The organism is Amycolatopsis sp. CA-211722, assembly GCF_056828465.1.
This window is the reverse complement of the sequence record NZ_CP184752.1, coordinates 675,668-787,184: the sequence shown is the minus strand read 5'-3', so window position 1 is coordinate 787,184 and position 111,517 is coordinate 675,668. Positions and strand designations below refer to the sequence as shown.

Genomic DNA, 111,517 nt, shown 5'->3' with positions numbered 1-111,517 from the left:
AGAGCCTGCACGATTTCGGCACCGATTTCGACGTCTACTTCCACGAGAACTCGCTGCACGAGTCCGGTGCCGTGGCGACCTCGGTCCAGCAGCTGAAGGACTCCGGGAACCTGTACTTCGAAGACGGCGCCTGGTGGCTCAAGTCCAAGGAGCACGGCGACGACAAGGACCGTGTCGTCATCAAGAAGGACGGCAACCCGGCCTACATCGCCGGTGACCTCGCCTACTTCCAGGACAAGCGCAAACGCGGTTTCGACCTCTGCATCTACATGCTCGGCGCGGACCACCACGGCTACATCGCCCGGCTCAAGGCCGCGGCGGCCGCCTTCGGTGACGACCCGGCCGTCGTCGAGGTGCTGATCGGCCAGATGGTCAACCTCGTCTCCGAGGGCAAGCCGGTCCGGATGAGCAAGCGCGCCGGCACCGTGATCACCATGGAGGACCTCGTCGGCACCGTCGGCGTGGACGCCGCCCGCTACGAGCTGATCCGCTACTCCGTCGATTCCACTTTGGACATCGACCTGGACCTGCTGCGCAAGCACTCCAACGACAACCCGGTCTACTACGTCCAGTACGCCCACGCGCGGCTGGCCTCGTTGCAGCGCAACGCTTCCGACCTCGGCCTGAAATCCGATGGCGAAGTCGACTTCGGACTGCTTACGCTGCCCGCCGAGGGCGATCTGATCCGCACGATCGGCGAATTCCCGACCGTCCTCCGCCGGGCCGCACAGCTGCGCGAACCGCACCGCGTCGCCCGGTACCTCGAAGAACTCGCCGGCGCGTACCACAAGTTCTACACGGTCGGCCGTGTTCTTCCCCAGGGCGACGAGGAGGCCACCCCCCTCACGTTCGCCCGGCTCGCGCTCTGCCAGGCCGCCCGCCAGGTGCTGGCGAACGGCCTCAACGTGCTCGGTGTCTCTGCTCCGGAACGGATGTAACCCAGAATGGCTCACCCCGCGGGCCCCCGCCACGCCGACGTCTACCCCCACGCCGACGCCTCCGGTTTCCCGCCGTCGAGTCCCGAAGAACTCGACAGGCTGTACCCGAAAGTCTGGCCCCGCAACACTTTCCGCGGCGGTGACGGCGTCGTCCGCATCGCGGGCGTCGACGTCCGCGAGCTCGCCGAAAAGTACGGCACGCCGCTGTTCGTCGTCGACGAGGCCGACTTCAAGTCCCGCTGCGCCGACTACGCCGAGGCGTTCGACGACCCGGCGCTCGTGCACTACGCGTCCAAGGCGTTCCTGTCCATCGAGATCGCCCGCTGGGTGGCCGAGCAGGGGCTGAGCCTGGACGTCTGCAGCGGTGGCGAACTCGCCGTCGCGCAGCGCGCGGACTTCCCGGCCGAGCGGATCACCTTCCACGGCAACAACAAGTCGCTGTCCGAGCTGGAAGCCGCCGTCGAAGCGGGCGTCGGCACGGTCGTGGTCGACTCCTACTACGAGATCGCGCGGCTGGCCGATGTCGCCACCCGGCACGACGTCGTGCAGAACGTCCTCATCCGGGTGACCGTCGGCGTCGAGGCGCATACGCACGAGTTCATCGCGACCGCGCACGAGGACCAGAAGTTCGGTTTCTCGCTGGCCTCCGGTGACGCGGCCGAGGCCGTGCGCCGGGTGCTCAACGCGCCGTCGCTCAAGCTGATCGGCCTGCACAGCCACATCGGTTCGCAGATCTTCGACGCCGACGGTTTCGAGGTCGCCGCCCGCCGGGTGGTCGGCCTGCTGGCCGAACTCGCCAAGGAGCACGGCACCGAGCTGCTCGACCAGCTCTCGATCGTCGACCTCGGCGGTGGGTTCGGTATCGCCTACACCGACAAGGACAACCCGCCGCCGCCCGCGCAGATGATCACGCAGATCCGCGAGATCGTCCGCAAGGAATGCGAGTACGCGGGCCTTCCGGTGCCGAAGATCGCCGGCGAGCCCGGCCGCGCCATCGCCGGTCCCGGCACGATCACGCTGTACGAGGTCGGCACCATCAAGGACGTCTCGCTCGGCGACAAGGCCGCCCGCCGCTACGTCAGCGTCGACGGCGGCATGAGCGACAACATCCGCACCGCGCTCTACGACGCCGTGTACGACTGCCGTCTCGTATCCCGGTCGGCCGACGACGACGGGGACGGCCAGGCCGCCGCCGCGCTGTCCCGGGTCGTGGGAAAACACTGTGAGTCCGGCGACATCGTCGTCCGTGACTGCTGGCTCCCGGACACCCTTGCACCCGGCGACCTGCTCGCCGTGGCGGCCACCGGGGCGTACTGCTACTCGATGGCCAGCGGGTACAACCGGCAGCCGCGGCCCGCGGTGGTGGCCGTGCGCAACGGCAGCGCCCGCGTGCTGCTGCGGCGGGAGACGACGGACGACATGCTGCGCCTGGAGGTCTAGCAAGTGTCTACTGTGGACGAACGCGTGATCAGGGTCGCCCTGCTGGGCTGCGGGACGGTCGGCGGCGAGGTGGTCCGGCTGCTCACCGAGCAGGCCGGGGAGCTCGCCGCCCGGGCGGGCGCCAGGGTGGAGCTGGCGGGTATCGCGGTGCGGCGCCCCGACAAGCACCCCGAGCTGCCGCCGGAGCTGGTGACCTCCGACGTCACGAAGCTCGTCACCTCCCCGGACGTCGACGTCGTCGTCGAGCTGGTCGGCGGTATCGAGCCGGTGCGACAGTGGCTGCTCGACGCGCTCAAGGCCGGGAAATCCGTTGTCACGGCGAACAAAGCGCTGATGGCCGAGCATTCCGCGGAGCTGTTCGAGGCCGCCGACGCGTCAGGCGTCGACCTGTATTTCGAGGCGGCCGTCGCCGGGGCGATCCCGTTGCTGCGCCCGCTGCGCGAATCGCTGGCCGGTGACCGCATCACCCGCGTGATGGGCATCGTCAACGGCACCACGAACTACATCCTCTCCGCGATGGACTCCACCGGCGCCGGGTACGCGGAAACGCTGGAAGAGGCCAGCAGGCTCGGCTACGCGGAGGCGGACCCGACGGCCGACGTCGACGGGTACGACGCGGCGTCCAAGGCCGCGATCCTCGCCTCGCTCGCGTTCCACACCCGGGTGACCGCGTCCGACGTGCACCGCGAGGGCATCGCCGACGTCACCGCGTCGGATCTCGCCGCGGCGAACGTGCTGGGCCGCACGGTGAAACTGCTCGCCATCTGCGAGCGCGTCACCGCCGACGACGGCACCGAATCCGTTTCGGCGCGCGTGCATCCGGTGATGATCCCGCGCGGCCACCAGCTCGCCGGGGTGGGCGGCGCGTACAACGCCGTCTACGTCGAGGCCGACGCCGCCGGTGAGCTCATGTTCTACGGTCAGGGCGCCGGTGGCGCGCCGACCGCGAGTGCCGTGCTCGGCGACCTCGTCGCGGTGGCTCGAAACCGGGTCGTCGGCGGCCGTGGCCCGCGCGAATCCGCGCACGCCGCGCTCCCGGTCAGGCCGATGGGCCAGACGCCGACGCGGTACCACGTCAGTCTCGACGTGGCCGATCGAGCGGGCGTCCTCGCCCAGGTGGCCCAGGCGTTCGCCGGGCACGGTGTCAGCATCGCCGCCGTGCGCCAGCGCGACGCGAACGACACGGCCAGCCTGGTCGTGGTCACCCACCTGGCGCCGGACGCGGCATTGCGGTCCACTGTGGACGACATTGCCAAACTCGATGTGGTGAACCAGGTCGTCAGTGTGATGCGGGTGGAAGGCGAAGACCAGTGATTTCCCAACCGTGGCCGGGGATCATCCAGGCTTATCCGGACCGGATCCCGGTCCCCTCCGGCGCGAAGGTGATCACGCTCGGCGAAGGCAACACCCCGCTGCTGCCCGCGCCGCACCTCTCGGAACTGACCGGCTGCGAGGTTCACCTCAAGGTCGAAGGCGCGAACCCGACCGGGTCGTTCAAGGACCGCGGGATGACCGTGGCCATCACGCACGCGCTCGCCAGCGGGCTCAAGGCGGTCATCTGCGCCTCCACCGGCAACACCTCGGCGTCGGCCGCGGCGTACGCGGCCCGCGCCGGGCTCACCTGCGCGGTGCTCGTCCCGCAGGGCAAGATCGCGATGGGCAAACTCGCCCAGGCCGTCCTGCACGGCGCGCGGATCCTGCAGGTGGACGGCAACTTCGACGACTGCCTCGAACTGGCGCAGAAGACCGCGATCGACTACCCGGTGACCTTGGTCAACTCGGTCAACCCGGTGCGCATCGCCGGCCAGAAGTCGGCCGCGTTCGAGATCTGCGACGTGCTCGGCCAGGCTCCGGACATCCACTGCCTGCCGGTCGGCAACGCGGGCAACATCACCGCCTACTGGGCCGGATATTCCGAGTACGCGGGCGACGGTGTGGTGAAGAACACCCCGCGGATGTTCGGTTTCCAGGCGGCCGGTGCCGCACCGCTGGTGCACGGCGAGCCGGTGGCCGATCCGGACACCATCGCGACCGCGATCCGCATCGGCAGCCCCGCGTCCTGGGACGGCGCGATGAAGGCGAAGAACGCGTCCGCGGGCCTGTTCGAAGCGATCACCGACGAGAAGATCCTCGAGGCGTACCGGCTGCTCGCCCGCAAGGAAGGCGTGTTCGTCGAGCCCGCCTCGGCGACCAGTGTCGCGGGCCTGCTCGCCACGGCCGCGGACGGCCGCCTGCCGAAGGGCTCGACCGTCGTGTGCACCGTCACCGGGCACGGCCTGAAGGATCCGGCCACGGCGCTGGAGGGCAACGTCGAGGTCGAGCCGCTCGCCGTCGACCCGACCGCCGTCGCCGCCGCGCTGGACCTGCGATGACGCTGCTCAAGATCAAGGTCCCGGCGTCTTCGGCGAACCTCGGCCCGGGATTCGACGCGCTCGGCCTGGCGCTCGCGCTGTACGACCGCGTCGAACTCCAGATCACCGACGCCGGGCTCAAGATCGAGGTGATCGACGACGGGGCGGGCGGCGTGGACGACGTCCCGACCGACGAATCGCACCTGGTCGTGCGGGCTTTCCGGCGGGGTTGCGAGCACCTCGGCCTGCGGCCGCCCGGCGTGCACCTGCGCTGTTTCAACGCCATTCCGCACGCCCGCGGCCTCGGATCGTCGGCGTCCGCCGTCGTGACCGGTGTCGCGGCGGCGTACGCGCTGGCTGAGAAGCCCCTGGACGACGACGCCCTGCAGCTGGCGGCCGAGTTCGAGGGGCACGCCGACAACGCCGCTGCGAGCCTGCTGGGCGGCTTCGTGGTGGCGTGGAACGAGGGCGAGCGGTTCCGTGCCGAGCGGCTCCAGCCGCACCACGACATCCGGCCCGTGGTCGCCGTCCCGGCGCTGCGGTCCTCGACCGACGCCACCCGCGGCCTGCTTCCCGACCGGGTCCCGCACGCCGACGCGGCGTTCACGGCCGGTCGCGCGGCGCTCGCGGTCCACGCGCTCACCTCGCGCCCGGACCTGTTGCTCTCCGCGACCGAAGATCGGCTCCATCAGCACTACCGGGCGCCCGCGTACCCGGCGAGCAGCGAACTGGTCCGCGCGCTGAGGGCCGAAGGAGTGGCCGCGGCCATCTCCGGGGCCGGCCCGACCGTGCTCGCGCTGACCACCGGGGGAATACTCCCGGCGGGCGTCGACGTTACGTCTTTCGACGTCACCGAGCTGCCGATCGATCCGGGCGGCGTTCAGGTTGCGGCTCAGTAAAGCCTCGGTCACATGCCGGAGCCCCGCCCCGCCACGCGGGGGGTGGTTGTTGCACCCGGCCGTGGCGCGGTCTACCCTCGGGGGCGTTCGATCACCGTGCGTTTCCGCACCCGGTGCCGGTCCAGGTGACCAGTGTCATCCTTGGCCCGCATCCTTCGTTGATCCGCCAGTTCCGTACACCGCCTGGCAAGCGGGGAGTAGCGGATGGACGCAGGCGGGTTCCCGGTTCCGGCGGTGCCGAATTCCGCTTCCTCCGTTTGGAGGACGCAAATCCCTGTGCTGGAGGCCTTCTAGCTGTGTTCGACACGGCCGAGGAGCTGATCGCCCGTATCGGGGGCCAATTACGCCGTTTCGCAATCGGACGCGAGCGGCGGTCCGCTGATCCACCTGGAGGCGTGGATCGGTCAGGAAGGACATTTGTGAGCAACACCGATCTTTTGAGCGACGTCGAAGGTGGCGCCGCCGAGTCGAACGGCGCCGTCGCTCCCAAGCGCACGGTCGGCGGATTGACCGGCAAGACCGTCGCCGAGCTGCGCTCGATCGCTGGGGACCTTGGCATCGGCGAGACCACGGGTATGCGCAAGGGCGATCTGATCGCGGCCATCCGCGAGCGCCAGGGCAAGACCAAGCGCAAGACCCCCGCCGCGGCGAGCGAAACGCTTCCGCTCGAGGGGATCGACGCTCCGCGCAAGGCCCCCAAGGCCGAAGCGCCCAAGACGGAGGCCCCGAAGCAGGAGGCCCCGAAGGCCGAGGCCGCTCCGGCCGAGGCTCCTCGCGCCGAGAAGGCCGAGAAGGTTTCGGAGAACGGCTCCGCGCCGGCCGCCGAGCGGCCCGCGCAGCAGGAGAACGCGACCCAGCAGGACGGCCAGCCGCAGCAGGAAGAGGGCGGCCGCAACCGTCGTCGCCGCGGCTCCAACCGTGCCGCGGGTTCGCCCGAGCAGGGCGGTCAGCAGCGTGAGCGCGGTGAACAGCGCGAGCGCGGTGACCGCAACGAGCGCGGTGACCGCGGCGAAGGCGGCAACCGTCAGGGCAACCGCGACGGCCGTGGCCAGGACAACCGCCAGCGCAACCAGCAGGGCGGCGGCCAGGACAACAGCCAGCGCCAAGGCCAGGGCCAGCAGGGTGACGACGACGAGGAAGGCGGCCGTCGCGGCCGTCGTTTCCGCGACCGTCGCCGCCGTGGTTCCGGCGGCGGCCGTGAACAGGGTGGTTCGCCCGACACCGAGATCCGCGAGGACGACGTCCTGCTGCCCGTCGCGGGCATCCTGGACGTGCTCGACAACTACGCGTTCGTGCGCACCTCGGGCTACCTCGCCGGGCCGAACGACGTGTACGTCTCGCTCTCGCTGGTCCGCAAGTACGGCCTGCGCCGCGGTGACGCCATCACCGGTGTCGTGCGCCAGCCGCGTGACGGCGAGCAGCAGCGGCAGAAGTTCAACCCGCTGGTGCGCGTCGACTCGATCAACGGCCTGGAGCCGGACGAGTCCAAGCGTCGTCCGGAGTTCACCAAGCTGACGCCGCTGTACCCCAACGAGCGGCTGCGCCTCGAGACCGAGCCGCACAAGCTCACCACCCGCGTCATCGACCTGGTGATGCCGGTCGGCAAGGGGCAGCGTGCCCTGATCGTGTCGCCGCCGAAGGCCGGTAAGACGACGATCATGCAGGACATCGCGAACGCGATCTCGACGAACAACCCCGAGTGCCACCTGATGGTCGTGCTCGTGGACGAGCGTCCGGAAGAGGTCACCGACATGCAGCGGTCGGTGAAGGGTGAGGTCATCGCCTCGACCTTCGACCGCCCGCCGTCCGACCACACCTCGGTCGCGGAGCTGGCCATCGAGCGGGCGAAGCGCCTGGTCGAGATGGGTCACGACGTCGTCGTCCTGCTCGACTCGATCACCCGTCTGGGCCGTGCGTACAACCTGGCGGCCCCGGCGTCCGGCCGGATCCTCTCCGGTGGTGTCGACTCGACGGCGCTGTTCCCGCCGAAGCGGTTCCTCGGCGCGGCGCGCAACATCGAGAACGGCGGTTCGCTGACGATCTTCGCCACGACGATGGTCGAAACCGGGTCCACCGGTGACACGGTCATCTTCGAAGAGTTCAAGGGCACCGCGAACGCGGACCTCAAGCTCGACCGGAAGATCGCCGAGCGGCGCGTGTTCCCCGCGGTGGACATCAACCCGTCCGGTACCCGCAAGGAAGACCTGCTGCTTTCGCCGGACGAGCTCGCGGTCACCCACAAGCTGCACCGGGTGCTGCACGCGCTGGACTCGCAGCAGGCCATCGACCTGCTGATCTCGCGTCTGCGCAAGACGAAGACCAACATCGAGTTCCTCATGCAGGTCTCGAAGACGGCCCTCGGCTCGAACGACGACGACTGATCTTTTCGGTCCAGTACGTGAAGGCCCCCTTCATTGCGCCTAGCGCAGTGAAGGGGGCCTTCACGTACTTGCTGGTTCGTTCGGTGTCCCCAATGTGGCATTGGGGACACCAAGATCGAGTGCCGAGGGCGACGAAGGGCTGGCTTGCACAGCTGGGTAGCGCGTGAAGGCCCCCTTCCCTCGGCTCAGCGAAGGGAAGGGGGCCTTCACGCGACCCGAGCGCTGGCCCTCGTGTGCGCTCGCGGGTCGCGAAAGCCACTTTCGCAACGTTGTATGTTGCGAAAGTGGCTTTCGCAACGCCTGTACCGGGGCGCGTCGTGGTGTACGGGGTCACCGGTTCGGGCAAGTCGACGCTGGCGCGAAGGCTGGCCGAGCGGACCGGGCTGCCGTGCCATTCGGTCGACGACGATCTCGCCTGGCAGCCGGGTTGGGTGCCGGTTCCCGACGACGAGCAACGGCGCCGGATCGGCGCGCTGGTCGCGGGGGAGCGCTGGATCATCGACGGGATGTTCGCCAAATGGCGTGACATCGCGTTGCCCCGCGCCGAACTGATCGTCGCGCTGGACTATCCGCGCTGGGTTTCGCTGAGCCGTCTCGTGCGCCGCACCGTGGTGCGCTGCATCACCCGTCGCCGGATCTGCAACGGCAATGTCGAGACACTGCGGGGGATGCTCTCCGGCGACTCGATCATCGTGTGGCACTTTCGGTCGTTCGCGCGCAAGCGGCGCACGATCCGCGGTTGGGTCGAGGATCCGGCGGTGCCGGTGGTGCACCTGACCTCTCCGCGAGCGACGCAGCACTGGCTTGCACAGCTGGGTAGCGCGTGAAGGCCCCCTTCCCTCGGCTCAGCGAAGGGAAGGGGGCCTTCACGCGACGGGGAGGGCTCAGCGGTGCGGAACCGCCGCGGGAGTCCAGCCGCGGTAGTTGGCGAAGTAGTGCACGCTCGACGCGTGGCCGATCTTGCCGCCGATGCTGGTGGCGTAGATCCCGCCGGAGCCGTCGGCGATGCCGACGTGGCCCCACTGGCTGATGTTCCAGTACACGAAGGAGCCCTTCGGCGGCGTCCCGGTCGTGTGCTTCGGGCTCGCGCCGTTCCAGTGCGCGTTGGCCGAGGCCCAGACGCCGGTGGTCCCGTACGCGTTCTCGACGGCCTTCTCGCAGAGGCCCTGGTACGCGGTGGAGCCCATGCGGTTCTTGAACCACTGGATCGCCCCGGCGGGGGTGCCGTCCCCAGCGCCCTGGATGGCCAGTTCGCCGTCGGGCAGGGTGGTGAACGTCCCCGCGGCCGGGTTGATGTCGGCGGCGGTGATGGCGGCGCCCGGATCGGGGGCCGCCCCGGCGACCGGAGCGATGGCGAGGGCCGCGATGGCCAGCGCGGCGACGGAGGCCGGCTTCGCCACCTTGGCGAGGATGGTGCGCATGATCAGTACCTCCTGTTGAGGAATCACCAACAAGGGCAGCTTCGCGTGATCAAGTACAAATTTCGTACAACTCGGCGTCGATAGTTGATAACTCAACGTAATGGAATACGTCGGGGGAGGGGTGCGTTGACGCCACTGCCAGCACATCTGGCAAAATCATCCGCTGAAGTCCGGCACCGGTTCACCCCGCACGGGGACCCGGGGCCAACGAGAGAGGACACCATGAAAAGCGGTATTCACCCCGAGTACGTCGTCACGCACGTGAACTGTGACTGTGGCAACGAATTCACCACGCGCAGCACCAAGACCTCCGGCAACCTCCACGTCGAGATCTGCTCGAACTGCCACCCGTTCTACACCGGCAAGCAGAAGCTCATGGACACCGGCGGCCGCGTCGCGCGCTTCGAGGCTCGCTACGGCAAGCGCAAGAAGGCCGAAGACGCCAAGTAGCTTGAACGACGGCGCCTACCCGCATGCCCGGGTAGGCGCCGTTTTCTTTGGTGTCACAGCCTTGGTTCTGTCAGGTCCGTTGAGAGGTGGAGTGGTGGATTCGAGTTCGCTGAAGGGTCTGCTCGAAGAGCACGCCCAGCTGGAAGAGCAGCTGGCCGACCCGTCCGTGCACGCCGACCAGGCGCGCGCTCGCAAGCTCGGCCGCCGGTACGCGGAGCTGAGCCCCGTCGTCAAGACGGTCCGCGAGCTCGACACCGCCCGTGACGACCTCGAAACGGCGAAGGAACTGGCGGCGGAAGACTCGGCCTTCGCGGCCGAGGCAGAAGAGATCTCCGCCAAGATCCCCGTGCTCGAAGCCAAGCTCACCGAACTGCTCCTACCGCGCGACCCGTACGACGGTTCCGACGTGGTCATGGAGATCAAGTCGGGTGAAGGCGGCGAGGAGTCGGCGTTGTTCGCCGGCGACCTGCTGCGCATGTACCTGCGCTACGCCGAGCGTCACGGCTGGAAGGCCGAGGTGCTCGACTCGGTCGACTCGGACCTCGGTGGTTTCAAGGACGTCACCGTGTCCATCAAGAGCCGTTCCGCGGAGGCCGACGGCGTCTGGGCACGCCTGAAGTTCGAAGGTGGGGTGCACCGCGTGCAGCGCGTGCCCGCCACCGAATCGCAGGGCCGGATCCACACCTCCGCGTCCGGCGTGCTCATCTACCCCGAACCCGAGGACGTCGAGGTCGAGATCGACCCGAACGACCTGCGGATCGACGTCTACCGCTCGTCCGGCCCCGGCGGCCAGAGCGTCAACACGACCGACTCGGCGGTGCGGATCACGCATATCCCGACCGGGGTGGTCGTCTCGTGCCAGAACGAGAAGTCGCAGATCCAGAACCGGGCCCGCGCCCTGCAGGTGCTGCAGGCCCGCCTCCAGGCGATCGCCGAGGAGGAGGCCGCCGCGAAGGCGTCGGACGCGCGCCGCTCGCAGGTCCGCACCGTCGACCGCTCCGAGCGGGTCCGCACCTACAACTTCGCCGAGAACCGCATCGCCGACCACCGGGTGAACTACAAGGCGTACAACCTGGACCAGGTCCTCGACGGCGACCTCGACGGCGTGCTGGACGCGCTCATCACCGCGGACCGCGAGGAGCGGCTCGCGGCGCACGCGGGCTGATCCTCGCGACCTCGACCGGCGACCATGTCGCGAAAGCCACTTTCGGGACATCAGGCGTCGCGAAAGTGGCTTTCGCGACACGTCCGGCACAAGCTGCCTTCCAGCGGACCGTCAGCCCGGCTCGGTGTAGAACGGATCGTCCTCCAGCGCGGTATGGACCGCCCGGACGGACATGTTCACCCGTGACAGCCTGCCGGTCACCTCGTTCTCGACCCGCCTGAGCGCTTCGTCGCCGCTTTCCCCTGCCAGAGCCGGGAAAGCCGACAACAGCACCGCCTCGCAAGGACCCGCGTCCGTGCTGATGCGGATCAGCGACGCCGAGAGGTCGGCCGCGGGACGGCCGCACAGGTCCACGGCCAGCCGCAGGTCACCGGTGGGGACATAGAGATGCACCCGGGAAATGACGTCGGTTTCCGCGCGCGGGGAGAAATCGTGCCGAGGGACATGCGCGGGTTCACGCGGATCGGTTCCGCCGACGGACGCCATCAACGAATAGAGGGTGAATCCGTCCGCCTGGGTGTCATAGGCGTCGTAGGTTCCGTATTGGCCGGTCTCCGGCGTGCCGTGGATTTCGAAGAATTGCGCGTTCAGCCCGAAGTGGAAAAGCGCGGGTACCGCGGCCCGGTGAAGAGTTTCGGCGGGCTCTTCACCGTCGGCCGGAGGCGTGCGATAGCCGACCGAGACCAGGTATCCCGTCCAGCCGCCTTCGGGGTCCGCACGGCAGATCTCCAGCTCGGTGGCGTCGAACTCGCCGATGAGACGCTCGCCGAGTGCGGCGGCCGTGGCGAAGTCCTCGGTTTCCATATTCGCGGATATCCGCGTGACGACCGTCGTTTCCCGGAGATCCATGACTGTCTCGTGAGCCCTTCGGCGCGTACAGGTGGCGCTCAGCTCGCCGGCGGGCCGGGCGGAACCATCGTGGGTTCGGCCGCCGCCTGCCGGAAGACGACCTTCTTGTACAGGACGTAGTTCCACACCATGCCGACCGCGATCGCCCCCAGTTTCGGGATGAGCACGTTGATCCCGGGGAAGAGCTTGGTGACCGCGAAGATCACCGCGGCGTGGACGACCCACAGGCCGAAGGCCGTCACGGCGAAGAAGAGCACGGCCTGGCGGCGGATGTCGCCGTCCTTCGCGCGGAAGGTGAAGTTCCGGTTGAGCGTGAAACTCAGGAGCATGCCCGCCGTGGTCGAGATGAAGTTCGCGACGAACATCGGGACGCCGAGCGTCGCCAGCAGGGCGTAGCCGAGCGCGTCGACCGCGGTGTTGAGCACCCCGACGACACCGAAGCGCACTTGGGTGCCGCTGATCGGCTTCACCGGGCGACTTGCCCGGCGTCGACGGGGGCACCGGAGCGGACCGACGCGATGCCGTAGAGCGGGCGGTTCTGCACCTGCGAATAGGTCCGGCCGATGTAGCTGCCGAGCACCCCGAGCATGATGATCTGGATACCGCCGAGGAAGAACATCGCGGCGGTGATGAAGGCCCAGCCCGGCACGGCGGTCGTCGGCGCGAAGAGCTTGACGCCGAGCACGTACAGGATGCCGAGGAAGCTGAGCAGCGAGATCACGTATCCGAGGCGGGTGATCATCCGCAGCGGCGCGACGGAGAAACCGAGGATGCCGTCCGCGGCGAAGCGGAGCATCTTTCGCAGGGGATAACCGGTCACCCCCGCGTGCCGTTTGTCGCGGTCGAACAGGACGGCGGTCTGCTTGAAACCGATGTAGCTGACCAGCCCGCGCAGGAACCGGTCCTGTTCGCGATACTTGCGCAGTTCGTCGACGACCTTGCGGTCGATCAGCCGGAAGTCACCGGTGTTCCGGGGAATTTCGACGGACGCCATCTTCCGGAGGAACCAGTAGTAGGCGCCGGCGGTGAGCTTCTTGAACATCGAATCCTGGCGCGAACGGCGCTGCGCGTAGACGACGTCGAAGCCTTCTTCCCATTTCGCGATCAATTCCAGCGCGACCCTCGGCGGGTCCTGCATGTCACTGTCCATGATGATCGCGGCGTCCGCGTCCACCAGGTCGAGCCCGGCGGTGACCGCCATCTGGTGGCCGAAGTTGCGGGAAAGCTCGATCACGGTGACCCGGGCGTCGCGCCGGCTCAGCGCCGCGAGCAGGTCCATCGACCGATCGCGGCTGCCGTCGTCGACGTAGATGAAGCTGAAGTCGTACTTGCCGGCGAGCGGCGCCATCGTCTCGTCCACCGTGCGGTGGAGGAGTTCGATGTTCTCTTCCTCGTTGTAAATGGGAAAGATGAACGCGATCCGGCGTCTGTCGTGGTCCGCGGGCATGGGAAACCCCCGTTGCGCTTTCTCGAGAAGGCGGTGAATGGGTTCACGGCCAAGGTGGGTTGATTCTAGGAGGTCGGGCGGGTGTCCCTCTTCCGGGTGGTCAGCCGGACCAATGGCCGGCGACGTAGCGGAGGAAGATCGCGCCGCAGATCAGCGAGTTGAGGTAAATCGTCGCGTACACCACGCCACGCAGGTTCGGGCGCCGTTCGGCCAGCAGCACCAGCGCGAGGTACATGACCAGGCACGGGAGCAGGTACCGGTGTACCGAGACGACGTTGCTGTTGAGCGTCAGCATCACGAAGGAGGCGAGCCCGAACAGGGCGAGCGGCAGGCCCTTCGACCGCAGCGCGACGAAGAAGTAGACCGAAGCCGCCAGGAGCAGGAGCAGGCCGAGCATGGGCAGCGCGTGACTCAGCAGCGTCCACGCGTCCATCGGTTTCACACCGATCAGCGCGCGGAAGGTGATCTTGAGTTCCGTGAACGTCGTCTCCACGATGTTCGGGTTGAACTTGTGGTACGACCAGGTGCTCGCGCTTTCGAGCGCGGTGAAGCTCGACATCGCGCTGCCGGTCTCGAGCTTCATGTAGAGCATGTGCGCGCCGAGGCCGAGGTACGCGGCGGGGAACCAGAGGACGGGCCAGGACAGCAGGCCGCGCGGCTTCCAGTCCGCGGATCGCCAGAACTCCAGGAAACACAGGCCGATGAACACCGCGGCGGTGATCCGCGACGCGGTGAGCGGGATCAGGCAAAGGCCCATCCACAGCCATTGACGTCGTAACGCGAACAGATACGCCCAGAAGCCGAGCGCGCAGAACACCGCCTCGCTGTAGAACGAGTGCAGGAAGAAGGCGGCGGGCGCGGTCAGGAACGCGGCGACGACCAGCCAGTGCGAGCGAGGCGAAGTAAGGAAGAACCGGGCGATCTTGAGCAGGGCCACGCCTGCCAGCCAGGTCGCGATCAGGTTGACGATGAACCCGGCCGTGAGCAGGCCGAGGGTTCCGAAGCTGAGGGTCTTGACCAGCCAGACGCAGATCGGGAAGACCGGATAGAACGCTCGTACCGGCACGTAGCTGCCCGTGTAGGCGTGTTCGGCGATCTCGCCGTAGTTGCCCGCGTCCCAGCGGTAGGTGTGGGACAGCAGGCTCAGTGTCGAACCGATGCCGGTCTTGGGGATACCTTCACTCGCCGGAGTGGACGGGCCGAACAGCCACGCCACCGCGGTCAGCGCGGCGTTCCAGGCCAGGACGACCAAGAGGACCTTGCCGAAGTCGCCGGCGAGCCAGCCGAGTATCCGCTCACGGCCGGTTCTTCGCTCGCCCGATGCCGCGGGAACCCTGGTGGGGCCCGCCGTGATCATGTCGGTCATGACTGAATTACTACAGGGATGGCGCGACCCGGCCCGATCGGGGTGCCCTTGCCCGGTGAGCGGAATGGAATCGGGTCCGCCGGAATTCTCCGGATAACGCCGATTCAGGAGACCGTGGTCGCCGGTTCCTTGGTCTCGGACTGCGTTTCGGGGTCCGATTCGTTGTTTCGCCGCGGCAGGAACGAGAGCGCGGCGAAGGCGCCGGCGAGCAAGGTCGGGAAGATCGTCAGCTGCTGGTGCTTGATGTTCTCGATACCCTCCGCGAGGCCGGCGACCAGGAACTGGCCCATCGCGAACAGCAGGAACGTCAGCACCACGAGGCCCACGTCGCGCCGCCCGACGCGTTTGCGGAAGGCGCGGAGGCCCGCCCAGCCGATGAGCAGCCAGATCGGCAGCAAGGCGAACAACCCCAGCGGTGCGAGCCAGCCGGTGATCCCGGACAGGACGGGGACCCGGTACTCCTTGGCCAGCGGCGGCTGCCCGGAGTGCTCGCCGAAGCTCCCGAGGTTCGGCACACGGGCCGTCAGCGTCTCCTGTGCGGAGCGGTGCAGCATCTGGACCACGCGGACCGGGTGTTCGAGGTAGTACTGGGCGATGTTGCGGCGGCTGATCTTGTCCCGGTACTTCGGGTAGTCGGGGGAGGACCACGCCCCGTTGGCGCTCCACCAGCCCGTGCCGACGTACGCGGCGAACTCCGGCGGGAGACCCAGCGCGGCGAGGTCGCCGGCGGTGTCGTGTTTCCCGTCCACGATCCCGTTGAACACGACGTGGTACATGTTGATCTCGCGGTACTCCGCGTTCGCCGGGTCGCCCGATTTCTGCATCAGCGCGGTGCCCGTGCCGACGACGGCCAGCACGGCCAGCGGCAGGGCCCACCGGGCCAGGCCGCGGCTGCCCTCCGGCCGGACGAACAGCAGCGCGATCGCGAACAATGGGATCAGCAGCAGCGTCTGCGATTTCGCGTTGATCCCGATCATCGCGCCGAGCACGGTGACGGTGGCTCCGGCGTAGCGCCACGGCCCGGTGCGGTGCATGAGCAGGAGCCCGCCGGCGAGCAGGAGCATCCCGAGGAAGGCGGCGCCCTCGCTCAGCACCGAGGCGAAGTAGCCGAAGAAGGCCGAGTCCGCCACGACCAGCAGCAGCGCGACCGTGGCGATCACGCTGTTCCGGACCGAAAGACGCAGGCCGGTCACGACCGCGGCGATCCCGCCCGAGACCAGCAGACAGGTCAGCACACCCAGCACCAGCAGGTTCAGGATCGCCGACGAGCCGAGCAGGTGCCCGATCTCGCTGGCGATCCTGTCGATCCAGCTCTGGCTGGAGATGTACGCGCTGTCGCAGGCCGGGGCGGGGCCGTAGGAGAAGCGGACGAAGTCTTGCGAGGGCCTGTCGAGCTCGCGGCCGCCGAGCTGGCACAGGATGCGCCAGCCGTCGCCGTTGTCCGCCATGCCGATCGGGCGCGGGACGAGGAATCGGGCGAGCAGCACACCCAGCGCGGCTGAAAACACGCCGAAGGGCAGCCAGATCTCCCGATACCTCATCCCGGCCACCATAGAATATCGGTCACAGTGATCGTTTCGGCACCCTCCGTGTGCTCAGGGAACGCCTGGTCGACCGCTAGATCCTCGCGGCGAGGAACTTTTGGATCACTCCGAGCCATTCGTCGCGGGCCTCGGTGCCGATCCCGTGGCCGGCCTCGATCTCGACCAGTTCGGCGCCGGGGATCCCGGCCGCGAGTTCGCGGGAGTGGACGGGCGGGGCGAGGCCGTCCAGCGTCGTGGCGACGACGAGCGTGGGGACCGGGATCCCGGCCAGTTCGGCGCGGGTGTCGACGCTCGCGACCAGGCCCACGTGTTCGGGGCTGCCCTCCGGGATGAAACCGGCGAGCCCGTCGATGGCGGCTTCGAGCTCCGAGGGCGTCAGCGAGTTCAGGTGCTTCTCGCCGGTGGCGGCGAAAGTGAGGAACTTCGCCAGCAGCTTCCGGTCACCGCCCAGCAGTTCGCGCCAGATGTCGACGGCCAGCAGCAGCCGGTTGTCCGGTTTCGCGAACCCGGCGGTCAGGATGAGCCCGGTGACCCGATCGGGGTGCCGCGTCGCGGCGCGGACGGCGACTCCGGTGCCGAGCGAGTAGCCGAGGATCGCGAAGCGTTCGAGGCCGGCGTCTACGGCGATGGAGACCAGTTCGTCGGCGACGGCGTCGAGGTTCAGCGGCCCGGCGCTGCGCGGCGTGGCCCCGGAGCCGGGATAGTCGGCGCCGACGACGGTGTGGGTGCGGGCGAGGTCGTCGAGGATGCTCCCGAAGTTGCCCTCGACGCTGCCGCCACCGCCGTGGGCGAGCAGCAGACCGGGACCGGAACCGCGGACGACGTGCGCGAAATGATTCGTCATGCCGGCGACGTTAGGTACTGACATCGATGTGAAGGTCAAACTCGGATGACGGGGGTCACATGCTGATCGGCGAGCTGTCCCGGCGGACCGGCGTGAGCCAGCGGCTGCTGCGCTACTACGAGGAGCAGGGGCTGCTGGTTTCGCGACGCGACGCCAACTGCTACCGCAGCTTCGGCGAAGACGCGGTCACCACGGTGCGGCAGATCCGCGCCCTCCTCGCGGCCGGGCTGAGCACGCAGGTCATCGCGAAGGTGCTGCCGTGCGCCACGGGTGAACTGCCCGAGCTGGACCTGTGCCCGACCGTGGTGGCGGAAATCCGGCGCGAACTGGCCGAAATGGACGACCGCATCGACACGCTCCGGCTGCGGCGCGGGACACTGGCCGGATATCTCACTCTCGACGCGTAGGAGAACTGTGGACGCCCTGGCCAGATTCGGGTTCGAACTGGGTGTGCTCAAGCGGATCCGGCGGGCCGGGTGGTGGCAGGCGGGGGTCCGCGACCCCGAATCGGTCGCCGAGCACACCGCCAGGGTCGCGCAGCTGGCCGGTCTGCTCGCGGCCGAGGGCGGCGCCGATCCGGCGAAGGCGGCGTATCTCGCGCTCTGGCACGACACGCAGGAGACGCGGACCGGCGACCTTCCGCACACGATCAAGGGTTTCGTCGAGAAGCCGGACCCGCGGGCGATCACCGCCGCCCAGACGTCGGCGCTTCCCGGCGCGGCGCGTGACTCGGTGCGCGACGCCGTCGACGAATACGAGTCCGCGGAGAGCCCGGAGGCGCTCTACGCGCGCGACGCGGACAAGCTCGAAATGTTGCTTCAGGCCGTCGAGTACCGCGACGTCGGTGTACGGAACGTAGACGAATGGATCGCTTCGGCGACGAAGAGCCTTCAGACCGACCTCGCGAGGCGGGTGGCCGAAGCGGCGCTGACGTTGTCGTCGCTCTCGTGGCGGGTGAGGTGAAAGGAATCGATACCCTGGGCGCGCGTGTATCGACCCCGGCACGCGTGCCTCGTGTGTCAGGCTTGACTCTGTGAAGGAACACCAGTGAACCGGCAGCCGTTGCGCCTCGCCATCATGGAAGCGACCCGCATCCTCACCGAGGCCGGTGTGGCGTCACCGCGTTCGGACGCGGAACTGATCGCCTCCCATGTCCTCGGCGTCGAACGCGGCCGCCTGCCGATGGTGCCGCTGGTGGACCCTCCCGTCATCGACGCGATCGGCCAGCTCGTGAACCAGCGGGCCAAGCGGATCCCGCTGCAGTACCTCACCGGCTGGGCCGCGCTCGGCGACGTCACGGTCAATGTCGGCGCCGGGGTGTTCGTCCCGCGGCCGGAGACCGAACTGCTCCTGGAATGGGGCCTCAAACTGCTGCACGGGCGCGAGTACCCGGTGGTGGTCGACCTGTGCACGGGGTCGGGCGCGCTGGCGCTGGCCGTGCAGCACGCGCGGCCGGACGCCGTCGTCTACGCGGTCGACATCGACGCGCAGGCGCTCGCGTGGGCCCGGCACAACGCCGACGTGCATGCCGACGCGGGGGACACGCCCATCCGCCTGTACTCCGGCGACGTCGCGGACAGCACGATGTTCGCCGAGCTCGACGGCCTCGTCGACCTGGTCCTGTGCAATCCGCCGTACGTGCCGGAAGGCACGCCTGTGCCGACGGAGGTCGCCGAGCACGACCCGCCGCGGGCTGTGTTCGCGGAAGAGAGCGGGCTGGCGGTGATCCGGCACGCGATCGCCGCGGCCGCGCGGCTGCTGCGGCCCACCGGCGGGATGGCGATCGAGCACGACGACACACACGGCTCGGCCGTCCCGGCGCTCGTGCGCGCGCGACGGGTGCTGACGGACGTCCAGGGACACCTCGACCTCGCCGGCCGGCCGCGTTTCGTCACCGCTTTGCGCGTCTCCTGAACCCTCGCGTTTCGTCCTCTGGTTGCGGTCCTTGCACGCGCAACTACCGCAACCAGAGGACGAAACGCGGGAATAGTTAGCGAGACTCACGACTTCCGGCGGTGCCCAGGACAAAGGCCGCCTCCTAACGTCGATCACGGCCGCCTCATCGGCGGTCCGACTGGGAGGTGTACCCCGATGCGATCGTCTCTCCGACGAACCCCGCTCAGAACATTCGCCGTCCTCGCCACCGTCGTGCTGCTGCCGGGTCTGGTCGCCCAGCCCGCGTCCGCCGAGGCGCCGGTGAAAGGCTGGCCCGCCCCGATCGACGGGTCGACCTGGGAGAACCAGGACCACATGACGTGGGACGACTACCGCAAACCGCCCGGCACGAACTGGGCCGACCCCGCGCTGAAGCCGACGAAGCGGACCTTCAAGGGTGCCGTGGTGCTCGCGGACTACCCCGATCAGGAGTTCGCGGTCACCCAACCGGCGCACTCGACGGTGTTCGGCAACCCCGGCCCCGCCGCCAGCGACATCCCGCGCGCTGAGGTCGCGAAGTTCTACCAGGACTTCCTCAACAAACCGCAGGCGATCAACCGCGGCCACACCATCAACGAATACTGGATGGAGGACTCCGGCGGCCGGATGGGGGTCGACCTGACCGCGTTCGGGCCGTACCGCCTGCCCGGCAAGTCCTTCGAATACGGCATGGAGTTCCAGCCCGACGCCTGTCCGCCGGACGCGAACTGCAAACGCGACCTGCGCGCCGACGCGGGCGCGGCCTGGCGGGCGGACGTGGGTGACGTCGCCAAGCAGTTCGACTTCGTCTTCTATCTCTCCGCCGGCCAGGACGAGAGCGCGACCTGGCAGGAATTCGGCGTGATGAAGTTCGGCGAGCCGGGCAATGTGCCCGACGAATTCGGCCCCGGTGTCGCCGGAATGCCGAACGCCGCCTCGACCCGCTACGTGCCGTGGACGTCGTGGAAATCGGCGGCGAGTATCTGGCCGAACGCGGTCACCGGTTCCTCGACCCAGGCCGAAAGCTCGGGTCAGGCGGTTTACGCGCACGAATTGAGCCATATCCTCGGCATCGGCGACAATTACAACAACCCGTTCGGCACTCCGCCGTCCAGGACCTACACCGGTCCGTGGGAGATGATGTCGCGCGGCAGCTTCAACGGACCCGGCGGACCGCACACGCGCTGGCAGATCCCGGCGACGCAGGGCGGCTCGATGGGTTCGCACCACATGCTGCGCACCAAGATGAAGCTCGACATCATCGACCAGGACGACGTTCTCAAGCTCGACCGGAACTCCCTCGCCACGACCGGTCCGGTTTCGGCGAGGATCACGGCGCGTTCGGTCCTTCCCGGACAGGGCGCCTACAGCGGCATGAACATCGCGCTGACCGGCGGGGACCTTTCGCCGAAATGCGACCGGTCCAAGGATCCGTTCTGCGACGGCGGCGGATACCACAATTACACCGTCGAGGTCGTCGACCGGATGGGCAGCGATTCCTTCGCTCCCGATTCCGGGGTGCTCATCGCTAAGACGAAGAACCAGGACAACGCGCCGTTCGAATGGATCGTCGACGCGAATCCGGCCGACATCGGCATGACCGACTACAAGAAGCCGGACGGCACCGCGGTGCCGATCACGATCGGCGACTACCGCCAGCTCAACGACGCGGCGTTCAAGGCGGGCACCGGTTCCGCGAGCAAGTACGAGTACACCGACGAGGCGAACAGGCTGAAGTTCCTCGTCTCGGACGTCGAGCGCGACCGCAAGGGCGTGCTGTCGTACGTCGTCACGGTGGCTTCGCTCGACGGAGCGGGCCCGCGGGCCAGGGGCGTTTCGCTGTGGCCGTCGGCCCCGGCGTTCGCCAAGCAGGGCCTGGCGAGCTGCTCGTTCCCGGTGCTCAACACCGGTGACGCGAAGGGGGCGGCGGCGCCGTTCGACACCGACACCTACCGCCTGAGCGCGTCCACCAACGCGAAGGGGTGGGAGGTGCGGCTGCCGAACGAACTGTCCACCGTCCCGTTCGGCAAGCGGTCCTCGGCGACGGCGCACGCCAAACGGGCCGCGGGCGGTGACCACGTCGCGCACATCAAGCTGACCGCGACGTCGATCGCGGATCCGGCGAAGACGGCGACGTCGTTCTGCACCGCTTTCGCCTTCTGACGATCGTGGGTCTCGTGAGTGGTAAGGACGGTTCTAACCGTCCTTACCACTCACGAGAGATCGGGCAGCGCTACGCTCACTGGCCATGAGCGCGGTGTACGACTGCAGCAAGCGTGAATCGCGGGCCGACGGGCTCGCCGCGGCGGCGAGCGCGGTGCGCTCCAGCCGCCTCGTCGTCCTCCCGACCGACACGGTCTACGGGATCGGCGCGGACGCCTTCGACAGCGGCGCCGTCCAGTCCCTGCTCCGCGCCAAGAACCGCGGCCCGGACATGCCGGTCGGCGTGCTGGTCGGCTCCTGGTCCACTGTGGACGGACTCGTGCTCGGCACGCCGCCGCAGGCCCGCGCGCTCATGGAGGCCTTCTGGCCCGGCGACCTCTCCATCGTCCTGCCGCACGCGCCGAGCCTGCAGTGGGATCTGGGGCAGTCACGCGGAACGGTGATGCTGCGGATGCCGCTGCACCCGGTCGCGCTGGAACTGCTGCGGGACGTCGGCCCGATGGCGGTCTCCAGCGCCAACGTCTCCGGGCAGCCGCCCGCCTCCACCGCGCAGGAGGCCGTCGACCAGCTCGGTGACAGCGTCGCGGTGTACCTCGACGGCGGATCCACCGGCGAACCCGTCCCGTCCACGATGGTCGACCTCACCGGCGACGACCCGGTCGTCCTGCGGGAGGGCGCGGTCAGCCGGGCCGCCGTCGCGGAGGTACTGGGCGTGCCCGCGGAGTCGCTCGCCTAGCCGCCACGCGTGATCGGACGGATGGCACCTGGTGACGTCAGGACCGTTGGCCGCAGTATCCCACGCACGCGGTAGCGTGTTCGAGTGACTTGGACCTCGGTGGCGTAACGCGTCATGCCTCCTACGCAAGGCCTCCCGATCCGGGAGTACATCCTCGTCGCCCTCACCGCGGCGGCCGTGACCTTCCTGCTCACCGGCGTCGTGCGCCGGGTCGCCATCCGGATCGGCGCGATCGCCAACCCGAGGGCCCGCGACGTCCACGTCACCCCGATCCCGCGGATGGGCGGGATCGGCATCTTCCTCGGTGTCGCCGCCGCGATGGGGCTCGCGCACCAGCTGCCCGCGCTGAGCCGCGGTTTCGACTTCTCCTTCGACTCGCTGGGTGTCCTGCTCGCCGCGGGCGTGATCTCCCTGATCGGCGCCCTCGACGACCGGTTCGAGCTGGACGCGTGGACGAAGCTGGCCGGCCAGGTCATGTGCGCCGGGATCCTGGTGATCTTCGGTGTGCAGTGGGTGTCGTTCTGGGTGCCGTGGGGCGGTGGTGGCGAGTCCTTCGGCCAGGTGCTGGTGCTGGACAAGAACCAGGGCGCGCTGCTGACCGTCGTGCTGGTGGTCGTCATGGTCAACGCGATGAACTTCGTCGACGGTCTCGACGGGCTCGCCGGCGGTCTCGGGTTCATCGCCGCCGCGGCGACCTGCTCCTTCTCCCTCGGCCTGCTCGACTCCTCGGGCGGCGACGTCGGCGCGTACCCGCCCGCCCTCATCGCCGCCACGCTCGCCGGGGCCTGTCTGGGCTTCCTGCCGTACAACTTCCAGCCCGCGAAGATCTTCATGGGCGACTCGGGTTCGATGATGATCGGGCTCATGCTGGCCGGTGCGACGACCTCCGCGTCGGGCCGTGTGCCGTACCCGCAGTTCAGCGGTAAGGACGCGCTCGCGCTGCTGTCGCCGCTCGTCGTGGTCGCCGCGGTGCTGTTCGTGCCGATGCTCGACCTGATCATGGCGGTCGTCCGCCGCACCCGCCGCGGCGAGAGCCCGTTCGCCGCGGACAAGATGCACCTGCACCACCGCCTGCTGGAGATCGGCCATTCCCAGCGCCGCGCGGTGCTGCTCATCTACTTGTGGGCCGGCCTGCTCGCGTTCGGCGCCGTTTCGGTCACGTTGTTCGACAGCGCCGCGGTCTTCTGGATCGTCGGCTTCGGTTTCCTGCTGGCGACGCTGGTGTCGATCGTGCCGAGGCTGCGGTCGCGGAACCGGACCGCCTGAACCGCGCGATCCGGACGCGCCTACACTGGCGGGCTGAGACGACCAGGGAGTTTCTGTGAGCGAGACCGAAAAGACCGTCGAGGCGGAGGAGAACCCCCACGCCAAGGTGGTCCTGCAGGCGGCCAACGCGATGACGAGGGCTTCCCTGATCGCGACCCCGCCGGTCGTGCTGGCCTGCATCGTGCTCTTCACCATCCTCAATGGACTCCCGGGCCTGTACGGCTCGGTGATCGGCGGCGTGCTCGCCATCCTGTCGTCCCTCGCGACCCTGGGCATGATGCGCTTCAGCGCGGGCATGGACCCGATGTTCGTGATGGTGATCGCGCTCGGTGGTTACGTCCTCAAGATCCTCGTCCTGTTCGGGGCGCTGACCCTGCTGCGCGGATGGTCCGACCTGCACCCGATGTCGTTGGGCATCACCATGATCGCGGCCATTCTCGTGTCCGCCGCCGCCGAGTTCGCGGCCTTCCGCAAGACCAAGATCCCGACGATCATCCCGGCTTCCCGCTGATTTCGGGACCCAGGTCCTGACCTGGGGCGGGACCTAGGTCCTCGGCCGATCAGGGGCAATGTAGTACGCCTGTACGGCCTGTCGGAACCTGCTGATATGGTCCGCGTATGGGCGGCGGCCTCGGCTGCCGGCTCCTGATGACGAACCCCGAACAGCAGTGTGGCGACGGCGTTGAATCGTCCCTCATTACCCGCTGGTAGGCGTCTGTCTCCCGGGAGCACTGCATCGAGAATCCTCGTGTGCGGAACGTGAAACCGTGTTCAGCACATCGTGGGGTGGCCGCCTCCGACGGCCCGATACGTGTCGGGTACGTTAAGTCCAGATCGTGACGATTCCCCCGGCGGAGTGAACGCCGGCCGGGAGAACCGGAAGGAGCCCAGTGGGCGCGCTGGTACTAGCCGAGGGTGCGGAGTTCACGCCGCCTGGCGTCAAAGACTTCAACCTACCGCCGTTGTTCGGCTCCGGCTATTGGTTGAGCTTCACCAAGCCGATGTTGCTGGTGGTCATCTCCCTGATCATCATCGTCACCTACTTCATGGTGACGTCGCGCCGGTTGAAGGTCGTCCCCTCCAAGGGGCAGTTCATGGCCGAGAGCATCTACAACTTCGGCCGCAACAACATCGCGCGTGAGCAGATCGGCTCCGCCGATTTCAAGCCGTTCATCCCGTTGATTCTGGGACTGTTCAGCTTCGTGCTGGTGAACAACCTCTTCGGGATCATCCCGTTCTTCCAGTTCCCGACCATGGCCCGGGTCGGTTTCCCGGTCGCCCTCGCGTTCCTCGTCGTTTACCCGGTGTACCACTACGTCGGGTTCAAGCGCCACGGCTTCAAGGGTTACCTGAAGAAGGAACTGGCGCCGGCCGGTATTCCCGGATTCGTTCTGCCGCTGTACTCCACGATCGAGTTCGCGCAGAAGTTCTTCATCGCGCCGGCCACGCTGGCCATCCGGGTTTTCGCCGCGATGTTCGCCGGGCACCTCATCATCATGGTCTTCACGCTCGGCGGGAGTTTCCTGCTGACCGAGGGCGAAGGCATCGTGAAGGTCGCGTCGCCGGTGGCGTTCCTCTTCGCCATCGCGATGACGTTCCTGGAGGCCTTCATCCAGATCCTGCAGGCGTACATCTTCGCACTGCTGTCCGCAGGGTACATCGGCGCCGCGCTGGCGTCGGAGCACTGAGAAACACCAAAAGCCCCCGATCCGCGTGAGTCGCGCGGACCGAGTTTGAAGGGAAACGCACGTGAGCAACATCGTTCTTGCGCAGGCTGCCGAGGCCGCTTCCAACATCAACCCGGGTCTCGCCGCCATCGGCTACGGCCTCGGCGCGATCGGCCCCGGTATCGGTGTGGGTCTGATCTTCGCCGCGGTCATCAACGGCACCGCCCGTCAGCCGGAGGCCCAGGGCAAGCTCCAGGGCATCGCCTTCTCGACCTTCGTGCTGACCGAGGTGCTCGCGCTGATCGGTATCGTCATCTACTTCCTCGCCTCCGGCGCCTGAGTTCTTCCGACTCAACTCGCTTTAAGGAGACGTTGTGCTGAAGACCGAATTGGTGTTGGCCGCCGGAGACGCGCCCAACCCGATCCTGCCGCACATTCCCGAGCTCATCCTCGGATTCGTCGCCTTCCTTCTGCTGCTGTTCGTTCTGAAGAAGTACGTCGTTCCGCGTTTCGAGGCGACCTACGAAGAGCGGACCAAGCTGATCGAGGGTGGCATCGAGCGGGCCGAGAAGGCTCAGGCCGAAGCCGAGGAAAACCTCGCGCAGTACAAGGCGCAGCTGGCGGAAGCCCGTTCCGAGGCCGCGAAGATCCGCGACGACGCCCGGCTCGAAGCCGAGCAGATCAAGGCGGAGCTGCGGGCCGAGGCCGAAGCCGAGTCCCAGCGCATCGTCGCCCAGGGGCAGGCTCAGCTGCAGGCCCAGAAGGCGCAGATCATCGCCGAGCTGCGCGCCGAACTCGGCCGTAACTCCGTCGAGCTGGCCAGCCGCATCGTCGGCGAGTCGCTCGCGGACGACGCGCGTCGTCACGGCACCGTGGACCGGTTCCTTGCCGAGCTGGAGACCGCCGGTGCTGCTGGCGGAGCGGGGAAGTAGACCAGAATGACGCTGCATGCTGCGAGCCGTGAAGCGCTCGACCTCGCCGAGAAGCGTCTCGGCGAGGTTCTGGCCGAGGCAGGCACGGCCCCGACTGTGTCCTCCTCGGTCGGCGACGAGCTGCTTTCGGTCGTCGCCCTGCTGGACCGGGAGATCGGCCTGCGCCGGGCCGTCGCCGACGGTTCGGCCTCGTCCGAAGCCCGGATCGGCCTCGCCCGCGGGATCCTCGCGGGCAAGGTTTCCGAACCGGCCCTGCAGGTGCTCGACTCCGTGGCGGGCAGCCGCTGGTCGAGCCCGCGCGAACTGACCGACGGGCTCGAGGCCCTCGGCCGCTCGGCGCTGCTCACCAGTGCGGAGAAGTCCGGGAACATCGACGCTGTCGAAGACCAGCTGTTCCGGATCAGCCGTATCGTCGCGGGTGAGCCGGAGCTCGAACGGGCACTGTCCGACCTGACCGCCCCCGCCGAGGCGAAGCGGACCCTGGTCCGCACCCTGTTCGCCGACAAGGTGGACGTGGTCACCAAGACCCTCGTCGAGCAGGTCGTCCTGCGCGCCAAGGGCCGTGGGGTCGGCAACGCCCTCGAAGAGCTGGTCCAGCTGGCCGCGGAACGCCGTGAACGCTCGGTCGCCCGGGTGACCAGCGCGAGCGCGCTGTCCGACGAACAGCAGGCCCGGCTGAGCGAGAAGCTCAACGCCCTTTACGGGCGGCAGCTCGCGCTGCACGTCGAGGTCGACCCGTCACTCGGCGGCGGACTCGTCGTCCGCGTCGGCGACGAGGTCATCGACGGCAGCACCGCGGGGCGGATCGACGCCCTGCGTCGCCGGTTGGCCGGCTGACCCACAACAACGACTTTGCACACTGGCAAGAACGAAGCGAGAGCGGGAACGAAATGGCGGAGCTGACGATCTCCTCGGATGAGATCCGTAGCGCGATCGAGAACTACGTCTCGAGTTACGCCCCGGACGTGAGCCGGGAAGAGGTCGGCGTCGTCGTCGACGCCGGTGACGGTATCGCCCACATCGAGGGCCTTCCCTCGGCGATGGCCAACGAGCTGCTCGAGTTCCCCGGCGGGGTCCTCGGCGTGGCGCTGAACCTGGACGCGCGCTCCATCGGTGCCGCGATCCTCGGTGACTTCGAGACGGTCGTCGAAGGCCAGGAAGTCAAGCGGACCGGTCAGGTCCTCTCGGTTCCGGTCGGCGAGGGCTACCTCGGCCGGGTCGTGAACCCGCTGGGCGCCCCGATCGACGGCCTCGGCGAGATCGAGACCACCGACCGCCGCCCGCTGGAGGTCAAGGCCGCTTCGGTGGTCGAGCGCCAGCCGGTGTCGGAGCCGCTGCAGACCGGTATCACCGCCATCGACGCGATGACCCCGATCGGCCGTGGCCAGCGTCAGCTGATCATCGGTGACCGCAAGACCGGTAAGACGGCCGTCGCGGTGGACACGATCATCAACCAGAAGGCCAACTGGGAGACCGGCGACCCGAAGAAGCAGGTTCGCTGCATCTACGTCGCGGTCGGCCAGAAGGGCTCCACGATCGCCGCGGTCAAGAAGTCCCTCGAGGACGCCGGCGCGATGGAGTACACCACCATCGTCGCGGCCCCCGCGTCGGACTCCGCCGGCTTCAAGTGGATCGCGCCGTACACCGGCTCGGCCATCGGCCAGCACTGGATGTACGAGGGCAAGCACGTCCTCATCGTGTTCGACGACCTGACCAAGCAGGCCGACGCCTACCGCGCGATCTCGCTGCTGCTGCGTCGCCCGCCGGGCCGTGAAGCCTTCCCCGGCGACGTCTTCTACTTGCACTCCCGTCTCCTCGAGCGTTGCGCGAAGCTCTCGGACGAGCTGGGCGCGGGCTCGCTGACCGGTCTCCCGATCATCGAGACCAAGGCGAACGACGTGTCGGCCTACATCCCGACGAACGTCATTTCGATCACCGACGGTCAGTGCTTCTTCCAGTCGGACCTGTTCAACGCCGGTCAGCGCCCGGCCATCGACGTGGGTATCTCGGTTTCCCGCGTGGGTGGTGCCGCGCAGGTCAAGGCGATGAAGGACGTTTCGGGTTCGCTCCGTATCGACCTGTCGCAGTACCGCGAGCTGGAGGCCTTCGCGGCCTTCGCCTCGGACCTCGACGACGCGTCGAAGGCGCAGCTCGAGCGTGGTGCCCGCCTGTACGAGGTGCTCAAGCAGCCCCAGTACTCGCCGATCCCGGTCGAGGAGCAGGTCGTCACGGTGTACCTCGGCACGAACGGTCACTTCGACACCGTTCCGACCGAGGACGTGCGCCGCTTCCGCGACGAGTTCGTCGACTCCGCGCGTCGCAAGCACGGAGAGCTCCTCAAGGACATCCGCGAGTCGGGCAAGTTCTCCAAGGAGACCGCCGAAGGGCTGGTCGACGCGGTGAACGAGTTCAAGAAGGAGTTCACCACCTCCGAGGGCAAGAGCCTGGTCGAGGTCTCCGACGCGATGGACGCCGAGAAGGTCGGGCAGGAGACCGTCAAGGTCAACAAGCCCGCCCCGAAGAAGTGAGCTGATAGCTCATGGCCGCACAACTCCGAGAACTCCGGTCGCGTATCAAGGCGACCAAGTCCATCGGCAAGATCACCAAGGCGATGGAGCTCATCGCCACCGCGCGCATCACCAAGGCGCGGGCGAAGGTCGCGGCTTCCCGGCCGTACTCGGACGAGATCACGAACGTGCTCTCGGCCCTGGCCGGAGCCTCGGCGAACCTCGACCACCCGTTGCTGGTCGAGCGTCCGAACCCGAAGCGCGCGGCGGTCCTCGTGATCACCAGCGACAAGGGTCAGTGCGGTGGGTACAACTCCAACGTGCTGAAGGCGACCGAGGAGCTCCTCACGCTGCTGCGCGAGCAGGGCAAGGAGCCGGTGCTGTACGTGACCGGCAACAAGGGCCTGAGCTTCTACCGGTTCCGCGGGCGCGAGGTGGCCGAAAGCTGGACGGGCTTCTCCGACCAGCCCGGCTACGTCAACGCCGCGGAGGCCGGTGAGCTCATCGTCGAGTCGTTCCTGAACGGCGCCGACGACGAGTCGGGCAACGCCGACGGCATCCTGGGTGTCGACGAGATCCACGTCGTCTACACCGAGTTCGTCTCGATGCTCACCCAGCGTCCGGTCGCCAAGCGCGTCGCGCCGCTCGAGGTCGAGTACACCGAGGGCGAAGAGGAGAAGCCCGAAAGCCTGCTCCCGAGCTACGAGTTCGAGCCCAGTGCCGAAAAGCTGCTCTCCGCGCTGCTGCCGAAGTACATCAACACGCGGCTCTTCGCGGCGATGCTCGAGTCGGCGGCGTCCGAACTCGCGGCCCGCCGGACCGCGATGAAGGCGGCGTCGGACAACGCGAACGAACTGGTGAACACGCTGACGCGGGAGGCGAACCAGGCCCGCCAGGCGCAGATCACCCAGGAGATCTCCGAAATCGTCGGTGGGGCGAACGCTCTCACCGCAGCAGGAAGTGATGACTGATGACCAGTACTGAAGCCCGTGCCAAGGGGCGCATCGTCTCGGTGACCGGCCCGGTCGTCGACGTCGAATTCCCGCGCGGTTCCGTCCCCGACCAGTTCAACGCCCTCAAGGTCGAGATCGAGTTCGAGCAGCTCCGCAAGACGGTGACGCTCGAGGTCGCCAGCCACCTCGGCGACAACCTCGTCCGCACCATTTCGCTCCAGCCGCAGGACGGCCTCGTCCGTGGCGCCGAGGTCACCGACACCGGCGGCCCCATCACGGTGCCGGTCGGCGACAAGGTCAAGGGCCACGTCTACAACGCGCTCGGCGAGTGCCTCGACGAGCCCGGCTACGGCGAGGACCTCGAGCGCTGGGGCATCCACCGCAACCCGCCCTCCTTCGACCAGCTCGAAGGCAAGACGGAGATGCTGGAGACCGGCCTCAAGGTCGTCGACCTGCTGACCCCGTACGTGCAGGGTGGCAAGATCGGCCTGTTCGGCGGTGCCGGCGTCGGCAAGACGGTGCTCATCAAGGAGATGATCACCCGTGTCGCCCGGAACTTCGGTGGTACCTCGGTGTTCGCCGGTGTCGGCGAGCGCACCCGTGAGGGCAACGACCTCTTCCTGGAGATGTCCGAGGACGGCGTCATCAACGACACCGCCCTCGTCTTCGGCCAGATGGACGAGCCGCCGGGCACCCGTATGCGGGTCGCGCTGTCCGCGCTGACCATGGCGGAGTACTTCCGCGATGTGCAGAACCAGGACGTGCTGCTCTTCATCGACAACATCTTCCGGTTCACCCAGGCCGGTTCCGAGGTGTCGACCCTGCTGGGCCGTATGCCTTCGGCCGTGGGTTACCAGCCGACGCTGGCCGACGAGATGGGTCAGCTCCAGGAGCGGATCACCTCGACCCGTGGTCGTTCGATCACCTCGATGCAGGCGATCTACGTCCCCGCGGACGACTACACCGACCCGGCCCCGGCGACGACGTTCGCCCACCTGGATGCCACCACGGAGCTTTCCCGTGGCGTGTTCCAGAAGGGCATCTTCCCGGCGGTGGACCCGCTGGCGTCGACGTCTACCATTCTCGACCCGGCCATCGTCGGTGAGGACCACTACCGCGTGGCCTCCGAGGTCATCCGGATCCTGCAGAAGTACAAGGAGCTGCAGGACATCATCGCGATCCTCGGTATGGACGAGCTGTCGGAAGAGGACAAGCTGACCGTTCAGCGCGCGCGCCGCATCGAGCGGTTCCTGTCGCAGAACATGCTGGTCGCCGAGGCCTTCACCGGTCAGCCGGGCTCGACCGTGCCGCTGTCGGAGACCATCGAGTCCTTCGACCGCATCACCAAGGGCGACTTCGACCACTACCCGGAGCAGGCGTTCCTGGGTATCGGTGGCCTCGAAGACCTCGAGAAGAAGTACAAGGAAATCACCAAGAAGTGATGTTCCGATGAGCGGCGGGATCAGTGTCTACTGTGGACGCTGATCCCGCCGTTCGCTTACTGGGAACTTCGACTATTACACTCGGTGCCAGCACCTGAGGTGAAGGGAAGCTACGTGGCTGAGATTTCTGTCGAGCTGGTAGCCGTCGAGCGCCGTCTCTGGTCCGGTACCGCCACGTTCGTGGTGGCGCAGACCACCGAGGGCGAGATCGGCATCATGGCCGGTCACGAGCCGGTTCTCGGCCAGCTCGTCGAGGGTGGCGTCGTGAAGGTGACGACCACGGACGGCGAGACCGTGACCGCCGCGGTGCACGGCGGGTTCCTGTCGGTCACCGCGACCGGCGTGAGCATCCTCGCCGAGAGCGCCGAGCTTTCGGACGAGATCGACGTCGACGCGGCCAAGAAGGCGCTGAGCGGCGAAGACGAGCAAGAGCGGGCTAGGGCGACCGCCCAGCTTCGCGCGGCCGGTCAGTCGGTCTGACCGGGCGACGGGCAGGGGCCGGGCCGTGGAAATCGCCGTGGGTGTTCTCGGGGCCCTGACCGTCCTGGCCGTCGTCGTGGCCTGGTATTCGTTGCGGTGGGTCCGGATGCGCCGCGGTGGTGGCGTGAGTGTCGCCCTGCGGTGGCGTCCGGACGAAGCGCGGTCCAGCTGGCATCTGGGGCTGGGCCGCTACGAGGGCGACGAGTTCGTCTGGTTCCGGGTGTGGAGCCTGCGGACCGGCCCGGACCGGGTCTTCCAGCGGTCGAGTATGGAGATCGCGGACCGGCGCGATCCCTCCGGCACGGAGGCGTACGCCGTCCCCGAAGGTTCGATCGTCCTGCGGTGTGAGTCCGCCACGCAGGAGGCGATCGAGATCGCGATGGGTCCCGGTGCCCTCACCGGCTTCCTCTCCTGGCTCGAATCGGCCCCACCCGGGCGCCGCCTCCCGCGCGCCTCCTGAGTTACGCCTTCAATCACGCGAGTTACGCCTCTGATCACGCGAGTTCCGCGTTGGAGCACGTCGTATGCTCACGCCGTGACCATCGTCGACATCCCCGGCTCGAAGTCGATCACCGCCCGAGGCCTGTTCCTCGCGGCCGCCGCCCACGGGACGACCGTACTGGGCAGGCCGCTGCGCTCGGACGACTCCGAGGGCTTCGCCGAAGGCCTCCTCAACCTCGGCTACCAGGTCTCCCGCACCGACGGGGAGTGGACGATCGAGGGCAGGCCGGAGGGCCCCGCCGTCGACAGCGCCGACGTCTTCTGCCGCGACGGCGCCACCACCGCGCGTTTCCTGCCCGCACTGGCCGCCGCCGGGCACGGCACCTTCCGGTTCGACGCCTCCGAGCAGATGCGCGCCCGGCCGCTGGGGCCGCTCACCGACGCGTTGCTGGAGCTGGGCGTCGACCTGACCTTCGAAGGGGCGCCGGGCCACCATCCGCTGGTGGTGCGGGCCGCCGGGATCAAGGGCGGCGAGCTGACCCTGGACGCGGGGCTGTCCTCGCAGTTCCTGACGGCGTTGCTGCTGGTCGGGCCGCTGACGGCCGAGGGGTTGCGGATCACCGTGACCGACCTCGTCTCGGTGCCCTACGTCGAGATCACCATCGCGATGATGCGGCGCTTCGGCGTCGAGGTCGTCCGTGACGGCGACACGTTCGTCGTGCCGCCCGCGCCTTATCAGGCCTGTCGCTACGAGATCGAGCCCGACGCCTCGACGTCCAGCTACTTCTTCGCGGCCGCCGCGCTGACCGGCAATTCGGTGACCGTGCCGGGGCTCGGCGAGGGCGCTCTGCAAGGGGATCTGGCGTTCGTCGAGGTCCTGCGAAAGATGGGCGCGGACGTCGAGGCCGGCCCGGATGCCGTGACGGTGACCGGAACGGGCAGGCTGCGCGGTGTCACGGTGAACATGCGCGACATCTCCGACACCGTGCCGACGCTGGCGGCCATCGCGCCGTTCGCGGACGGGCCGGTGCGGATCGAGGACGTCTACAACACCCGGATCAAGGAATGCGACCGGCTCGCGGCGTGCGAGGAGAACCTGCGCGCGATGGGCGTCTCGGTCGAGACCGGGCGGGACTGGATCGAGATCCGGCCCGGGGTGCCCACGGGCGCGCTCGTGAAGTGCCGGCGAGACCACCGGATCGCGATGGCGTTCAGTGTCGCGGGGCTGCGGACACCGGGGATCACGCTGGACGACCCGGGCTGCGTGAAGAAGACGTTCCCCGGCTTCCACGACGCTCTGGCCTCGCTCCGGGCTTCTTGGGGCGTTTAGGAAACATGGGATCATCACGAAGCGGCATTTCTACCGGCCTTCCGACGTGATGCACGTCTATTCTTCGGACTATGACTCAGAGCGAGGACACGAACCGCTGGAGCCACCTTCCCGAACCCGTGTCCCTGGAGGACACGATCACGATGAAGGCGGTCGACCCGGGCAAGGACGGCACGCCCGACGTCGACCTCGAGCGCTATTGGGCGGCACAGGAGCAGGGCCGATTGTGAGCTGAAGGGCGCTTTCCCCGCATCCGATGGGGGGAAAGCGTCCTTCACCGCGTCTCACGAGGGGAAGTCCCCTTCAGCTCGCCCCGCCGGGCTGCCACAGGATGTCGCCGTCCGGATTCGCCAGCCGCGACAGGATGAACAGCAGATCCGAGAGCCGGTTCAGGTACTTGATCGCCAGCTGGTTCGTCGCGGCCTGCTCGGCCTCGAACAACGCCCAGCCGGACCGCTCCGCCCGCCGCGCGACCGTGCGGGCCTGATGCAGGAAAGCCGCGCCCGGCGTGCCGCCCGGCAGGATGAACGACGTCAGCTTCGGCACGCGCTCGTTGAACTCGTCGCACCAGCCTTCGAGCCGCTCGATGTACCGCTCGGTGATCCGCAGCGGCTCGTACGGCGGGTTCTCCACGATCGGCGCGCACAGATCCGCGCCGACGTCGAAGAGATCGTTCTGCACCGCACGCAGTACCTGCGCGATCTCGTCGGGGAGACCACCCATCGCGAGCGCGAGCCCGATGACGGAATTGGCTTCGTCGACGTCGGCGTACGCACCCAGCCGCGGCGACGTCTTCGGCACGCGGGAGCCGTCGCCGAGCGCCGTGGTGCCGTTGTCGCCGACCTTCGTGTACACGCGGTTGATGCGAACGACCATGAAGCCGACTCTACCGGCCCGGCGTAAGGCAAATCCGGGCGAGAGGGCATGATTGGCGCCCATGAGCGAGCACTTCGACGTGCACGGCGGAGCACGGCTGGTCGGCGAGGTCGACGTGGTCGGGGCCAAGAACAGCGTCCTGAAACTGATGGCCGCGGCCCTCCTGGCCGAGGGTACGACGACCATCACGAACTGCCCCCAGATCCTCGACGTCCCCCTGATGGGCGACGTCCTGCGCAGTGTCGGCTGCGACGTCGTCATCGACGGCGACACCGCCAAGATCACCACGCCTGCCGAGCTGTCGCACCGGGCCGATTCGGCCGCGATGGGCAAGCTGCGCGCGTCGGTGTGCGTACTGGGTCCGCTGGTCGGACGGCTCAAGCAGGCCGTCGTGGCGCTGCCGGGCGGTGACGCCATCGGATCCCGTCCGCTGGACATGCACCAGAACGGGCTGCGCAAGCTGGGCGCCACCAGCACCATCGAGCACGGTTGTGTCGTGGCGAAGGCCGACGGGCTGCGTGGCGCGCAGATCTGGCTGGACTTCCCGAGCGTCGGCGCCACCGAGAACATCCTGATGGCCGCCGTGCTCGCCGAGGGCACCACGGTCATCGACAACGCCGCGCGCGAGCCCGAGATCGTCGACATCTGCACGATGCTGACCGAGATGGGCGCGAAGGTGGAAGGCGCGGGCACCTCCACCCTCACCGTCGAGGGCGTCGAGAAGCTCCACCCGACCGAGCACCGCGTGATCGGCGACCGGATCGTCGGCGCGACCTGGGCGTTCGCCGCCGCGATGACCCGCGGCGACCTGACCGTCCGCGGCGTCAACCCGCACTATCTCGACCTGGTCCTCGACAAGCTCCGCCTGGCAGGCGCCGAGGTCGAGACGTTCGACGACAAGGGTTTCCGCATCGTCCAGAACGAGCGCCCGAAGGCCGTCGACTGGGTGACGCTGCCGTACCCCGGTTTCGCGACCGACCTGCAGCCATTCGCGGTCGCGCTGTCGGCGGTCTCCGAAGGCACGTCGATGATCACGGAGAACATCTACGAGGCCCGGTTCCGCTTCATCGAAGAGATGATGCGGCTGTCCGGCGACGCGCGCACCGATGGCCACCACGCCGTCGTGCGGGGCGTGGAGAGGCTTTCGAGCGCTCCGGTGTGGGCCGCGGACATCCGTGCCGGTGCCGGGCTGGTCCTGGCCGGGCTCTGCGCGGACGGCGTCACCGAGGTCTGGGACGTCTTCCACATCGACCGCGGTTACCCGCACTTCGTGGAGAACCTGAACCGGCTCGGGGCCAGGATCGAACGCGTGGCGGGAGAGCCCGACCGGGCTTGATCGATCGCGCGTGAAGGCCCCCTTCCCTCGGCTCAGCCGAGGGAAGGGGGCCTTCACGCGCGATCAGGGCAGGGCGAGGTCATGACTCGAACACCAAAGCCGCGCCGAAGCCGACCAGCGCGGTGCCGGTGACGCCGTCGAGCGCGCGGCGGACCTTGCGGCGTTCCAGCCAGGCCCGCACGCGGTGCACGAAGAACAACAGCGTCAGCAGCCAGGCCGCGCCCAGCACCGCGACGGTGTATGCGAGCAGCAGCGCGTGCCACGCCGACGTCGTCACCGGGTCGAGGAACTGCGGCAGCACCGACAGGTACAGCACGAGCACCTTCGGGTTGGTGATGTTGGAGAGGAAGCCCTCACGGAAGCGGCGGAAGCCACTCGCCCGTTGCTGCTTCGCCGCGGTGACGCCGGAGTAGTCCCCTCGCCACGCACCGCGCAACGCCTGGAAACCGAGGAAGACCAGGTACGCGGCGCCGACCCATTTGAGCGTCACGAACACCGGCTGCGACTGCGCGATGACGACGCCGAGGCCGAGCGCGGCGGCGGTGCCCTGGACGGCGTTGGCCACGAAGATCCCGGCCGTGGTGAGGAAGCCGCCGCGAGTGCCGCCGGACAGGGAGTTCTTGAGCATCACCATCGTGTCCGGCCCCGGCGCGAGGACGATCAGGACGACGATGACCAGATAGCTGCTGTACGAACTCCACGTCACGGTCACCCACGCTAGACGCCGGGCAGGGGGTGAGTCTCGCGGATTTCGGTCACAGTCCCGAGCGCGCCTTCACGGCACAGCAGACCGGACTTGCCAGCGTAAATACCTAAGTGCCATGGCGTCGGTCGGGCCCGGTGCTCGTCTGAGGTACATGAAGGCCCCCTTCCTTGCGCCTAGCGCAAGGAAGGGGGCCTTCATGTACTTAGGAAGGCTCTTCGGCTGAGCCGAGGGAAGGGGGCCTTCACGCGCGCTGCTGTACCTGTGGCGAGAGCGGCGACCCTGAAGTCCGTGAAGACATCCCTGGGTTTTGTGTGTCAAGCGGCGGTGGTGTTGTGGTGGGCCCAGGCGGTTGTTTCGTTGTAGTGGGTGTGGGTTTTGAGGCATCCGTGGAGGAGGCCGACGAGTCGGTTGGCGAGTTGGCGTAGGGCGGCTTGGTGGCCGGCGCCGCGGGCTCGGAGTGTGTCGTAGTAGGCGCGGGCTCCGGGTGAGGCTTTGAGTGCTGATTGGGCTTGGCGGGTGAGGGCGTCGAGGAGCCGGTCGTTGTGCACGTATCGGGCCCGGATGGTGGTTTTGCGGCCGGAGGCGATGGTCAGCGGGCTGGTCCCGGCATAGTTTTTGCGGGCTTTCGCTGAGGTGTAGCGGGTGGTGTCGTCTCCGAATTCGGCGAGCACCCTGGCGCCGAGGATCTGCCCGAGTCCGGGTTGGGACAGGTAGATCTCGGTGTCAGGGTGCTGGCCAAAAGAGGCCTTCACCTCGGCTTCGAGCTGGGTGATCTGCTCGATGAGGGTGATGATCACCGCGATCAGCGAGCGGGTGATCGCCGCCGAGGCCGTGGTCAGGACCGGGCCACGGCCCAGCGCCGGAGCGCGCAGAGCAGCCTGGATCGCGGCGGCTTTACCCTCGATATCGCGTCGGCGGGCCCGGGTGAGCGCTGCGGCGATCTGCTTGCGGGACAACCGGGCCGCGCTCTGCGGGTCGGGTGCCTTCGCCAGCAACGACAGGGCCTCGGGCGTGTCCAGATCGGGGAAGGCCTCCAGCGCGGCGGGGAAGTAGTCCCGCAGCGTGGCCCGCAACCGCAGCACATGCCTGGTCTTGTCCCAGATCAGCGCTTGGTGCGCGCGGGTGAGCCCCTGCACCCCGTCGGCGAGATCGCTGTCGCCTGCGACCTCACGCAACTGGTGGGCGTCGGTGCGGACCAGATCGGCCAGCACATGCGCGTCACCGGCGTCGCTTTTCGCGCCGGAGACCCCGAGCCGGTCCCGGGCCCGCGCCGATTGCCGCGGGTTGACAGCGAACACCCGATACCCCGCGGCGACCAGCGCCGCCGGCCACGGGCCCCGATCGGTCTCGATCCCGATCAGGACCTGAGAAGGATCGGCGTCCTCGGGCAGGAACCGCGCGAGCAGCCCATGCAACCGGGCGATGCCCTCGACGCCTTCCGGGAGCCGGGCTTTGCCCAGCCGCCGCCCGGTCTGGTCCTGGATCTCCACATCGTGATGATCGGATGCCCAGTCATCACCGACGAACAACACCACGCCGCACCAGCTCCTGCCCTGTCCAGATCATGACTGACGGCCACGCGGAAGAAGATCAACGGCCTAATGGTCGAGTGCTCACACCACACACAGCAGGCACGACATCCCTCTAGTGATCAACTTCTCCCGCTACCAGCGGAGGCGACGGTCTTCACGAAGGTCTCGCACAACCCAGGCCTCACGAGTGCTCACCCGCCAGCAGCCACCACATCCAAGCCTGCCAAACCAGCCCGAACACAACCCATTAGGCCTCCTTCACTACCTTCAGGGTAGGCAAGGAGGCCTTCACGGAACCAGGCCCAAGACGCTCGCGACCCACCCGCGGACGCCCTCGGTAGGTCCGTTCGGCCCGGAATTTCACCGACGAACGGACACTCCTCGACCGTCCCCCGGCCGGGTAGTGTGCCGTGGCATGCATGAGGGGCAGATCGACCTCCTTCCAGGCGAACGGGTCATCTGGGCCGGGCAGCCGGTGCGCAGGCCCCTCTTCAATCCCGGCGACCGGTTCAACGTCCCCGTCGGCCTGCTCTGGCTGGCCGGTGTCACGCTGTTCTTCGCCGCCAACCACGACACGGCGTTCCACCTGGCCGCGTGGGTCGTGCTCACCGCCGCGGGCGTCTTCCATCTCGCCGGAAGGCCGCTGATCCGCTACCTCAGGCTCGCCTCCACGACGTACGCCGTGACGGACGGCCGGGTCATCGCGACCAGTTCGCTCGTCCGCCGCAAGGAGGAGTCCGCGGCGCTGGCCGGCCTGGCCGATCCCGTCGTCACGCCCGGTCCCGGCAAGACCGGGACGATCACCTTCGGCAGGCTCGGCGTGCTGGCGTGGGCGTCGGCGAATTTCGGCGCGGGCACCGGGAAGGACCGGAAGCCGCCGATCATCCTTGTGGGTGTCAGCGACGTGGCCAAAGTGCGCGAGAAGCTCGCGAAAGCCGTCGACGAGGCACGACAGCGCCAGAGATCGATGGCCGGAGAATGACCCGACTGTGTCCGATTCAACTCGGCGGCCGATGTTACCGGCCGGTACACTCAGGCGGTCGTCCAGTGCCGGAGGTATGCCGTGCCCTATCCCACGGACCGTGAACGGGACCGCCCCTGGGTGATGCGGACCTACGCGGGCCACTCGTCCGCGGCCGCGTCCAACGAGCTGTACCGCCGTAACCTCGCGAAGGGACAGACCGGCCTCTCGGTCGCCTTCGACCTGCCGACGCAGACCGGCTACGACCCGGATCACCAGCTGTCCAAGGGCGAGGTCGGCAAGGTCGGCGTCCCGGTTTCGCATATCGGTGACATGCGGCGGCTCTTCGACGGCATCCCGCTCGCCGAGGCCAACACCTCGATGACGATCAACGCGCCCGCCATGTGGCTGCTGGCGCTCTACGTCTCCGTGGCGCGGGAGCAGGCCGAAGCCGAGGGCCGCGACGTGGACGAGGTGCTGGCCAAGCTCACCGGCACCACGCAGAACGACATCATCAAGGAATACCTCTCCCGCGGCACCTACATCTTCCCGCCGGGCCCCAGTCTCCGCCTGATCACCGACATGATCGCGTGGACCGTGCACCACGTCCCGAAGTGGAACCCGATCAACATCTGCAGCTATCACCTGCAGGAAGCCGGCGCGACGCCGACGCAAGAGGTCGCGTACGCGTTGTGCACCGCCATCGCCGTCCTCGACGCGGTCCGCGATTCCGGCCAGGTCGATCAGGCCGACATGGCCAAGGTCGTCGCGCGGATCTCGTTCTTCGTCAACGCCGGTGTGCGCTTCGTCGAAGAGATGTCGAAGATGCGCGCCTTCACCGCGCTGTGGGACGAGATCACCCGCGATCGGTACGGTGTCACGGATCCCAAGGCGCGGCGGCTGCGCTATGGCGTGCAGGTCAACTCGCTGGGCCTGACCGAGGCGCAGCCCGAGAACAACGTCCAGCGCATCGTGCTGGAGATGCTCGCGGTCTCGCTTTCCCGCGGCGCCAGGGCCCGCGCGATCCAGCTGCCCGCGTGGAACGAGGCGCTCGGCCTGCCCCGGCCGTGGGACCAGCAATGGGCGCTGCGGATGCAGCAGGTGCTCGCGTTCGAGACCGACCTGCTGGAGTACGAGGACATCTTCGACGGCTCGTACGTCATCCAGGCCAAGGTCGACGAGATCATGGCCGGCGCGCGCGAGGAGATCGCGCGCGTGCAGGATCTCGGCGGCGCCGTGGCGGCCGTCGAGAGCGGCTACATGAAGTCGCAGCTCGTCGCCTCGCTCGCCGAGTACCGGCGCGGAATGGAGAACGGCGAGCGGATCCTGGTCGGGGTCAACAAGTTCGAGACCACCGAGCCTTCTCCGCTGCAGGCCGAAGGTGCCAAGGCGATCGAAACGATCGACGCGGGCGTCGAGAAGCAGGCCGTGACCGCGATCGAGGAATGGCGGACGCGGCGCGACAACGCGGCCGCCGAGTCGGCGCTGGAGAACCTCAAGACCATCGCGAAGACGTCGGAGAACCTGTTCGAGGCCACGATCGAGTGCGCCCGCGCCGGCGTCACCACCGGCGAGTGGTCGGGCGCGCTGCGCGAGGTGTTCGGCGAATACCGCGCTCCCACCGGCGTTTCCGCGTCGGCGGCCGCGGGCGAGGGCAACGAGGAGATCCGCCGGGTCCGCGAGCGGGTCAAGGCGACGAACACCGAGATCGGCGAGCGGCTGCGGATCCTGGTCGGCAAACCCGGTCTCGACGGGCACTCCAACGGCGCGGAGCAGGTGGCCGTGCGCGCCCGCGACGTGGGTTTCGAGGTGGTGTACCAGGGCATCCGGCTCACGCCTGAGCAGATCGTCGCGGCCGCCGTCCAGGAGGGCGTGCACGTCGTCGGGCTTTCGGTGCTCTCCGGTTCGCATCTCGAGGTCGTGCCGCAGGTCGTGGACGGCTTGCGGGCCGCGGGCGCGGGCGACATCCCGGTGATCGTCGGCGGCATCATCCCGCCCGACGACGAGAGGATCCTGCTGGAGCGGGGGATCGCGAAGGTGTTCACGCCGAAGGACTACGAACTCACCGACATCATGGACGGAATTGTCGGATTGGTGCGCCAGCGCCACGGCTTGAGCACATAAAGTCACCGTAAATCTCGGTACCGTAACAGCGGATGGTTCGTCACCCGCTCACACTGCCCGCGCCAAGGTACCCACCTACGTTTCGATTAAACCGATTAATCGAAAAGAGGTGCCGCGATGGTGCACGGCGAGTGGTCGAGGCGGGAGTTCTTTCGGCGGTCCGCGGTTCTCGGTGCGGTGACGATCGGCGGTCCGGTGCTGCTGTCCGCGTGCACGACGACGACCACCGGTGACGCGCTGCAGGCCGCCAAGGACGCGAAGAAGATCAAGATCGGGATCGCGAACGAGGCGCCGTACGGTTTCACGGACCAGAGCGGCAAAGTCACCGGTGAAGCGCCCGAGGTCGCCCGCGCCGTCTTCAAGGCCATGGGCATCGACAACGTGGACGCCGAAGCGGTCTCCTTCGACCAGCTGATCCCCGCGCTCAACGCCAGGAAGTACGACGTCGTCGCGGCAGGCATGAACATCAAGAAGGAACGGTGCGACGCGGCGGCGTTCTCGATCCCCGACTACTCGGCGCTGACCGCTTTGCTGGTCCCCAAGGGGAATCCGCAGCAGGTGCTGAAGTTCGAGGACATCGCGGCCAAGAAGGTCAAGGTCGCCGTGCTCTCGGCGGCCGTGGAGAAGGGGTATGCCACCGACTCCGGCGTCGCCGAGGACCAGATCGTCACGCTCGATTCGCAGGACAACATGCTTCGCGCGGTCACCGACGGCCGCGTCTACTGCGCCGCGCTCACCGACATCTCCCTCAAGGACGTCCTGAGCAAGAGCCCCGGCGCGGCCGCCGAGGTCACGCCGGGCTTCGACCCGGTCAAGGACGGCAAACCGGTCGTGTCCGCCGGCGCGTTCGTCTTCCGCAAGGACGACAACCCGTTGCGCGAGGCGTTCAACGCCGAACTCAAGAAGCTGCAGGACAGCGGCGAATGGACCAGGATCGTGACGCCGTTCGGGTTCTCGGCGGACAATCTGCCGAAGCCCGGCGTCACCACCGAGACCCTCTGCGCGGTGTGACGGGCGAACCACATGTCCTCGTCGGTATCGCATATCATCACGTCCGTCCTCAGTGGACTGACCGCGACCGTCACCGCGGCGTTCGGCGGGATCGCGCTCACCGTGGTGCTCTCGCTGGCAGCCGGGCTGGCGCTGAGATCCCCGTCCCGGGCGGTGCGCGGGATTTCCCGGGTCTACGTCGAGATCTTCCGCGGGACCTCGGAAGTCGTCCAGCTTTTCTGGCTCTATTTCGTGCTTCCCGTGCTGGTCGGCCTCCAGCTGGTGCCGATGTTCGCCGGGATCCTGGTGCTGGGGCTCAACCACGGGGCCTACGGCGCGGAGATCGTCCGCGGCGCGGTGAACTCGGTCCCGCGCGCGCAGTTCGAGGGCGCCGTCGCGCTCAACCTGAGCCCGGCCCAGCGGATGCGGCGGGTGATCCTGCCGCAGGCGTTCGCGGAAATGCTGCCACCGTTCAACAATCTCTTCATCCAGTTGCTGAAGAGCACCGCGCTGCTGTCGTTCATCGGGGTCCCGGAGATGGCCCGCCAAGGTGAACTGCTGCGGCCGGTGTTCAGTGCCGAGATCGGCTGGATCTACGGCACCGAACTCGTGCTCTACCTCCTGCTCGCGCTGCTGATCACGAGCGGGATGCGGCTGCTGGAGCGGCTCGCCGCGCGGCGCCTCGGCCGGGCCCCGGCCAAGATGACGGCCACCGCGGGAGGTGTGTGATGGACTGGAGCTGGGAATCCGCCGCGAATTCGGTTCCCCTGCTGCTGGAAGGGCTGCTCGTCACCGTCGAGATCACCCTGCTCGCCTCGCTGGTCGGCTACGTGCTCGGTCTGGGGTTCGCGTTGCTCCACCGCACCGGGATACCCGTGCTGTCCCAGGCGGTCCGGCTGTTCATCGAGTTCGTGCGCAGCACGCCGCTGCTGATCCAGGTGTTCGTTCTCTACTACGTGATCCAGCCGGTGGGCGGCCTGACCTTGTCCCCGTTCGTCACCGGTGTCATCGCGCTGGGCGTGCACTACGCGACGTATGCGGCCGAGGTCTACCGTGCCGGGATCGAGGCCGTCCCGAAAGGACAGTGGGAGGCCGCGACCGCGCTGAACCTCCCGAGGTCGCGGGTGTGGACGGCGGTCGTCCTGCCGCAGGCGGTGCCGCGGGTGCTGCCCGCGCTCGGCAACTACACGATCTCGATGTTCAAGGAAACGCCGCTGCTGCTGGCGATCGGCGTCGTGGACGTCCTGGCGAGGGCCAAGGAGGTCGGCGCCGACACGTTCCGCGTCGTCGAGCCGTACACCCTGGCCGGGGTGCTGTTCCTGCTGGTGAGCCTGCCGGCTTCGATTCTGGTGAGAAGGTTGGAGCGACGTGCCGCCCACAGTTGATTCCCCGATGATCCGGTTCTCGCAGGTGGTCAAGTCCTTCCGCGACCACGTCGTGCTGCGGGACCTCGATTTCACCGTCGCGCCGGGGGAATTCGTCTCGCTGATCGGGCCCAGCGGGTCCGGGAAGACGACGATCCTGCGGCTGCTGATGACACTGGAGAAGGTCGACGGCGGCACCATCGAGGTCTGCGGCGACTACCTGAGTCACATGAAGCGCGGTGAGAAGCTGGTGCCCGCGGACGAGAAGTACCTGCGGGAGGCGCGCAAGCGGATCGGCATGGTGTTCCAGCAGTTCAACCTGTTCCCCAACATGAACGTGCTGCGCAACATCACCGAGGCGCCGATCCATTCGCTCGGCGTCCCCCGGGACGAGGCCGAGGCGCGGGCTGTCGAACTGCTGGAAATGGTGGGGCTCACGGACAAGAAGGACGAGCACCCGACCAGGCTTTCGGGCGGCCAGCAGCAGCGCGTCGCGATCGCCCGCGCGCTCGCGATGCGGCCGGACGTGCTGCTGCTGGACGAGGTGACTTCGGCGCTCGACCCGGAGCTGGTCGCCGACGTCCTGCGTGTGCTGCGCGAGATCGCGACGTCCACCGACATCACGATCCTCTGTGTCACGCACGAAATGCAGTTCGCGCGCGATGTCTCGGACCGGGTGATGATGTTCGACCAGGGGCAGGTGCTGGAGGACGCCACGCCGGACAAGCTGTTCAACGATCCGGAGCACGACCGGACGCGGCGGTTCCTCAAAGCGGTGATCGACCGGGCGTGAGGCTCGCGCCGCGCCTCGGCTGCGCATGTCGCGAAAGCCACTTTCGGGACGTCAGGCGTCGCGAAAGTGGCTTTCGCGACATCGGCGGGCGAGCCCATTCGCGCCTCAAAGGCTCGCGAGGATCTCCTTCGTCGAGGTGACCGTGGCGAATCCGCCGCCGTGCAGGTTCGTCGCGGTCGCCCGGTACAGCTCGTCCGCGGTCAGGACACCGCCGTCCGGCCCGGCGAGGTCGAAGGTGAAGGTCGCGTCGAGCGCGAAAGTCACGTCGTAGCCGAGGTTCCCGCCGACCCGCGCGGTGGTCTCGCAGCAGAAGTTCGTCTGGATGCCGGCGAGCACGAACGACGTGATGCCGCGGGTCTTCAGCCAGCCGTCGAGATCGACGTCGCCGTGGAAGGCCGAGTTGACCTTCTTGCCGAACACCAGGTCCGCGCGCACGCCGTCGAGCTCGGGCTTGAAGTGGTTGCCCTCCTGCCCGGGCCGCAACGACGAGCCGGGTTTCACGGAGTCGTGGTGCACCAGCACGATCGGCAGCCCGCGCTCCTGGTAGGCGTCGACGAGCGCCTTGATGTTGGCCTCCGCGCCGGGGTTGTTACGGGGGCCCCAGACGGGCCTGTCGAAGCCGCGCTGGGCGTCGATCACGAGCAGGGCCTTGTTCTCAGTGGTCATGGCATCGAGTTTCACGCTTTCCGTCGCGAGAGGGGAGTGGCAGAAGAAGCGCGATACGGTACTTTCCTGCCATGCGAACCGTGGGTGTGCTCCTCCTGCCCGGCAGCCGGTCCTTCGACCTGGGCGTGATCGGTGAGGTCTGGGGCGTCGACCGGACCGACAGCGGCATCGGCCCGTTCGAGGTCCGGCTCTGCGCGGCTGGCCGTGGCTCGATCGCCGTCCATCCGTTCGGCCGGATCGAGGCCACCCACGGGCTGAGCGGGCTGGCGGGCTGCGACCTCGTCCTCGTGCCCGGCCGGGTGGACCCGCGCGCCGAGGTGCCCGCGGCCGCCGTCGCCGCGCTGCGCAAGGCGCACCGGGCGGGAATCACTGTGGCGTCGCTGTGTTCCGGTGCCTTCACCCTCGCCGCCGCCGGGCTGCTCGACGGCCGGTCCGTCACCACGCACTGGCGCCTGCTGGACGATCTCGAAGCCGCCGCTCGCGACGCCGTCGTCCAGCGGGACGTCCTGTTCACCGACGAGGGTGACGTCCTGACCTCCGCCGGGGTGGTCGGCGGCCTGGATCTCTGCCTGCATCTGGTGCGCCGCGATCACGGCGCCGAGGTCGCCGCCGCCCTCGCCCGCCGGCTGGTGATGCCGCCCGCGAGGGAAGGCGGCCAGCGGCAGTACGTCGACAACCCGTTGCCGCCCAAGCCTTCGAGGCCGAGTGTGTCGTCCACAATGGACTGGGCGCTGGAGCGGATCGCCGACGACATCGGCGTCGACGATCTCGTCGGTCACGCCGGGCTGAGCGAGCGGACCTTCCATCGCGAGTTCGCGGCGGCCACCGGCGTGACACCGGGGCGGTGGCTGCGCGCGCAGCGGGTGCGGCTCGCGCGGCGGCTGCTGGAGACCACCGAGCTCCCGGTCGAGCGGGTCGCGCAGCGGTCCGGGCTCGGTACCGCCGCCAACCTGCGACGACGGCTCCGCGCCGACGTCGGTGTCGGGCCCGATTCGTATCGCCGGACGTTCCGGTCGGTTACCGTCGAAGCATGGCCGAGTACGAGCACATCCTCGTGAAGCGGGACGGGGACACCGTCACGATCACCATGAACCGCGCCGCGCGGCGGAACTCGCTGTCGGCGGACCACCTCGCCGAGCTCCTCGCGGCGTTCCGCGAGGCCGGGGACACCGACGCCACGGGAATCGTCCTGGCCGGCGCCGGGCCGGTGTTCTCGGCGGGACACGACTTCGGCGACGTCGCGGCGCGCGATCTCCTGGGCGTGCGCGAGCTGCTGCGACTCTGCACGGACCTGATGGGCACGATGCAGTCCGTCCCGCAGGTCGTCGTCGCGCGGGTGCACGGGCTCGCGACCGCGGCCGGCTGCCAGCTGGTGGCCTCGTGCGACCTCGCCGTCGCCGCCGAGTCCGCCGGGTTCGCCCTTCCCGGTGGCAAGGGCGGCTGGTTCTGCCACACGCCCGCGGTACCGGTGGCCCGCGCGATCGGGCGGAAACGCCTGATGGAACTGGCGCTCACCGGCGACGTCGTCGACGCCGCCACCGCGCTGGACTGGGGCCTGGTCAACCGCGTCGTACCGGACGACTCGCTGGACGAAGCCGTCGCTTCGCTGCTCGGACGCGCGACGCGCGGGAGCCGGGCCAGCAAGGCGATGGGCAAGCACACCCTCTACGCGCAGCTGGACCGGCCCGAGGCCGACGCCTACGCGCTGGCGCTGGAGGTGATGGCTTCGGCTTCGCAGCTGCCCGGCGCGCGTGAGGGGATGGCTGCCTTCCTGGAGAAGCGTTCCCCGGTTTGGCCCGACTGAGCAGGTTCAGAGCGTGCGTTCGCGCATGAGCAGAAGCATGTAGGCGGCCAGCGTCAGTACGTCGGTGATGTCGCCCGAAGCGATCATCTTCTCGAACTCGCCGCGCTCGAACCACGCCGTCCGCATGTCCTGCTCCTCGACCTCGCGCTCGGGTTCACCCTGGGTGAGATCGGTGGCGAGGAACACGTGCCCGCGCTGACTCGAAAACCCGGGCGCGACGTCGGTCATGCCCAGATCGGCCATCGAGCCCGCGAGCAGCCCGGTCTCCTCCCGCAGTTCGCGGGCGGCGAGTTCGAGCGGCGGAACGTCGGCCAGCTCGGGCGCGGTGCCCATCGGGAACTCCCAGCGCCGCATCCCGACCGGATAGCGGAACTGCTCGACCAGGTGAAACCTCGCGCCGTCGAACGGGATCACCACGGCGCAGGTCGGTCTGTCGACGACGGCGTAGATCCCCTCGGATCCATCGAGCCGCCGGACGGCGTCCTCGCGCAGGGTCATCCAGTTGTTCCGGTACACCTCGCGGGAGCTGACACGCTGAACGGGGTCCATGCGCACAGTATCGCTGTGCTTGTCCTACCCTCGCGTGGTGCGCCTTGTGATCGCTCGCTGCCAGGTCGACTACGCCGGCCGTCTGACCGCCCATCTGCCGATGGCCACCCGGCTGCTGCTCGTGAAGGCCGACGGCTCGGTGTCCGTGCACTCGGACGACCGCGCCTACAAGCCGCTGAACTGGATGAGCCCGCCGTGCTGGCTGATCGAGGACGGCAAGCTGTGGATCGTCGAGAACAAGCAGGGCGAGAAGCTCGTCATCACGATCGACGAGATCTTCCACGACCACGCCCAGGAACTCGGCGCGGAACCGGGGCTGCAGAAGGACGGCGTCGAGGCGCACCTGCAGGAACTGCTCGCCGAGCACATCAAGACCCTCGGCGACGGCTACACCCTGGTCCGGCGTGAGTTCCCGACCGCGATCGGCCCGGTCGACATCATGGCCCGCGACGCCGACGGCGCCAGTGTCGCCGTCGAGATCAAACGGCGCGGCGAGATCGACGGCGTCGAGCAGCTGACGCGGTACCTCGAACTGCTCAACCGTGACCCGCTGCTGGCGCCGGTGCAGGGTGTCTTCGCGGCGCAGGTCATCAAGCCGCAGGCACGGGTGCTGGCCGAGGACCGGGGGATCCGGTGCCTCACGCTGGACTACGACGCGTTGCGCGGCATCGAATCGGACGAGTTCCGCCTCTTCTGACCGGCTCAGTACGTGAAGGACCCCTTCATTGCGCCAGGCGCAATGAAGGGGTCCTTCACGTACATCTGGTGCTCGGCGAACCGTTGCTCGGGCTGCTCGGAGGGGGCGGGGGCAGTGAAGATCATCGCGACGCGCTTCATGATGCGAGTCGGCTTGTGCTCACAGGCGTGCTGCCTCTTGGGCCACTGAACAGCCGATATCGAATCGAGTCCTCGGATTCGTATCTGCATTCTTTCTCGCGCCACAGAATGCCCTAAAGGGCGCGAGAAATTAACGAACTCGTGTTCTCCTGCAAAAGAACCAGCTATTTCCGGGCCATTCGGGTGAACGCCGGATTCCTCGGTCTCGCGCTGTGTCACACTCGATTTCCGCGAGGGGTACCGCCGACGTACGGCGGTCGCGGGTGCAGGGGTGATGTGCCATGACTCATTCTCGGAAGAACGTCGATCTGGTGCTGGAAGGCGGCGGCGTCAAAGGTATCGGGCTGCTCGGCGCGGTACTGGAGTTGCACGACGCCGGCTATTCGTTTCCGCGGATCGCCGGGACGAGCGCGGGCGCGATCGTCGCGACACTGGTCGCCGCGTATCAGAAGGCGGGGAAGGATCTCGGCGGTCTGGAAGCGGTGATGAACGACCTGGACTGCCGCCGTTTCCAGGACCAGTCCCTGTTCGACAAGGTCACCGGGCCGATCGGGGACGGCGTCGATCTGCTCCTGCACGACGGGATGCACTCCGGTGACTATCTCGCCGAATGGCTGACGCCCTTGCTCGAAGAGATCGGCGTGCGCACCTTCGCCGATCTCGCCATCGAGGATCCCGAAGGTGCTTTGCTTCCGTACCAACGGTATTCCCTCGTCGTCCACGTCAGCGACCTGACCCGCCGCGTACTCGTCCGGCTGCCTTGGGATTATTCCCAGTACGGCCGCGACCCCGGTGCGGAGAAGATCGTCGACGCCGTCCGCGCGTCGATGTCGATCCCGCTGTACTTCCGGCCGGTGCAGTTCGACGTCCGCCCCGAGGGCACCGTCACCTGGGTCGACGGCGGCCTGCTGTCGAACTTCCCGATCACCGTCTTCGATCGCACGGACGCGAAGAAGCCGCGATGGCCGACCTGGGGCGTGAAGCTGTCCGGGGAACCCTCGGGCGGCAAGGACAAACCGGTGAAGAGCGCGTTGCGGATCGCCATCGGTTCGCTCGAAACCCTGCTGTCGGACTGGAATCGTTACCGCTTGCACGAGGAAGGTGTGAACCGGCGGACGGTGTACGTCGACACGACGGGGGTTTCCGCCGTCGACTTCGGGCTCGGCGAAGAGGCGAAGAAGCGCCTCTTCGAAAGCGGGCGTGAGGCCGCGCGGCGGTTTCTGGAAAAGATCGTGCCGCAGTGAACTCGCCGGCGGTATTTCCGGTGGGATGAGGGATAGGAGGATCCCATGCGTTATCGCCCGATCGGCAGTGACCCCGCGGACGGCCGCCTCGGCCGGTTCGTCCCGGACGACTGGCGCCACGTCGAGCGCTATCCGCTGACCGCGCTGGCCACTGAGGACCGGCCGACCCGGTCGCCGGTCGTCATCGGTGTCAACTGGTACAAGGAATTCGACGTACCGGAGAAGGACGAGAAGTCCGGCGAATTCTTCGTCGCGAAAGGCGGCGCGAAATCGCTCACCAGGATCCGCGGCGGGCACTGTGTCTGCCTCGAACCCGGTGAATCGACCGACGGCGAAACCCAGTACGCCTTCTACGACCAGGGCAAGGAAGGCGCCTGCGTCGGCTTCGGCTGGTCGCGGTGCATGACGATGTTCAACGGCGACCTGTACGCCGCGCGGTGGCTGTGGGACCAGTCGAAGCTCCGTGACGAATGGGGCGAGACCAACCCCGGCGACAACAACGGCACGTCCGTCCGCGCGGCGGCCGAGGTCCTGCTCGAACTGGGCCACGTCCCGTGGTCGGAGACCTACGCGGACGACGACCACGTCAAGCGGGCCGCCTACACGCCCGACGCCAAGAACGGCCTCCAGGCCTATCGCTGGGCGAATACGGTCGACGAGGTGCACGAGGTCCTCGGCAACCCGCGTGCCGACGAACTCGGCGCCGTGCCGTTCCTCAACTCGTGGGGTTCGGGCTACCCGCACCGCACGTACCTGCCGGACGACGTGCTCGCCCGGCTGATCGAGGAAGACGGCGAAGTAGGCCTGCCCACGGACCGGTAAACCCCCACCGGTCACGGGAAAGGGCCGTTCCGGCGACGGAGCGGCCCTTTTCCGGGATCATGACGGAGTGCCGGGAGAACCGCTGTCGAGGTCGTGGCCGCTCGCGCCGTCCGGAGCCACCGGCTGGTTGCGGGAGCTGTGCGGCGACGGCCTGACCGGATTCATGCCGCCGCCGATGCCGGACGCCGTCTGGGTGCTCAACGCGATGTACGAACACGAGCGGGGGCCGTCCGAAAAGTCTCTGGGCTCGACCGCCGGCGGGGGACTCGGGCGCGCCCGGCACCCCGGTCCCGGATGGCGACGGCTGCGCTGGGCGGAGCTCGCCCGCCGCGTCGGCGACCCGGTCGTCCCGGCCGGGACGATGCCGTGCTTCCGATGCTTCCCTTCGCTCAGGCAGGGCGGCGGCTGGCCGCCGGGAATCATCCCGCCGGCCGAGGGGAGCCTGGATCGCGAGACCTGGACGCGGCTGATCGGCGTGCTCGCCGAATGCGGTCCCGCCGGCCCGGATACTCCCTGCTTCGCCTACTACAACCCGCTGACCCTGGGCGCCGAAGACTTCGAAAACCTCCATGTGCGGGCGGGGCGCCTCGGTGACGCCGAGATCCTGTACGACCATTCCGAGGCGGATTTCAGCCCGTCCAATCTCTGGGCCGAAGATCGATCTTGGTGCCTGTGCACCGATTACGACCTGTGGGCGACCAAGGTCGCCGGACCGCCCGCCCTGATCGAAGCGTTGCTCGGCGACGCCGAAATCGAAGCGATACGGCTGCCACCGTCGTCTTGACACCCCGGCGACCGGACAAGAATTGTCAGGAACTGTCGCGAAACAGACACGACGGGGCGGTCGCCGACCACCCGCACTGCCGTTCCTGAATCCATGCAGTATGGTCCGCGATTGACGTGATCCAGGCGTTTCTCGTGGACATTTTCACTATGGAGGTGGGTCGGTTGCACGTGCTGGCCGATGCGAACCTGCGGCTCGACGCAAGTCCGATCGACTACGTCCTGCTCGCCTTCTATTTCGCGCTGGTGCTCGGCATCGGGTACATGGCGCGAAGGTCGGTTTCGAGCAGCCTCGACTTCTTCCTCTCCGGCCGCTCGCTGCCCGCCTGGGTCACCGGTCTCGCCTTCATCTCGGCGAACCTCGGCGCGGTCGAGATCATGGGTATGTCGGCCAACGGCGTGCTCTACGGCCTGCCGACCGTCCATTACTTCTGGATCGGCGCGATCCCGGCGATGCTGTTCCTCGGCATCGTGATGATGCCGTTCTACTACGGCTCGAAGGTGCGCAGTGTCCCGGAGTTCATGCTCCGCCGGTTCGGCAAACCCGCGCACCTGGTCAACGGCATCAGCTTCGCGAGCGCGCAGATCCTCATCGCGGGCGCGAACCTGTTCCTGCTCGCCAGCGTGGTGAACCTCCTGCTCGGCTGGCCGCTGTGGGTGTCGATCATCGTCGCGGCCGCGGTCGTGCTCTCCTACACCGCGCTCGGCGGCCTCTCGGCCGCGATCTACAACGAGGTGCTGCAGTTCTTCGTGATCGTCGCGGCGCTGCTGCCGCTGACCATCGTCGGCCTGGTGAAGGTCGGCGGCTGGCAGGGCCTGGTCGACAAGCTCAGCGCCGACCCCGGCGGCGAGGCGCAGCTGTCCTCCTGGCCGGGTGACAACCTCACCGGCTTCGGCAACAGCTTCCTCTCCATCCTCGGCCTCGTCTTCGGACTCGGCTTCGTGCTCTCGTTCGGTTACTGGACGACGAACTTCGTCGAAGTCCAGCGTGCGATGGCGTCGAAGAGCATGTCGGCCGCGCGGCGGACGCCGATCATCGGCGCCTTCCCGAAGATGCTGATCCCGTTCATCGTGATCATCCCCGGCATGATCGCCGCGGTCACCGTGTCCGAGTACGTCCAGGACAAGCAGATCCTGCTCGACGGCGGCGACGCGCCCAGCGGCGTCACCGCGAACAACGCGATCCTGCTGCTGATGCGCGACCTGCTGCCCAACGGCATGCTCGGTGTCGCGATCGCCGGTCTCCTCGCGTCGTTCATGGCCGGGATGGCGGCGAACCTGAGTTCGTTCAACACCGTCTTCACCTACGACATCTGGCAGTCGTATGTGAAGAAGAACGAGTCGGACGGCTACTACCTCCGCCTCGGCCGCGTGGTCACCGCGGCAGGCACCGTGCTGGCGATCGGTACCGCGTTCATCGCGTCGAACTCCGGGAACATCCTGACCTACCTGCAGGACCTGTTCTCCTTCTTCAACGCGCCGCTGTTCGCCACCTTCATCCTCGGCATGTTCTGGAAGCGGATGACGCCGACGGCGGGCTGGGTCGGCCTCGTCGCCGGTACCGCGTCCGCGATCACCGTGTGGCTGCTGTCCCAGGCCGGGGTCCTCGGGCTCACCGGGCAGGGCATCAGCTTCGTGGCCGCCGGTACGGCGTTCGTCGTCGACATCGCGGTCAGCGTCGGGGTCTCGCTCGCCACCGCGCCGAAGCCGGAGGCCCAGCTGGTCGGCCTCGTCTACTCCCTCACCCCGAAGGAGTCGCTGAAGCACGACGAGACCGGCGACGACGCCGGCTGGTACCGCAAGCCGGGACTGCTCGCGGGCATCGTGCTGATCCTGACCATCGTGCTCAACATCATCTTCTAGGAGGCCGGAGATGGCTGCGTCGCAAGCTCCCAAGAAGGCCGGCGTCTTCGACATCCGGCTGATCATCGCCCTGCTCATCGGTGGCTACGGGCTGGTGCTCACGATCATGGGCATCGGCTTCACCACCGAAGAGGAGCTGGCCAAGGCCGCCGACGTCAACATCAACCTGTGGGCGGGCATCGGCATGCTGGTGTTCGCGGCGCTGTTCGTGCTGTGGGCGAAGCTGCGCCCCATCGTGGTGCCGCCGAGCAGCGAGGGCGAGGCAGGCGAATAGCCGGGTTGTCCGGACACCGGCGAGGAGCTCCGGCTACCGTGCACTTCGTGCTGTTCAACGCTCGACGTCGCCGGATCGCGTCCGTGCTGGCCCTGGTGGCCGCGCTCGGCGCGGTGTCGGCCTGCGGTCAGAACCTCGGCAAGTCCAACTTCGCCCGGACCACCGTCGCCGCCGAACCCGGTTCCGGCAGCGGTTCCGTGCCCGACGGGGACATCAACGACCCCGCGGTCACCCCGGCGGTGCTGCGCTCGATCGACCCCTGCGGGCTGGTGAGCAAGGAGGCGCTGAGCAGCCTCGGCACCCCGGAGGAGCCGACGGCCAATCTCAGCTCGTTCGGCACCTGCCGGACGAAGGCCACCGACGCCGGCGGCAAGGAGCTCACGGTCAGGGTCGAGATCGGCGCGTCGACCTACTCGTCGAGCAACGGTGTCACCGTCTCGGCGGTCGACGGGCTGCCGCAGATCGAGCGGAAGGACAAGGACGGGAAGAGCTGCGACGTCGGCATCATGACGCTGCGCAAACCCGAGCGCGGGATCAGCTTCTCGGTCACCTACGACGGCGGTGACCCGTGCGCGACAGGCCGCGCGGTGGCCGCGAAAGCCGTGAAGACCCTGCACGGGTCGCCGGCGAAATACCCGGCCGTCGCGGGCACGCTCACCGGTGTCGATCCGTGCACCGCCGCCGACAACGCCGTCCTCAACGAGGTGGTGCCGCACGGCGCGAGCTCGCTGACCACCTTCCACTCCTGCGATTGGACACCGGGCTCCAACCCGAGGATCTCGATCAACTTCCGCCGCGGTCTTCCGCCGGCTGAACGCGACGGGAACAAGAAGGTCGACATCGACGGCGTCTCCGTGTACCAGAAGGTCGGCAACGGCAGTGACGCCGAGTGCAAGATGGAGTGGCAGCACAAGCCTTGGGCCGACGACGAGGTCGAAATCGTCAGCGTGACCTACAAGAACTACGACGAGAAGAAGGACGAAGCGGCTTCGTGCGGGAAGACGGCGAAGATCGCCAAATCGGTGATCTCCAAGCTCCCGAAGCCCTGACGCTGGCGGCATCCGGCCGGGCGAGGTAGGAAGGGGACACCCCACCCGCCGACGTGCCGGAGGCCACCCTTGAAGAAGATCATCAACGACCCGAAGACGGTGGTCGCGGAATCCCTGCGCGGGCTCGCCGCGGCGCATGCGGACGTCCTGCGCGTGGAGGACGACCCGGCGCTCGTGGTGCGGGCGGACGCGCCCGTGGCGGGCAAGGTCGCGGTGATCTCCGGCGGCGGCTCCGGGCACGAACCGTTGCACGGCGGCTTCGTCGGGCAGGGCATGCTCGCGGCGGCCGTGCCGGGCGCGGTGTTCACGTCGCCGACGCCGGACGCCGTCGAGGCCGCGGTCAAGGCCACCACCGGGGACGCGGGCGCGTTGCTGATCGTGAAGAACTACACCGGCGACGTGCTCAACTTCGAGACCGCCGGGGAACTCGCCGCCGCCGAAGGGCTGGACGTGCGCAGCGTGGTCATCGACGACGACGTCGCGGTCAAGGACTCCACCTACACCGCCGGCCGTCGCGGGGTCGGCGGCACGGTGCTCCTGGAGAAGGTCACCGGGGCCGCCGCCGAACGAGGCGACACCCTCGACGCGGTGGAGGCGTTGGCGCGCAAGGTGATCGGCCAGGTCCGGTCCATCGGTGTCGCGCTCACCGCGCCGACCGTGCCCCACGCGGGCGAGCCGAGTTTCGACCTCGCCGACGACGAGATCGAGTTCGGCATCGGCATCCACGGCGAACCGGGTATCGAGCGGACCGCGGTGACGACGGCCGACGAGCTCGTCGCGCGCATGGTGGACGCGGTGGTCACGGATCTGCCCTTCGCCGAGGGCGACAAGGTCCTGCTGTTCACGAACTCGATGGGCGGGACCCCGCTGGTCGAGCTGTACCTGGCGCACGGGATCGCCGAGCGGCTGCTGGCCGAGCGTGGCATCGTGGTCGAACGGCGGCTGGTGGGGCCGTACATCACCAGCCTCGAGATGCAGGGGATGAGCCTGACGTTGCTGAAACTGGACGACGAGCTGACCGAGTTGTGGGACGCGCCGGTGAACACCCCGGCCCTGAGGTGGGGAGTCTGATGGCCTGCACCGCCGAGACGTTCGCCGCCGCCTTGCGGGCGGCGGCCGCCGTGATCGCCGAGCATCGAGCCGAACTGGTCGACCTCGACCGCGCGATCGGCGACGCCGACCACGGCGAGAACATGGACCGCGGGTTCGGCGCCATCGTGTCCGCTTTGGACTCCGCCACTCCCGAAACCCCCGCCGCGGTCGCGAAGCTCGCCGCCACGACGTTGATCTCGAAGGTCGGCGGCGCGGCGGGCCCGCTGTACGGCACGGCGTTCCTGCGCGCGTCGGTCAAGCTGGGCGACGCGGCCGAAGTGGACGGCCCGCTGCTCGTCGAGGCACTGCGCGCGGCGCTCGAAGGAGTGCAGGCGCGCGGCAAGGCCGTCGGGGGAGACGCGACGATGGTCGACGCCCTGATTCCCGCCGTCTCCGCCGCCGAGGAAGCCTCCGGCTCCGGTGTCGCGGAGATCCTGGCCGCGGCGGCGGACGCCGCGGACAAGGGTGCCGAGTCCACTGTGGAGCTCGTGCCGCGCAAGGGCCGGGCCTCGTACCTCGGCGAGCGGGCGAAGGGGCATATGGATCCCGGTGCCCGCTCGACGGCGCTGTTGCTGCGCGCCTTCGCGGAGGCCGCCCAGTGAGCGTTGGAATCGTGCTCGTCTCCCACAGTGCCAAACTCGCCGAAGGACTCGCGGAACTCGCCGCGCAGATGGCGCCGGACGTCACCATCGCGGCGGCGGGCGGCCTGCCCGACGGCGGGATCGGAACGGACTACGACGAGGTCGTCGCCGCGACCCAGCGCGCCGATTCGGGAGCGGGCGTCGTCCTGCTGTACGACCTGGGCAGCGCGCAGATGACCGCGGAACTGGCCGTCGAATCGCTCGCCGACCCGTCGGCCGCGGTCGTCGTGGACGCGCCGCTGGTCGAAGGCGCGATCGCCGCCGCCGTCGCGGCGCAGGGCGGGGCGGATCGCAAGGCCGTCGCCGAAGCGGCCGCGTCGGCGGGCGCGCCGCCGGACCTGACGTTCGACGAAGGCGCTCAGGACGGCGAGAGCAGCGTCGAGCTCACGCTGCGGAACGACGTCGGGCTGCACGCGCGGCCCGCCGCGGTCCTGGTCCGGAGCATCGCGGGGCTGGACGCGCAGGTCACCGTGCGGCTCGGCGAGGAGACCGCGGACGCCAACAGCGTGCTCGCGCTGATGGCGCTCGGTGCCCGTCAGGGCGACCGGATCGAGGTCCGGGCGAAGGGCGCGCAGGCCGAGGAGGCGCTCAGCAAGGTCAAGGACCTGGTCGACCAGAACTTCGGCGAGTGAGACTTACTGGTCCAAGTACATGAAGGCCCCCTTCATTGCGTCTAGCGCCGTGAAGGGGGCCTTCATGTACTTGGCCTCCGCTGGGGAGCAGCATTTCTGCGAGTGAGGTGAAGGGGACTTTCCCCTCGTCTCATGCGGGGAAAGTTCCCTTCGGCCCCTCGTCCGCGAGTGACACTTACTCGATTCGGAGGGTGACAGCCGCTGCTTTCCGCGCCCCGGCATGGCACGATCGGAGAAACTACCAGCGAGTAACCTCCGGAGGCCGGTTGTGGCGCGGGAAATCTCGAGTGTGGGAGTCATCGGTCTCGGCACCATGGGCGCCGGGATCGCCGAGGTGCTCGCGCGGAGCGGCGTGTCCGTGGTCGCGGTGGAGATCGACGACGACGGCGTCCACCGCGGCCGGGGTCATCTGGAGCATTCGACCGAACGGGCGGTGACCGGCGGCAAGCTCGACGCCGACGGCCGGAGCGCGCTGCTGGACCGGATCCGGTACACCACCTCGCTGGCCGAACTGTCCGATGTGGACCTGGTGATCGAGGCGATCCCGGAGAACCTCGAAGCGAAATCCGACGTGTTCGCCCAGCTGGACAAGATCACCGGTCCGGACACGATCTTCGTCTCGAACACCTCGTCGCTGTCGATCACCGAGATCGGCGTGCACACCGCGCGGCCGGGCAAGGTCGTCGGGATGCACTTCTTCAACCCGGCACCGATCCTCAAGCTGGTCGAGATCGTCCGCACCGTCGTCACCGAACCCGACGTGGTCACCGACGTCGTTGCGTTCGCCGAACGTCTCGGCAAGACCCCGGTGGTGATCGGCGACCGCGCCGGGTTCATCGCCAACGCGCTGCTCTTCGGGTACCTCAACCACGCCGTGCGGATGTACGAACAGCGCTACGCCACGCGCGAGGACCTCGACGCGGCGATGCGGTTCGGCTGCGGATATCCCATGGGGCCCTTGGCTTTGCTCGACCTCATCGGGCTGGACACCGCGTACGAGATCCTCGACACGATGTACCACCAGTCGCGCAACCGGCTGCACGCGCCGGCGCCGCTGCTCAAGCAGATGATCACCGCCGGCCTGCTCGGCCGGAAGACGGGCCAGGGGTTCTACACCTACGACGAGCCCGACTCGCCGACGGTGACCGACGCGGTCACGAAGTCCACAGTAGACACTGCGGCGCCCCGTGAGGTGCGCAAGGTCGGCGTCGTGGGGACCGGGACCATGGCGACGGGCATCGTCGAGGTGTTCGCGAAACGCGGCTACGAGGTCATCCTCCGGGCGCGGAGCGCGGAGAAGGCCGCCGCGTCGGTCGCGCGGGTGAAGAAGTCGCTGGACAAGGCCGTCGTCAAGGGCAAGCTGTCCGAGGAGGACGCCGCCGCCGCGCTCGACCGGATCTCGCCGGCGGTGGAGTTCGAGGAACTGGCCGACGTCGACCTCGTCGTCGAGGCGGTGGCCGAAGACCTGGCCGTCAAGCAGGCGGTCTTCGCCGCGCTCGACGACGTCGTGAAGCCGGGAGCGGTCCTGGCGACGACCACGTCCTCGCTGCCGGTCATCGAATGCGCGGCCGCCACCTCGCGGCCTTCCGACGTGGTCGGCGTGCACTTCTTCAACCCGGCGCCGGTGATGAAACTCGTCGAGGTCGTCGCCACCATCGCCACCGCGCCCGACGTGATCGCGACCGTCGACGCCGTCTGCGCGGCCGTGGGCAAGCATCCCGTGCACTGCGGCGACCGGGCCGGGTTCATCGTGAACGCGCTGCTCTTCCCGTACCTGAACGACGCGGTGAAGATGCTCGAAGCGCACTACGCGGAGGCCGACGACATCGACACCGCGATGAAGGTGGGCTGCGGGCTGCCGATGGGCCCGTTCGAGCTGCTCGACGTCGTCGGGCTGGACGTTTCGCTGGCGATCCAGCGGACTCTGTACAACGAGTTCCGCGAAGAGGGCTTCGCGCCCGCGCCGCTGCTGGAACACCTCGTGACCGCCGGACGGCTCGGCCGGAAGACCGGAAAGGGGTTCAAGGACTACTCGGCCCGGTAACTTGGACGCATGCCGGTTTCCTCGGGGGTCAGGAAGCGGATCAAAGAGCTCCTCGATCCGGACGACGAGATCCATTACGTGTTCCCAGCCGACGTCTTCGGCAGCACCAACCCCGGAGTGTTCTTCGCGGTGACACGCAAGACGATCACGATCCTGACCACCGGGTACCTGAGCCGGAAGATGCCGAAACGCGTCGTCGCGACGACGTTGCGGAACCATCGGATCGGGCCGGTCGACACCTCGACCGTCCCGTGGTTCAAGTTCAACGGCGTCGACTACGAGATCGACGACGAGTACATCTCCGTCGTGCACGCCGCGGATGCCGAGATCATGCGGGCAAAACCTGAAGATCCGCTGCCGGACCTCTAAGCTCCCGTGAGTGCGTCAGCTCACCTACGACGGGGTGCCCATCCCCGGCCTGAACGACCTGGTCCGGACGGCCATCCGGCTGCATCCCGCGCCTGGGGTGCCCGGCCCGGACGAAAGCCACTTCGGCGGTCCGCTGCTCTGGCCGTCGGACGAGCCTTGGCCGGAGTGCCCGGTGACCTGGCCGCCCGACCCGGACGCGTCCGACGACGGGTGGCTGGCCGGGCATCCGCTCGACGGCCCGGTCCCGGCGATGGCCGGTGCGGCGCAGTTCTTCCGCGACGACTTCCCGGAGCTGCCCTTTCCCGAGGGCACCGACGTCCTGCAGATCCTTTTCTGCCCGATGGAGCACGAAAGCCCGCATCACCAGGGGCCCGCGGTCCGGCTGATCTGGCGTGATTCGGGCGCGGTGCGGGACAGCACGGACACGCCTCCTGTCCCTGAAAACGCCGTAGCCGCCTACCTGCCGGATCCCTGCGTTTTCGAACCGTGCTCGATCGACGAGCTGCCCCGGCTCTGTGATTTCCCGGCGGAGACCCGCGCCGCGCTCGGCATCCCCGAGGGCGCGGGTGACGACCCGGATGGCTGGCCGGAGCTGGACCAGTACTCGAAGATCGGCGGCTGGACCGCCTGGGACGCGACCGATCGGCATGAGCTGGGCTGCCGGGAGTGCGGCGCCGAGCTGCGCCAGACGATCGCGCTGGCCTCGGAGGAGCACGAGGTCGGCTGCGGATGCGAGGTCGCCGAAGGCGAGGCGGCGGGCTGGTCCTTCCGCCGTCGGGGGGTGCTGAACGTCTTCACGTGCCCCACCGACGTCACGCATCCCTTCAAGGTCCGGATCGACTAGCCGGGCGGTAGCAAAGGTCCCCCGCTCCAGTGCTGGAAGACCAGGTTCGTGTGCACCCGGGCGACCTCGTCGCGGGCGGTCAGTTCGTCGAGGACCAGCCGTTGGAGTTCCGTGGCCGACGCGGTGGCGACATGGGCGAGGAAGTCGTCCGGGCCGGTCAGGTGGTAGACGGCGCGGACCTCGGGCAGGGCCAGCAGATGCTCGACGAACGAGTCGACCAGCGCCCGCCGGTGCGGGCGGACCTGGACGAACAGGAGCGCTTCGAGCGGGCGGCCCAGCTTGGCAGCGTCCACCTCGGCGCGCTGGCCGGTGATCACCCCGAGCTCACGCAGCCGGTTGACGCGGTCGAGACAGGTCGAAGGCGCGACGCCGACCTCGGCCGCGAGATCCTTGTTCGAGATCCGGGCGTCGTTCTGCAACAGCCGCAGAATACGAAGATCAACCGTGCTCAGTTCGACGGAATCCGACATCCGCGAATGATATCCGAGGATATTGCGGCCCATCCGGTGAAAATCGCACCATCTGGAGTATGACCGCAACGCTGCGTACCCGAGCCGTCCATGCCGGCCGTGACGATCTCACGGACCTCGGCGTCCACGCCGCTCCGCTCGACCTGTCCACGACGTACCCGTCGCGGGACAGTGTCGAGGAGGCGGGCCGCATCGACGAATTCGCCGCCTCGGGCTCGCTGTCCGGGCTCCCGGTCTACGGGCGGCTGAGCAACCCGACCGTCGAACGCTTCGAGAAGGCGCTGGCCGAACTCGAAGGGTTCGAAGACGCCGTCGCCTTCGCCACCGGCATGGCGGCGGTGTCCGCCTCGCTGCTCGCCGCCGTCGCGCAGGGCAAGCGGCATGTCGTCGCCGTCCGGCCGGTCTACGGCTGCACCGACCACATGCTCACGTCCGGTCTGCTCGGCACCGAGGTGACCTGGGCCGATCCGGATGGCGTCGCCGCCGCAGTGCGTCCCGGCACCGGGCTGGTGCTGCTCGAAACGCCCGCGAACCCGACCCTGCGCGAGGTCGACATCGCCGAGATCGTGCGCGCCGCGGGCGAGGTCCCGGTGCTGGTCGACAACACCTTCGCGACTCCTGTGCTCCAGCGGCCGGGGCGGCACGGGGCCCGGTTCGTCCTGCACAGCGCGACCAAGTTCCTCGGCGGCCACGGCGACGTCATGGGCGGCGTGGTCGCTTGCAACGCCGAAGACGCGGGCATGCTGCGGCAGATCCGCTTCGCCACCGGAGGCGTCTTGCACCCGCTTGCCGGGTACATGCTGCTTCGCGGCCTTTCGACGCTTCCGCTGCGCGTCAACGCCGCGTCCGCGACGGCCGCCGAACTCGTCGAGCGCCTTCGCGGTCACGCGAACGTGAGCGCCGTGCACTATCCGGCCGTCGGTGGTCCGCTGATCGCGTTCGAGGTCGACGGTGATCCGCACGCGCTCATCGGCGCGGTCCGGCTGATCACCCCGGCCGTCAGCCTCGGGAGTGTGGACTCGCTCATCCAGCATCCCGCCTCGATCAGCCACCGGATCGTCGCCGAGGACGACCGGCGCGGCGCGGGGGTCACCGACCGGCTCATCCGTATGTCGGTGGGACTGGAGGACGTCGAGGACCTGTGGCACGACCTCGATCAGGCACTCAAGGCGTGCTGAGTTCTGCGATCGTCGTCACCGGGATGTCGACAAATCGTCCGGCCTGGCTAACCTGGTCGGGTGAAAGATCTGGTCTCGTCCTGGGTGGAATCTTCGGCTCGTAGCACGCTTTCCCGGCTGCACCAGCAGATCGGTGTCGCCGGGCTGGCCGCCGCCGCGGCCGTGCCCGGGCTGTCGGCCGTCTTCGATCAGCACTCCGCCGCCGTGCGGGACATCCTCGCGGCGGGGGTCGAAGGTTCGGCGGCGGTCGCCGGGGTCGTCCTTCTCGCCGGCTACACGCGCGGGCTGCTCGACGAGGCGAAGACGAAGGGGTGGACGTTCCGCATCCCGGCCGATCTGTCCGCCTGGACCACCAGCGACTGGATGACCGCGCGGCTGGTCGGCGTGTGTTCGCTGGCCGCCTCGATGGACGACCGGCGGCCCCAGCCGACCGGGAACGGGTAGGGCGGCCGGACGCCCCACCCGCTCCCGTGGAAGGTCAGCGGTACTCCGGCGGAGGGGGCATGTTTCCACCGGGGGGCCGCTGGCCGGGATCCTGGTGCTGCGGCACCTGACCCTGGCTTGGCGGGAACTGCTGGTGCTGCGTCGGCGCGTTCGGGTTCGCGGCGTGGTGCCCGGCGGACACCGGCTGGTTGACCGTCGTCCGCTCCGTCGGCACCTCACCCGAGCGGCCGGCGTCCTCGCGGCCGCGCTGGTAGGCCTCGGCCTGCGCCTTCGCGGCGGGGATCTCCGCCTCGGCCCGGCCGAGCCAGGTCTCCCAGCGCTGCTGCATCGGCTTGATGAGACCACCGCCGACACCGACGACGGCGATCCCGCCGACCGTGGCGAGCACGGCGATCAGCACCGGCATCGTGACCGCGGTGGCCACGCCGATCTGGTTCAGCGCGGCGATCGCGCCCAGGCCCCAGATGAACACCGAGGCGATGGTGGCGAGCACCTTGCCATAGGAGACACCGCCGAGGGCGTTGCCGATCAGGTCCTTGACCGCCTTCGCGACAGCGCCGGCGATCACCACGATGACGATCGCGACGATGGCGCGCGGCAGCCACGCGACGATGTCGTTGAGCAGCGCGCTCACCGGGTTCGGGCCGAACACGCCGAACGCGAACTGCAGGGCGATCAGCAGAATCGCGTAGTAGACGATCTTGCTGATGATGCCCGACGCGTCGAACTGGCTGCGCGCGAGCATCTGTTTGAAGCCCCCGCGTTCGAGGAGCCGGTTGAACCCGACCTTCTCGAGCACCATGCTCACGGCCTTAGAGAGCGCCTTGGCGATCAGCCAGCCGATGAACAGGATGACCAGGAACGCGAGCAGTTTCGGGACGAAGGTGGCGACCGAACTCCAGGCGCTCGACACGCCTTGACCGAAGTCGACGGCCGCCAGTGCTGATGTGGCCACTGGACTTTCTCCCTTCCCACCACTGGAGCTTCCAGACTGGTGGGAAGGGGGTACCCGCCATTCGGGCGATCACACGTTACGCCACCCGAACGGGTGGCTCAGCTGCAGCAGCCCCCGCCGCAGCAACCGCCTCCACCTGCGGGAACGGGGGCGGGACCGGAGGCCGACCCGGTCAGCGCGACGGTCGTCAGCAGTTTGACGGTGTCCTGGTGGCCCTCGGGGCACGGCGCGGGCGCTCCGGACTCGCTCATCGGCCGCAGCAGTTCGAAGGTTCCGGCGCATTCGCGGCAGCGGTAGGCGTAGGTCGGCATGCCGGCATTATCCCATCTCCTTCCGGCCGCCGGGATGGCAAGCTGGCCGGGTGGAACTGCCTGTCGCGGCGCACGTGCCGCACCTCGGCCAAGTCGTCCCGTCCGTGCTTTCCGCCCTCGGCGCCGACGGGTTCGCCAACTCGTTGAGCCTGGCGGAGGCATCCAGCGCCTGCGTCCTGCTCATCGACGGTCTCGGCTGGGAACTGCTGGCCGAGCACACCGCCGACGCGCCCGTGCTCACCCAGTTGGCGAAGTCACCGTTGCGGGTCGGTTTCCCGGCGACGACGGCGGCCGGTCTCGGCGCGATCGGCACCGGGCTGGCGTCGGGGGAGCACGGCCTGGTCGGCTACAGCTTCGAGGTGCCGGGCACCGGCGTCCTGAACGCGCTGCGCTGGAGCAGCCACGTGGACGGCGGCGATCTCCGTGGGGCCCTGCCGCCGCGCGAGGTGCAGCCGCTGCCGACGACGTTCGAGCGCGCGGCCGCCGCCGGGATCACGACGAGCGTGGTGTCTTCGGCGAAGTTCGCCGACACCGCGCTCACCCGGGCGACGCAGTCCGGCGCGCGCTATGTGGGCGTCCACGCGCTCGGTGACCTGGCCGCCTGCGTCCTGCACTGCCTCGAAGCGCGGCCCGCGTTCTGCTGGGGCTATCACAGCGAACTCGACATGCTGGGCCATATCTACGGGCCTGGTTCGGCGCCGTGGAGGATGCAGCTGCGGCAGGTCGACCGGCTGGTGGAGTCCATTGTGGACGGGCTGCCTGCCGGGGCGCTCCTCGCGGTGGTGGCCGACCACGGCATGGTGACCGTCGAGGGCGCGCTCGACATCGACGAGACCCCCGCGCTGCTCGGCGGCGTCCGGGCGATCGGCGGCGAGGTCCGGGCGCGGCACGTCTACAGCGAAGCGGGCGCGGAGGCCGACGTCCTGGCCGCGTGGCGCGAGGTCGTCGGTGAGCGGGCGTGGATCCTTCCGCGCGACGAGGCCGTCGACGCGGGGTGGTTCGGGCCGGTCTCCGATCGGGTCCGCCCGCGTATCGGTGACGTGGTCGTGGCGGCGAAGGGGCGGTTCGGGCTGGTGCGGGAACTGGCGGAGGCCGTCGAGTCCTCCCTGGTCGGCCAGCACGGCTCGCTGACCCCGGCCGAACAGCTCGTCCCGTTGGTCCTCGCGCGCGGCTGACCCCCTGCGTTTAGTCCTCTAAATGCGGTCCTTGCGTGTGCAACTACCGCATTTAGAGGACTAAACGCGTCAGGCGGGCTTCCTGGCCGAGAACTTCACGGAGCGTTTGGGCACGTGGTCGACCTTGATGTCGGTGAAGCCGGCGTCGGTGAGCCGGGGCCAGAGCGAAACCGGGTCGAGCGCGTTCATCGTGTCGCCGAGGTGCAGCAGGCGGAACGGCAGACTTTCGAGGCTGTCGATCGCGCGCAGGACGCCACCGGGCCTGAGCACGCGGAACGCCTCGGCGAAGATCGAGTCCTGCAGCGCCGTCGTCGGCACGTGGTGCAGCATCGTGAAACAGACGACCGCCGAGAACTCGCCGTCTTCGAAGGGCAACGCCGCTCCGTCTCCCCGGACGATCCGCACCCGGCCGTCGAACTCCCGCTGGAGGAGGTCCGCCGACGCCTCGTCGATCTCGATGGCCGTGAGCCGGGGAACGAGACTTTCCAGGGCGCGCGTGGTCGCGCCGAAGCCCGGGCCGATCTCCAGTACGGAGTCGCCGAGGTCGAAGCCGGCGACGTTGCCCGGCATCTCGTGGGCGACGGCCTTCGCCCACAGCGCGGAACTGCAGAGTTTGCGGTGCACCAGGTTCATCGGCATGAATCCGACGCTAACGGTGACCGATAGGCGATAGGCTGCCAAGCGATGTCGCAAATCGGACTCCTGCCGCCGATGTCGACGGCGATGGTGCTCGGCGAGATGGATCTGCCCGCGGGCACGTGGCTCCCGTGGCACGAGCACGACGGCCATCAGCTCGCCTGGGCGGCACGGGGGATCTTGAGCGTGAACGTCGGCGAGCGGTACTGGGTGCTGCCGCCGACGCGGGCGCTCTGGATCCCGGCGGGTGTCGTCCACCGGACCGGCGCCACCGCGCAGACCGTGTTGCGGGGGATCTACGCCGCCCGCGACCGATGCCCGGTGCGCTGGCCGGGGCCGACGCTCGTCGCCGTCCGCCCGCTGCTGCGGGAACTCCTGGAGCACCTCGGCGCCGCCGACCTCGGCGACGACGCGCGCCGCCGGGCCGAGGCCGTCGCCTTCGACCTGCTCGAGCCGGTGGACGTCGTGCCGATCACCGTGCCGATGCCGTCCGACGGACGTGCGCTGACCGTCGCGCGAGCGGTGATCGCCGATCCAGCCGACCGGCGCCGCCTCGCGGACTTCGCCCACGACGCCGGCGCGAGCGAACGCACCCTCGCGCGCCTGTTCCTGACGGAGTGCCGCACGACGTTCGGCGCGTGGCGGGTGCAGGCACGGCTGCGCGCGTCCTTGCCGCTGCTGGCGGAGGGCATGCCACTGACCGCGGTCTCCCGCCGGATCGGCTACTCCTCGCCGAGCGCGTTCGTCGCCGCCTTCCGGCGGGCCGTCGGGGTGACGCCGGGCGCCTACTTCGGCGGCTGACCGTCGAGTTACGCCCTCCGTCACGCGAGTTACGCCCTCCGTCACGCGAGTTACGCCTTCAGTCACGCGAGTTACGCCTTCAGCGACGCGAGTTGCGCCTCCAATCACGTGTGATCGGATGGACGACACTCGTGATCAGACGGACGACACCCGTGATCCGGTGGCCGTCAGGTACCCGCGGCCCGGTTTCACCACGTGCCGCTCGTCCGGTCCGTGATGGCCGCCGGATCACGCGTGACTGGAGGCGCGACTCGCGTGACTGAAGACGCGACTCGCGTGATTGGAGGCGTAACTCGCGTGGTTGGGGGCGTGACTCGCGTGTTCGCCAGGCGGGACGAACACCGAGCGAGCGGGATCACACGGCATCCGGCCGTATACCGTTTCGGGCGTGCCACGACGTAACCGGCCCGAACGCGGTGGACGCCCCGACCTCGGCGCGTCGACCGGCTGGGCGCGCTCCGAATCAGCCGCCGACGGCGACTGGCTGGTGCGCACCGTGCCCGGCGCCCAGGCCACCAAGGACTACCGCTGCCCCGGTTGCGACCACGAGATCCGGCAGGGAACCCCGCATGTGGTCGCCTGGCCCGCCGACGACACCGGCGGGGTCGCCGACCGGCGGCATTGGCACAAGGCGTGCTGGAGCGCGCGATCCCGCCGCCGCCCGGGCCGCTGGTGACTCAGCGCCGCATGTGCAGTGAGGGCGCTCCCTCGAACTCCTCCTCCGTGTGGATCTTGAAGCCGAGCCGCTCGGCGACCCGGACCGACGGCACGTTGGACGCCATGATGTTGGCGATCACCGGGACGTCGGGGATCTCCCGCTCGGCCCAATCGACGACGGCGGCCGCCATCTCCGTCGCGTAGCCCTTGCCCCAGGCGAACGGCCAGAAGCGGTACGCGAGGTTCAGCACGCGCTCGCCGTTCCATTCGTGATACCGGACGCCGCCGAATCCGACGATCACCTCGGGATCGTCCAAAGCGGACACCGCGAGATAACCGAACCCGTTCTCGGCCCATTGCTTCATCCAGGCGTCGTACAGCTCCCGCGCACCCTCGACGGTGTGCGGCACGACGTTGAACTTGTTCGTCTCCGGATCGGCCTGCAGCGCGACGATGTTCTCGCGGTCCGCCTCGCGCAGCCTTCGCAGCAGCAGCCTCTCCGTCTTGATCTCAGTCAGCACGGATCTGACGGTAGCGCCAGGGTGCGACAGAATTATCGCCATGAACGCTCTCCCGCTGGTCCTGCTGCACGCCTTCCCCGTCGACGCCCGCATGTGGGACGCGGTCCGCGCGCCGCTGTCGGAACGCCTGCGGCTGATCACCCCTGACCAGCGCGGCCTCGGCCGCAGCCCGCTACCGGAAACCGATCGGGAGCCGGATCTGGCCGACGCCGCCCGCGACGTCGTGGCGCTGCTCGACCGGCTCGGCCTCGACAAGGTCGTCCTCGGCGGCTGCTCGATGGGCGGCTACCTGACGATGGCGGTGCTGCGCTTGGCGCCGGAACGGGTGGGCGGGCTCGTGTTCATCGACACGAAGGCGTCGGCCGACGCCCCCGAGTCCGCGCGGGCCCGGCACGACGTCGCGGCCAGGGTGGAAGCGGAAGGCGCCGGATGGATGCCCGAAGCCCTCACGCCCGGCTTGCTCGCCGAAAACGCACGCCCGGAGGTGGTCGGACGGCTTCGTGAACTGATCACGACACAGCCGCCGTCGGGGATCGCGTGGGCGGCGCGCGCGATGGCGGCCCGGCCCGATTCGTTCGAAACGCTGCGCTCGGCGAATGTGCCGGCGTTGGTCGTGGTCGGCGAAGAGGACGGCCTGACTCCGCTGGAAGAGGCGAACGCCCTGGTGGAAGCGCTACCGGACGCGACCTTGGTGGTGCTGCCGGAGGCGGGACATCTGACGCCGCTGGAGGATCCGGCCGGTGTCGTCGAAGCGATCTTGGGCTGGTACCCCGCGTAAGAAACGTTTCCCTCGCCCCTTCCAAGGTATAGCGGACCCCGGGGCTTGCGGCAAGCCCCCATTCCCGGTCCACAATTCGTGCCTTCACGTTTTGCCGAAGGGGGATTCCCATGCGTGTACTCCTGTCCACGATCGGGACGAGGGGTGAGGTACAGCCGCTGGTCGCCTTGGCGGTGCGATTGCGGGAACTCGGCCAGGACGTCCGGCTTTGCGCACCGCCCGATTTCCGTGACTGGGCCGAACGTCTCGGGATCTCTTTTGTTCCGCTGGGGCCGGAACTGCGGCCGACCGCGAAACCGGACTCCGCCATGACCAAGGCGATGGCCACGCCCGAGGGACGGCGCGCGATGGCCGAGGCCATGGTCGTCGGCCAATTCGAGACGATGCCGGAGGCGGCCGAGGGTTGTGACGCCGTCGTCGCCGGAATGGCTTTGAACATCGCCGCCCATTCGGTGGCCGAGCGAAAAGGGATTCCCTATTTCTTCACCGCTTACTGCCCGATAACGCTGCCGTCATTGCACCATCGTCCGCCCGTTTTCGCGGGCTGGGCACCGAAGGATCCCGACGCCGCCATCCCGGCCCTGTGGGCGGACGACGCGGAACGGTGGAACGCGCACTGGGGCGGCGTGCTGAACGCCCAACGGGAAAAGCTCGGTCTCCCGCCGGTCGACGACGTCCGCGGGCATGTCTTCACCGAATCCCCGTGGCTGGCCGCCGATCCGGTGCTGGCGCCGTGGCGGGCTCCGTCGGCGCTCGACGTGCACCAGACCGGCGCCTGGATCCTGCCGGACCACAGTCCGTTGTCCCCGGAGCTGGAGGCCTTCCTCGACGACGGCGAACCCCCGGTCTATTTCGGATTCGGGAGCATCCGCGCTCCCGAGGAGATCGCGAAGGCGATGATCGAGTCGGCGCGGGCGCACGGGCGGCGGGCGATCGTGTTCCGCGGCTGGACCGAGCTGGCGCTGATCGACGACGAACCCGATTGCCTCGCCATCGGGGACGTCAACCAGCAGGCGCTCTTCCCGCGCGTCGCGGCGGTCGTGCATCACGGCGGCGCCGGCACGACGACGGCTGCGACCCGGGCCGGGGTACCGCAGGTGCTCGTCCCGCAGATGTTCGATCAGCCCTACTTCGCGCGGCGGGTCGGGGAACTGGGGGTGGGGACGTCGATCACCGGTGAGCCCTCCGCCGAAGCGCTCACGTTCGCTCTGGGCGAGGTGTTGCGGCCCGACGTCGCCGAGCGGGCGCGCCAGGTGGGCGGGGAGGTCCGGACGGACGGTGCCGACGTGGCGGCTCGGCTCCTGATCTCCCGCGTTTAGTCCTCTTGATGCGGTACTTGCGCGTGCAACGACCGCGTTCAGAGGACTAAACGCGGGAGAAGTAGCGCTCCAGAGCGGCTTCGGCCTCAGGGAGCCGCTCGGGGAACCGCCGCGCGATGACGAACCGCCAGGGGATCTCGAACAACCGCCGCAACGCGATGAACGGCTCCAGCGACGCGGGCGGCACATCGGCCGGGTACGCGGCCAACGTCTCGTGCCCGGCCTCCGCGAACAGCACGCCGAGGTCCCAGCCGAGCGGCCCGCGCCAGGTGTCCTCGAAATCGAGCCAGCATGGTCCGGCCGCCGTCGCGACGACGTTTCCCCGATGGGCGTCGCCGTGCAGCGGCCGGGCCTCACCGTCCGGAAGCGCCGCCGCGACTCGTTCGAGTTCCTCGGACAACCGGGGCGCCGCGCCGCCCAGGAGAGCACCGTGCCGGTCGAGCAGCGTGCGGAGTTCCCGGACCGGCCCGAGTCCGGGCAGCTCACCGGGGTAGTCCGCGAGCGCGTCGTGCACCCGGGCGAGCGAAAGCGCCACCTCGCGCGGCGGCAGCGTGTGCCCCGGTTCGTGCGGCGTGTAGTGCCAGAGAGTGACCGGGAGGCCGTCCGCGAAATGCGGTCCCGCCGGGGGATCCGTGGTGGGTGAGACGACGAGCACACCACGTTCCGTGAGGTACCTCGACACCTCGACGTCGCGCCTGAGCCAGTCTTCGGGCGAGGTACGGGCGAAACGCGTCGTGCCGGGCACCCGTGCCACCACCGGACCCAGTCTCACCAGCACGTTCGACTTGAAATGCAGGACCTCGGGGGCGCCGGTCGGGAGCCCGTACCGGGCACCGACGGCGACCGCCGCGGCCACTCCCGCACGAGTGTGTTCGTCGGTCACGGCCCGATCTTGCCAGCCGGTGCGCGCGACTGTCGGTAGTGAGGGCTACGATCCCCACTAGCCGCCGGAGTGGGTCCCGAATCCGCCCGGCGACCGCAAATTGACCACCACAAGGTTTGAGTGTTGGAGGCAGGAGTGACGGCCGTAGCCCCCAAGCCGATCGCCACGCGCCCGTATCCCGCGCGCGAGTCGGTTAAGGGTTCGTACCTGCTGCGGTTGTTCCGCACGACGGACCACAAGCAAATCGGCATCATGTACCTGGTCACGTCGTTCGCCTTCTTCATGGTGGGCGGCGCGATGGCGATGCTGATCCGCTCCGAGCTGGCGCGTCCCGGGCAGCAGTTCCTTTCGCAGGAGCAGTACAACCAGCTGTTCACCATGCACGGCACGATCATGCTGCTGCTGTACGCGACGCCGATCCTCTTCGGTTTCGCGAACTTCATCCTGCCGCTGCAGATCGGTTCGCCCGACGTCGCCTTCCCGCGGCTGAACGCGTTCTCGTACTGGCTGTACCTCTTCGGCGGCCTGATCGTGATGTCCGGCTTCCTGACCCCGGGTGGCGCCGCCGACTTCGGCTGGTTCGCCTACACCCCGCTGTCGGACGCCATCCACTCGCCCGGCGTCGGTGCCGACCTGTGGATCTCCGGTCTGGTCGTGTCCGGTCTCGGCACCATCCTCGGTGGCGTCAACATGATCACCACGGTGGTCTGCCTGCGCGCCCCCGGTATGACGATGTACCGGATGCCGATCTTCACCTGGAACATCCTGGTCACCAGCATCCTGATCCTGCTGGCGTTCCCGATCCTGACCGCGGCCCTGATGGGCCTGCTGGCGGACCGGCATCTCGGGGCGCACGTGTTCGACCCCGCGAACGGCGGCGTGATCCTCTGGCAGCACCTGTTCTGGTTCTTCGGCCATCCAGAGGTCTATATCGTCGCGCTACCGTTCTTCGGGATCGTGTCGGAGATCTTCCCGGTCTTCAGCCGCAAGCCGATCTTCGGCTACAAGGGCCTGGTCTGGGCGACGCTGGCGATCGCCGCGCTGTCGGTGGCCGTGTGGGCGCACCACATGTACGCGACCGGCGCCGTGCTGCTGCCGTTCTTCTCCTTCATGACCTTCCTGATCGCGGTCCCCACCGGCGTGAAGTTCTTCAACTGGATCGGCACGATGTGGAAGGGCCAGCTGTCCTTCGAGACGCCGATGATCTTCTCGATGGGCTTCATCGTCACGTTCCTCTTCGGCGGTCTGACCGGCATCATGCTGGCCGCGCCGGCGATCGACTTCCACGTGTCCGACAGTTACTTCGTCGTCGCGCACTTCCACTACGTGCTCTACGGCACGATCGTGTTCGCCACGTTCGCCGGGATCTACTTCTGGTTCCCGAAGATCACCGGCCGCATGATGGACGAGAAGCTCGGCAAGTGGCACTTCTGGACCACGTTCATCGGCTTCCACGCCACGTTCCTGGTGCAGCACTGGCTCGGCGCCGAAGGCATGCCGCGCCGGTACGCGGACTACCTGCAGTCCGACGGGTTCACCACGCTGAACACGATCTCCACGATCGGCGCGTACATCCTCGGTGCCTCGACGCTGCCGTTCATCTGGAACGTCTTCAAGAGCTACCGGTACGGCGAGATCGTCACGGTGGACGACCCGTGGGGCTACGGCAACTCGCTCGAATGGGCGACGTCCTGCCCGCCGCCGCGGCACAACTTCACCGAGCTGCCGCGGATCCGGTCCGAGCGTCCGGCGTTCGAGCTGCACTACCCGCACATGATGGAGCGCATCCACAAGGAGGGTGAGATCGGTTTCTTCGGGAAGCAGAAGGTCAACACCCACCGGGCGCCGTCCCAGGTGCTCACCGAGGCGGCCATGCCGGGTGACCACTCCGAGGACAACTCCAGCGAGAAGTGACCCGATAAGCGGAAATGGCGCGTGCCTTGCCTCACACAGGGGCAAGGCACGCGCCATTTTTTTGCCCGGCTGAGGGAGACTGACCTTCGTGACGCAGACACCAGTTCTCATCACCACCACCGGACCCGACAAGCCGGGTGTGTCCTCGGTGCTGTTCGCCGTGCTGTCGCGCCACGACGTCGACGTCCTCGATGTCGAGCAGGTCGTCATCCGCGGCCAGCTGGTGCTCGGCGTGCTCGCCGGCGTGTACCGCGACCCCGAGGGCCTGCAGGAGTACGTCGAGCAGGCGATGGCGTCGGTCGGGATGGAGGTCGAGGTGAAGATCGGCTCGGCCATCGGCGCCGACCCGTTCGCCATCGGCCAGAAGGACTCGACGCATGTCCTGCTGATGCTCGGCCGCCCGGTGACCGCGCGCGCGTTCTCCGACGTCGCGCGACGGCTCGCCGCGCTGGACGTCAACATCGACTCGATCCGCAGCGTCGCCGACTACCCGGTGACCGGGCTGGAGCTGTACGCCTCGCTCGCCCAGGACACCCCGGAGGCCGATGCCGCGCTGCGCACCGCGCTGGCGGACGCCGCCGTCGAGGCCGGGATCGACATCTCGGTCGAGCGGGCCGGGCTCGCCCGCCGCGCCAAGCGCCTGGTCGTCTTCGACGTCGACTCCACACTCATCCAGGGCGAGGTCATCGAGATGCTCGGCGCGCACGCCGGGGTCGAACCGCAGGTCCGCGAGATCACCGAGGCCGCGATGCGCGGCGAGCTGAACTTCGGCGAGTCGCTGGAGCGCCGGGTCGCGCTCCTGGAAGGGCTGCCGGAGACGGTGCTGGACGAGGTCGCCGCGTCCATCGAGCTCACCCCGGGCGCGCGCACGACCATCCGCACGCTGAAGAGGATGGGCTTCCGCTGCGGGGTCGTTTCCGGTGGGTTCACCAAGATCATCCAGTCCCTTGTGGACGACCTCGGCCTCGACTTCGCCGCCGCGAACGAACTCGAAGTCGTCGACGGCAAACTCACCGGCCGGGTGATCGGGGACATCGTCGACCGCGCGGGCAAGGCGGTGGCGCTGCGCCGGTTCGCCGAGGAGTACGAGATCTCGCTGGAGCAGTGCGTCGCCGTCGGTGACGGGGCGAACGACATCGACATGCTGTCGGTCGCCGGGATGGGTGTCGCCTTCAACGCGAAGCCCGCGCTGCGCGAGGTCGCCGACACCGCCCTCTCCCACCCGTACCTCGACGCCGTGCTGTTCCTGCTCGGCGTCACCAGGGCCGAGATCGAGGCGGCCGACGCGGCCGACGGTCTCGAACTGTCGCGGCCATGAGCGTGCTCGATCCGCTGGCCGCGCGCTACGCGTACTGGCTCGGCCTCCCCGCGGAAAGCACCGTGGACACCTCGGACGAGGACCCCGCCGAGGTCCGGGCCATGCCGGTGATCCTGCGGATGGAACGGGCCGAACCGCCGTCCCGGACCGCGTTGCTGGAGGCCGCCGCGGCCGCCGCGGTCGCGGTCTGCCTCGACGAACGCGCCCGGCCCGAAGGCGAATGGCACGAGCCGCTCAAGGCGTGGGTCGACGGCCGGATCCGCAAGGTCGCCCGGCGGGCGCGCGGCGCGCACTGGCAGGCGGTCCAGGAACTTCCGGGCATCACGGTCGAGGTCGACGGCGCCGAGGCGCGGGCGTTGCTGCCTTGCCGTGTCGTCGAGACGCCGAAGGAGGTCTCGCGATTGCAGATCTCCGGGAGCGAACTCCCCGCCGACGAGCCGGGGCCCGCGCCGGACGGTCTTCCGCGCTTGCTGCTGAACCCCGAGGTCTCGATGACCGTCGGCAAGGGCGCGGCACAGGTCGGGCACGCGACGATGATTCTGGCCTCACTGCTCGACGAAGCCGAACAGGCCGCCTGGGCGGCGACGGGGTTCCGGTGCTCGGTGCGGACGCCGCCGGTCGCGACCTGGAAGGCGCTTTGCCCGGTCGAGGATCCCGAAGGCTCGTGGCGCCGGGACGGTGTCGTCGCGGTCCGGGACGCCGGGTTCACCGAAGTCGATCCCGGAACGGTCACGGTCATAGCCCAAAGGGCTTAGCTCCTATACTCCCCGCATGGGTGATCGGCTGATCGCCGGGCGCTACCGCTTGGAGGAGCGGATCGGCGCCGGGGGTATGGGTGTGGTCTGGCGTGCCACCGATCTGGACCTCGGGCGGGTCGTCGCTCTCAAACGTTCGCAGGCCGGGGACAGCGGTCAGATCCGGCGCGAGGCGCGGATCGGCGCGGGCCTGCATCATCCGAACGTGGTCACCGTGTTCGACGCCGTGATCGACGGTGACGATCGCTGGCTCGTGATGGAGTACCTGCCCTCGCGCAGCCTCGCCGACGTCATCGACTCCGACGGGCCGCTGCCGCCCGGCAAGGTGGCCAAGATCGGCGTCCAGCTCGCCGCCGCGCTCGCGGCGATGCACGAGAAGGGCATGGTCCACCGCGACCTCAAACCGGGCAACGTCCTGGTGGCCGACGACGGCACCGCCAAACTCACCGACCTGGGCATCGCGCAATGGGCGGAGGTGACCCGCACCGGCGGCGGGCTCGACGTCGGCACTCCCGGCTACGTCGCGCCCGAGATGGCCGAAGGGCGGCCGGCGGGCGCGGCGGCGGACGTGTTCTCGCTCGGTGCCACCCTATTCGCCGCTGTCGAGGGAACCTCGGTGTGGGGAGACGCGAACGTGGGCCCGTTCGTGCAGCTCCGGCGGGCGACGGCCTACACCCTGGAGCCGCTCCGGCGGGCGGGGCCGCTGGCTCCCGCGCTGACCGAACTGCTGCGGCGCAAACCCGGCGGGCGGCCGGACGCCGTCCGCGCCGCCGCACTCCTGTCCGAAGTCGCGGACGTCGACGGTCCCGTACGGACGCGACGGTTCCGGGTGAACAGACGCGCCTTCGTGATCGCGGCGGTCGCGGCGGTCCTGATGCTGACCGGTGGCCTGCTCTACGCCACGAGGGAACCCGCGTCGATCGCGGCGGGCCCCACGCCCATGAACTCGGTCGGCGACCCGCGCACCGCCGACCCCTGCGCGCTGGTGGACCCGTCCGCGCTGAACCACCTCGGGACCCCGCGGCTCGACACGGCCGGCGGCAACTTCAACGCCTGCGGTGTCCTGGTGAGGCTGACCCCGGACGAACAGGACGTCGTCGACGTCCGGCTCGAACTGACCATCCCGGGGTCACCGATGCTGGAGAAGCCCCCGCCCGGGCAGCTGCGCGTGCGCGAGTGGCCGAGCGACACCGAAGAGAAGTGCCAGCGGGCCATCGAGCTGCCGGACGGCAACCAGATCTGGGTGCACTCCCGGCACGTCCGGAACTGGCACGCGCACCTGTGCGACTACGCCGACGCGGTCGCCTCGCACGCCGCCGGGGTGCTGAACCGCGGACCGCTCGAACGGCGTCCGGCCCCCTTCCCCGCCGGCTCGCTCGGGACTCTCGACGCCTGCGCGCTGGGCGGGAACCTGCCGCAGGCGATCGTCGGCGGCCCGGCCACCCCGGATCCGGTCTTCGGCAACTGGGAGTGTTACTGGAACCATCGTGAGACCGAGGTGACGATCCGGTTCGAACGGGAGCAGGTGCCCTTCGAGGACGAGGGCAGACGCGTCGCTCTCGGATCACGGGAAGCCTTCGTCGAAGTGGCTCCCGAGTGGAAGGCTTGTCAGGCGGAGATCCCGCACCAGGGCTTCACCGGCGACGGTCGTGCCATGATCGAGACGGTGGAGATCTACGTCGCGAGCAAGGTCGAGCCGCCGCAGGAGATGTGCCCGGCCGCGGAACGGCTCGCCGGCGAGATCGCCCCCAGGCTGCCGCCACTCTGAAAGGGAGAACCGTGTCTTTGGAAGTCCAGCGCGACGGTGAGCACCGCTTCATCGGCCGCAACGAACGCGGTGCCGAGGTCGTGATCGGCCGCAAGGGGGCCGAGGGCGCCTTCTCACCCGCCGAACTGCTGCAGATCGCCGCGGCGGGCTGTTCGGCCGTCACCGCCGAGAACCTCATCACGCGCCGGATCGGGGAGGACTCGAAGTTCCGGGTCGGCGTGACCGCGGATCGGCGCGAAGACGCTTCGGAGCTCGACGCGGTCCATGTGGCCTTCGACGTCGACGTGTCCTCGCTGCCCGCTTCGGAGCGGGAGGCGCTCGCGGCGGCTGTGGATCGCGCCATCGAGCGGCTGTGCACGGTGAGCCGGACCCTGAAGAAGGGCATCCCGGTCACGGAAAGCTTCCCGGTCGAGTAGCCGCCACCGGATGCTATGAACGGTCCGTTCCTGGCAAATTTTGCAAGGAACGGACCGTTCATAGCACTCGGCTCAGTGTTTGGCGGGGTGGCCTTCGGCGCTCCAGACCACGTACGCCTCGTCGGCGTCGGTGGTCATGGCCTCGATGAACTTCTCGTTGTCGAAGCCGGGCAGCGTCTGCAACCGCTCGATCAGCGCGTCGGCGGCGGGGTCACCGCTGGGAATCGCGGTGCCCTTCCCGTCGGCGCCGGCGAGCATGAAGAAGACGTCTTCCTTCCACGGGCCTTCAGGGATCACTCTGACCACCACCGCGGACAGCTCGGACCACGTGACGGCTTCCTCGCTGCCGTCCGCGAGCTGGCGCCGCACTCCGGTGTCATCGACGCTGACGGTCCGGGATTGTGCGTTGGGCGACTCGTGGGACAACCGGTTCTCCCTGTCTTCGGCGTTCCGTTAACGGTACTCGGCCGTGTGCCAGGCCACTCAGGCCGGGGCGGCGGCGTCGAGGCGGCGCAGCGCGTCGCGGGCGACCTTCGGGTCCATGGTCGGCCAGAACGGCGGCAGCGAGGCACGCAGGAATCCGCCGTAGCGGGCGGTGGCCAGCCGCGAATCCAGGATCGCCACGACGCCGCGATCGCTGACCGAACGGTGCAGCCGTCCGGTGCCCTGCGCGAGCAGCAGCGCGGCATGTGTGGCCGCGACGGTGAGGAACCCGTTGCCGCCCCTGGCCTCCACGGCCCGCTGCCGCGCCGACGAGACCGGATCGTCCGGGCGAGGGAACGGGATCCTGTCGACCACGACGAGCTGGAGCGACGGACCGGGCACGTCGACGCCCTGCCACAGCGAAAGCGTGCCGAACAGGCAGGTGCGCGCGTCCTCGGAGAACTTCTGCACCAGGAGGCCGGTGGCGTCGTCGCCCTGGCAGAGGATCGGCAGGTCGAGCCGCTCGCGCATCTCCTCCGTCGCCTGCTTCGCCGCGCGCATCGAGGAGAACAGGCCGAGCGTGCGCCCGCCCGCGGCCTCGATCAGCTCGGCCAGCTCGTCCATGGTCGAGGGCTGCAACCCGTCCCGTCCCGGCGGCGGCAGATGCTTGGCCAGGTAGAGGATGCCGTTGCGTTTGTGGTCGAACGGGGAGCCGACGTCGAGGCCGGTCCACTTCGGGCCGTCCGCGTCGTCGGCGTCGGCGGGGGCGGCCTTGTCGGTCGCCGCTCCCGGCGCCTTCTCGACCCTGGCCCCGCCGGGCGGGAGACCCCACTGCCGGGCCATGGTGTCGAACGTGCCGCCCAAGGTCAGCGTCGCCGAGGTGAGGACGGTCGTGTGCTGGTTGAAGACCCGCTCCCGCAGCAGACCGGCGACACCCAGCGGGGCGACCTTCAGCGCGGGCGGGCGCGGGTTCGTGGAGAAGCGATCCCCGGTCAGCCAGACGACGTCACGCTGGTGCGCCTTGTCGTCGTCGAAGGCCTCCAGCAGCCGGACCGCGGTGTCGTGGACCTCTTCGAGCAGTGATCGCGCCAGCTTCCGCGCGGTGGCCTCGTCGACGTCCTCCTTGCGATCCTTGCCGAGCGCGGTGAGGCAGCGATGCGCGGCGTCGCGGACCGCGGGGATCGCGCCGGTGAGGGCCTGGGGCAGCGAGTCCATGCGGCCCGAGGGCAGGTCGTCGAGGATCAGGGCCAGCCCGTCGCTCGCCTCCAGCAACTGATCGGCCACGTCGTCGTCGACCAGCTTCCCGCAGCGCCGGGCGGCGGCGGAGACCATGCCGCTGGTCAGCTCGCCGGTCGCCACGGAGGTCACGCGGTCCACCAGGTCGTGTGCCTCGTCGATGATCACCAGGTCGTGCTCCGGAAGCACTTGATAGCCCTGCAGCGCGTCGATCGCCAGCAGCGCGTGGTTGGTGACCACGACGTCGGCCTTGCCCGCCTCGGCGCGGGACCGCTCGGCGAAACAGTCCGTGCCGATGGGGCAGCGCGAGGCGCCCAGGCATTCCTTGGCGGTGACCGACACCTGGCGCCACGCCTGGTCCGAAACGCCGGGGACCAGCTCGTCGCGATCACCGGTTTCGGTGTCGGACGACCATTCCCGCAGCCGGGTGACCTCCTTGCCGAGCCGGGAGACGGCGAACGGGTCGAACAGCTGCTGATCCTCCGGCTCGTCCGGGGCGCCGGAATCGAGCCGGTGGAGGCAGAGGTAGTTACGGCGGCCCTTCAGGATCGCGAAGGTGGGCTCGCGGCCGAGGGGTTTCTTGAGCGCCTTCGCCAGCCGGGGGAGATCCCTGTCGACGAGCTGGCGCTGCAACGCGATGGTGGCCGTGGAGACCACGACCGTGGCCTCCTTCTCGACCGCGTGCCGGATCGCGGGGACGAGATAGGCCAACGACTTCCCGGTGCCCGTGCCCGCCTGGACGGCCAGATGCTCGCCGGTGCGGATGGCGCGGCCGACGGCGTCCGCCATCTTGACCTGGCCCTCGCGCTCGGCACCGCCCACGGACTCGACCGCGTGGGTCAGGAGTTCGAGGACACCGGGGAAATCAGCACGGGAGGGCACGGGACAAGACGATAGCCGGGAGCACCGTCAAGTTCGTCCGCCCCGTGCGATGAACGGTCCGTTCCTTGCCAAATTTGCAAGGAACGGACCGTTCATGGCAGCTCTTGGGGCGGTGAAAGGACCGGTCACGACTCCTTACGGAAGCGCGAGACCAGCGCCCAGGTGGCCGGAAGCAGCGCCGCCGCGACGGCGATCTTCAGCGCGTCCCCGATCAGGAACGGCACGACACCCTTTTCGAGCGCGGTCGACAGGCCGAAGCCGGTCGACGCCATCAGCCACGGCACGCCGACCGAGTAGATGGCGAGGTTGCCCAGCACCATCGTCCCCGCCGTGCGCAACGGCGTGCGGTCACCGCCGCGGCCGGCGAGCGCGCCGACCAGCGCGCCCGCGAGCACGAAGCCGACGATGTAGCCGGCGCTGGCGCCGAACAGGCCGGAAGAACCGTTCTGGAACCAGCCGAATCCGGCCGCGCCGACGGCGAGGTACAGCGCCATCGACAGCGCGCCGCGCTTCCAGCCGAGCGCGGCGCCGACCAGCAGGGCGGCGAACGTCTGGCCGGTCATCGGCACCGGGGAGCCGGGCACCGGGATCAGGATCTGCGCGGCCGCACCGGTGAGGGCGGCACCACCGGCGACCAGGACCGCGTCACGGACCAGTGCGCCGGGAACGAGGTCGGCGAGAACCGGGCGGGTGCCGGTCACGGACAGCGAAGACACTCAGACCTCCTATGAGTACACGAATGTGAACCGAGGTTAACGTCAGAAGACGGGACGCGGACCGAATGTCGGCCACCTCACGGTCATCGCACGTCCACTCGTCCGGGTGGCATGACCCTGCGCGGGACAGGCGGTTGGTGGAGGCTGCCGGACATGAGGAAACCCGTTTCGAGGCTGTTGTCGGTGACGATGCTGACCGGGGCGCTGGTGGCGGGAGGTCCGGCGGTCGCGTCGGCCGGTCCCGCGCCCGCGACGGCGGCCGCGTCGGTGGGTTCGCTCGACGTGGAGATCGGCGACCAGCACGTGGTCACCGGCGAGCTGGCGCCGTGCGACGTCGACGGCCCCTTGAACGCGAAGACCCAAGGTGGGTCCGTCGGTGACTTCGCCCGATTCAGCGGAGGTGAGTCACGCTGCGGCCGGAACGGCTCGGTGGCCATCGGCGAGGCGGCCGGGCGGCGGTTCGAGACCACCCTGCTCAACCGCTTCGGCGGCCCGGTGATCAAGGTCCGCTCGTTCATGGCGAAGTGCAGCACCACCGAGGACGGCAGCCTCGGCTACATCGAGTTCGGCGACGTCACCGGGTTCAAGCTGCCCGAGAACATCCCGCAGAACTACCGGCTGACCATCCCGGGCGGCAAGGCCGGGACGCCGCTGGCGTCGCTCACGGTCAACGAGACCGTCACGCCGACGCCGCCCGACGGGAGCCTCGTGACGCACATGCTGCACATCAAGCTGTTCCCGCAGGGCGGCGGACCGGCGAAGGGCGACATCTACCTCGGGACCGCGCGCTGCGACCCCTATGGCAAGAAGAAGCCCTGATTCCCCGCGTTTCGTCCTCTAAATGCGGTCCTTGCGCGTGCAAGTACCGCATTTAGAGGACTAAACGCGTCAGGTGCGCGAGACGTGTTTCGCGGCCGCCGCGACGAACTCGCTCGCGCGGGATGCCAGGTCGGCCAGCGACCCCTTCGAGGTGAGCGCGTCACCGACCAGGGGCGTGGCGGCCGCGACGGCGATCGAGCCGGCCTCGAGGTATTTCGCCACGTCGGCCAGGTGCACGCCGCCCGTCGGCACCAGCGGGATGTCCGGCATCGGCGCCCGGACCGCCCGCAGGTAGGCGATGCCGCCGACGGCCGCGATCGGGAAGACCTTCACCGCCGCGGCGCCGAGACGCCACGCCTGGTCGATCTCGGTCGGCGTCAGCGCGCCGCAGATCACCGGCAGCCCGCGTTCGTGCGCGCGCTCCATGACCAGCGGGTTCACCGTGGGCGTGACCAGGAAGGTCGCGCCGGCGTCCGCCGATTTGTCCACATCGGACACCTCGCGCACGCTGCCGGCGCCGATGTGCGCGTCGTCGCCGAGCTTCTTGCGGATGGTCGCGATGGCGTCCGTGGCGCCCGGAGTGGTCAACGCCGCTTCGAGCACTCGGACGCCGGCCGCGTGCAACACCGTGGCGGCGTCGGCGAACCGGCTCGCGTCCGCGGCCCGCAGGATCGCGACGAGCCGGTTTTCGATCAGGGTGTCCTGGAGGTCGTGCTGGATCATGCGGCCGGGACCGGCGCCTTCCCGGTGTAGGTCACGCCCGCCTCGTCGAAGTCCTTGAGCGCGGCGTCGACGGTCGGCTGCGAGCCGCCGACCGTGAGGTCGAGCAGCACCCGGACCTTGAAGCCGGCCTTCGCCGCGTCGAGCGCCGTCGCACGGACGCAGAAGTCGGTCGCGATCCCGACGACGTCGACCTCGGTGACGTCGTGCTCCTTCAGCCACGCGTCGAGGGTCTTGCCGTCGCGCGCGTTGCCTTCGAAGCCGGAGTACGCGGCGGTGTACTCGCCCTTGGAGAAGACCTCGCGGATCGGGACCACGTCGAGCGCGGGGTGGAACGACGCGCCGGAGGTGCCCGCGACGCAGTGCCGCGGCCAGCTGTCCTTGAAGTCCGGCGTCTCGCTGAAGTGGTCGCCCGGGTTGATGTGGTAGTCGCGGGTGGCGACGACGTGCGCGTAGCCACCCTCCGCGGCCTGCTTGGAGATCGCTTCGGCGGCGGCGGCGCCACCGGGCAGGCCGAGCGACCCGCCTTCGCAGAAGTCGTTCTGCACATCGACCACGATCAAGGCGGTCCCCATGTGTTGCTCCTGAGTTCTCTTTAGACGAATACGGTCGGGATGGCGGGCTCCCCGTGCGAGAGCTTGAGGCCTTCCCACGGAAGGCTCACCAGTGCCCGCCGAAGCCGCTGGCGCGCGTCGTCCAGCGTGGGCAAATCATCCACCGTCCGGCCGTCCCGGACCAGCGGAATCTGCAATTCGTGGTCGTTCGGTCCCCGTTCCGGGACCGGGGAGGCGGCCGTCCAGATCACCTCTTCGACGGCGGTGCCGGTCTCGCGGTGCCGTCGAAGCGCGGATTTCCTTCCGCCGCGGGATTCCTTGTGCGCGCTGCGCTTGGCGACCGGCCTGCCGTCGACCTCGACGAGCTTGTAGACCATGCCCGCGGTCGGCGCGCCGGAACCGGTGACGACCGAGGTCCCGACGCCGTACGCGTCGACCGGTTCCGCCCGCAGCGCCGCGATGGCGTGTTCGTCCAGGTCGCCCGACACCACGATGCGGGTGTCCTTGGCGCCGAGGGCGTCCAGCTGCTCGCGGGCCTTGCGCGCCAGCGGGCCCACGTCGCCGGAGTCGATGCGGATCGCGCCCAGTTCGGTCCCGGCCACCCGGACGGCCGTCTCGATGCCCTTGGTGATGTCGTAGGTGTCCACCAGGAGGGTGGTGTCGGCGCCCATCTTGTCCACCTGCGCGCGGAACGCCTGTTCCTCGCTGTCGTGCAGCAACATGAACGCGTGCGCGACGGTGCCCCGCGTCGGGATGCCGTAGCGGCGGCCGGCTTCGAGGTTGGAGGTCGTGGCGAACCCGGCGAGGTACGCGGCCCGCGCGGCGGCGACGGCGGCGTACTCGTGCGTGCGGCGGCCGCCCATCTCGATGATCGGCCTGCCGTGCGCGGCGCCCGACATCCGCGCCGCGGCGGACGCGATCGCGCTGTCGTGGTTGAGGATCGACAGGATCAGCGTCTCCAGCACGACGGCCTCGCCGAAGGAACCGGTGACGGTCATGATCGGGGAGCCGGGGAAGTACAGCTCGCCCTCGGGGTAGCCGTCGATGTTCCCCGAGAAGGAGTAGTCCGCGAGCCACGAAAGGGTGGCGTCGTCGACCACGGCGGTCGCTTCGAGCTGGCTCAGCTCGGCGTCGGTGAACCGGAAGTCCGCGATCGCGTCGAGGACCCGCCCGGTGCCCGCGACGACGCCGTAGCGGCGGCCGTCGGGCAGACGACGTGCGAAGACCTCGAAGACGCAAGGCCGGTCCGCCGTCCCGTCGGACAGGGCGCTGGCCAGCATGGTCAGCTCGTAGTGGTCGGTGAGCAGCGCGGTGCTGGCGCCAGTGGCCGCCTCGGGGAAACCCATGGCACCAGCCTATTCACCCACATGGCCGGACCTGCCAGCCCGTACCGGATCGGGCCCGTGACACCATGGAGTGCATGTCCACGCCTGTCGCATCCGAGCAGACGCAGGTTGATCCACAGGGAGTAGAGGTCGTCTCTGAGGACAAACCCTGGCGGACGGTCGTCTGGAACGATCCGGTGAACCTCATGTCCTACGTGACGTACGTGTTCCAGAAGCTGTTCGGTTACAGCCGGGACCACGCGACGAAGCTGATGCTCGACGTGCACCAGAAGGGCAAGGCGATCGTGTCCTCCGGGTCCAAGGAAAAGGTGGAGACCGACGTCGCGAAACTCCACGCGGCCGGCCTCTGGGCCACCATGGAGCAGCCTTCATGAACGGATGGCGCCGCAAGGGCGACACCATCGTCGCGGGATTCGAGCAGCAGGAGGCCGCGGTGCTGCGCGGCCTGGTCAGCCAGCTGGAGGACATGCTCACCGCGCGCGCCGAAGAGGCGCCTCAGGACGAGCTGGCGGAGCTGACCGGGATCCGCACCGGCCCGACCGAATCGCCGGACGACCCGGTGCTTTCGCGGCTGCTGCCGGACTTCCACAAGCTCGATCCGGACAACCCGACCCGCGAGGACATCGACTCGGCCGCCGCGATGCGGTCGATCCACGAGCCCGAGCTGCTGGACAAGAAGGTCGGCGTCGCGAAGATCGTGCTGGACACCCTGCCGCGTGACGGCGGGAACGTGCGGCTGACCTTCGAGCAGGCCGACGCGTGGCTGGGCGCCCTCAACGACGTCCGGCTGGCGCTGGGCACCGCGCTCGACGTCACCGAGGACATGCCCGACGAACTGCCCGAGGACGATCCCCGCGCGCCGCATCTCGGCGTCTACCACTGGCTGACCTGGGTGCAGGAGACCCTCATCCAGTCGCTGACGTCATGATCACCGACGTCCCCGGCGTGCTGGTCGGGCACCACGAGAGGGTCGGCGACGGCTGGGCGACCGGGACGACGGTCGTGCTGGTCCCCGGCGGCGCGGTCGGGGCTGTCGACCAGCGCGGCGGCGCGCCCGGAACACGCGAGACCAACCTGCTGGAGCCGGAGAACCTGGTCCAGCACGTCAACGCGATCTGCCTGTCCGGCGGGAGCGCGTACGGCTTGGCCGCCGCGGACGGCGTCATGCGCTGGCTCGCCGAGCGGAACCTGGGCATCCCCGTGGGCACTCGGCCGCACGAGGTGGTGCCGATCGTGCCCGCCGCGGTCTTGTTCGACCTGCCGCGCGGCGAGTGGGGCAACCGTCCGGACGCGTCCTTCGGCTATGCGGCCTGCGAAGCGGCTGTCGGAGGTCCGGTCACGCTCGGGACCGTGGGAGCGGGCGCCGGGGCGAAGGCGGGATCACTCAAAGGCGGGATCGGGACGGCGTCGGAGAAGGTCGGGGAGTTCACCGTCGGCGTCGTCGCCGCCGTGAACGCCGCCGGTGAGGCCGTGGATCTCTCGACGGGGCGCGCGTACGCGGCGGATCACGAGGTCGACGGCGAGTTCGGCGTCCGCTGGCCCGACCGGCCGGGCGACGTCGAGGCGAAGGCCGCCGGCCTCAACACGACCATCGGTGTGGTCGCGGTCGACGCGGCGCTGTCCAAGGCGGAGGCGCGGCGGCTCGCGGTGGCCGCGCAAGACGGTCTCGCCAGGGCCGTGCGGCCGGCGCACACGATGTTCGACGGCGACACGGTGTTCGCGCTGGCGACCGGCGACCGGGAACTGCCCGGCGGCGCGGGTCCCGTCGCGGCGGCGCGGCGCGCGATGGTGCTGGACACGCTCTGCTCGGCGGCCGCGAGGGTCTTCGGCCGCGCGATGGTGCACGGTGTGCTTTCGGCCACTTCGGCCGGTGACATGCGCGCGTACCGCGACGTCTGGCCCGAAGCCCTGCCCTGACCACGCGTTTCGTCCTCTAAATGCGGTCCTTGCGTGTGCAACTACCGCATTTAGAGGACGAAACGCGGGTGGGAGTGGCGGCGATCTCAGAGTGTGGACCGGCTCTGTCCAGCACCTAAGATGGGCGACGTGCTCCGGATCCGCCGTGAACTCGTCGACGAGATCGTCGCCCATGCCCGTCGTGACCATCCCGACGAGGCGTGCGGGGTGATCGCCGGTCCCGAGGGATCGGACAGCCCCGAGCGGTACATCCCCATGCTGAACGCGGCCCGCTCGCCGACGTTCTACGAATTCGACTCGGGCGATCTGCTCAAGCTCTATCGCGAGATGGACGCCAACGACGAGGTCCCGGTGGTCATCTACCACTCGCACACCGCGACCGACGCCTATCCGTCCCGCACCGATGTCTCGTACGCCTCGGAACCCGACGCGCACTACGTGCTCGTTTCCACCAAGGACCCCGATTCGCACCAGTTCCGGTCGTACCGGATCGTGGACGGGGAGATCACCGAGGAGCCCGTCGAGATCATCGGCTGAACCCTGGTCCGGGAATATCCCGGACCGGCCCGAACGTCTGCGTAGCAGAGAACCCACCGGAGGTAGAAAACCATGGCCGTGACCGTGTCCATCCCGACCATCCTGCGTACGCACACCGGCGGCGAGAAGTCCGTCGAGGCGACCGGCAAGACCGTGCTCGAGGTGATCGACGACATCGAGTCCCGCCACGGCGGCCTCAAGGCCCGCCTGGTCAAGGAAGAGAAGCTGCACCGTTTCGTCAATGTCTACGTCAACGACGAGGACGTCCGTTTTTCCGGCGGTCTCGAGGCCGAGGTCAAGGACGGCGACACCCTGACCATCCTGCCCGCCGTGGCCGGTGGCTGATCGATGGCTCGCTTCGAGTCGCTGCTCGACGCGCTCGGCGGCACCCCGCTGGTCGGCCTTCCCCGGCTTTCGCCCACCCATGACGTGCGGTTGTGGGCGAAGCTGGAGGACCGCAACCCGACCGGTTCGATCAAGGATCGCCCCGCGCTGGCGATGATCGAGGCCGCCGAGCGCGAAGGCACGCTCCGGCGCGGCTCCACGATCCTGGAGCCGACGTCGGGCAACACCGGGATCGCGCTCGCCATGGCCGCGAAGCTCAAGGGCTACGGCCTCGTGTGCGTGATGCCGGAGAACACCTCGACCGAACGCAAGCAGCTGCTGCAGGCGTACGGCGCGCGGATCGTCTTCTCCCCGGCCGCCGGCGGATCCAACGAGGCCGTGCGCCGGGCGAAGGAACTCGCCGAGGCCAACCCGGACTGGGTGATGCTCTACCAGTACGGCAACCCGGCCAACGCCGACGCGCACTATCGCGGCACCGGGCCCGAACTGCTCAAGGACCTGCCGACCCTGACGCATTTCGTCGGCGGCCTCGGCACCACCGGCACCCTGGTCGGTGTCGGGCGCTACCTGCACGAGGCGAAGCCGGACGTCCAGATCATCGCGGCCGAACCACGCTACGGCGAGCTGGTGTACGGCCTGCGGAACCTCGACGAGGGCTTCGTCCCGGAGCTCTACGACGCCAGCGTGCTCAACGGCCGGTACTCCGTCGGCGCGTACGACGCGCTTCGCCGGACACGTGAGCTGCTGGAGCACGAAGGCATCTTCGCGGGGATCTCGACCGGAGCCGTACTGCACGCGGCGCTGGCCGTCGCCGAAAAGGCCGCCGCTTCGGGGAAGCCCGCCGATGTGGCCTTCGTGGTGGCAGACGCGGGGTGGAAGTACCTCTCGACGGGCGCGTACTCCGGCTCGCTCGACGAAGCGGCCGAAAGGCTCGACGGGCAGCTCTGGGCCTGATCCCCTCTGCACGCGCTATGAAAGGTCCTTTCCTTGCAAAATTTGCAAGGAAAGGACCTTTCATAGCGTTCGGGAGGGGGGCAGCCGGGTGTCATGAAAGGGTCGTTCAGGACGAAAAACGTCCTGAACGACCCTTTCATGACATTGGGGGAGCGAGGCGGTCCGGCGCTGGCACGATGGTGGCCATGAAGGTCATCGGGTTGCTGGGCGGGATGAGCTGGGAATCGTCGGCCGAGTACTACCGGCTGGTCAACGAACGCGTCCGCGAGCTGCGCGGCGGGTATCACTCAGCGCGCACCGTGCTGTACTCCGTGGATTTCGCCGAGATCGAGGCGATGCAGGCCGAGGGCCGCTGGGACGACGCCGGACGGGAACTGAACCGCGCCGCACGCGCTCTCGAAGCCGCCGGAGCGGACTTCGTCGTCCTCTGCACCAACACGATGCACAAGGTTGCCGCCCGGCTCACCGACGGCTTGGACGTGCCGCTCCTGCATCTCGCCGACACCACGGCGGCCGCGATCAAAGCCCGCGACATCGAACGAGTCGGGCTCCTGGGCACCGGTTTCACCATGGCCCAGCCGTTCTACCGCGAACGCCTCGCCGCGCACGGCCTCGACGTGCTCGTGCCGGACGAGGACGACCGCGAGACGGTGCACCGGGTCATCTACGACGAACTCGTCCACGGCGTGGTCACCGAGGAGTCCCGCGAGCGGTACCGCGAGGTCATCGCGCGGCTCGTCGAGGCGGGCGCGGAAGGCGTGATCTACGGCTGCACGGAGATCGAACTGCTCGTCGGCCCGGAAGACAGCGCGGTGCCCACCTTCCCCACGACGAGGCTGCACGCCGAAGCGGCCGTGGACTACGCGCTGGGCAAGGCCTCACTCCCTCCCGCGGTGTGACGCTCGTGCTGGGCGACGGCCTGCCGCCACAGCCTGTCCTGTTCTTCACCGGTGAATCCACCGCGAGCCACGCCGAAGACGTCCTCGAGCGCCGTCCACCACTCGGCCGGTGATTCCAGCACGGTCTTGCCGCCCGGCAGACCGCTCAAGGTCAGCGCGCGCAGCGAATCCACTCCCTCCGCGTCGCGTCGCTGCACCACCAGCGTGCGGACGAAGCCGGAATCCTCGGACGTGGACAGCTCGACGTGTTTCTCGGCGAAGTCGGCCATCACGGCCGCTTCCGGCGCGAAATCCATCCCGGTGAAACTGCCCTGCGGGTCGTGGTCGAACCGCCAGCCGCCCGGCGTGACCTCCGAAGGCCGCAAGCGGAACACCAGCGGCCCTTGCTTGTATTCGCCTTCACGCAGGGGGAGCGGCTCGTGGATACCGTCCCCAAGCCCGACGTCGACCAGCCAGCCGACTTCGGGCGTCTCCGGCAGCCCGGTCACCGTCAGAGCCAGGTGGTTGAGGTGGATCCCGGCCGCCTCACCACGGCCCTGTACACCGCCCGGATGCCGGGTGACCTGGTAGCCGAGCGCCCGCAGCAGCACCGAGAACGCGCCGTTGAGGTGATAGCAGTAGCCGCCGCGGCCGGCGGCGATCCGGCCGAACGACACCGCCGGGTCCAGCGAGGTCACCCGGCCCAGCTGGACTTCGAAATCCTCGTACGGCACCCGCTCCACATGGGCCTTGTGCAGCCGGAAGAGCGCGTCGAGGCTCGGCGGCTCGTGCTCGAGGCCGAGTCGCGCGAGGTAGGCGGGCACGTCCACGTGCTCGGAGCGTTCGGAGTGCTCGGAAGAAGGGAACCCCATGTGATCGACGGTAGCGGCACCCACCGACAATTCAGGGTTCTCACGGAGGCGATCTCGCCGTTCGCCGCCGTAGCCTGTGGAGGTGACCACTTTGCCTTCCCAGCCGGTCCCGGCGAGCGAGCCCGGTAGCGATCCGGCCAAACGCGTCCTGCCGCCGAACCCGAGGGCCGCCGCGATCGTCGCGCTGGCCTTCACCGCGCTGCTCTACCTGGTCGAGCTGGTCGACGTCGTGCTGCCTCTCGACCTCGATCAGAGCGGTGGCATCGTCGCTCGCGAGCTCTCCGATCTCGACGGCGTGCTCTGGGCGCCGCTGCTGCACGCGGGCTGGGGGCATCTGTTCTCCAACACCGTTCCGGTGCTGGTGTTCGCCTTCCTCGCGATGTCCGCGGGTATCGGCCGGTGGGTGCTGGTCACCGCGATCATCTGGGTGCTCTCCGGTCTCGGTGTCTGGCTGATCGCGCCGGGCGGCACGGTGACCGTCGGCGCGTCCGGCGTCGCCTTCGGCTGGCTCGCGTTCCTGCTGGTCCGGGGCATCTTCAACCGCGCCGTCGGGCAGATCCTGGTGGCCGTGGTGCTGCTGGGCATCTGGAGCGGGATGCTCTGGGGACTGCTTCCGGGTGACCCGGGCGTCTCGTGGCAGGGGCACCTGTTCGGTGCGCTGTCGGGCGTCTTCGCCGCCTGGTTGATGGCGAGGGCCGACAGGTCCCAGGCCAGGAAAGCGGCGGGCCCCGGTAGCCTCGCCGTGTGACCAAGCCGAGCGCCGACGCCCCGATCGGCGTCTTCGATTCCGGAGTGGGCGGGCTCACCGTCGCCAGGGCGATCCTGGAGCAGCTGCCCGGTGAGCAGCTGCGCTACGTCGGCGACACCGCCCGCAACCCGTACGGTCCGCTTCCCATCGCGACGGCACGCCAGTACGCGCTGGAAGCGCTGGACGACATCGTCGAAGGCGGGGTGAAGGCGCTGGTCATCGCCTGCAACACCGCCTCCGCTGCCTGCCTTCGCGACGCGAGGGAACGCTACGACGTCCCCGTGATCGAGGTCGTCCTCCCCGCCGCGCGCCGGGCCGTGTCCGCCACGCGTTCCGGGCGTATCGGCGTGATCGGCACCGAGGGCACCGTCCGGTCCCGCGCGTACGACGACGCCTTCAACGCCGCGCAGGACGTCGAGATCACCAGCGTCGCGTGCCCGCGGTTCGTGGACTTCGTCGAACGCGGGATCACCACCGGGCGCCAGGTGCTCGGGCTCGCGCAGGGCTATCTGGAACCACTGCTGGACGCGCAGGTCGACACGCTGGTCATGGGCTGCACGCACTACCCGTTGCTCTCCGGGGTGCTGCAGATCGTCATGGGCCAGGACGTCACTCTGGTGTCCAGCGCCGAGGAGACCGCGCGTGACCTCGTGCGCGTCCTCACCGAGGCCGACCTCCTCGCCGAGCGCGACACCCCGCCGCGGCACGAGTTCGTCGCCACCGGATCCGCCGAGCCGTTCACCAGGCTCGCTCAGCGGTTCATGGGCTTCGCTCCGGGTGTGCTGGCTCCCACCAGCGCCTAAAATCGCCGATTCCGTGCTTAAGGTGTCACAGTGCGTCTCACGATCCTCGGCTGCTCCGGCAGCATCCCCGGGCCCAACGCCGCCGCGTCCGGCTACCTGATCGAGGCGGACGGGTTCGTCCTGGGGCTCGAGCTCGGCAACGGGACACTCGCCAGGCTGCAGGCGCTGCGCGACCCGTTCGACCTGGACGCGCTGATCCTTTCGCATCTGCACCCCGACCACTGCGCCGACGTCAGCGCGCTCACCGTGCTTCGCCGCTACCACCCCGCGCTGCCGTACCCGGCGAGGCCGCGGCGGCTGCCGGTGTACGGGCCGTCGGACGTGCGGGAGCGCCTGACCTACGCGTACGCGGCGAACGAGGACGAGCGGGCGACCACCGATCTCACGGACGTCTTCGCCTTCGACGCCCTGCGGGCCGAGCCCATGAAGATCGGGCCGTTCGAGGTCACCGCGGTCCCGGTCGACCATCCGACCCCGGCGTTCGGCCTGCGGTTCGCGCACGGCGGCAAGACCCTCGCCTACACCGGGGACACCGGTGTCTGCGACAACCTGACCGATCTCGCGGGCGGCGCCGACGTCCTGCTGTCCGAAGCGTCGTGGACCGACTCGCCCGACCGGCCCGCCGGCGTCCACCTGTCCGGCAAGGAAGCGGGGGAGCTGGGGCGCAAGGCGGGGGTCGGGCGGCTGCTGCTCACCCACGTCGCGCCCTGGACCGACCGCGACGCGGTCCTCGCCGAGGCGGCCGTCGCGTTCCCCGCCGCCGAGCTGGTCGAGCAGGGCGCCGTCTACGACCTCTGACGCGGGGTTCTAGAGTGGCGGCCGTGGCGAGAAAAGACGGCAGGAACGACGACCAGCTTCGCGACATCAAGATCACCCGCGGTTTCCAGCGGTGGCCCGCGGGCTCGGTGTTGATCGAATTCGGCGACACCCGGGTGCTGTGCGCGGCGAGCGTCACCGAGGGCGTCCCCCGCTGGAGGGCCGGTTCCGGCCTCGGCTGGGTCACCGCCGAGTACGCGATGCTGCCGTCGGCGACCAACACCCGCAGCGACCGCGAATCCATCAAAGGCCGCGTCGGCGGCCGCACCCACGAGATCTCCCGGCTGATCGGCCGGTCCCTGCGCGCCTGCATCGACCTGGCGGCGCTGGGGGAGAACACGATCGTCATCGACTGCGACGTCATCCAGGCCGACGGCGGCACCCGCACGGCCGCGGTGACCGGCGGTTACGTCGCGCTCGCCGACGCCGTCACCTGGCTCGGCGCGGCCGGCCGCCTCGCCGACCCGCAGCCGCTTTCGTCCTCGGTCGCCGCGGTGAGCGTCGGCGTCGTCGACGGCCGCGTGCGCCTTGACCTGCCCTACGAAGAGGACTCGCGCGCGGAGGTCGACATGAACGTCGTCGCCACCGACGCGGGCACCCTGATCGAGGTGCAGGGCACCGGCGAGGGCGCCACCTTCGCTCGGTCCACTTTGGACACCATGCTGGACGTCGCGCTCGCGGGCTGCGAGGAGCTGACCCGCTTGCAGACCGAGGCGCTCGCGTTGCCGTATCCCGGCGAACTTCCCGAGCCGCGGCCCGACAAGAAGAAGGGCGCGAAGTGACCAAGCTCCTCCTCGCCACCCGCAACGCGAAGAAGCTCGGCGAGCTCCGACGCATCCTGGTCGCCGAAGGCATCGAGGGTGTCGAGGTCATCGGCCTCGCCGACGTCCCCGAGTTCCCCGAAGCGCCCGAAACCGCTCCGGACTTCGAAGGCAACGCGCTCGCGAAGGCCCAGGACGCGGCCGCCGCGACCGGTCTTCCGGCCATCGCCGACGACTCGGGTATCGCCGTCGACGCGCTGAACGGCATGCCGGGCGTGCTTTCGGCACGCTGGTCGGGAAAGCACGGCGACGACGAGGCGAACCTGGATCTCGTGCTGGCGCAGTTGTCCGACACTCCGGACGAGCGCATGGGCGCGGCTTTCGTCTGCGCGGCAGCGTTGGTCGTCCCCGGTGGTGACGAAACCGTGGTGCGCGGGGAATGGCGCGGCTCGCTGATCCGGGAACGTCGTGGTGCCAACGGATTCGGCTACGACCCGATCTTCGTGCCGGAGGGTGGGACGCGGACCTCGGCGGAGCTGGAACCGTCAGAAAAGGACGAAGCTTCGCATCGGGGGAAGGCGTTGCGGGCGTTGGTGGGGGAGCTGCGGAAGCTGGCCGGCTGAGTTCTCGTGAGTGGTAAGGACGGTTAGAACCGTCCTTACCACTCACGAGGCTCACGCGAGGGAGAGGTCCCGCAGCAGTTTCGCGACGTGCCCCGTTGCCCGCACGTTGTACTGAGCCACGGCGATCTTGCCCTCGGGGTCGACGACGAACGTCGAGCGGATGACGCCCTCGTAGACCTTGCCGTAGTTCTTCTTCTCGCCGAAGGCGCTGTACGCCTTGAGGACGGTCTTCTCCGTGTCGGACAGCAGCGGGAAGGTCAGCCCCTCCGCCTCGACGAACTTCGCAAGCTTCGCGGGCTTGTCGGGCGAGATGCCGAGCACCTGGTAGCCGGCGTCGTTGAGCTGCGCGAGGCTGTCCCGGAAGTCGCAGGCCTGCTTCGTGCAGCCCGGCGTGCCGGCGTTCGGGTAGAAGTACACGACGACCGACTTGCCGCGGAAGTCGCTGAGCTTGACGTCGTTGCCCTCACTGTCGGGGAGGGTGAAGTCGGGCGCTTTGTCGCCGGGGGAAAGTCGCTGCTCGGTCATGACGCACACGGTAGCGAACCGGCGGCGTCAGACCTTTCCGCAGTACTTCGCCGCGACAGGTTCCGAAGGGCTCGGCCGCACCTGGAGGCGCAGGTTCACCGGCCGGTCCGGAACGGCGAAGGCGAGGTTAAGCTGGACGGACCGGCCGGGCGCCACGTCCTTGCCCGCGTCCGCGATGCCGTTGTAGCCCTGCACCGGGTCGACGACCTGTTTGACCGCGGAATCCTCTCCGTCGACTTCGCCCGTCACGGACAGGCCGGAGAGCCGGTAGGTGCCGTCGCCCGCGTTCGTCACTTCGATGGCGAAGGCCACCGCGCGTGGGCTCTGCGGGTACGCCGACGCGCTGGGCCGGAACGCTTTCGGCGCCGAAACGGAGATCGTGACCCCGGTCTTGAACCGGTGCGGGGCGCCGAAGGCGAGGTCGCCTTCCGCGTGTGTCGCGGCGAGACCCTGCGCCGGAGCGTCCGCGCCGAGCACGGCGGCCCCCTTTTCCGGTGCCGTGACCCCGCACGCGGCCGCCAGCAGCAACGAGCAGGCGGCGATCAAGAGCTTCGGGGTGCGCGGGGGCGCCATGTGGGGTTACTCCAGTCGGCGGTGCGGGTGGGCCGTTCGAGGTAGGTATTAGTGCCGAAGAGTCCAGACTGACGGTCTTCCGCAGCCGAGAGGAGCGGCGAGGCCGGGTTGAGGCGGACCTGGTGTACAGCCGTGGCCGATCCGTGATCGGAAGGACACGACTAGTGACAGTCGTCACCTCGGTGGCACATCGCCGAGGGGTCAGACGGCGAAGGCGAAGAACAGGATGAAGATCGCCAAACCGGACACCCAGGCCACGATCAGCCAGCCGAAATCGCGCATCGGATCGACCGCCCGGCTTTCCTCGCCCGGGACGTAGACGCCGCGCTCTTCGAACCAGTCGGCCCATCGGGACAGCCAGCGAAAGGGGCTTCGAGACGCCATGTCGTCACAGTACGGGTGTGGACGAGCCGCGTCAGCCATGGAGGGGCGCCCCGAAAGGGCGAAACGGGCTTCCGGGGTGTGACACGATGATCGAATGACGAACTTCCGAAAGGGCCATGCCGCGTAGCTCGCCCGCGCGAGTCCGGCGAGAGCTGTCGCCGCGCCACCCGGCCGAATTCGGCGAGGGCTTCTCGCCCGCGCTCGCCGCCGAGCTGGCCCGGCTCGAACGCTCCCGGAACTACCTCGGGCCCGGTGCGATCCGGACCGCGCTGCGTCTCTGGCGTGAGTTCGTCGCGAACCCGTACTGGCGGCTTCGGGTCGACAGCGAAGGCTGCGGTGTCTGGGAGTGCTGCGGTGATCCCAGGCAGGCGAGGGAAATGCTCGAAGGCGTTGTGCTCGCTCTCCCGGCGAGACTCGCCAAGGAGATGCGAAGGCACATCGCTCCCGAACCTTGATCAAGGGAGGTCACGGGCCGGCGACGGGGGCGCTCATGGCCTCCCGGTCCGACACCGGGAGCCACTGCCGTTCCGCATCGAACGGCCGGTAAGCGGAGCGGACGTGCTCGATCAGCGACCGCAGCGTGGGGTGCCGGTTCTCGAGCCGCCACAGCAGGGAGAACGGGTACACCGGCGTCGGGTCGACGAGCGGGATCTGGACGACGTCGGGATGCCACGGCACGTGCATCTTCGCGCCGACGAAACCCAGCCGGTCCGTCGACCCGCTCAGCACTTCGATGTGGTGTTCGAGCCCGAAGTTCGGGCCGTCGGTGTCGACCAGGACGCCGAACTCCGGGCACAGTTCCTGCCAGAACTCCGCCCATTCGCTGGCCCGCGCGTTGTAGGGCATCCACGCCGTCAGGCCGGCCAGCTCCGCCATCGCGACCCGGCGCCGCCGCGCGAGCGGATGCCGCCGCCCGACCAGCAGGTTCGCCGGTTCCAGATAGGCGGGTGTGCGCCCGATCCCCGGCGACGGCACGGTGCTGACACGAGCGAAGGCGGCATCGACGGTCTCCGGCAGCAGGGACCGGCGCATCGCACCCAGCCCGGGCGTGACGAGCTCCAGTTCGTCGTCGTGTTCGGCGTGGAACGCCCGGATGACCTCCATGGTCGCCAGCCGCGTGCCGAGGACGTCGACCCGCAGCGCCCGCCGCCTGCCGTGCAGGCGTTCGACGGCCTGGTCGGCGAGGCTGATCAGCGCGCGGGCGTGTTTGAGGAACTCCTCGCCGTCTTTGGTCGGCTCGGCCCCGCCGCGCGTCCGCGACAGCAGCCGCACGCCGAGATCCGACTCGAGCTTCGCGACGCGTTTGGAGATCGCCTGCTGGCTGATCTCCAGCCGGATCGCGGCCTCGCTGAAGTACCGGTCGTCGGCCACCGCGACGAACGCGCGCACCGCGCCCAGGTCCAGCTCCACTGTGCACTCCCTACAACGTGTGGTTGTCGACGGCAGCGTGTCGCTTGTTGGACAACACCGGTACGCCAACGGTCCAATCGCCGCGTCGGACCGGAATCGTACAACCATGGGGAGTGGCCGGTGGGCTCCTTCGTGCACCTGCACGTTCATACCGAGTACTCGATGCTCGACGGCGCGGCCAAGATCGCGCCCCTGTTCGCCGAGGCCCAGCGGCTCGGCATGCCCGCCGTGGGCATGACGGACCACGGGAACATGTACGGCGCGGACGAGTTCTACCGGCAGTCCGTCCAGGTAGGGCTGAAACCGGTGATCGGCATCGAGGCCTACCTCGCGCCGGAGTCCCGTTTCCACAAGAAGCCGGTGTTCTGGGGGCGGCGTGGCGACGGCGGTGACGTCTCCGGAGGCGGCGCCTACACGCATATGACCATGCTGGCGGAGAACGCGACCGGGTTGCGGAACCTGTTCAAGCTGTCCTCATTGGCCAGTCTGGAGGGCTACTACCGCAAACCCCGGATGGACCGCGAACTCCTCGCCCGGCACCACGAAGGCGTCATCGCCACCACCGGATGCCCGTCGGGCGAGGTGCAGACCAGGCTCCGGCTCGGGCAGCCCGGCGAGGCGATCCAGGCGGCGTCGGACTACCGCGACATCTTCGGCGCGGACGGCTTCTTCCTGGAATTGATGGACCACGGGCTCCCGATCGAACGGTCCGTGCGGGACGGGTTGCTGGACATCGGCCGCAGGCTCGGGCTGAAACCCTTGGCCACCAACGATTCGCACTACGTCACGCGGGACAGGGCCGCCGCGCATTCGGCGCTGCTGTGCGTCCAGTCCGGCAAGACCCTCGACGATCCCGGCCGCTTCAAGTTCGACGGCGACGGCTACTACCTCAAGTCCGCGGAGGAGATGCGGGCGTACTGGGACACGGAGGTTCCTGGCGCGGCGGACTCCACGCTGCTCGTCGCCGAACGGATCCAGCCTTACGACGACGTCTACCGGCACGTCGACCGCATGCCGGTCTTCGAGGTCCCGGACGGACACGACGAGGAGTCCTGGCTGCGCGAGGAGGTCGCGGCCGGGCTTCGCCGCCGTCTACCGGACGGTGTCCCCGAGACGTACCTCGCCCGCGCCGACTTCGAGATCGGCGTGATCGCCGAAAAGGGTTTCCCGGCGTACTTCCTGATCACCGCAGACCTGATGAACCACGCCCGCCGTGTCGGCATCCGCGTCGGGCCTGGCCGAGGTTCGGCGGCGGGCTCGCTCGTGGCGTACGCGCTCGGGATCACCAATCTGGACCCGATCGACCTCGGGCTGCTCTTCGAACGGTTCCTCAATCCGGAGCGGGTCTCGATGCCGGACATCGACATGGACTTCGACGACCGGCGCCGCGGAGAGATGATCCGGTACGCCACCGGCAAGTACGGCGCCGAGCATGTCGCCCAGGTGATCACCTTCGGCACCATCAAGACCAAGGCCGCCGTCAAGGACGCCGCACGTGTCCACTATGGACAGAGCGGGTACGCGATCGCGGACCGGATCTCGAAAGCGCTCCCGCCGCCCGTCGCGGCGAAGGACATCCCGCTCGCCGGGATCGTCGAGCCGGCCCACGAGCGGTACGCCGAAGCGGCGGAAGTCCGTGCCCTGCTGGAAGGCGACGGCGAGGCGGCCAAGATCTTCGAGACCGCGCGCGGTCTCGAAGGCCTGATCCGCAACGCCGGCGTCCACGCCTGCGCGGTCATCATGTCGAGTGAACCGCTGCTCGACGCGATCCCGTTGTGGCGGCGGGACGACGGTGCGGTCATCACCGGCTGGGACTACCCGTCGTGCGAGGCCATCGGCCTGCTGAAAATGGACTTCCTCGGCCTGCGGAACCTCACCGTCATCGGCGACGCGCTCGACAACGTCAAGGCCAACCGCGGCGAGGAGATCGATCTCGACACGCTCGGCGTCGAGGATCCGGCGACCTACGAACTGCTCGCCCGCGGCGACAGTCTCGGCGTCTTCCAGCTCGACGGCGGCGCGATGCGGGATCTGCTGCGCAGGCTGAAGCCGACCGGGTTCGGCGACATCATCGCGGTGAACGCGTTGTACCGGCCGGGTCCGATCGCGATGAACACGCACAACAACTACGCGGACCGCAAGAACGGCAGGCAGCCGATCGAGTCGATCCATCCCGAGCTGGCCGGGCCGCTGCGCGAGATCCTGGCCGAGACGCACGGCCTGATCGTGTACCAGGAACAGATCATGCGGATCGCGCGGGACGTGGCGGGCTACTCCATGGGGCGCGCCGACGTGCTGCGCAAGGCGATGGGCAAGAAGAAGAAAGAGGTGCTGGAGAAGGAGTTCGAGGGTTTCCGCGACGGCATGGTCGCCAACGGCTTCTCGCGCGAGGCCGTGCAGGCCCTTTGGGACGCGATCCTGCCGTTCGCCGGCTACGCGTTCAACAAGTCCCACGCCGCCGGTTACGGCCTTGTCGGCTATTGGACCGCCTATCTGAAGGCGAATTACCCGGCCGAGTACATGGCGGGCCTGCTGACTTCGGTGGGGGACAACAAGGACAAGTCGGCGGTCTATCTGTCGGAATGCCGTCGGCTGGGGATCGAGGTGCTGCCGCCGGACGTCAACGAATCGGGCCTCCGGTTCTCCGCGGTGGGGGACGCGATCCGGTTCGGGCTGGGCGCGGTGCGCAACGTCGGCGCGAACGTCGTCGAGGAGATCGTCAAGACCCGGCGGGAGAAGGGGAAGTACGCGTCGTTCACCGACTTCCTCGACAAGTCGGAACTGGTGGCCTGCAACAAACGCGTCATCGAATCCCTGGCCAGGGCCGGCGCGTTCGACTCGCTCGGGCATACGCGGCTCTCGATCCAGCGGGTGCACGAGGACGCGGTGGACGCCGTGGTGCCGCTGAAGCGCAAGCAGGCGATGGGCCAGTTCGATCTCTTCGGCCCAGGCGAGGAGAGCGACGACGGCACCTCGCCGCTGGCGCACCTCAAGCTCGGCGTCGAGGAGTGGCCGCGCAAGGAATTGCTCGCGTACGAACGGGAAATGCTCGGGCTGTACGTGTCCGCGCATCCGCTCGACGGCGCCGAACACGTGCTGCGGGCGCACGCGCCCCGGCCGATCGCGGCGATCCTCGACAATCCGCCGCGCGAGGGTGAGCTGGTCGTCGCCGGGCTCATCACGTCGCTGGAGCGGCGGGTGAACAAGAAGGGCGAGCCGTGGGCGATCTGCACGATCGAAGATCTCGACGCGGCGCTCGAAGTGCTGTTCTTTCCCAAGGCGTACGCGCTGTTCGCGGCGGATCTCGGCGAGGACAACGCCGTTCGCGTCAGCGGCTGGGTGAACTGGCGGGAGGACAAGATGTCGGTGTTCGGCGGTGGGCTCGTGCCGCTCGACCTTTCCGTGGCGGACGACGGGGAGCCACCGCTGACCCTGCACGCGACCGCCGAGCGGCTGACCGAAGACGCGGTCCTCGAACTGAAACGGGCTTTGCTGGCGCACAAGGGAAAAACCGCAGTCCGCGTGGAACTCGCCGGGACGGTGTACGCGCTCGACGACTACCCGGTCGCCGTCAGTTCGATGCTCCTGGGTGAGCTGAAGTCCATTCCCGGCATCACGCCGCGCGCCGCTGCGACCTGAGCTGCCCGATCTCCGCCACGTTCTTCATCAGTTCGGAGTTCACCCAGGCGACCGTGTGGGCGAAGGTCAGCCCGGCGTCCTCGCCCCACGGATAGGCGGAAGGCGCGTCCAGGTCGGTGTCGGTCGAGCGGTCCAGCACCGCCAGCCATTCCTCGCGAAGACCGCGCAGCCAACCGACGGTGGCTTCCTCGCCGGGCCAGGTGATTTCCGCGCGCTCGCGCGGCGGCCGTCCGTTCGCGTGATCCAGCGCGACACTCCACCACCAGCCGATATGCCAGGTGAGCCAGGCGATCGTGGGAACCGGAACGGGGTCGGGTTCGGTGTCGGCCCAGTCAGGGGTGCCGTCCGGCCGGATCGTCCAGCACACCGCCGAAGGCGCCCAGCGGAAGTCCGCCGGTTCGAGGTCGGCGAGGTGGTAGTCGAACAACGACCAGGTCAGATCGAACTGCCAGCGCGACAGCTCGGTTCGCCATGCGGACACCCGCGGGATCCTTCCGCCGGGACAGGGCGGCCGCAACCGGTTTACCGTGCGGGCATGAGTCCTCATGTCGCGCAGCTGAACGGCCGGACGGCGACCGCCGGAGAGCTGGCGCCGCTCGCGTTCGCCGGTTTCGCGCATTTCACCGCCATGCAGGTGCGGGGCGGCCAGGTGCGCGGTCTCGACCTGCACCTGGACCGGCTCCGGACCGCCTCGCTGGAACTGTTCGGCGACGCCGTGCCCGACGACCGGATCCGTTCGTATGTGCGCGAGGCGGTGAAATCCGGCCCGGCCGACGTCTCCCTGACCGTGACGGTCCACCTGCCGGGGGACCTCGAAGTCCTGGTGCGCACCCGGCCGCCGTCGTCCGGTCCGGCGGGACCGCTGGCGCTGGCGGCCGTCGAACACGAGCGCGTCCTTCCCGTCATCAAGCACACCGGCGAGATGGCCAAGACGTACTACCGGCGGCGGGCCATCGGCGAAGGGTTCGACGACGCGGCGTTCGTCGACCGCCGGGGCAGGCTGAGCGAGGCGACGATCTGGAACCTCGCCTTCTGGGACGGCGATACGGTGGTGTGGCCGGATGCCAACCTGCTGGCGGGGACCACGATGGGCATCGTCCAGCGGCGTCTGGGGGCGCTCGATGTACCGCAACGGGTCCAGGAGGTCACGCTCGCCGATCTGCCGGGGCTCGCCGGCGCGGTGGTCATGAACTCGTGGACCCCGGGGATCGCGGTGCGCCGGATCGGCTCCGCGCCGTTGCCGGACGCGCCGTCGTTCGTCGTGGCGCTGCACCGGGCTTACGAAACCGAACCTCTCACGCGACCTTGAAAGGAAAGACGCCGATGAAGATCCTCGTGGTCGGTGCCACCGGGACGATCGGGACCGCGGTCACCGCGGCGCTCACCGCACGCGGGCACACCGTGCTACCCGCGTCCCGCTCCGGTGAGATCAAGGTGGACGTCGAGCGGCCCGCCACGGTCGACGCGGTCTTCACCGCCGAGCCGGGGATCGAGCACGTCGTCTGCTGTGCGGGGAGCGGCTCGCTGGTGCCGGTCGACGGCGGCACCGACGAAGAGTTCGTCCAAGGGCTGCAGGGAAAGCTGCTCGGGCAGGTGTTCCTGCTGCGGCGCGCGATCCCGCGTCTGCCGGACGGCGGCTCGGTCACCTTGACCGCCGGCCGGATCCCGGAGACGTTGCGCGGCAGCGCTTTCGGAGTCCTGACCAACGCCGGCCTCGAAGCGTTCGTCGCCGCGGCCGCGCGCGAACTGCCGCGCGGCCTCCGGGTCAACGCCGTCAGCCCCGGCTGGGTGAGCGAAACCCTCGCCGCGCTCGGCGAGCCGGAAGGCGGCACCCCGGCGGCCGACGTCGCGCGGAGCTACGTCGAGACCGTGGAGAACACGGAGCTCACCGGACGCACATTGGTGCCATAAGTCGCTTGACCCCGCTGTCACAGTGGACAGTCGTGACCACTCATGACAGGGACAGACAGGAATTCCTCCGGCTGGCCGGGCTCGCGACGCCGATGGCGCTGCGGGTCGCGGTGACCTTGGGGCTGCCGGACAGGTTGTCCGGGCCCGGCGCGGCCGTCGACGAGCTGGCGGCGGAGCTGGGCCAATCCCCGCTCGCTCTCGGCCTGCTGCTCGGGCACCTCGCTTCTCTCGGCGTCGTCGAGGCGGCTCCGGATGGGTACCGCACCACCGAATACGGAGCGAAACTCCGCGCCGGCGCCGGAAACGGGCTTGCCGGGCTCCTGGACATGAACGCCGCCGGCGGACGGGGCGAGCTGGCGTTCATCGAACTCGCGCACAGCGTCGCCACCGGCGAGGCGGGCTACATCCGCCGATACGGCAAGGATTTCTGGACCGATCTCGCCGAGCAGCCGCATCTCCGGGAGACCTTCGACCGGCAGATGACCCAGCGGTACCTGACACAGGTGCCGAGGTTCGTCTCGGGGTTCGACTGGTCCCGTTTCGGCACGCTCGTCGACGTCGGCGGGGGTCACGGCAGCCTGCTCGCCGCGATCCTGAAAGCCAACCCTTCGATGCGCGGCCGGCTCGTCGACCTCGCGCCGACCGCGGCGGCCGCGGAAGAGGAACTGCGCGCGCAGGGCCTCGAAGGCCGCGTCGAGGTCATCGCCGGCAGTTTCTTCGACCCGCTCCCGGCAGGCGCGGACGCCTACCTGCTCTCCGACATCCTTCACGACTGGGACGACGAGCACGCCCATCGCATCCTGGCGCGCTGCGCCGACGCGGTCCGCCCGGGCGGCCGGGTCCTCGTCATCGAGGCGGTCGGCGGGCTCGGGGCCCAGACCGAGTGGGACCTGGTCATGCTCGTGCTCTATGGCGGCCGCGAGCGGCGCCTCGACGAACTTCGCGAGCTCGCGGCCTCACACGGGCTGGTCTTCGACTCCGTCACCACGCTGACCGAGGAGCGAAGCCTCCTGGAGTTCCGCAAGCAAGATATTCCTTGACAGGAATATTCCGATAAGTGAATACTTCTGGGTATGGAGCAGATCGCAGCGGCACTGGGAGACAGAGCGAGGTGGCGCATCGTCGAGCTTCTCGCCGAGCGGCCCCGGTCCGTCGGTGAACTCGCCGAGCTGACCGGCCTGCGGCAGCCGCAGACCACCAAGCACCTGCAGACCCTTGCCCGCGCCGGCCTCGTGACGGTCTTCCCGCTGGGGCAGCGCCGGGTCTACGCCGCCGAAGCGGGCCCGCTGAAGGACTTCGACGGACGGCTGCGGGCGCTGGTCGCGACCATCGAGGCGAACGAGGGTGAGCGAGATGTCCTCGCGCGCTATCAGGCCGCGATCTCCGCGGACACCGCGTCCGCGAACCAGGACCGGTGGGCGGACGGGCGGGCGTTCACGTTCGACCGTCTGCTCGCCGCGTCGCCGGACGCCGTCTGGCGGCACTGGACCGAGCCCGCGCTGCTCGCGTCCTGGTGGGCGCCGCCTTCGATGACCGTCACCGACTGCGTCATCGAGCCGCGGGCCGGGGGACGGGCCGTGCTCGACTACCGCGACGCGGAAGGGCGGTACCGCTCCTCGGGCGAGGTCCGCGCCGCGACCGAACCCGAACACCTCGAATTCGACCTCTCGGTGCTGGATGCCAAGGGGGCCGTCTTCTTCACCGGGCATTACGACCTGAAGTTCACCGAGGCGCCGGGCGGGACCGGGCTCCGGCTCGACCTGCGTATCACGGAAACGACCGTCGAGGCGGTCACCTTCATCGCCGGTATCGAAACCGGCTGGGGTCAGGTGCTCGACAACCTCGCCGCCCGGCTCACCCAGGAAAAGGACTGAACGACATGACGAACCCGACCGGCCGCCGCGTCACCGCGAACATCAGCCTCACCCTCGACGGCCACTACAGCGGCCCCGGCGGCCCTGGTGACATGGGCGCGATCGTCTCGTACGCCACCACCGACGTCGCCCGCGCGCACCTCGCCCGTATTCACGAGAAGGCGACCACCGCGGTCCTCGGCAGGCTGAACGCCGAAGGCTTCCTGGGTTTCTGGCCCACCATCGCCGCCGACGAGAACGCCGACCCGCGCGACCGCGCCTACGCGAAGTGGCTGATGGACGCGGAAAAGGTCGTCTTCTCGAAGACGTTGACCGAAGCGCCCTGGGACCGCGCCCGCGTGGTGAACGCGCCCGTCGCCGACGTCATCACCGACCTGAAGGCGACCGGGGAAGGCGACATCCTGGTCAACAGCAGCGCCAGCGTCATCAAGGCCCTGCTCGCGGACGACCTGATCGACCGGCTGTACCTGATGATCTGCCCCGAGATCACCGGCGGCGGGCAGCGGCTGTTCGTCGACGGCCTGCCCGCGTCGAAGTGGGCGCTGGCGGATCAGGAGGTCGGGGACCTGGGGGAGATGGCGCTGGTCTACGACCGGGCGCGGTGAGCCGCGTCGAGTTCGAGGATCGCGCTCGCGACTTCTGACGGGAACAGCGTCGACCAGACGATTTCGCCGGGGCCTGGCTCCAGTTCGGCCAGCTCGGACGGCTCGGGTTGCCAATCGTCCGTCGCGACGCCGGGAACGCAGTCGAGGAGCAGGGCGAAGATCTTTGGATCCGGGATTCCTTCGGCGATGATCGCCAGGTACGCCTCATGGTCGTCATCGACGCGGACGAAAGCCTTGATGCGGTGATGCTCGAATTCGGCTACTGCGAGCTTTCCGCTGGTGAGAGACAACGCGATGAGGTGGACCACCAGCCGTTTCATCTCGCGCTGCCAGGTGACCGCTTGCTCGGCGCTCAGGCGTTTCCAGTCCCACTCGACAGGAAGGAGGCGGGTCGTCGAAACGGTCCTCCCGGCCGTGCACTCGCGACTGATCGTTTGGTAGAAGTCGTGTTGCGGGCTATCGGCCTGGCGACGTCCGGCCGCGCCGATCCACCAGGCACCGACCCCGTTTGGCAATTCATCCGGCAGGTCATCCCCTGGTAAGCGGGTGACGACCGCCCTGCGATCGCCGGTCTTCACCTTGAACCACACGCGGTCGCTCAAGGACAAGATCCGCTGCGCACCCCCGGCGTTCCGAAGCGCGGGGATCGCCTGGGCGGTGACGACGATCGGGTTGTCCAGCTCGTCGAGGGGGTGTCCGAGATCTGGTAGTGAAAGGCTGAGGTCGGTAAGGCATCTTCGGGTCGGACGAACGCCGACTGTGACCTGAGTCATGATCAAAATGCTACTGAAGGGCCTCACGTCGGGGTCGGTCGACACCCGCCGGGCTACTTCGGCATGCCGCCGAGTTCATCGATTTCGTCGCCGCTGAATCCGGTCATCAGAGAGACGGCGGCGGCGCCGGAGCCGTTGAGCTGCCCGAGGGCGGCTTTGATTCCGGCGTTGATCTCATCGCGGTGCGCGTCGATGTACTCACGTACGGCCGCATCGACGATCTCTTTCTTCGAGCGCGACATGAAGTGAGCCGCGTGGGACACGAGTTCATCGGTCGCGGCGTCGACCTTGATGGGCGCGGTTGCTGCGGCCATGGCGGCCCTCCTTCTCCGTGGTCCCGACCAGTGCTCGGTACCAGAGTACCAGGATTTACCTTGGCTTTCGGTAGCGAACGCCGGCCTCGGCAGGGATTTGGCCAACTATAGTTGGGGCTCCAGTACTATAGTTAGGTGAATTCTGGAGGATATGGGATTGGACTTGAACCGGCCGTTGATGACGGTCACCCCCACGCTCGACGGTGACGTCCTCGCCGTGCTCGCCGACCATGACGGCGTATTCACGACCGGGCAGCTGCATCGCCTCCTGGCGAGGTACTCGGAGGAAGGGATCCGTAAGGTACTGCGGCGCCTGACGAAGCAGGGAGTCGTGCTGTCCGATCGGGTCGGGAACGCTTTCGCGTACCGGCTCAACCGCGACCACCTCGCGGCAGGGCACATCATCGGCCTTGCTCGGCTGAGGAATGTGCTTCTGGAACGTATCGCGCATCGGCTTAAGTGCTGGGAGATCCCTCCGGTCCACGCCGCGGTGTTCGGCGCGGCGGCGCGAGGCGGGATGGCGGACGACGGCGATGTGGACCTCCTGCTGATCCGGCCGGACAACGCCGACGACGACCGGTGGAGAGCGCAAGTCGATGAGCTGGCAGTCGAAATGACTCGTTGGGTCGGCAACGACATCCGCCTTCTGGAGTTCACCGAAGCCGAACTCGCCGGCCGTGCGTACGACGAGGCCGTTTTGCGCGATGTGGCACGAGACGGGCTGACCGTGGCGGGGAGCCGCACGTGGCTGGCCGGTCATCTTGACGATGAGAAATGGCTGATTTGAGATCGGTCCGCAGATCCTGGCCGGAGGAAGGCTGTGTCCCACCCCGCCGAACTCTTCGTGTCCGTGCTGCATTTCTGTGGCACGCGGCCTGTGGTGCGGCTCCGGGTGGAGCGCGCCGCCGCGGGTCAGACGTGCGGGGTGGGCCCGGAGAGACTCGAACTCTCACTGGCACGGACCTAAACCGTGTGCCTCTGCCAATTGGGCTACGGGCCCCCAGTGCTGCCCCGAAATCGTAGCGTGCGACACGATCCGCGTTTCTCGGCGTGGCCGGTGCCACGGCACGGGGTGGCGTCCTCTAACGTGGGCTTCCAGCAAGTCCGTCGCGGCGAGGAGGACACGTGGCTCGCGATCCCGAGACCATCGAGCGTGAGATCGAGCAGGCCAGGAACGCGCTGGTCGCCACGCTCGACCAGCTGGGCACGAAGGCGAACCCCGCGAAGCTGGTGGATTCCGCGAAGACCGGTCTGCGCGCGAAGCTGGACGAGCCCAAGGTGAAGTACCCGCTCATCGGCGGGGCCGTGCTGATCGGCGTGCTGCTGATCCGCAAACTCCTGAAGTAGGTCTCAGGAGGTCTGGGCCGCCTTGGCGGGTGTCTTGGCCGGCTCGGGCTTCTCCTTGGACTTCGCCTCGTCGACGGCCTTCGGAAGTTCCTTGCCCTGGGGCACCGGAGGCTTGCCGCCGGCCTTCTCCTTGGCTTTGCCGTTCGCCGGAGGGGGAACCTCGAGCGGTTCGATCTCCGGAAGCGTGAGCCTCGCCGTCATGTAGGCGGCGGTGAACTCCAGCGCACTGCCGTTGAGCAGGTGCACCACCGTCGAATGTTCCGGCGGGGACAGCTTCTCGACCAGCTGGTCGGCCCGGTCCCGGGCCGCGATGATGCCCGGCGCGCGACCGGTCAGTTCCTTGCCGGAGCCGCTGACCGTTATCTTCCAGTCGTCGTCCTCCTGGACGTACGACGCGGTGATCGGTTCGGTCATCCGCCTCACCCCTCTCCTCGCGAGCAAGCGTCACTCGATGGACACTCTTGAAGGACCTCGTCACGCCGCCGTCATGACGCCACTTTCGGGTGGTGGCGCCCCCTCCTGCCGGAGGTCGCGACTGTCCATCAGACTTTCTACAGTGTCATCGATACAGTAGGACAACTCTGTGTCACAAGACACTGGCGGCAATGTGCTCTGAGTGACGACCGAATGGCCTAATGCACGAGCATCTTCACAGTCGTTTCAGCGGGCCCGCGCGGACAGGCCTGACCAGAGGACATCCATGGCGTATCCGGTGGCCGTTTCGGGGCTGACGTCCTCGTGTCGTTCGCACCAGATCGCGAGCCGCTCGCACGCCCCGACGACGAACTCCGCGGACGCCTCGGCGCGGAGGTCGTCCCCCGCCTCGAAGTAATCACCCATCAGGGTGGCGATCAGGTCGGTCTGCTGGCGCCGGGTCTGCTCGATCTCGTCGGCGGCGCCGGTTCCGATCAGGGCCATCTCGTGGCGGAGCAGCGACCAGGCCTGGCGTCGTTCCCGGATGAAGACGAAGAAGGCGAGCAGCCCGCGCCTGAGCGCGTCCTCGGCGGACGTCGCACCGACGATCGCCCGTTCGGTGACCTCGCGCAGCGCCGCCCGGGACTGCTGGATGCAGGCGAGCAGCAGCCCCTCTTTCGAGTTGAAGTACTCGTAGAGCATCGGCTTGGAGACCCCGACGCGTTCCGCGATGTCGTCCATCGACGCCGCGGTGTAGCCGCGTTCGGCGAAGACCTCTTCAGCGATTTCGATCATTTGCCGCATTCGCTCTGCTCGTGGCATGCGTTTGCGCTTCGCCGTCGTCACCACAACACTCTACCGAAGGTAACCTACTTCAAGTAAGGTGGACTTCCGGTAACAGGTAAATCGAACGAGAGGTCGGGTCATGGGCAACCGCACCGAGACCGGTGTCGTCATCGTCGGAACCGGCTTCTCCGGGCTGGGCATGGCCATTCAGCTGCGCAAAGAGGGCCGCGAGGACTTCGTCATCCTGGAGAAGGCCGACGACGTGGGCGGCACCTGGCGGGACAACACCTACCCCGGCTGCGCCTGCGACATCCCCTCGCATATGTACTCGTTCTCGTTCGAGCAGAACCCCGGCTGGTCCCGCGCGTACTCGCCGCAGCCGGAGATCTGGCAGTACATGCGCGATGTCGCCGCGAAGTACGACCTGCGCCGCTTCATCCGCTTCGGCCAGGAGATGACCGGCGCCCGCTGGGACGCGGACGAGAACCGCTGGCACGTCGCGGCGAAGTCGGGCGACGAGTTCGTCGCGCCCGCGCTCGTCGCCGGGGTCGGCGCGCTCCACTTACCGCAGATCCCGAAGCTGCCCGGCATCGAGCGCTTCAAGGGCCGCGCCTTCCACTCCGCGCAGTGGGAACACGACTACGACCTCACCGGAAAACGCGTCGCCGTGGTCGGCACCGGCGCCAGCGCGATCCAGTTCGTGCCGCGGATCGCGAAGGACGTCGCCGAGCTGACGCTCTTCCAGCGGACGCCGCCGTGGATCATGCCGAAGCCGGACCGCGAGATGCCCGAAACGCTCCGGAAGACGTTCAGCTCCGTGCCGCTGCTGCAGCGTGCCTTCCGCGACGTTCTCTACTGGGGGCTCGAAGCCCGCGCGATCGGCTTCAACGGGCAGCCGTGGGTGATGAAGATCGGCCAGCGCATCGCGAAGCGCAACATCTTCAAGAGCGTCAAGGATCCCGAGCTGCGCCGGAAGCTGACGCCGGACTACACCATGGGCTGCAAGCGGGTCCTGGTCTCCAACGACTACTATCCGGCGCTCGCGCGGGACAACGTCGACGTCGTCACCGACGGCCTGAAAGAGGTTCGTGAACACAGTGTCGTCGACGGCGCCGGCGTCGAGCACGAGGTCGACGCGATCATCTACGGCACCGGATTCCACGTCACCGACGCCTTCGACGATCTGGAGATCATCGGCCGGGACGGGCGCAACCTCGGCAAGGAATGGGCGACCGAGGGGATGCGGACGTATCAGGGCATCACCGTGTCCGGGTTCCCGAACCTGTTCTTCCTGCTCGGCCCGAACACCGGGCTGGGGCACAATTCGGTGGTCTTCATGATCGAAGCGCAGATCTCGTACGTCGCGCAGGCGCTGCGGCTCGCGCGCGGCAAGGCGCTCGACCCGCGGCCGGAGGCGCAGGAGCGCTTCAACGTCGAAATCCAGCGCAAACTCGCCAAGGGCATCTGGACCCAGGGCGGCTGCAAGAGCTGGTATCTCGACGCGAAGGGCGTCAACCGCACGATCTGGCCAGGCTTCACCTGGCGGTATTGGCTCGACACCCGCAAGGTGCGTCGCGAGGACTACGAACTCCTCGGCTGAGCCCGCGTGAAGGCCCCCTTCCCTCGGCTCAGCCGAGGGAAGGGGGCCTTCACGCGAAGAGGGGGAGGTCCGTGAAAGCCAAGATGGGGGGCATGGCTCTCACGGACCGGGGAACGCCGCGCTCATGAGGGGTTGAGCCGGCGAAGCCTTCCGATGAGATCGACGGTGGGGATGCCGCAGAGTTCGGCCATCCGTTCCAGCGCCGCGAGGTCGAGATGGACTTCGGCGGAGCCGTTGTCACCCGACCGTTTGAGCCGGTCGTCCGCCCACCGCCGCAGCGGGAGCAGCTCGTCCTGCTCGTCCTTGATCACCTGGCGCAGGTCGATCCGGACCCGGCCGGGTTCGTCCACGAACACCCGGCGATGCACCTTGGCCAGCAGATCCTGTGGTAGCTCGTCCATCGCGACGCACAGTTCGACCAGCCGCACCACGGAACAGTGCCGGGTGCCGAGCTCGTAGGTGGCCAGCGTCTGGAGCGAGATCTCGCTCTGCAGATGCTGGTTCAGTTCCTTGCGTGTCCAGCCACGTTTACGGCGGAGCTTGCGGAGCTCGTCTCCGAGTATCCGCTGATAGCTCTCAGCGTCGATCAGCACTCCCCATCCCCTGCCTTGCCAACCTTCTCCACCGCCCGCCCCGTGTGACAAAACCCGGGACGAGCGCGCTCACGTGTATGAAAGTCGCTCGGGCCGCCGCTCTTACGCGGTTTCGGGGGTGCTTTTCCCCTCGATTTTGGCCCACTGGGCCGAATGGGTGAAGGAACGGCGGACGGAGGGGCGGTTTCGGTGGTTTTCAGCGCTCATCGGGGCCGCGCGCAGCCTGGGCGGGCATGTCGCGAAAGCCACTTTCGGGACATCTGACGTCCTGAAAGTGGCTTTCGCGACATGTGCCGGAGGTGGTGCTGCCAGGAGGAGCGGCGAGCGCGTCAGTTGACGCAGGGCACGCCCTCGGCGGTGATCGGCTTCTCGTCGGACTGCTCGGGCGGCGGCGCGGCGGCCGACGAACCGGCGGCGTTCTGCGAGGAGCCGGAGCCTTCGGCGCCGCTCGGCGCCTTGAAGTCCGAGCCGAGGAAGACCATCACGTGCCCGGCCTGGACGCTCTTGTCCTCCTGGATGGTGGGATTGCCGCCGAGCGCGTCGGCGACCGCCTGGCCCGCCGCCTTCTCGCCCTTGGCGACCCAGACCACCGTCTTCTTGCGCGCGCTCGCGGTGGCGGTGTCGCCCGCGGTGAAGCCCTTGTCGACGAGCTGCTTCAGTACCGACGAGGCCAGCCCGTCCCGGCTGGTCGAGTTGCGGACGTCGACCGTGGTCGCCTTGTTGGGCGACTCGGCGGGCGGCGCCTGCTGCTGTTCGCCCGGCTGCGGGCCCGCGAGGCCCTGCACGAAGTTCTTCACCTGCTTCGGGTCGACCTGGATGGCGACGCCGTCGTTCGGGGTCTTGTACTCGATGTTGACGATCGGGATCGTCCGGAACTCGAGCTGACCGCCGGTCAGGCTCTTCATCTGCTGCGCGAAACCGAAGACGTCCCAGTTCTGGTTGAGCACGACCGACTTCTTGATGGCCGTGATCAGGTCGTTGAGCTTGCCGGGGTTCGCGAGCGTGCCCGCCGACAGCACCTTCCGCGCCATCCCGGCCATGAACACCTGTTGCCGGACGACGCGGTCGAGATCACCGCGCGGCAGCCCGTGCCGCTGCCGGACGAAGCCGAGCGCCTCGACACCGGAGATGGTGTGCGGGCCTTTGGTGAACTTCGCGCCGGAGAACTGGTCGTTCACGTCGTTGTTGAGGCAGACGTCGACACCGCCGATGGCCTGCGTGATCTCGCTGAAGCCCAGCAGGTTGATGGCGGCGTAGTTGTCGATGGTCGAGCCGGTCAGCTGCTCGACCGTCTTGATCAGGGTCTTCGCCCCGGCCTCGTTGGCCTTCTGGTCGAGTTCCTTCGGATCGGAGACGCCGTTCTCCTGCTGCTTCTTGCGCTCGTCGAGCATCGCGCGGGCGTACGCCGAGTTGATCTTGTGCTTGCCGAAGCCGCCGGGGATGTCGACGTAGGAGTCACGCGGCAGCGAGATCGCGACGGCCTTGGAGCCGTCGTTCGGGATGTGCACGAAGATCAGCGAGTCGGTGTTCAGCTCGCCGTCCGCCTGCCCGGCGCGCAGCTGGGCCAGGAGCTCCTTGGACAGCGGGTTGCCCTGCGCGTCCGTGCGGCTGTCGAGGCCGACGAGCAGGATGTCGCGGGCGCCGTCGGCGGGCTTGTCGCCTTCGTCCGAGCCGATGCCGACGTTCGCGAAGGTCAGGCCGTCCATCGCGGCCCACGCGTACCCGGTCAGGCCCATCACCAGCAGCGATACCAGCCCGAGAGCGATCTTGGGGCCGCGGAACGACCGTCGAGGGGCACGGCGCGGCTCCGGGCGGCGGGCGGGTGCCGGGCGGGCGCTCCGGGGCGGGGCCGGGCGGGAAGGAACGCGTCCGGGCGCGTCCTGCCTAGGCCGGGCGGGACGTCGATCCCCATGCCCATTCCGAGGCGGGTACTCCACGCGGTCTGCTCCTTCTGGTCGTTACCGGTTCGACGGTCTCTTCAAGGGACGCATGGTGCCTGTTGCGGGTTGTCGCAGGATTACACATCCCCCCGAAGATGTGGCACGCACCACCGGTTTCCTCGTGATGCTACGGAAAACGCCTGGTCAGTGCCGTATGGATCAGGGCAGGACACGCCGGGCCGCGCGGGCCGGGACCAGCGTGGCGGCCGCCGCGAGCATCGCGACGACGATCGTCGCGACCGGCAGCGCGACGGAGGCGGCGCTCACCTGCTTCCCGTCGAGGGCGGTCATCAGCGGCGGCGCGCACGCGACCGCGCATACGAGCCACGTCCCGGTCGTCCGGCTGGTGCCGTTCCGCACGGTGTGCAGGAGGTACACGCCGAGCAGCAGGTTGACCAGGCTGTGGACCGGGCCGAACCGGATACCGAGGAGGTCGGCGTCGGCGGACGCGCCGCCGAAGCGGGTCAGGGCGAAGCCGAACACGCCGAGCATCGCGTACGCCATGCCGACCGTCGCCGCCGCGCGGCAGAAGACCCTGGCCCGCAGGCCTGGCTCGTCGACCGTCCGTTGCTGCGGCCCCGAATGGCGCTCGAACCACCAGAAGACCAGCACGGCGGGCACGGCCAGCAGCGCCATCGCGAGCAGGACCCTCGGCCGGGCCAGCCAGCTGAGCCCGTCCACGAACGGCCCCGGCAGGTAGACGACCGCCACGAGCAGCAGCATCGCGGACAGGAAGCCGAGGTACAGGCTCATCGGGGCGCGCAGGACGAGCCGGGCGGTGGCGGCGACCGCGGGGCGGGCGCCGAGCCGGGCCAGCGGCCGCGCGAGCAGGCCGAGGAGCGCGAGCTGCACCAGTCCGAGCAGCAGCACACCCCACGGCGGGCCCGAAAGCGCCGCCGGGGCGCCGGGCCCGCCGAGCAGCATCGGTCCTTCGCCGCGGACGGCGACCGCGAGACCCAGCCCGGCGGCGCCGGTGAACGCCGTCGCCACAAGGGCGCCGCGCGAAAGACGGACGCCGGCCGCGTGGGCGAACGCCAGTTGCTGGACGAACAGGGCGAGGAACAACGTCTCGGCGTAACGCGGGACGGCCGAACCGGACCACTGCGCGGCGGCCTCACTCGCCAAGGTCATGGCCAGCAGTCCGGCGACGGAGGCGGTCCGCGTCCGGCGGTACAGCGCCAGCAGCGCCGGCGCGAGCACGACGGTCAGCAGGAAGACGCCGAGCAACCAGAGCGGGTGCAGCGCTATCCGCATCACGGTGGCGTTCGTGCCGGTCGGGATCCCCAGCACCTCCAGCGCGAGGGGGACGACCAGCGCGACGACGGCGAAGATCAGCGCCGGGCGCAGCAACGGGCTCGCCCGGTCGGCGAGGTACTGCGGATAGCGGCCGCCGGTCGCGCGGATCGACCGCCAGCCCGCCTCGTTGATCCGGCCGACCGCGAAGAAGACGAGCGGGCAG

121 protein-coding genes and 1 tRNA gene (2 of these 122 cut by a window edge) are annotated in these 111,517 nt (G+C 68.7%); 84 read left to right on the top strand and 38 right to left on the bottom strand.

Annotation, left to right across the window (positions count from 1 at the left end; translation table 11 throughout):
- The 7 genes from argS to ACOCEP_RS03820 all read left to right on the top strand — a co-directional run.
- Positions 1-938 carry the 3' portion of an arginine--tRNA ligase gene (gene argS / locus ACOCEP_RS03850; RefSeq protein ID WP_482335793.1) on the top strand. It extends 718 nt beyond the left edge of the window, so only the last 938 of its 1,656 coding nucleotides appear in the window; the start codon falls outside the window, past its left edge; it ends in the stop codon at positions 936-938.
- 6 nt (positions 939-944) lie between these two features.
- Positions 945-2,378 (top strand): diaminopimelate decarboxylase, encoded by a 1,434-nt coding sequence (gene lysA / locus ACOCEP_RS03845; RefSeq protein WP_482335792.1) that lies wholly within the window; start codon positions 945-947, stop codon positions 2,376-2,378.
- Positions 2,379-2,381: 3 nt separating this feature from the next.
- Positions 2,382-3,692 (top strand): homoserine dehydrogenase, encoded by a 1,311-nt coding sequence (locus ACOCEP_RS03840; RefSeq protein ID WP_482335791.1) that lies wholly within the window; start codon positions 2,382-2,384, stop codon positions 3,690-3,692.
- On the top strand, positions 3,689-4,750 hold the full coding sequence (gene thrC, locus ACOCEP_RS03835) for a threonine synthase (protein ID WP_482335790.1): 1,062 nt from the start codon (positions 3,689-3,691) through the stop codon (positions 4,748-4,750). Before ACOCEP_RS03840 ends, thrC begins: the two co-directional genes overlap by 4 nt.
- Positions 4,747-5,628 (top strand): homoserine kinase, encoded by an 882-nt coding sequence (thrB, locus tag ACOCEP_RS03830; protein WP_482335789.1) that lies wholly within the window; start codon positions 4,747-4,749, stop codon positions 5,626-5,628. Before thrC ends, thrB begins: the two co-directional genes overlap by 4 nt.
- Before the next feature lie 419 nt (positions 5,629-6,047).
- On the top strand, positions 6,048-8,009 hold the full coding sequence (gene rho / locus ACOCEP_RS03825; RefSeq protein ID WP_482335788.1) for a transcription termination factor Rho: 1,962 nt from the start codon (positions 6,048-6,050) through the stop codon (positions 8,007-8,009).
- 284 nt (positions 8,010-8,293) lie between these two features.
- Complete coding sequence (locus ACOCEP_RS03820) at positions 8,294-8,836, top strand: AAA family ATPase (protein WP_482335786.1); 543 nt, start codon at positions 8,294-8,296, stop codon at positions 8,834-8,836.
- 57 nt (positions 8,837-8,893) lie between these two features.
- Here ACOCEP_RS03820 and ACOCEP_RS03815 read toward each other — a convergent pair whose 3' ends face one another.
- The gene (locus tag ACOCEP_RS03815; protein ID WP_482335785.1) at positions 8,894-9,430 is read right to left on the bottom strand and encodes a CHAP domain-containing protein; all 537 of its coding nucleotides are present in this window, start codon (positions 9,428-9,430) and stop codon (positions 8,894-8,896) included.
- A gap of 222 nt (positions 9,431-9,652) precedes the next feature.
- On the opposite strand from ACOCEP_RS03815, the gene rpmE reads away from it, so the two are divergent.
- Both rpmE and prfA read left to right on the top strand, forming a co-directional pair.
- Positions 9,653-9,880: a 50S ribosomal protein L31 gene (gene rpmE, locus ACOCEP_RS03810; RefSeq protein ID WP_007028345.1), complete on the top strand. Its 228-nt coding sequence runs from the start codon at positions 9,653-9,655 to the stop codon at positions 9,878-9,880.
- 94 nt (positions 9,881-9,974) lie between these two features.
- Positions 9,975-11,045, top strand: a complete 1,071-nt coding sequence (gene prfA / locus ACOCEP_RS03805; RefSeq protein WP_126732640.1) for a peptide chain release factor 1 — start codon at positions 9,975-9,977, stop codon at positions 11,043-11,045.
- 111 nt (positions 11,046-11,156) lie between these two features.
- Here prfA and ACOCEP_RS03800 read toward each other — a convergent pair whose 3' ends face one another.
- The 6 genes from ACOCEP_RS03800 to ACOCEP_RS03775 form a co-directional block, all read right to left on the bottom strand.
- On the bottom strand, positions 11,157-11,894 hold the full coding sequence (locus tag ACOCEP_RS03800; RefSeq protein WP_482335782.1) for a hypothetical protein: 738 nt from the start codon (positions 11,892-11,894) through the stop codon (positions 11,157-11,159).
- A 38-nt stretch (positions 11,895-11,932) separates the two neighbouring features.
- Entirely contained in the window at positions 11,933-12,364 is a 432-nt protein-coding gene (locus ACOCEP_RS03795; RefSeq protein ID WP_482335781.1) for a GtrA family protein, read from the bottom strand.
- Complete coding sequence (locus ACOCEP_RS03790) at positions 12,361-13,341, bottom strand: glycosyltransferase family 2 protein (protein WP_482335780.1); 981 nt, start codon at positions 13,339-13,341, stop codon at positions 12,361-12,363. Before ACOCEP_RS03790 ends, ACOCEP_RS03795 begins: the two co-directional genes overlap by 4 nt.
- A 100-nt stretch (positions 13,342-13,441) precedes the next feature.
- On the bottom strand, positions 13,442-14,707 hold the full coding sequence (locus tag ACOCEP_RS03785) for a mannosyltransferase family protein (RefSeq protein ID WP_482335779.1): 1,266 nt from the start codon (positions 14,705-14,707) through the stop codon (positions 13,442-13,444).
- Positions 14,708-14,811: 104 nt separating this feature from the next.
- The gene (gene wsfD, locus ACOCEP_RS03780) at positions 14,812-16,248 is read right to left on the bottom strand and encodes a glycan biosynthesis hexose transferase WsfD (protein WP_482335778.1); all 1,437 of its coding nucleotides are present in this window, start codon (positions 16,246-16,248) and stop codon (positions 14,812-14,814) included.
- 76 nt (positions 16,249-16,324) lie between these two features.
- Positions 16,325-17,095: an alpha/beta fold hydrolase gene (locus ACOCEP_RS03775; protein ID WP_482335777.1), complete on the bottom strand. Its 771-nt coding sequence runs from the start codon at positions 17,093-17,095 to the stop codon at positions 16,325-16,327.
- A gap of 59 nt (positions 17,096-17,154) precedes the next feature.
- On the opposite strand from ACOCEP_RS03775, the gene ACOCEP_RS03770 reads away from it, so the two are divergent.
- From ACOCEP_RS03770 to ACOCEP_RS03685, 18 genes are all read left to right on the top strand, one after another.
- Entirely contained in the window at positions 17,155-17,502 is a 348-nt protein-coding gene (locus ACOCEP_RS03770) for a MerR family transcriptional regulator (RefSeq protein WP_482335776.1), read from the top strand.
- A gap of 7 nt (positions 17,503-17,509) precedes the next feature.
- Positions 17,510-18,058, top strand: a complete 549-nt coding sequence (locus ACOCEP_RS03765; RefSeq protein WP_482335775.1) for an HD domain-containing protein — start codon at positions 17,510-17,512, stop codon at positions 18,056-18,058.
- Between the two features lie 84 nt (positions 18,059-18,142).
- Complete coding sequence (gene prmC / locus ACOCEP_RS03760) at positions 18,143-19,009, top strand: peptide chain release factor N(5)-glutamine methyltransferase (RefSeq protein WP_482335773.1); 867 nt, start codon at positions 18,143-18,145, stop codon at positions 19,007-19,009.
- A 177-nt stretch (positions 19,010-19,186) separates the two neighbouring features.
- Positions 19,187-21,172 (top strand): M6 family metalloprotease domain-containing protein, encoded by a 1,986-nt coding sequence (locus ACOCEP_RS03755; protein ID WP_482335772.1) that lies wholly within the window; start codon positions 19,187-19,189, stop codon positions 21,170-21,172.
- Positions 21,173-21,257: 85 nt separating this feature from the next.
- Positions 21,258-21,908 carry an L-threonylcarbamoyladenylate synthase gene (locus tag ACOCEP_RS03750; RefSeq protein WP_482335771.1) on the top strand — a complete coding sequence of 217 codons (651 nt, stop codon included), beginning with the start codon at positions 21,258-21,260 and terminating at the stop codon, positions 21,906-21,908.
- A 114-nt stretch (positions 21,909-22,022) separates the two neighbouring features.
- A complete protein-coding gene (locus tag ACOCEP_RS03745) occupies positions 22,023-23,174 on the top strand; it encodes a glycosyltransferase family 4 protein (RefSeq protein ID WP_034308959.1) in 1,152 nt (383 codons plus the stop codon).
- A gap of 55 nt (positions 23,175-23,229) precedes the next feature.
- Positions 23,230-23,685: a Cg1360 family ATP-synthase-associated protein gene (locus ACOCEP_RS03740; protein WP_482335770.1), complete on the top strand. Its 456-nt coding sequence runs from the start codon at positions 23,230-23,232 to the stop codon at positions 23,683-23,685.
- 379 nt (positions 23,686-24,064) lie between these two features.
- Complete coding sequence (gene atpB, locus ACOCEP_RS03735) at positions 24,065-24,862, top strand: F0F1 ATP synthase subunit A (RefSeq protein WP_478263330.1); 798 nt, start codon at positions 24,065-24,067, stop codon at positions 24,860-24,862.
- Positions 24,863-24,923: 61 nt separating this feature from the next.
- On the top strand, positions 24,924-25,181 hold the full coding sequence (locus ACOCEP_RS03730) for an ATP synthase subunit c family protein (protein WP_125785136.1): 258 nt from the start codon (positions 24,924-24,926) through the stop codon (positions 25,179-25,181).
- Between the two features lie 34 nt (positions 25,182-25,215).
- Positions 25,216-25,773: a F0F1 ATP synthase subunit B gene (locus ACOCEP_RS03725; protein ID WP_482335768.1), complete on the top strand. Its 558-nt coding sequence runs from the start codon at positions 25,216-25,218 to the stop codon at positions 25,771-25,773.
- 6 nt (positions 25,774-25,779) lie between these two features.
- A complete protein-coding gene (locus tag ACOCEP_RS03720) occupies positions 25,780-26,610 on the top strand; it encodes a F0F1 ATP synthase subunit delta (RefSeq protein WP_482335766.1) in 831 nt (276 codons plus the stop codon).
- Positions 26,611-26,663: 53 nt separating this feature from the next.
- Positions 26,664-28,301: a F0F1 ATP synthase subunit alpha gene (gene atpA, locus ACOCEP_RS03715; protein WP_482335765.1), complete on the top strand. Its 1,638-nt coding sequence runs from the start codon at positions 26,664-26,666 to the stop codon at positions 28,299-28,301.
- Between the two features lie 11 nt (positions 28,302-28,312).
- Complete coding sequence (locus ACOCEP_RS03710; RefSeq protein WP_482335764.1) at positions 28,313-29,251, top strand: F0F1 ATP synthase subunit gamma; 939 nt, start codon at positions 28,313-28,315, stop codon at positions 29,249-29,251.
- The gene (atpD, locus tag ACOCEP_RS03705) at positions 29,251-30,675 is read left to right on the top strand and encodes a F0F1 ATP synthase subunit beta (RefSeq protein WP_038508936.1); all 1,425 of its coding nucleotides are present in this window, start codon (positions 29,251-29,253) and stop codon (positions 30,673-30,675) included. The genes ACOCEP_RS03710 and atpD overlap by 1 nt, the downstream gene beginning before the upstream one ends.
- 114 nt (positions 30,676-30,789) lie before the next feature.
- Complete coding sequence (locus ACOCEP_RS03700; protein WP_044852809.1) at positions 30,790-31,155, top strand: F0F1 ATP synthase subunit epsilon; 366 nt, start codon at positions 30,790-30,792, stop codon at positions 31,153-31,155.
- A 25-nt stretch (positions 31,156-31,180) separates the two neighbouring features.
- Positions 31,181-31,615: a DUF2550 domain-containing protein gene (locus ACOCEP_RS03695; RefSeq protein WP_482335763.1), complete on the top strand. Its 435-nt coding sequence runs from the start codon at positions 31,181-31,183 to the stop codon at positions 31,613-31,615.
- Positions 31,616-31,690: 75 nt separating this feature from the next.
- Positions 31,691-32,926, top strand: coding sequence for a 3-phosphoshikimate 1-carboxyvinyltransferase (gene aroA, locus ACOCEP_RS03690; protein ID WP_482335762.1), 1,236 nt, complete (start codon positions 31,691-31,693; stop codon positions 32,924-32,926).
- A 71-nt stretch (positions 32,927-32,997) separates the two neighbouring features.
- Positions 32,998-33,156 (top strand): hypothetical protein, encoded by a 159-nt coding sequence (locus ACOCEP_RS03685; protein WP_482335761.1) that lies wholly within the window; start codon positions 32,998-33,000, stop codon positions 33,154-33,156.
- A gap of 73 nt (positions 33,157-33,229) precedes the next feature.
- On the opposite strand, the gene ACOCEP_RS03680 is transcribed toward ACOCEP_RS03685, so the two are convergent.
- Positions 33,230-33,802 carry a cob(I)yrinic acid a,c-diamide adenosyltransferase gene (locus ACOCEP_RS03680; RefSeq protein ID WP_482335760.1) on the bottom strand — a complete coding sequence of 191 codons (573 nt, stop codon included), beginning with the start codon at positions 33,800-33,802 and terminating at the stop codon, positions 33,230-33,232.
- Between the two features lie 61 nt (positions 33,803-33,863).
- On the opposite strand from ACOCEP_RS03680, the gene murA reads away from it, so the two are divergent.
- Entirely contained in the window at positions 33,864-35,138 is a 1,275-nt protein-coding gene (gene murA, locus ACOCEP_RS03675) for a UDP-N-acetylglucosamine 1-carboxyvinyltransferase (RefSeq protein WP_482335759.1), read from the top strand.
- A 79-nt stretch (positions 35,139-35,217) separates the two neighbouring features.
- On the opposite strand, the gene ACOCEP_RS03670 is transcribed toward murA, so the two are convergent.
- Together ACOCEP_RS03670 and ACOCEP_RS03665 are read right to left on the bottom strand one after the other, a co-directional pair.
- Positions 35,218-35,850: a LysE family translocator gene (locus ACOCEP_RS03670; protein WP_482335758.1), complete on the bottom strand. Its 633-nt coding sequence runs from the start codon at positions 35,848-35,850 to the stop codon at positions 35,218-35,220.
- Positions 35,851-36,158: 308 nt separating this feature from the next.
- Positions 36,159-37,376 carry an IS110 family RNA-guided transposase gene (locus ACOCEP_RS03665; RefSeq protein WP_482339561.1) on the bottom strand — a complete coding sequence of 406 codons (1,218 nt, stop codon included), beginning with the start codon at positions 37,374-37,376 and terminating at the stop codon, positions 36,159-36,161.
- A 415-nt stretch (positions 37,377-37,791) separates the two neighbouring features.
- Between ACOCEP_RS03665 and ACOCEP_RS03660 the strand changes: the two genes are divergently transcribed.
- The 6 genes from ACOCEP_RS03660 (at position 37,792) to ehuA (ending at position 43,608) form a co-directional block, all read left to right on the top strand.
- A complete protein-coding gene (locus ACOCEP_RS03660; protein WP_482335756.1) occupies positions 37,792-38,358 on the top strand; it encodes a YdbT family protein in 567 nt (188 codons plus the stop codon).
- Positions 38,359-38,439: 81 nt separating this feature from the next.
- Positions 38,440-40,461, top strand: a complete 2,022-nt coding sequence (locus ACOCEP_RS03655; protein ID WP_482335755.1) for a protein meaA — start codon at positions 38,440-38,442, stop codon at positions 40,459-40,461.
- Between the two features lie 117 nt (positions 40,462-40,578).
- Positions 40,579-41,472 carry an ectoine/hydroxyectoine ABC transporter substrate-binding protein EhuB gene (gene ehuB / locus ACOCEP_RS03650; RefSeq protein WP_482335754.1) on the top strand — a complete coding sequence of 298 codons (894 nt, stop codon included), beginning with the start codon at positions 40,579-40,581 and terminating at the stop codon, positions 41,470-41,472.
- Positions 41,473-41,484: 12 nt separating this feature from the next.
- Positions 41,485-42,180: an ectoine/hydroxyectoine ABC transporter permease subunit EhuC gene (gene ehuC / locus ACOCEP_RS03645; RefSeq protein WP_482335753.1), complete on the top strand. Its 696-nt coding sequence runs from the start codon at positions 41,485-41,487 to the stop codon at positions 42,178-42,180.
- The gene (gene ehuD / locus ACOCEP_RS03640) at positions 42,180-42,836 is read left to right on the top strand and encodes an ectoine/hydroxyectoine ABC transporter permease subunit EhuD (protein WP_482335752.1); all 657 of its coding nucleotides are present in this window, start codon (positions 42,180-42,182) and stop codon (positions 42,834-42,836) included. The genes ehuC and ehuD overlap by 1 nt, the downstream gene beginning before the upstream one ends.
- A gap of 7 nt (positions 42,837-42,843) precedes the next feature.
- A complete protein-coding gene (gene ehuA, locus ACOCEP_RS03635; protein ID WP_482339559.1) occupies positions 42,844-43,608 on the top strand; it encodes an ectoine/hydroxyectoine ABC transporter ATP-binding protein EhuA in 765 nt (254 codons plus the stop codon).
- A 105-nt stretch (positions 43,609-43,713) separates the two neighbouring features.
- On the opposite strand, the gene ACOCEP_RS03630 is transcribed toward ehuA, so the two are convergent.
- Positions 43,714-44,274, bottom strand: coding sequence for a cysteine hydrolase family protein (locus ACOCEP_RS03630; RefSeq protein WP_482335751.1), 561 nt, complete (start codon positions 44,272-44,274; stop codon positions 43,714-43,716).
- Positions 44,275-44,345: 71 nt separating this feature from the next.
- Here ACOCEP_RS03630 and ACOCEP_RS03625 point away from each other — a divergent pair, with 71 nt between their 5' ends.
- Together ACOCEP_RS03625 and ACOCEP_RS03620 are read left to right on the top strand one after the other, a co-directional pair.
- The gene (locus ACOCEP_RS03625) at positions 44,346-45,332 is read left to right on the top strand and encodes a GlxA family transcriptional regulator (RefSeq protein ID WP_482335750.1); all 987 of its coding nucleotides are present in this window, start codon (positions 44,346-44,348) and stop codon (positions 45,330-45,332) included.
- Positions 45,305-46,078: an enoyl-CoA hydratase-related protein gene (locus ACOCEP_RS03620; protein ID WP_482335749.1), complete on the top strand. Its 774-nt coding sequence runs from the start codon at positions 45,305-45,307 to the stop codon at positions 46,076-46,078. The genes ACOCEP_RS03625 and ACOCEP_RS03620 overlap by 28 nt, the downstream gene beginning before the upstream one ends.
- 6 nt (positions 46,079-46,084) lie before the next feature.
- Here the strand turns inward: ACOCEP_RS03620 and ACOCEP_RS03615 are convergent, their stop codons facing one another.
- A complete protein-coding gene (locus ACOCEP_RS03615; RefSeq protein ID WP_482335747.1) occupies positions 46,085-46,627 on the bottom strand; it encodes an NUDIX domain-containing protein in 543 nt (180 codons plus the stop codon).
- A 37-nt stretch (positions 46,628-46,664) separates the two neighbouring features.
- On the opposite strand from ACOCEP_RS03615, the gene nucS reads away from it, so the two are divergent.
- The 13 genes from nucS to ACOCEP_RS03550 all read left to right on the top strand — a co-directional run bounded on the left by nucS (position 46,665) and on the right by ACOCEP_RS03550 (position 59,121).
- Complete coding sequence (gene nucS / locus ACOCEP_RS03610) at positions 46,665-47,324, top strand: endonuclease NucS (protein ID WP_037341446.1); 660 nt, start codon at positions 46,665-46,667, stop codon at positions 47,322-47,324.
- A 421-nt stretch (positions 47,325-47,745) separates the two neighbouring features.
- Positions 47,746-48,708, top strand: a complete 963-nt coding sequence (locus tag ACOCEP_RS03605) for a patatin-like phospholipase family protein (RefSeq protein WP_482335746.1) — start codon at positions 47,746-47,748, stop codon at positions 48,706-48,708.
- A 45-nt stretch (positions 48,709-48,753) separates the two neighbouring features.
- Positions 48,754-49,530: a hypothetical protein gene (locus tag ACOCEP_RS03600; protein ID WP_482335744.1), complete on the top strand. Its 777-nt coding sequence runs from the start codon at positions 48,754-48,756 to the stop codon at positions 49,528-49,530.
- 67 nt (positions 49,531-49,597) lie between these two features.
- Positions 49,598-50,314: a hypothetical protein gene (locus tag ACOCEP_RS03595; RefSeq protein ID WP_482335743.1), complete on the top strand. Its 717-nt coding sequence runs from the start codon at positions 49,598-49,600 to the stop codon at positions 50,312-50,314.
- Positions 50,315-50,478: 164 nt separating this feature from the next.
- Positions 50,479-52,176, top strand: a complete 1,698-nt coding sequence (locus ACOCEP_RS03590; protein WP_482339557.1) for a sodium:solute symporter family protein — start codon at positions 50,479-50,481, stop codon at positions 52,174-52,176.
- 10 nt (positions 52,177-52,186) lie between these two features.
- Entirely contained in the window at positions 52,187-52,450 is a 264-nt protein-coding gene (locus tag ACOCEP_RS03585) for a hypothetical protein (RefSeq protein ID WP_482335742.1), read from the top strand.
- A gap of 47 nt (positions 52,451-52,497) precedes the next feature.
- Positions 52,498-53,499, top strand: coding sequence for a DUF3558 domain-containing protein (locus ACOCEP_RS03580; RefSeq protein ID WP_482335741.1), 1,002 nt, complete (start codon positions 52,498-52,500; stop codon positions 53,497-53,499).
- A 69-nt stretch (positions 53,500-53,568) separates the two neighbouring features.
- A complete protein-coding gene (gene dhaK, locus ACOCEP_RS03575; RefSeq protein WP_482335740.1) occupies positions 53,569-54,570 on the top strand; it encodes a dihydroxyacetone kinase subunit DhaK in 1,002 nt (333 codons plus the stop codon).
- The gene (gene dhaL, locus ACOCEP_RS03570) at positions 54,570-55,193 is read left to right on the top strand and encodes a dihydroxyacetone kinase subunit DhaL (RefSeq protein ID WP_482335739.1); all 624 of its coding nucleotides are present in this window, start codon (positions 54,570-54,572) and stop codon (positions 55,191-55,193) included. The genes dhaK and dhaL overlap by 1 nt, the downstream gene beginning before the upstream one ends.
- Complete coding sequence (gene dhaM / locus ACOCEP_RS03565) at positions 55,190-55,864, top strand: dihydroxyacetone kinase phosphoryl donor subunit DhaM (protein ID WP_482335737.1); 675 nt, start codon at positions 55,190-55,192, stop codon at positions 55,862-55,864. The genes dhaL and dhaM overlap by 4 nt, the downstream gene beginning before the upstream one ends.
- Before the next feature lie 268 nt (positions 55,865-56,132).
- Positions 56,133-57,908, top strand: coding sequence for a 3-hydroxyacyl-CoA dehydrogenase family protein (locus tag ACOCEP_RS03560; RefSeq protein WP_482335736.1), 1,776 nt, complete (start codon positions 56,133-56,135; stop codon positions 57,906-57,908).
- Positions 57,909-57,917: 9 nt separating this feature from the next.
- Positions 57,918-58,277, top strand: a complete 360-nt coding sequence (locus ACOCEP_RS03555; protein ID WP_482335735.1) for a hypothetical protein — start codon at positions 57,918-57,920, stop codon at positions 58,275-58,277.
- A gap of 10 nt (positions 58,278-58,287) precedes the next feature.
- Entirely contained in the window at positions 58,288-59,121 is an 834-nt protein-coding gene (locus tag ACOCEP_RS03550; protein WP_482335734.1) for a YwqG family protein, read from the top strand.
- Here ACOCEP_RS03550 and ACOCEP_RS03545 read toward each other — a convergent pair.
- The gene (locus ACOCEP_RS03545; RefSeq protein WP_126732683.1) at positions 59,118-59,591 is read right to left on the bottom strand and encodes an Lrp/AsnC family transcriptional regulator; all 474 of its coding nucleotides are present in this window, start codon (positions 59,589-59,591) and stop codon (positions 59,118-59,120) included. The two genes, ACOCEP_RS03550 and ACOCEP_RS03545, sit on opposite strands and share 4 nt — an antisense overlap.
- Before the next feature lie 59 nt (positions 59,592-59,650).
- On the opposite strand from ACOCEP_RS03545, the gene ACOCEP_RS03540 reads away from it, so the two are divergent.
- Together ACOCEP_RS03540 and ACOCEP_RS03535 are read left to right on the top strand one after the other, a co-directional pair.
- Entirely contained in the window at positions 59,651-60,769 is a 1,119-nt protein-coding gene (locus ACOCEP_RS03540) for a trans-sulfuration enzyme family protein (RefSeq protein WP_482335733.1), read from the top strand.
- Positions 60,770-60,829: 60 nt separating this feature from the next.
- On the top strand, positions 60,830-61,213 hold the full coding sequence (locus ACOCEP_RS03535) for a DUF6401 family natural product biosynthesis protein (protein ID WP_482335732.1): 384 nt from the start codon (positions 60,830-60,832) through the stop codon (positions 61,211-61,213).
- A 34-nt stretch (positions 61,214-61,247) separates the two neighbouring features.
- On the opposite strand, the gene ACOCEP_RS03530 is transcribed toward ACOCEP_RS03535, so the two are convergent.
- Together ACOCEP_RS03530 and ACOCEP_RS03525 are read right to left on the bottom strand one after the other, a co-directional pair.
- Positions 61,248-62,168 (bottom strand): membrane protein, encoded by a 921-nt coding sequence (locus ACOCEP_RS03530; RefSeq protein ID WP_482335731.1) that lies wholly within the window; start codon positions 62,166-62,168, stop codon positions 61,248-61,250.
- Between the two features lie 98 nt (positions 62,169-62,266).
- On the bottom strand, positions 62,267-62,479 hold the full coding sequence (locus ACOCEP_RS03525; RefSeq protein WP_038508997.1) for an FmdB family zinc ribbon protein: 213 nt from the start codon (positions 62,477-62,479) through the stop codon (positions 62,267-62,269).
- A 50-nt stretch (positions 62,480-62,529) separates the two neighbouring features.
- Between ACOCEP_RS03525 and ACOCEP_RS03520 the strand changes: the two genes are divergently transcribed.
- Complete coding sequence (locus ACOCEP_RS03520; protein WP_482335730.1) at positions 62,530-63,654, top strand: alkaline phosphatase family protein; 1,125 nt, start codon at positions 62,530-62,532, stop codon at positions 63,652-63,654.
- Between the two features lie 69 nt (positions 63,655-63,723).
- On the opposite strand, the gene ACOCEP_RS03515 is transcribed toward ACOCEP_RS03520, so the two are convergent.
- Positions 63,724-64,287 carry a class I SAM-dependent methyltransferase gene (locus tag ACOCEP_RS03515; RefSeq protein ID WP_482339556.1) on the bottom strand — a complete coding sequence of 188 codons (564 nt, stop codon included), beginning with the start codon at positions 64,285-64,287 and terminating at the stop codon, positions 63,724-63,726.
- Between the two features lie 51 nt (positions 64,288-64,338).
- On the opposite strand from ACOCEP_RS03515, the gene ACOCEP_RS03510 reads away from it, so the two are divergent.
- Positions 64,339-65,091, top strand: coding sequence for an AraC family transcriptional regulator (locus tag ACOCEP_RS03510; protein ID WP_482335728.1), 753 nt, complete (start codon positions 64,339-64,341; stop codon positions 65,089-65,091).
- A gap of 388 nt (positions 65,092-65,479) precedes the next feature.
- On the top strand, positions 65,480-65,767 hold the full coding sequence (locus ACOCEP_RS03505) for a hypothetical protein (protein WP_125785093.1): 288 nt from the start codon (positions 65,480-65,482) through the stop codon (positions 65,765-65,767).
- A gap of 1 nt (position 65,768) precedes the next feature.
- On the opposite strand, the gene ACOCEP_RS03500 is transcribed toward ACOCEP_RS03505, so the two are convergent.
- Complete coding sequence (locus tag ACOCEP_RS03500) at positions 65,769-66,269, bottom strand: GNAT family N-acetyltransferase (protein ID WP_482335727.1); 501 nt, start codon at positions 66,267-66,269, stop codon at positions 65,769-65,771.
- A gap of 40 nt (positions 66,270-66,309) precedes the next feature.
- On the opposite strand from ACOCEP_RS03500, the gene ACOCEP_RS03495 reads away from it, so the two are divergent.
- Together ACOCEP_RS03495 and ACOCEP_RS03490 are read left to right on the top strand one after the other, a co-directional pair.
- Entirely contained in the window at positions 66,310-67,047 is a 738-nt protein-coding gene (locus ACOCEP_RS03495) for an alpha/beta fold hydrolase (protein ID WP_482335726.1), read from the top strand.
- Positions 67,048-67,157: 110 nt separating this feature from the next.
- On the top strand, positions 67,158-68,366 hold the full coding sequence (locus ACOCEP_RS03490) for a glycosyltransferase (protein WP_482335725.1): 1,209 nt from the start codon (positions 67,158-67,160) through the stop codon (positions 68,364-68,366).
- A gap of 46 nt (positions 68,367-68,412) precedes the next feature.
- Here ACOCEP_RS03490 and ACOCEP_RS03485 read toward each other — a convergent pair whose 3' ends face one another.
- Positions 68,413-69,249 (bottom strand): phosphotransferase, encoded by an 837-nt coding sequence (locus tag ACOCEP_RS03485; protein ID WP_482335723.1) that lies wholly within the window; start codon positions 69,247-69,249, stop codon positions 68,413-68,415.
- Between the two features lie 135 nt (positions 69,250-69,384).
- Between ACOCEP_RS03485 and ctaD the strand changes: the two genes are divergently transcribed.
- The 5 genes from ctaD to ACOCEP_RS03460 all read left to right on the top strand — a co-directional run bounded on the left by ctaD (position 69,385) and on the right by ACOCEP_RS03460 (position 75,420).
- A complete protein-coding gene (gene ctaD, locus ACOCEP_RS03480) occupies positions 69,385-71,163 on the top strand; it encodes an aa3-type cytochrome oxidase subunit I (protein ID WP_016336801.1) in 1,779 nt (592 codons plus the stop codon).
- 88 nt (positions 71,164-71,251) lie between these two features.
- Entirely contained in the window at positions 71,252-72,481 is a 1,230-nt protein-coding gene (gene serB, locus ACOCEP_RS03475) for a phosphoserine phosphatase SerB (RefSeq protein ID WP_482335722.1), read from the top strand.
- The gene (locus ACOCEP_RS03470) at positions 72,478-73,236 is read left to right on the top strand and encodes a peptidyl-tRNA hydrolase (protein WP_482335721.1); all 759 of its coding nucleotides are present in this window, start codon (positions 72,478-72,480) and stop codon (positions 73,234-73,236) included. Before serB ends, ACOCEP_RS03470 begins: the two co-directional genes overlap by 4 nt.
- A 16-nt stretch (positions 73,237-73,252) precedes the next feature.
- A complete protein-coding gene (locus ACOCEP_RS03465; protein ID WP_482335720.1) occupies positions 73,253-75,004 on the top strand; it encodes a serine/threonine-protein kinase in 1,752 nt (583 codons plus the stop codon).
- A gap of 11 nt (positions 75,005-75,015) precedes the next feature.
- Positions 75,016-75,420 (top strand): OsmC family protein, encoded by a 405-nt coding sequence (locus ACOCEP_RS03460; protein WP_063277126.1) that lies wholly within the window; start codon positions 75,016-75,018, stop codon positions 75,418-75,420.
- Positions 75,421-75,492: 72 nt separating this feature from the next.
- Here the strand turns inward: ACOCEP_RS03460 and ACOCEP_RS03455 are convergent, their stop codons facing one another.
- The 3 genes from ACOCEP_RS03455 to ACOCEP_RS03445 form a co-directional block, all read right to left on the bottom strand.
- Positions 75,493-75,846: a hypothetical protein gene (locus ACOCEP_RS03455; protein ID WP_126732697.1), complete on the bottom strand. Its 354-nt coding sequence runs from the start codon at positions 75,844-75,846 to the stop codon at positions 75,493-75,495.
- A gap of 57 nt (positions 75,847-75,903) precedes the next feature.
- The gene (locus tag ACOCEP_RS03450) at positions 75,904-77,961 is read right to left on the bottom strand and encodes an ATP-dependent DNA helicase (protein ID WP_482335718.1); all 2,058 of its coding nucleotides are present in this window, start codon (positions 77,959-77,961) and stop codon (positions 75,904-75,906) included.
- A 125-nt stretch (positions 77,962-78,086) separates the two neighbouring features.
- Positions 78,087-78,677, bottom strand: a complete 591-nt coding sequence (locus ACOCEP_RS03445; protein WP_482335717.1) for a biotin transporter BioY — start codon at positions 78,675-78,677, stop codon at positions 78,087-78,089.
- Between the two features lie 153 nt (positions 78,678-78,830).
- Here ACOCEP_RS03445 and ACOCEP_RS03440 point away from each other — a divergent pair, with 153 nt between their 5' ends.
- A complete protein-coding gene (locus ACOCEP_RS03440; protein WP_482335716.1) occupies positions 78,831-79,496 on the top strand; it encodes a choice-of-anchor P family protein in 666 nt (221 codons plus the stop codon).
- A gap of 69 nt (positions 79,497-79,565) precedes the next feature.
- On the opposite strand, the gene ACOCEP_RS03435 is transcribed toward ACOCEP_RS03440, so the two are convergent.
- Genes ACOCEP_RS03435 through ACOCEP_RS03425 form a run of 3 tightly spaced genes read right to left on the bottom strand, consistent with a single transcriptional unit; the run spans position 79,566 to position 82,116 of the window.
- Positions 79,566-80,219 carry a bifunctional 4-hydroxy-2-oxoglutarate aldolase/2-dehydro-3-deoxy-phosphogluconate aldolase gene (locus ACOCEP_RS03435; RefSeq protein WP_482335714.1) on the bottom strand — a complete coding sequence of 218 codons (654 nt, stop codon included), beginning with the start codon at positions 80,217-80,219 and terminating at the stop codon, positions 79,566-79,568.
- Positions 80,216-80,791, bottom strand: coding sequence for a nicotinamidase (locus ACOCEP_RS03430; protein ID WP_482335713.1), 576 nt, complete (start codon positions 80,789-80,791; stop codon positions 80,216-80,218). Before ACOCEP_RS03430 ends, ACOCEP_RS03435 begins: the two co-directional genes overlap by 4 nt.
- Before the next feature lie 20 nt (positions 80,792-80,811).
- On the bottom strand, positions 80,812-82,116 hold the full coding sequence (locus ACOCEP_RS03425; protein WP_482335712.1) for a nicotinate phosphoribosyltransferase: 1,305 nt from the start codon (positions 82,114-82,116) through the stop codon (positions 80,812-80,814).
- A gap of 74 nt (positions 82,117-82,190) precedes the next feature.
- Between ACOCEP_RS03425 and clpS the strand changes: the two genes are divergently transcribed.
- From clpS to ACOCEP_RS03390, 7 genes are all read left to right on the top strand, one after another.
- On the top strand, positions 82,191-82,490 hold the full coding sequence (gene clpS, locus ACOCEP_RS03420; RefSeq protein WP_005165655.1) for an ATP-dependent Clp protease adapter ClpS: 300 nt from the start codon (positions 82,191-82,193) through the stop codon (positions 82,488-82,490).
- Entirely contained in the window at positions 82,487-83,044 is a 558-nt protein-coding gene (locus ACOCEP_RS03415; RefSeq protein WP_482335711.1) for a DUF2017 domain-containing protein, read from the top strand. Before clpS ends, ACOCEP_RS03415 begins: the two co-directional genes overlap by 4 nt.
- Positions 83,041-84,033 (top strand): P1 family peptidase, encoded by a 993-nt coding sequence (locus tag ACOCEP_RS03410; RefSeq protein ID WP_482335710.1) that lies wholly within the window; start codon positions 83,041-83,043, stop codon positions 84,031-84,033. The genes ACOCEP_RS03415 and ACOCEP_RS03410 overlap by 4 nt, the downstream gene beginning before the upstream one ends.
- 120 nt (positions 84,034-84,153) lie before the next feature.
- Positions 84,154-84,570, top strand: coding sequence for a M67 family metallopeptidase (locus ACOCEP_RS03405; RefSeq protein ID WP_016336788.1), 417 nt, complete (start codon positions 84,154-84,156; stop codon positions 84,568-84,570).
- A gap of 72 nt (positions 84,571-84,642) precedes the next feature.
- Positions 84,643-84,915, top strand: coding sequence for a MoaD/ThiS family protein (locus ACOCEP_RS03400; protein WP_005165659.1), 273 nt, complete (start codon positions 84,643-84,645; stop codon positions 84,913-84,915).
- A gap of 3 nt (positions 84,916-84,918) precedes the next feature.
- Positions 84,919-85,869 (top strand): PLP-dependent cysteine synthase family protein, encoded by a 951-nt coding sequence (locus ACOCEP_RS03395; protein WP_192743177.1) that lies wholly within the window; start codon positions 84,919-84,921, stop codon positions 85,867-85,869.
- A 185-nt stretch (positions 85,870-86,054) separates the two neighbouring features.
- Positions 86,055-86,768, top strand: a complete 714-nt coding sequence (locus tag ACOCEP_RS03390; RefSeq protein ID WP_482335708.1) for an aspartate/glutamate racemase family protein — start codon at positions 86,055-86,057, stop codon at positions 86,766-86,768.
- Here the strand turns inward: ACOCEP_RS03390 and ACOCEP_RS03385 are convergent.
- Entirely contained in the window at positions 86,729-87,619 is an 891-nt protein-coding gene (locus ACOCEP_RS03385) for an arylamine N-acetyltransferase family protein (protein ID WP_482335707.1), read from the bottom strand. The genes ACOCEP_RS03390 and ACOCEP_RS03385 overlap by 40 nt on opposite strands.
- A 91-nt stretch (positions 87,620-87,710) precedes the next feature.
- On the opposite strand from ACOCEP_RS03385, the gene ACOCEP_RS03380 reads away from it, so the two are divergent.
- From ACOCEP_RS03380 to rdgB, 5 genes are read left to right on the top strand one after another with little or no spacing between them, the layout of a single operon-like run.
- Positions 87,711-88,367 carry a rhomboid family intramembrane serine protease gene (locus tag ACOCEP_RS03380; protein WP_482339554.1) on the top strand — a complete coding sequence of 219 codons (657 nt, stop codon included), beginning with the start codon at positions 87,711-87,713 and terminating at the stop codon, positions 88,365-88,367.
- Positions 88,364-89,170: a glutamate racemase gene (gene murI, locus ACOCEP_RS03375; RefSeq protein WP_007028257.1), complete on the top strand. Its 807-nt coding sequence runs from the start codon at positions 88,364-88,366 to the stop codon at positions 89,168-89,170. The genes ACOCEP_RS03380 and murI overlap by 4 nt, the downstream gene beginning before the upstream one ends.
- A gap of 30 nt (positions 89,171-89,200) precedes the next feature.
- Positions 89,201-89,968, top strand: coding sequence for an MBL fold metallo-hydrolase (locus tag ACOCEP_RS03370; RefSeq protein ID WP_482335706.1), 768 nt, complete (start codon positions 89,201-89,203; stop codon positions 89,966-89,968).
- A 23-nt stretch (positions 89,969-89,991) separates the two neighbouring features.
- Complete coding sequence (gene rph, locus ACOCEP_RS03365; RefSeq protein ID WP_037342521.1) at positions 89,992-90,768, top strand: ribonuclease PH; 777 nt, start codon at positions 89,992-89,994, stop codon at positions 90,766-90,768.
- Positions 90,765-91,370, top strand: a complete 606-nt coding sequence (gene rdgB / locus ACOCEP_RS03360; RefSeq protein WP_005165674.1) for an RdgB/HAM1 family non-canonical purine NTP pyrophosphatase — start codon at positions 90,765-90,767, stop codon at positions 91,368-91,370. The genes rph and rdgB overlap by 4 nt, the downstream gene beginning before the upstream one ends.
- Before the next feature lie 51 nt (positions 91,371-91,421).
- Here rdgB and bcp read toward each other — a convergent pair whose 3' ends face one another.
- From bcp to ACOCEP_RS03345, 3 genes are all read right to left on the bottom strand, one after another.
- The gene (gene bcp, locus ACOCEP_RS03355; RefSeq protein WP_126732711.1) at positions 91,422-91,895 is read right to left on the bottom strand and encodes a thioredoxin-dependent thiol peroxidase; all 474 of its coding nucleotides are present in this window, start codon (positions 91,893-91,895) and stop codon (positions 91,422-91,424) included.
- A gap of 27 nt (positions 91,896-91,922) precedes the next feature.
- A complete protein-coding gene (locus ACOCEP_RS03350; RefSeq protein WP_482335705.1) occupies positions 91,923-92,468 on the bottom strand; it encodes a hypothetical protein in 546 nt (181 codons plus the stop codon).
- A gap of 201 nt (positions 92,469-92,669) precedes the next feature.
- Positions 92,670-92,852: a hypothetical protein gene (locus ACOCEP_RS03345; RefSeq protein ID WP_482335704.1), complete on the bottom strand. Its 183-nt coding sequence runs from the start codon at positions 92,850-92,852 to the stop codon at positions 92,670-92,672.
- 116 nt (positions 92,853-92,968) lie between these two features.
- On the opposite strand from ACOCEP_RS03345, the gene ACOCEP_RS03340 reads away from it, so the two are divergent.
- Positions 92,969-93,307: a hypothetical protein gene (locus ACOCEP_RS03340; RefSeq protein WP_482335703.1), complete on the top strand. Its 339-nt coding sequence runs from the start codon at positions 92,969-92,971 to the stop codon at positions 93,305-93,307.
- Between the two features lie 10 nt (positions 93,308-93,317).
- On the opposite strand, the gene ACOCEP_RS03335 is transcribed toward ACOCEP_RS03340, so the two are convergent.
- The gene (locus ACOCEP_RS03335) at positions 93,318-94,262 is read right to left on the bottom strand and encodes a LysR family transcriptional regulator (protein ID WP_482335702.1); all 945 of its coding nucleotides are present in this window, start codon (positions 94,260-94,262) and stop codon (positions 93,318-93,320) included.
- 120 nt (positions 94,263-94,382) lie between these two features.
- On the opposite strand from ACOCEP_RS03335, the gene dnaE reads away from it, so the two are divergent.
- A complete protein-coding gene (dnaE, locus tag ACOCEP_RS03330) occupies positions 94,383-97,901 on the top strand; it encodes a DNA polymerase III subunit alpha (RefSeq protein WP_482335701.1) in 3,519 nt (1,172 codons plus the stop codon).
- Here the strand turns inward: dnaE and ACOCEP_RS03325 are convergent.
- Entirely contained in the window at positions 97,876-98,382 is a 507-nt protein-coding gene (locus ACOCEP_RS03325) for a DinB family protein (protein WP_482335700.1), read from the bottom strand. The genes dnaE and ACOCEP_RS03325 overlap by 26 nt on opposite strands.
- A 54-nt stretch (positions 98,383-98,436) precedes the next feature.
- Between ACOCEP_RS03325 and ACOCEP_RS03320 the strand changes: the two genes are divergently transcribed.
- Genes ACOCEP_RS03320 through ACOCEP_RS03300 form a run of 5 tightly spaced genes read left to right on the top strand, consistent with a single transcriptional unit; the run spans position 98,437 to position 102,291 of the window.
- Entirely contained in the window at positions 98,437-99,210 is a 774-nt protein-coding gene (locus tag ACOCEP_RS03320) for an aminotransferase class IV family protein (RefSeq protein WP_482335699.1), read from the top strand.
- A gap of 14 nt (positions 99,211-99,224) precedes the next feature.
- Positions 99,225-99,812, top strand: coding sequence for an SDR family oxidoreductase (locus tag ACOCEP_RS03315; RefSeq protein ID WP_482335698.1), 588 nt, complete (start codon positions 99,225-99,227; stop codon positions 99,810-99,812).
- A 32-nt stretch (positions 99,813-99,844) separates the two neighbouring features.
- Positions 99,845-100,852, top strand: a complete 1,008-nt coding sequence (locus ACOCEP_RS03310; protein WP_482335697.1) for a methyltransferase — start codon at positions 99,845-99,847, stop codon at positions 100,850-100,852.
- A 33-nt stretch (positions 100,853-100,885) separates the two neighbouring features.
- Entirely contained in the window at positions 100,886-101,686 is an 801-nt protein-coding gene (locus tag ACOCEP_RS03305; protein WP_482335696.1) for a metalloregulator ArsR/SmtB family transcription factor, read from the top strand.
- A gap of 5 nt (positions 101,687-101,691) precedes the next feature.
- Positions 101,692-102,291 (top strand): dihydrofolate reductase family protein, encoded by a 600-nt coding sequence (locus tag ACOCEP_RS03300; RefSeq protein WP_482335695.1) that lies wholly within the window; start codon positions 101,692-101,694, stop codon positions 102,289-102,291.
- Here ACOCEP_RS03300 and ACOCEP_RS03295 read toward each other — a convergent pair.
- Positions 102,273-103,064 (bottom strand): hypothetical protein, encoded by a 792-nt coding sequence (locus tag ACOCEP_RS03295; protein ID WP_482335694.1) that lies wholly within the window; start codon positions 103,062-103,064, stop codon positions 102,273-102,275. The two genes, ACOCEP_RS03300 and ACOCEP_RS03295, sit on opposite strands and share 19 nt — an antisense overlap.
- Positions 103,065-103,117: 53 nt before the next feature.
- The gene (locus ACOCEP_RS03290) at positions 103,118-103,378 is read right to left on the bottom strand and encodes a hypothetical protein (protein ID WP_482335693.1); all 261 of its coding nucleotides are present in this window, start codon (positions 103,376-103,378) and stop codon (positions 103,118-103,120) included.
- Positions 103,379-103,556: 178 nt separating this feature from the next.
- On the opposite strand from ACOCEP_RS03290, the gene ACOCEP_RS03285 reads away from it, so the two are divergent.
- Entirely contained in the window at positions 103,557-104,165 is a 609-nt protein-coding gene (locus tag ACOCEP_RS03285; RefSeq protein WP_482335692.1) for a nucleotidyltransferase domain-containing protein, read from the top strand.
- Between the two features lie 139 nt (positions 104,166-104,304).
- On the opposite strand, the gene ACOCEP_RS03280 is transcribed toward ACOCEP_RS03285, so the two are convergent.
- A tRNA-Leu gene (locus tag ACOCEP_RS03280) sits at positions 104,305-104,378 on the bottom strand.
- A gap of 125 nt (positions 104,379-104,503) precedes the next feature.
- On the opposite strand from ACOCEP_RS03280, the gene ACOCEP_RS03275 reads away from it, so the two are divergent.
- Entirely contained in the window at positions 104,504-104,725 is a 222-nt protein-coding gene (locus tag ACOCEP_RS03275) for a DUF3618 domain-containing protein (RefSeq protein ID WP_005165704.1), read from the top strand.
- Positions 104,726-104,728: 3 nt separating this feature from the next.
- Here the strand turns inward: ACOCEP_RS03275 and ACOCEP_RS03270 are convergent, their stop codons facing one another.
- Positions 104,729-105,139, bottom strand: a complete 411-nt coding sequence (locus ACOCEP_RS03270; RefSeq protein ID WP_482335691.1) for a hypothetical protein — start codon at positions 105,137-105,139, stop codon at positions 104,729-104,731.
- Between the two features lie 246 nt (positions 105,140-105,385).
- The gene (locus ACOCEP_RS03265) at positions 105,386-105,943 is read right to left on the bottom strand and encodes a TetR/AcrR family transcriptional regulator (RefSeq protein WP_482335690.1); all 558 of its coding nucleotides are present in this window, start codon (positions 105,941-105,943) and stop codon (positions 105,386-105,388) included.
- A gap of 121 nt (positions 105,944-106,064) precedes the next feature.
- Here ACOCEP_RS03265 and ACOCEP_RS03260 point away from each other — a divergent pair, with 121 nt between their 5' ends.
- Positions 106,065-107,525, top strand: a complete 1,461-nt coding sequence (locus tag ACOCEP_RS03260) for a flavin-containing monooxygenase (RefSeq protein WP_482335689.1) — start codon at positions 106,065-106,067, stop codon at positions 107,523-107,525.
- 122 nt (positions 107,526-107,647) lie between these two features.
- On the opposite strand, the gene ACOCEP_RS03255 is transcribed toward ACOCEP_RS03260, so the two are convergent.
- The 3 genes from ACOCEP_RS03255 to ACOCEP_RS03245 form a co-directional block, all read right to left on the bottom strand.
- Positions 107,648-108,118, bottom strand: a complete 471-nt coding sequence (locus ACOCEP_RS03255; protein WP_482335688.1) for a helix-turn-helix domain-containing protein — start codon at positions 108,116-108,118, stop codon at positions 107,648-107,650.
- Positions 108,119-108,447: 329 nt separating this feature from the next.
- Positions 108,448-110,055: an LCP family protein gene (locus ACOCEP_RS03250; RefSeq protein WP_482335687.1), complete on the bottom strand. Its 1,608-nt coding sequence runs from the start codon at positions 110,053-110,055 to the stop codon at positions 108,448-108,450.
- A 162-nt stretch (positions 110,056-110,217) separates the two neighbouring features.
- Positions 110,218-111,517 carry the 3' portion of a phospholipase A2 gene (locus ACOCEP_RS03245; RefSeq protein WP_482335685.1) on the bottom strand. The gene runs 863 nt beyond the window's last position, so 1,300 of the gene's 2,163 nt are visible here — the last part of the coding sequence; the start codon falls outside the window, past its right edge; the stop codon is at positions 110,218-110,220.

What these genes read in the sequence shown, in the direction of transcription:
- ehuB (WP_482335754.1), top strand. Translation starts at nt 40,579, where the DNA reads ATGGTGCACGGCGAGTGGTCGAGGCGGGAGTTCTTTCGGCGGTCCGCG.
- ACOCEP_RS03815 (WP_482335785.1), bottom strand. Translation starts at nt 9,430, where the DNA reads ATGCGCACCATCCTCGCCAAGGTGGCGAAGCCGGCCTCCGTCGCCGCG.
- ACOCEP_RS03415 (WP_482335711.1), top strand. Translation starts at nt 82,487, where the DNA reads ATGAACGGATGGCGCCGCAAGGGCGACACCATCGTCGCGGGATTCGAG.
- ACOCEP_RS03585 (WP_482335742.1), top strand. Translation starts at nt 52,187, where the DNA reads ATGGCTGCGTCGCAAGCTCCCAAGAAGGCCGGCGTCTTCGACATCCGG.
- ACOCEP_RS03615 (WP_482335747.1), bottom strand. Translation starts at nt 46,627, where the DNA reads ATGGACCCCGTTCAGCGTGTCAGCTCCCGCGAGGTGTACCGGAACAAC.
- ACOCEP_RS03710 (WP_482335764.1), top strand. Translation starts at nt 28,313, where the DNA reads ATGGCCGCACAACTCCGAGAACTCCGGTCGCGTATCAAGGCGACCAAG.
- ACOCEP_RS03395 (WP_192743177.1), top strand. Translation starts at nt 84,919, where the DNA reads ATGGCTCGCTTCGAGTCGCTGCTCGACGCGCTCGGCGGCACCCCGCTG.
- ACOCEP_RS03660 (WP_482335756.1), top strand. Translation starts at nt 37,792, where the DNA reads ATGCATGAGGGGCAGATCGACCTCCTTCCAGGCGAACGGGTCATCTGG.
- atpD (WP_038508936.1), top strand. Translation starts at nt 29,251, where the DNA reads ATGACCAGTACTGAAGCCCGTGCCAAGGGGCGCATCGTCTCGGTGACC.
- ehuD (WP_482335752.1), top strand. Translation starts at nt 42,180, where the DNA reads ATGGACTGGAGCTGGGAATCCGCCGCGAATTCGGTTCCCCTGCTGCTG.
- clpS (WP_005165655.1), top strand. Translation starts at nt 82,191, where the DNA reads ATGTCCACGCCTGTCGCATCCGAGCAGACGCAGGTTGATCCACAGGGA.
- murA (WP_482335759.1), top strand. Translation starts at nt 33,864, where the DNA reads ATGAGCGAGCACTTCGACGTGCACGGCGGAGCACGGCTGGTCGGCGAG.
- ACOCEP_RS03305 (WP_482335696.1), top strand. Translation starts at nt 100,886, where the DNA reads ATGGAGCAGATCGCAGCGGCACTGGGAGACAGAGCGAGGTGGCGCATC.
- ACOCEP_RS03800 (WP_482335782.1), bottom strand. Translation starts at nt 11,894, where the DNA reads ATGGATCTCCGGGAAACGACGGTCGTCACGCGGATATCCGCGAATATG.
- ACOCEP_RS03345 (WP_482335704.1), bottom strand. Translation starts at nt 92,852, where the DNA reads ATGGCGTCTCGAAGCCCCTTTCGCTGGCTGTCCCGATGGGCCGACTGG.
- ACOCEP_RS03390 (WP_482335708.1), top strand. Translation starts at nt 86,055, where the DNA reads ATGAAGGTCATCGGGTTGCTGGGCGGGATGAGCTGGGAATCGTCGGCC.
- ACOCEP_RS03260 (WP_482335689.1), top strand. Translation starts at nt 106,065, where the DNA reads ATGGGCAACCGCACCGAGACCGGTGTCGTCATCGTCGGAACCGGCTTC.
- ACOCEP_RS03605 (WP_482335746.1), top strand. Translation starts at nt 47,746, where the DNA reads ATGACTCATTCTCGGAAGAACGTCGATCTGGTGCTGGAAGGCGGCGGC.
- ACOCEP_RS03685 (WP_482335761.1), top strand. Translation starts at nt 32,998, where the DNA reads ATGACTCAGAGCGAGGACACGAACCGCTGGAGCCACCTTCCCGAACCC.
- ACOCEP_RS03270 (WP_482335691.1), bottom strand. Translation starts at nt 105,139, where the DNA reads ATGACCGAACCGATCACCGCGTCGTACGTCCAGGAGGACGACGACTGG.
- ehuC (WP_482335753.1), top strand. Translation starts at nt 41,485, where the DNA reads ATGTCCTCGTCGGTATCGCATATCATCACGTCCGTCCTCAGTGGACTG.
- ACOCEP_RS03265 (WP_482335690.1), bottom strand. Translation starts at nt 105,943, where the DNA reads ATGCGGCAAATGATCGAAATCGCTGAAGAGGTCTTCGCCGAACGCGGC.
- rpmE (WP_007028345.1), top strand. Translation starts at nt 9,653, where the DNA reads ATGAAAAGCGGTATTCACCCCGAGTACGTCGTCACGCACGTGAACTGT.
- dhaL (WP_482335739.1), top strand. Translation starts at nt 54,570, where the DNA reads ATGGCCTGCACCGCCGAGACGTTCGCCGCCGCCTTGCGGGCGGCGGCC.
- ACOCEP_RS03440 (WP_482335716.1), top strand. Translation starts at nt 78,831, where the DNA reads ATGAGGAAACCCGTTTCGAGGCTGTTGTCGGTGACGATGCTGACCGGG.
- ACOCEP_RS03290 (WP_482335693.1), bottom strand. Translation starts at nt 103,378, where the DNA reads ATGGCCGCAGCAACCGCGCCCATCAAGGTCGACGCCGCGACCGATGAA.
- ACOCEP_RS03755 (WP_482335772.1), top strand. Translation starts at nt 19,187, where the DNA reads ATGCGATCGTCTCTCCGACGAACCCCGCTCAGAACATTCGCCGTCCTC.
- ACOCEP_RS03340 (WP_482335703.1), top strand. Translation starts at nt 92,969, where the DNA reads ATGCCGCGTAGCTCGCCCGCGCGAGTCCGGCGAGAGCTGTCGCCGCGC.
- ACOCEP_RS03315 (WP_482335698.1), top strand. Translation starts at nt 99,225, where the DNA reads ATGAAGATCCTCGTGGTCGGTGCCACCGGGACGATCGGGACCGCGGTC.
- bcp (WP_126732711.1), bottom strand. Translation starts at nt 91,895, where the DNA reads ATGACCGAGCAGCGACTTTCCCCCGGCGACAAAGCGCCCGACTTCACC.
- ACOCEP_RS03745 (WP_034308959.1), top strand. Translation starts at nt 22,023, where the DNA reads ATGCCTCCTACGCAAGGCCTCCCGATCCGGGAGTACATCCTCGTCGCC.
- ACOCEP_RS03770 (WP_482335776.1), top strand. Translation starts at nt 17,155, where the DNA reads ATGCTGATCGGCGAGCTGTCCCGGCGGACCGGCGTGAGCCAGCGGCTG.
- ACOCEP_RS03425 (WP_482335712.1), bottom strand. Translation starts at nt 82,116, where the DNA reads ATGGGTTTCCCCGAGGCGGCCACTGGCGCCAGCACCGCGCTGCTCACC.
- ehuA (WP_482339559.1), top strand. Translation starts at nt 42,844, where the DNA reads ATGATCCGGTTCTCGCAGGTGGTCAAGTCCTTCCGCGACCACGTCGTG.
- ACOCEP_RS03785 (WP_482335779.1), bottom strand. Translation starts at nt 14,707, where the DNA reads ATGACCGACATGATCACGGCGGGCCCCACCAGGGTTCCCGCGGCATCG.
- ACOCEP_RS03790 (WP_482335780.1), bottom strand. Translation starts at nt 13,341, where the DNA reads ATGCCCGCGGACCACGACAGACGCCGGATCGCGTTCATCTTTCCCATT.
- ACOCEP_RS03515 (WP_482339556.1), bottom strand. Translation starts at nt 64,287, where the DNA reads ATGAACCTGGTGCACCGCAAACTCTGCAGTTCCGCGCTGTGGGCGAAG.
- ACOCEP_RS03540 (WP_482335733.1), top strand. Translation starts at nt 59,651, where the DNA reads ATGACCGCAACGCTGCGTACCCGAGCCGTCCATGCCGGCCGTGACGAT.
- ACOCEP_RS03525 (WP_038508997.1), bottom strand. Translation starts at nt 62,479, where the DNA reads ATGCCGACCTACGCCTACCGCTGCCGCGAATGCGCCGGAACCTTCGAA.
- ACOCEP_RS03285 (WP_482335692.1), top strand. Translation starts at nt 103,557, where the DNA reads ATGACGGTCACCCCCACGCTCGACGGTGACGTCCTCGCCGTGCTCGCC.
- ACOCEP_RS03350 (WP_482335705.1), bottom strand. Translation starts at nt 92,468, where the DNA reads ATGGCGCCCCCGCGCACCCCGAAGCTCTTGATCGCCGCCTGCTCGTTG.
- ACOCEP_RS03625 (WP_482335750.1), top strand. Translation starts at nt 44,346, where the DNA reads ATGCGAACCGTGGGTGTGCTCCTCCTGCCCGGCAGCCGGTCCTTCGAC.
- lysA (WP_482335792.1), top strand. Translation starts at nt 945, where the DNA reads ATGGCTCACCCCGCGGGCCCCCGCCACGCCGACGTCTACCCCCACGCC.
- wsfD (WP_482335778.1), bottom strand. Translation starts at nt 16,248, where the DNA reads ATGAGGTATCGGGAGATCTGGCTGCCCTTCGGCGTGTTTTCAGCCGCG.
- ACOCEP_RS03435 (WP_482335714.1), bottom strand. Translation starts at nt 80,219, where the DNA reads ATGATCCAGCACGACCTCCAGGACACCCTGATCGAAAACCGGCTCGTC.
- ACOCEP_RS03405 (WP_016336788.1), top strand. Translation starts at nt 84,154, where the DNA reads ATGGGCGACGTGCTCCGGATCCGCCGTGAACTCGTCGACGAGATCGTC.
- ACOCEP_RS03295 (WP_482335694.1), bottom strand. Translation starts at nt 103,064, where the DNA reads ATGACTCAGGTCACAGTCGGCGTTCGTCCGACCCGAAGATGCCTTACC.
- ACOCEP_RS03410 (WP_482335710.1), top strand. Translation starts at nt 83,041, where the DNA reads ATGATCACCGACGTCCCCGGCGTGCTGGTCGGGCACCACGAGAGGGTC.
- ACOCEP_RS03430 (WP_482335713.1), bottom strand. Translation starts at nt 80,791, where the DNA reads ATGGGGACCGCCTTGATCGTGGTCGATGTGCAGAACGACTTCTGCGAA.
- ACOCEP_RS03510 (WP_482335728.1), top strand. Translation starts at nt 64,339, where the DNA reads ATGTCGCAAATCGGACTCCTGCCGCCGATGTCGACGGCGATGGTGCTC.
- ACOCEP_RS03555 (WP_482335735.1), top strand. Translation starts at nt 57,918, where the DNA reads ATGCCGGTTTCCTCGGGGGTCAGGAAGCGGATCAAAGAGCTCCTCGAT.
- ACOCEP_RS03300 (WP_482335695.1), top strand. Translation starts at nt 101,692, where the DNA reads ATGACGAACCCGACCGGCCGCCGCGTCACCGCGAACATCAGCCTCACC.
- ACOCEP_RS03620 (WP_482335749.1), top strand. Translation starts at nt 45,305, where the DNA reads ATGGCCGAGTACGAGCACATCCTCGTGAAGCGGGACGGGGACACCGTC.
- ACOCEP_RS03545 (WP_126732683.1), bottom strand. Translation starts at nt 59,591, where the DNA reads ATGTCGGATTCCGTCGAACTGAGCACGGTTGATCTTCGTATTCTGCGG.
- ACOCEP_RS03495 (WP_482335726.1), top strand. Translation starts at nt 66,310, where the DNA reads ATGAACGCTCTCCCGCTGGTCCTGCTGCACGCCTTCCCCGTCGACGCC.
- ACOCEP_RS03775 (WP_482335777.1), bottom strand. Translation starts at nt 17,095, where the DNA reads ATGACGAATCATTTCGCGCACGTCGTCCGCGGTTCCGGTCCCGGTCTG.
- ACOCEP_RS03490 (WP_482335725.1), top strand. Translation starts at nt 67,158, where the DNA reads ATGCGTGTACTCCTGTCCACGATCGGGACGAGGGGTGAGGTACAGCCG.
- ACOCEP_RS03470 (WP_482335721.1), top strand. Translation starts at nt 72,478, where the DNA reads ATGAGCGTGCTCGATCCGCTGGCCGCGCGCTACGCGTACTGGCTCGGC.
- thrB (WP_482335789.1), top strand. Translation starts at nt 4,747, where the DNA reads ATGACGCTGCTCAAGATCAAGGTCCCGGCGTCTTCGGCGAACCTCGGC.
- ACOCEP_RS03385 (WP_482335707.1), bottom strand. Translation starts at nt 87,619, where the DNA reads ATGGGGTTCCCTTCTTCCGAGCACTCCGAACGCTCCGAGCACGTGGAC.
- ACOCEP_RS03465 (WP_482335720.1), top strand. Translation starts at nt 73,253, where the DNA reads ATGGGTGATCGGCTGATCGCCGGGCGCTACCGCTTGGAGGAGCGGATC.
- ACOCEP_RS03680 (WP_482335760.1), bottom strand. Translation starts at nt 33,802, where the DNA reads ATGGTCGTTCGCATCAACCGCGTGTACACGAAGGTCGGCGACAACGGC.
- ACOCEP_RS03320 (WP_482335699.1), top strand. Translation starts at nt 98,437, where the DNA reads ATGAGTCCTCATGTCGCGCAGCTGAACGGCCGGACGGCGACCGCCGGA.
- ACOCEP_RS03750 (WP_482335771.1), top strand. Translation starts at nt 21,258, where the DNA reads ATGAGCGCGGTGTACGACTGCAGCAAGCGTGAATCGCGGGCCGACGGG.
- ACOCEP_RS03600 (WP_482335744.1), top strand. Translation starts at nt 48,754, where the DNA reads ATGCGTTATCGCCCGATCGGCAGTGACCCCGCGGACGGCCGCCTCGGC.
- atpA (WP_482335765.1), top strand. Translation starts at nt 26,664, where the DNA reads ATGGCGGAGCTGACGATCTCCTCGGATGAGATCCGTAGCGCGATCGAG.
- ACOCEP_RS03630 (WP_482335751.1), bottom strand. Translation starts at nt 44,274, where the DNA reads ATGACCACTGAGAACAAGGCCCTGCTCGTGATCGACGCCCAGCGCGGC.
- ACOCEP_RS03400 (WP_005165659.1), top strand. Translation starts at nt 84,643, where the DNA reads ATGGCCGTGACCGTGTCCATCCCGACCATCCTGCGTACGCACACCGGC.
- ACOCEP_RS03720 (WP_482335766.1), top strand. Translation starts at nt 25,780, where the DNA reads ATGACGCTGCATGCTGCGAGCCGTGAAGCGCTCGACCTCGCCGAGAAG.